This window comes from Aquabacterium sp., from assembly GCF_044226965.1.
GTDB lineage: Bacteria > Pseudomonadota > Gammaproteobacteria > Burkholderiales > Burkholderiaceae_C > Pseudaquabacterium.
In genome coordinates this window covers 1-104,302 of record NZ_JBGAGA010000015.1, presented here as the reverse complement: position 1 = coordinate 104,302, position 104,302 = coordinate 1, and the positions used below count along the sequence as shown (strand labels likewise).

The following is a 104,302-nucleotide window of genomic DNA, read 5'->3' as shown; positions in this document are numbered from 1 at the left end:
GTCGATGGCGTGCTCATCGATTACTACCGGCCCGGCGACTCGGGCTCCAGGACCTATGGGCTGGGCGGCGCCGGTGTCCACCAAGTCAGCCTGAGCATGACCCGAAACATCGCGCAACTGTCGGCCTTCGAGGACAAGCACTTCGGGCAGCAGGCCTTCTTCGCGTGGCAGATCGAGGACGCCGGCGGGGGCCCGACCGCCACGGTGCCGGAGCCTGGCACGGTGGCGCTGATCGCCACCGCCTTGCTCGCGGCCGGCATCAGCCGGCGGCGCACGCGTTGCCAGCCGGGCGTCAGCGGCCCGGCAGCGCGCGCCTGAACTGCAGCGCCTCGGCCAGGTGCGGCACGCCGATGGCGTCCGCGCCGGCCAGGTCGGCCACCGTGCGCGCAACCTTCAGCACGCGGTGCAGCGCGCGGCCGGACCAGCCCAGGCGCTGCGCGGTCTGCTGCAGGAAGCCGGCGCTGCGCGCGTCCAGGGCGCAGACGCTGTCGAGCTGCGCCGCCTGCAGCGCGGCATTGGCGCAGCCCTGGCGCTGCAGCTGGCGCGCGTGGGCCGCGGCCACGCGCTCGGCCACGGCGGCGGACGACTCGCCATCGGGCTGCGCCAGCATCTCGGCGGGCGGCAGCAGCGACACTTCCACCTGCAGGTCGATGCGGTCGAGCAGCGGGCCCGACAGCTTGGCCTGGTAACGCGCAATCTGCTCGTCCGTGCAGCGGCAGCCGCGCGCGCTGCCGCTGGGCGCGCCAAGGTAGCCGCAGGGGCAGGGGTTCATCGCGGCCACCAGCTGGAACGCCGCCGGGTAGCTGGCCTGGCGCGCCGCGCGCGAGATCGTGATGTGGCCGCTTTCCAGCGGCTCGCGCAGCGCTTCCAGGGCTGAGCGCGGGAACTCCGGCAATTCATCGAGGAACAGCACGCCACCGTGGGCGAGCGAGATCTCGCCGGGCCGTGGCGGCGTGCCGCCGCCGACCAGCGCCACCGCGCTGGCCGAGTGGTGCGGCGCGCGCACCGGGCGCTGCGCCCAGCGCGTGGCATCGAAGCCGCCGGGTGACAGGCCCTGCAGCGCGGCACTGGCCAGCGCCTCGGCCTCGTCCATCGGCGGCAGCAGGCCGGGCAGGCGCTGCGCCAGCATCGACTTGCCGGTGCCGGGCGGGCCCACCATCAACAGGCTGTGGCGGCCGGCCGCGGCGATTTCCAGCGCGCGCTTGGCGCCGGCCTGTCCGCGCACCTCGGCCAGGTCGGGGCCACCGGCCGGCGCCACCGGATCGGGCGGCCGCACGCAGGGCAGCGGCACCGCGGCGTCGCCGGGCAGCAGCGCCTGCACCACCGCCAGCAGGTGGCCGGCACCGTGCACGCGCACGCCGCCGGCGCGCGCGGCCTCTTCGGCGCTGGCCTGCGGCAGCACCAGTGCGCGTGGGGCCCCGGCGCGACGCAGCCCGAGGGCCAGCGCCAGCGCGCCGCGCACCGGGCGCAGTTCGCCGGCCAGCGAGAGTTCGCCGGCGAATTCGTGCGCGTCCAGCCGCGCCACGTCGAGCTGGCCGTCCGCGGCCAGGATGCCCAGCGCGATGGGCAGGTCGAAGCGGCCCGATTCCTTGGGCAGGTCGGCCGGGGCCAGGTTCACCGTCACCCGCTTGTTGTGCGGGAACTGGAAGCCTGAGTTGGCCAGCGCGGCACGCACCCGCTCGCGCGCCTCCTTCACCTCGGTGTCGGCCAGGCCGACGAGCGTGAAGCTCGGCAGGCCGTTGGCCAGGTGCACCTCCACCTGCACCGCCGGCGCATCGAGGCCATCGAGCGCGCGGCTGTGGATCACGGCCAAGGACATCTTGTTCTCTCCCTCTTGCTGGCGCCGGATTGTGGGGCGTGAAGGGCCGCACGCCCGAATGCACCGATGCGGTGCTTTGGCGGCGAATGCGCCAAGTTCGTGCGTCCACATGCTGCAACTCGGGTCGCGCTCACCGGCTTGGGGCGGTGACAAGCCGTGAGCGAGGTGGCATGGAAGCTGCAAAACACCGGCGGAGCTTTCCCACCCATCTCTGTCGACATCCCATTACCTGGAGCCCTGCCCCATGAAGAAATCGCTGCTCGCCCTCTCGGTCGCCCTGGCCGCCGGCGCGATCCCGACCGCCTCGTTCGCCGACCTGGCCTTCAACGTCGGCGGTGTCACCGAATACCGCTACCGCGGCATTTCCCAATCGCGGCTGAAGCCCGCGCTGCAGGGCGGCATCGACTATTCGAACGGTGGCTTCTACCTCGGCGCCTGGGCCTCGACGATCAAGTGGATCAAGGATGCCGGCGGCGACGGCAATGTCGAGATCGACGTCTATGGCGGGTACAAGGGCGACATCGTCAAGGACTCGCTCAGCTACGACGTCGGCGTGCTGACCTACAACTACCCGAGCAACAAGCTCAAGGCCATCACCGGTGCCAAGGCCGACACGGTCGAGCTCTACGGCGCGCTGACCTTCGGTCCGGCCACGGTGAAGTACTCCCATGCGGTGACCGACACCTTCGGCAACCCCGACAGCAAGAACAGCTTCTACCTCGAGGCCGGCGCGAGCTTCGACGTCTACGACGGCTGGTCGCTGGCGCCGCACATCGGCTACCAGAAGATCAAGGGCCCGTTCGAGGATCCGGCCACCTACACCGACTACTCGCTGACGCTGTCGAAGGACTTCAAGGGCCTGGTGCCCAGCATCGCGATCATCGGCACCGACGCGGACAAGAGCTTCTACGTCTCGCCGGTCAACGGCAAGAAGCTGGGCACCACCAAGCTGGTGCTGGGCATCAAGTACAACTTCTGATCGATCGGAGACAGCCATGAAGATGGTGACGGCGATCGTCAAGCCCTTCAAGCTTGACGAAGTGCGCGAGGCACTGAGCGCGATCGGCGTTCAGGGCATCACGGTGACCGAGGTGAAGGGCTTCGGCCGCCAGAAGGGCCACACCGAGCTGTACCGCGGCGCGGAGTACGTGGTGGACTTCCTGCCCAAGGTGAAGATCGAGGCTGCGGTGGACGACGGCATCGTCGACCGCGTGATCGAGGCCATCGAGGCCTCGGCCCGCACCGGCAAGATCGGCGACGGGAAGATCTTCGTGTCAGCGCTCGAACAGGTGGTGCGCATCCGCACCGGCGAGACCGGCAAGGACGCGCTCTGAGGCGCGCCCCGAACTTCAAGAGACAACCCACCATGATGAAGAAATTCATAGCTTCGCTCGCCCTGGGCCTCGCGGTCCTGGGCTTTGCCGGCGGCTCGATGGCCCAGGATGCGGCCTCCGCCCCGGCGGCCACCGCTTCGGCCGCGCCGGCGGCGGCATCGGCTGCGGCCCCCGCACCCGCCGCCGCTTCGGGCGCCGAGGCCGCGGCTTCGGCGGCCGCGCCGGCCGCTTCGACCCCGGTCGCCAACAAGGGCGACAACGCCTGGATGCTGGTCTCCACGCTGCTGGTGATCATGATGACCGTGCCCGGCCTGGCGCTGTTCTACGGCGGCCTGGTGCGCAGCAAGAACATGCTGTCGGTGCTGATGCAGGTGATGGTCACCTTCTCGCTGATCGTCGTGCTGTGGGCGCTGTACGGCTACAGCCTGGCCTTCACCGAAGGCAATGCCTACATCGGCGGCCTGGACCGGCTGTTCCTGAAGGGCATCTTCGACCCCGTGAAGGGTGAGTTCGCGATGGGCGCCACCTTCAGCAAGGGGGTCTACATCCCCGAGCTGCTGTTCGCCGCCTTCCAGGCCACCTTCGCCGGCATCACCTGCTGCCTGATCGTCGGTGCCTTCGCCGAGCGCATCAAGTTCACGGCCGTGCTGCTGTTCATGGTGCTGTGGTTCACCTTCAGCTATGCGCCGATCGCGCACATGGTCTGGTTCTGGATGGGCCCGGACGCCTACACCGCCAAGGAAGTCGTGGACGCCACCAACGCCAAGGCCGGCCTGATCTGGCAATGGGGCGCGCTGGACTTCGCCGGCGGCACCGTGGTGCACATCAATGCCGCCATCGCCGGCCTGGTCGGTGCCTTCATGATCGGCAAGCGCGTGGGCTACGGCAAGGAAGCCATGGCGCCGCACAGCCTGCCGCTGACGATGGTCGGTGCCTCGCTGCTGTGGGTGGGCTGGTTCGGCTTCAACGCCGGCTCGGCGCTGGAAGCGGGCAACTCGGCGGTGCTGGCCTTCATGAACACCTTCACCGCCACCTCGGCCGCCGTGCTGGCCTGGTGCCTGGGTGAAGCGATGCTGCGCGGCAAGGCCTCGATGCTGGGTGCGGCCTCGGGCGCGGTGGCCGGCCTGGTGGCCATCACCCCGGCGGCCGGCAATGTCGGCCTGATGGGCGCCATCATCATCGGCTTCATCGCCGGCTTCGCCTGCCTGTGGGGCGTGAACGGCCTGAAGCGCCTGATCGGCGCGGACGACTCGCTGGACGTGTTCGGCGTGCACGGCGTGGGCGGCATCATCGGCGCGCTGCTGACCGGCATCTTCAACAACCAGTCGCTGGGCGGCCCGGGCCTGGTGTCCGACTGGGTCACCGCCACCGTGTCCAGCAACGGCATGTGGGACCAGTTCGTGATCCAGGCCAAGGCGGTGGGCCTGACCATCGTCTGGTCCGGCGTGGTGGCCGCGGTGTCGTACAAGATCGTCGACCTGGTGATTGGCCTGCGTGTCACCGAAGAGGAAGAACGCGAAGGTCTGGACATCAGCTCGCACGGCGAGACGGCGTACAGCAAGTAAGCCCGGCGCGGCTGACCCACGGCCGGCGGCAGGCGCTGCCGGCCCCCCCCATGCGAAGGGCTGCCCACGGGCAGCCCTTTTTCTTGGGCGCTGCGGCACCACCTTCCTACAATCCTGCGTCCGCCCAGGCCGCGGGCAGTCCCTTCACCGCAGGCAGCCCTTTCATGGTTCCCCACCTCATCACCGCGCTCAACGGCCCGATCAACGAACTCGAGGCGCGCATCCTCGAATCGATGCCCGCCATCGAGCGCTGGTTCCGGCTCGAATGGATGGAGCACACGCCGCCGTTCTACACCGCGGTGGACGTGCGCAACGCGGGCTTCAAGCTCGCGCCGGTGGACACCAACCTGTTCCCCACCGGCTTCAACCACCTGACGCCCGAGATGCTCCCGCTGGCGGTGCAGGCGGCGATGGCGGCGATCGAGAAGATCTGCCCCGAGGCCAAGAACCTGCTGCTGGTGCCCGAGAGCCACCTGCGCAGCAACAGCTTCTACCTCACCCATGTGCAGCGCCTGGTGCAGATCTTCGGCCAGGCTGGCCTCAACGTGCGCCTGGGCACGCTGGACCCGGCGGTGAAGGAGCCGCTGACGCTGTCGTTGCACGACGGCAGCGAACTCACCATCGAACCGCTGCTGCGCACCCGCGGCCGCCTGGGGCTGAAGAACTTCGACCCCTGCACGATCCTGCTGAACAACGACCTCTCCGAAGGCGTGCCGAAGGTGCTGGAAGGCCTGCACGAGCAGTACCTGCTGCCGCCGCTGCACGCCGGGTGGTCCGTGCGCCGCAAGAGCAAGCACTTCCAGAGCTATGAGGAAGTGGCCAAGAAGTTCGCCAAGCTGCTGGGCATGGACCCCTGGCTCATCAACCCGATGTTCGGCCAGTGCGGCCAGGTCGATTTCGATGACCCGGCGGGGCTCGATTGCGTGCAGAGCAACGTCGACGCGCTGCTGACCAAGATCCGCCGCAAGCACAAGGAATACGGCATCAACGACAAGCCCTTCGTCGTGATCAAGTCCGACAAGGGCTCGGCCGGCCAGGGCCTGATGACGGTGCGCGACGCCAAGGACCTGGACGACGTGAACCGCCGCACCCGCAGCAAGCTCAGCCTGCTGCCCGCGGGCGAGGCGGTGACCGAGGTGATCATCCAGGAAGGGGTGCCCACGTACGAGCGCGTGCACGAGGCGGTGGCCGAGCCGGTGGTGACGATGATCGACCGCTACGTGGTCGGCGGCTACTACCGCGTGCACGCCGAACGCGGCATCGACGAGAACCTGAACACCCCGGGCTCCAGCTACGTGCCGCTGGCCTTTGCCGAGAGCCACCACCTGCCGCGCCTGGGCGAGAAGCCCGGTGCCAGCGCGCCGAACCGCTTCTACATGTACGGCGTGATCGGCCGGTTGGCGATGCTCGCGGCCAGCTACGAGCTGGAAGCCACCGATCCCGACGCCGAGGTCTACGAGTAGGCCAGCCCAGCGTGCCATTGGCGGGCTTTGTCAAGCCCGCCCCCCGCGGTGTGGTGGCGCGGCCGCACCCACGGTTGACGCACTGCACAAGCGCAAGCGCACAATGAGCGCCCTTTCGGTTGCCGCCGGCCCGCCCGAGGCCGGCGATTCCTCGCAGTGAGCAAGGCATCCGCCTCCAAGAGTCCGGCCGCACTGGCCGCGCTGACCCTCGGCGCCCTGGGCGTCGTCTACGGCGATATCGGCACCAGCCCGCTGTACGCGCTGAAGGAAGTGTTCCACGGCGGGCACGTGCAGGTCACCGCCGAGAACATCCTCGGCGTGCTGTCGCTGATCTTCTGGACGATGACCATCATCGTCTCGGTGAAGTACGTGCTGCTGATCCTGCGCGCGGACAACAACGGCGAAGGCGGCCTGATCGCGATGCTGGCGCTGGCCACCACCGCGGTGAAGGAGAAGCCGGCCTTGCGCTCGGTGCTGATGAGCGTGGGCCTGTTCGGCACCGCGATCTTCTATGGCGACGGCGTGATCACGCCGGCGATCTCGGTGCTCTCGGCGGTCGAGGGCCTGGAGGTCGCGGCGCCGCAGTTGCACGCCTTCGTGATTCCGCTCACCCTGGTGGTGCTGACCGCGCTGTTCGCGGTGCAGCGCCTGGGCACCGGCGGCATCGGCCGCGCGTTCGGGCCGATCACGCTGGTGTGGTTCATCGTGCTGGTGGCGCTGGGCCTGCCGCACGTGCTGCAGAACCCGGCCGTGCTGGTGGCGCTGAACCCGCTGTACGCGATCGGCTTCTTCGTGCGCGAGCCGCTGGTGGCCTTCATCGGCCTCGGTGCGGTGGTGCTGTGCGTCACCGGCGGCGAGGCGCTGTACGCCGACATGGGCCACTTCGGCAAGCTGCCGATCCGCATTGCGTGGTATGGCTTCGTGATGCCGGCGCTGGTGGTCAACTACTTCGGCCAGGGCGCGATGCTGCTGGCCGACCCGGCCACCATCGAGAACCCGTTCTACCTGATGGCGCCGGGCTGGGCCCAGCTGCCGCTGGTGATCCTGGCCACGGCGGCCACCGTGATCGCATCCCAGGCGCTGATCTCGGCGGCGTTTTCGGTCACCAAGCAGGCCATCCAGCTCGGCATCCTGCCGCGCATGGCCATCAAGCACACCTCGGTGCGCGACACCGGGCAGATCTACGTGCCCTTCGTGAACTGGGGGCTGTACGTCTTCATCGTGCTGGCGGTGGCGCTGTTCAAGACCTCGTCGAACCTGGCCACGGCCTACGGCATCGCGGTGACGATGGACATGACCATCACCACGGTGATGACCTTCTTCGTCATCCGCTACGGCTGGAAGTACCCGCTGGCGTTGTGCCTGCTGGCCACCGGCTTCTTCTTCGTCATCGACGTCACCTTCTTCCTGTCGAACATGCTGAAGCTGCTGTCCGGCGGCTGGTTCCCGCTGCTGATCGGCATCGGCATGTTCACCTTGATGGCCACCTGGCGGCAGGGGCGCGCGCTGGTGAGCCACCGACTGCGCGACGAGGCGATCGACCTGCGCAGCTTCCTCGAGGCGGTGTTCATCAGCCCGCCGACGCGCGTGCCCGGCACCGCGGTGTTCCTGGCTGCCGACGAGGGCCTGACGCCCAACGCGCTGATGCACAACCTGAAGCACAACAAGGTGCTGCACGAGCACAACCTGTTCGTCACCGTGAAGCACCACGAGGTCCCGTGGATCGGCTTCGACAAGCGCATCCAGATGGAGACGCTGGGCCACGACTGCTGGAGCGTGGTGCTGCACTTCGGCTTCAAGAACGACCCCGACGTGCCCGAGGCATTGAAGCTGCTGGAAGACCGCGGCATCCCGCTGCCCGAGATGGACACCAGCTACTTCCTCAGCCGCGACATCGTGATTCCCACGTTCGGCGACGGCATGCCGATGTGGCGCGAGAAGCTGTTCGCCGGCATGCACCGCAATGCCTCGGCGGCGGCGGACTTCCTGAACCTGCCGTCCAACCGCATCGTCGAGCTCGGCGCCAAGGTCGAGATCTGAGGCGCGCGCCGGTCGCCGCGGCCGGCATGCCGCCAAGCCAGGCTGGGCAGGGTCGGCTGCGTGTTCAGCGTGCCGACGCCACCGGGCTGCGCGCGTTGCGCCGCATGCGCAGGTGCAGGCTGTCGTGGCCGCTGACCTCGAAGCCGAAGCGGCGGTACAGCCGCTGCGCGCGGTTGTCGGGCTCGACATGCAGGTCGATGCACTGGCCGCGGTGATCGGCGCCATCGGTCAGCAGCTTCAGGATCGCGCTGCCCAGGCCCTGCCCGCGCAGGCTGGGGACCAGGCTCATGTCGATCAGGGTGGCGTGCTGGTCCTCGCAACGCCAGTACAGCCGGCCGATCGGCGTGCCGGCTTCGGCCAGCAGCAGGAACATGGCGCCGGGATGGTGGGCGCGGTAGTAGCGCTGCTGGTAGTCGAACTGCTGGTCGAGGAAGCTGCGGCAGCGCGAAGGCGACCAGCCCGTGGCGCGCATCTCGTCGTCTCGCGTCGAGGCATAGAGCTCGCGCAGGAAACCCTGGTCACCCGTTTCGGTCGCGCGCGCCTGGACGCTCGCCACCCGCGGCAACTCCGCCGACGGCGGGGCCCCCAACACTTCCCGCAGACACGCCATCCCCGTACGTCCTCACCGAGGGCCTTTCAGCGTTTCATGCTACGAAGGCCTCGCCGGGGCATCAAGGCCGGGGTGAAAAAGTGCACTCGGCGCTGGCGCGCCAGTCCGGATGCGGTAGCGCCGGGCGCGCTAGCTGTGCAACTCGGCCCCGTGCCGGCTCAGGCGCAGCCAGCTGTTGGCCGGCAGCGAGCGCCAGTCGTCGCCCTGGCTGTCCAGCGGCTCGGAGGCCACGACGCTGCCCTGGGCGCGTTCGCTGACGTACAGCGTCGGCGGCCGCCCATCGCTGGAAAAGCGGAAGGCATGCACTTCCTGGCCATCGGTCAGCGCCGCCGCGAAGCGCAGCGGTTCGGTGCAGCCGGCCTGGCGCATCAGCGCCAGGGTGTCTTCCAGCACCGTCGGCATCGCCTGGTCCGGTGTCTCGCCGGCCTCGATGCGTGCCAGCGCCAGCAGGAACAGCAATTCGGAATCGGTGGCGCCCTTGCGGGCCGCGTACAGCGCGTCGGGCAGCCGCGCCTCGAGCTGGCGTCGCACGCGGGCATAGCCGCCGATCTGGCCGTTATGCATGAACATCCAGCGGCCGTGCTTGAACGGATGGCAGTTCTGCCGCGCGATCGAGGTGCCGGTGGCGGCGCGCACATGCGCGAAGAACAGCCGCGACTGCACCGTGCCGCACAGCGCCAGCAGGTTCTCGTCCGACCACGCGGGCATCACCTCGCGGTAGATGCCGGGCTCCTCGCGCTCGCCGTACCAGCCGATGCCGAAGCCGTCGCCGTTGGTCACTGCCTTGGCTTCCTCGGCCTTCAGCGCCTGCCGCAGCAGCGAGTGGCGCGGGGCGCACACCAGCTGGTCCAGGTAGATCGGCTCACCGAGGTAGGCAATCAGTCGGCACATGGTGAAGAGGACGTGACGATGACGGATTATCGGCGGCGCACCGCTGCGGCTTGAACCGAACAGTGCTGCGGACGCCCGGCAGTTCGCCCGATATGCTCGCGGCCCATGCGCACCCTGAAGCAAGATCTGTCCCTGTCGGCGGTGGTGGCCGGCTTCGTCGCGGTGCTGGTGGGCTACACCAGCGCGGTGGCGATCGTGTTCCAGGCCGCGCAGGCCCTGGGCGCCACGCCGGCGCAGACGGCGTCGTGGATGTGGGCGCTGGGCCTGGCGATGGGGCTGTCCACGCTGGCGCTGTCCTGGGCCTATCGCCAGCCGGTGCTCACGGCCTGGTCGACGCCCGGCGCCGCGCTGCTGGCGGCCAGCCACGGCGTGACGCTGCCCGAGGCCACCGGCGCCTTCCTGCTGTGCGCGCTGCTGATCACGCTGGCCGGGGCAACTCGCCTGTTCGAGCGCCTGATGGACCGGTTGCCGATGGCGATTGCCGCGGCCCTGCTGGCCGGCGTGCTGGCGCGCTTCGGCCTGAACGCGGTGCTGGCGGTGCAGAGTGCGCCGGCGCTGGTGCTGGCAATGGCGCTCGCGTTCGTGCTGGGCCGGCGCTGGTGGCCGCGCTATGCGGTGCCGGGCGTGCTGCTGGCGGGCATCGCGGTGGCAGCGCTGCAGGGCACGCTGCACTGGCAGGCGCTGACGCTGGATTGGACGCGCCCGGTGTGGACCGCGCCGCAGTTCAGCCTGTCGGCCGCGGTGGGCGTGGCGCTGCCGCTGTTCATCGTCACGATGGCTTCGCAGAACCTGCCCGGCGTCGCGGCCCAGCGTGCCGCCGGCTACCAGACGCCGGTGTCGCCGGTGATCACCGCCACCGGGCTCACCACGCTGCTGCTGGCGCCGTTCGGCGCGTTCGCGATCAACCTCGCGGCCATCACCGCCGCGATCTGCATGGGCCGCGAGGCGCATGACGATCCGGCGCGGCGCTACACCGCGGCCCTGAGCGCCGGCGTGTTCTATCTGCTGCTGGGGCTGGCGGGCAGCGCAGTGGCCGGCCTGCTGCTGGCCTTTCCGCGCGAGCTGGTGGCGGCGGTGGCCGGGCTGGCCTTGCTGGGCACCATCGCCGGCGGCCTGGCCACGGCGCTGCGGGACGAACGCCACCGCGACGCCGCTGCGCTGACCTTCCTGGTCACGCTGTCGGGCGTCTCGATGGCCGGCATCGGCTCGGCCTTTTGGGGCATGGTGGCCGGCCTCTTCACGCTGGCTGTGCACAATTGGCGCCCCTCACGTCCGACCGCCTGAGCGCTGCCACCATGAAGCTGCTGTTCGTTGCCGACCCGCTGGAATCGTTCAAGACCTACAAGGACACCACCTTCGCGATGATGCGCGAGGCCGCGGCCCGTGGCCACCAGCTCTGGGCCTGCGAGCCGGCCGACCTGGTGTGGCACCGCGGCGCCCGCGTCGTCGCGCGGCAGGCGCGCTGCATCACCTTGACCGGCGACGAGCACGCCTGGTTCAGCACCGTCGCGCAGGCCGAACTGGCACTGGCCGATGCCGATGCGGTGCTGATGCGCAAGGACCCGCCCTTCGACAGCGAGTATTTCTACGCCACCCACCTGCTGGGCCAGGCCGAGCGCGAAGGCGCGCGCGTGTTCAACCAGCCGGCCGCGCTGCGCGACCACCCGGAGAAGCTGGCGATCCTGGAGTTCCCGCAGTTCATCGCGCCGACGCTGGTGACGCGCAGCGCCGACGCGGTGCGCGCCTTCCACGCCGAGCACCAGGACATCATCCTGAAGCCGCTGGACGGCATGGGCGGCATGGGCATCTTCCGTGTCGGGCCCGACGGCCTGAACCTGGGCTCGATCGTCGAGACGTTGAACCAGGACGGGCGGCAGACGCTGATGGTGCAGCGCTACCTGCCCGAGATCGTCAAGGGCGACAAGCGCGTGCTGGTGATTGGCGGCGAGCCGGTGCCGTATGCGCTGGCGCGCATCCCGCAGGGCAGCGAGATCCGCGGCAACCTGGCGGCCGGCGGCAAGGGCGTGGCGCAGCCGCTGACCGCCCGCGACCGCGAGATCGCCGAGGCGCTGGGCCCGACGCTGGCCGCGCGCGGGCTGCTGCTGGTGGGGCTGGACGTGATCGGCGACCACCTGACCGAGATCAACGTCACCAGCCCGACCTGCTTCCAGGAAATCACGGAGCAGACGGGTTTCAACGTGGCGACAATGTTCATCGACGCGCTCGAGCGCGCCGTTCAGAAGACATAACAGACAAGAAGGCAGGAATGACCAAGACATTCAGGAAGGCTTGGCTGGCCGGTCGGCTGGCCGCGATGGTCATCGCATCGTCGGCTGCCTGGGCGGCCGCTGCGGCGCCGGGCTATGCAGACCTGGTCGCCGCGATCCGTGCGGGCGAGACCGCGCAGGTCAGGCAGCTGCTGGCCGACGGCGTCGACGCGTCGGCCACCGACGGCAAGGGCGCCGCGCCGCTGCTGGTGGCGGCCTCGCGCGGCAAGCACGACATCGTGCGCCTGCTGCTCGCCCGGGGTGCCGCACCGGATGTGCGTTATGCCGCCTACTACGACGCCACGCCGCTGATGCTGGCGCTGAACAACCGCGACCTGGCCATGGCGCGCATGCTGCTCGAAGGCGGGGCGCAGGTGAACCTGGTCGACCGCAACGGCGACCCGGCGCTGAACTGGGCCTGCTTCTACGGCGACCTCGACGCGGTGAACCTGCTGCTCAGCCACGGCGCCGATGCCACCTTGTCCGGCCATGGCACGGCGCTGGAAGTGGCGACGCGGCGCGGCTTCCAGCCGCTGGTCGAGCGCCTGAGCGAGCACCTGGGCCGCCGCCATGCGCTGAGTGCGGCGGAACAGCAGCTGCAGCAGGCCATCGACACCGGCGCGCTCGACGCGCTGCGGGCCGCGCTCAAGGCTGGGGCTGCGGCCGACGCGCTGGACAGCACCGGCCGCTCGATGCTGGCGCGTGCCGCGCGCCAGGGCCGCGCCGACGCGGTGGCCGCGCTGCTGGACGCCGGCGCGCGCATCGATGCGCCGGACCCGATCGGTTTCACCCCGCTGTTCGAGGCCGCGCGCGACGGCCACCTGGCGGTGGCCCGCCTGCTGCTGGACCGCGGCGCGAACGCCAACCAGGTGGCGCTGCGCAACGGCCTGCTGATGACGCCGCTGCATGCCGCCGCGGGCAGCGGCCGCACCGAGCTGGTGGAACTGCTGGCTGCGCGCGGCGCCCGGCTCGATGCGCTGGACGCCGAGCGGGCCACGCCGCTGGCCTGGGCTATCAACAGCGACGAGACCACCGCGCTGAAGCTGGTGGAGCTGGGCGCCAACCCGGACCTCGTGCCGACCACCGGCCCCAGCCCGCGCCAGCTGGCCCAGGAGCGCGAGCTCAAGGGACTGCTGGCGGCCATGGCCCGGCGTCGCCCGGCCTGATTCCGCGGGCAGCCGGGCGGACACGAATGGCCCTGATCACGCTCTCCAATGCCCAGCTGGGCTTCGGCCACGTGGCCTTGCTCGACCACACCGCGATGGCGCTGGAGTCCGGCGAGCGGCTGGCGCTGATCGGGCGCAACGGCAGTGGCAAGTCCTCGCTGCTGAAGGTGCTGGCCGGCAGCGAGAAGCTCGACGACGGCGTGCTGCAGCTGCAGCAGGGCCTGCGCCGCTTCTACGTGCCGCAGGAGCCGACGTTCGAGCCGGGCCACACCGTGTTCGAGGCGGTGAGCGAGGTGGTGGCCGAGGCCAAGGCGCTGCGCGAGCGCTTCGAGCGCCACGAACCCGGCGAGGACCTGGATGCGCTGCAGACCCGCATCGAGGCGCTGGAGGGCTGGACCTGGGAGCAGCGCGTCGACGAGGCGCTGCAGCGCCTGCACCTGTCGCCCGAGGCGATGATCGACACGCTCTCCGGCGGCACCAAGAAGCGCGTGGCGCTGGCGCAGGCGCTGGTGGCGCGGCCGGACGTGCTGCTGCTCGACGAACCGACCAACCACCTCGACCTCGACGCGATCGAGTGGCTGCAGGACCTGCTCAACGGCTGGCGCGGCGCGCTGATCGTGATCTCGCATGACCGCGCCTTCATCGACGCGGTGGCCACGCGCATCCTCGAGCTCGACCGCGGCGTGCTGCGCAGCTACCCCGGCAACTTCAGCGCCTATGAAAGCGCCAAGCAGCGCGAGCTGGAAGCCGAGGCGCTGGCCAGCGCACGCGCCGACAAGCTGCTGGCGCAGGAAGAGGTGTGGGTGCGCAAGGGCGTCGAGGCCCGGCGCACGCGCAGCGTCGGCCGCGTCGCGCGGCTCAAGCGCCTGCGCGAGCAGCGTGCCGCGCGGCGCGAGCAACTCGGCCAGGTGCGGCTGGAGGTCGACGCGGGCCTGCCCAGCGGCAAGCTGGTGGCCGAACTCAAGGACGTCACGCTGCGCTACCCGCCGGCGAGCGCTGGCGAGCCCGAGCGGCTGATCGTCGACCGCTTCAGCGCCACCGTGCTGCGCGGCGACAAGATCGGCCTGGTCGGGCCCAACGGCGCCGGCAAGACCAGCCTGCTGCGCCTGATCCTTGGCGAGCAGGCGCCCACCAGCGGCAGTGTGCGCCGCGGCACGCAGCTGCAGGTGGCCTACTTCGACCAGATGCGTGCCGGCCTCGACCTCGAGGCCACGCTGGCCCACACCATCAGCCCGGGCAGCGAATGGATCGAGCTCGGTGGCACGCGCAAGCACGTGATGAGCTACCTCGGCGATTTCCTGTTCGCGCCCGAGCGCGCGAACTCGCCGGTGCGCACGCTCTCGGGCGGCGAGCGCAACCGACTGCTGCTGGCGCGGCTGTTCGCGCTACCGGCCAATGTCCTCGTCCTCGACGAGCCGACCAACGACCTGGACATCGACACGCTGGAGCTGCTGGAGGAACTGCTGCAGGCCTACAGCGGCACGGTGTTCCTGGTCAGCCACGACCGGCGCTTCCTCGACAACGTCGTCACCAGCCTGATCGCCTGGGAGGGCGACCAGAAGCTCGGGCTGTGGCGCGAGTACGAGGGCGGCATCGAGGACTGGCGGGCGCAGCGCGCCCGCACGCTGGCGGCGCAGGCGGCCGCGCGGCCCGAGCCGGCGCCGGCAGCCGCACCGGCCCCGGCACCGCGAGAGGCTGCCGCTCCCAAGCCACGCACCAAGCTCAGCTACAAGCAGCAGCGCGAGCTGGATGAACTGCCGGCGCGCATCGAGGCGCTGGAGGCCGAGCAGCGCGCCATCGGCGAGCGGCTCGCGGGCACCGAGCTGTACACGCAGGAGCCGCAGCGCGTGGGCGAGTTGCAGGCGCGCTTCGCCGAGATCGAGGAAGGGCTGATGCTGGCGCTGGAGCGCTGGGAAGCCCTGTCCGCGCCGCAAGCTCCGGCCGACTGAAGCGCTGCAGTGCCGCTGCTCTCCCGGTGGCCGCGGGCGAGTGAACTCCGTGTTCGCCCTGCGGTAGTTGTCGCCTGGGTGATCCTGCGCGGCGGCACGTCGCCGCACACTGCCGCACCCCGATGTCCAGGGGCACAGGAGACAGTCGATGCACCAGCACCCTCGCCGTCGCGCGACCCTCGCCCGCCTGGCCGCGCTGGCCGCCAGCGGCTGGCTGGGCGGGCCGGCCCGGGCCCAGTCGAGCGCGGCCGCGAACGGCAACGACATCGTGATCGGCCAGAGCGCGCACCTCAGCGGCCCGCTGGCGGCGACGATGAAGCCGGTGATCCGCGGCCAGGAACTGGCGCTGGAGGAGTTCAACCGCCGCGGCGGCGTGGCCGGCCGCAAGGTCAGGCTCATCACGCTGGACGATGCCTACGACCCGAAGCGCTGCGTGGAGAACGTGGCCAGCTTGATCGACAAGCACAACGTCACCGCGCTGTACGGCCTGGCCAGCACCGCGAACGTGGCCGCGGTGCTGCCGCTGCTGGCCGAGAAGAAAGTGCCGCTGGTGGGCGTGTACACCGGCGCGCCGGCGCTGCGCGCGAAGCAGCATCCGTACTTCTTCACGACCATGGCCAGCTACCGCGACGAGGTGGTGCAGATGCTGCGCAACCTCTCGACCGTCGGCCGCACGAAGATCGCGGTGGCCTACCACAACAGCCCCTTCGGCCAGCTGATGCTGCCGGTGGTGGAGGAGGTCTGCAGGGAGCTGGGTTCGACCCTGGTGGCCAAGGCGCCGCTGGAGATTTCCGGCAGCGACGCGGTGGCGGCGGCGCAGACCCTGGCAGCGGCCAGCCCGCAGGCCGTGCTGTTCATTGCCTTCGGGCCGGCGCTGGTGCCCTTCGTCAAGGCGGTGCGCGCGCACCTGGGCGTGCCGCTGTACGCGTTGTCGATTGCCAACGCCAAGCCGCTGGTCGAGGCGCTGGGCGATGAAGCGCGCGGCCTGGCCTTCGCACGCATCGGCCCGTATCCGCTGCGCGCCACGACACCGCTGACCAGAGACTACGCTGCGGCGATGGAACGCGCGAAGCTGCCGGTCGACTTCGACCACTTCTTCGGCTATTCGAACCTGCGCGTGCTGCTGGAGATGCTCCGGCGTGCCGGCCGGACCGTGACGCCGCAAAGCCTGGTGACGACGATCGAGGCGGCCGGCAAGATCGACCTCGGCGGCTACCCCTTGAGCTTCGGCCCGCAGAACCACCATGGCTCGTCGATGGTGGACATCCTGATCATCGGACCCGGCGGGCGCTACATCCAATAGTCCCCGCAGGGGACAGGCTGCCAGGCGGCCGGGGGCTCAACGGTACCCGGCCCAGCCCTCGTTGGTGGCGGCGGGATGGGTGCGGCTGACGATCAGGCCCGCCTGCAGGTAGATGGCGTTGAGCATGCGCTGCGCGCGCGGCCGGTCGATGCCGGGCCATTCGCAGATCTCGCGCAGGTTGCTGGTCTGGCGGCGCAGGCGGGTGATGCAGCGCTGCAGCACCACCGGCAGGGCCAGGCCGTCGAAGCTGACGCCGGGGGCCACGCGGTAGGCGGCCTGGCCGGCGATTTCGGGCAGCAGCGCCTCGCGCGAGCCGCGCATCGCCATCGCCCACAGCACCGGCGCCAGCGGCGCGTACAGCGCGGGGTCGCCGATCAGCGCCGTTTCCCGATCGCCCGGCGCGCGCAGCGTGGCCTGTTCCACCTGCAGCACCTGCAGCTTGCCCAGGTCGCTGTCCAGCACCTTGTCCATCGGCAGCGCGCAATGCGCCAGCTTGTGCACCGGGAAGACCGTCAGCGTCAGCACCTGCTGGCCGAACTGCAGGTGCACCGCCAGTGGCTGTGTGTGGCGCACGCCCGCCGCCAGCACCTCCAGCAGTTCGCTCTGCTGGCCATGCTGCTCGAAGCGCTGCAGGTCCTGCATCAGCGAGGGGCTCAGCGACGTCAGGCGCGAATTCGCGGCATCGGTGCCGTGCAGCCGATCGAGATCGTCGAGGTAGCGACGAAACTCGCTGACGCGCATCAGATCGGGGGCGCCCTGTGGCAGGGTGGAGCAGAACATCGCGGCGCAGAAATGTAAGAAACCATGGTACGACGCCCCTAGGACACATGTCGTGACGTTACGTTTCAAACCCCCGACTCGGGTGGGTGCGCCTTCAGGCCGCGCCGCGCCTGGGCAAAGGCTTGCCAGAAGCGCAGTTCGAGCGAACTGGCGAAGTTGATGCGCATCAGGCTGCTCGGGCGCGGCGCGGCATGGAACAGGCTGCCCGGCGCGGTGAGCCAGCCCTCCGCGGCCAGGCGGGTGGCCAGTCGGTCGGTGTCGACGCCGGTGTCCACCCAGCCGAACAGGCCCTGCGGCGGCGCCACGAAGCGGCAGCCCGCGTCCTCGGCCAGCCGCATCACGCGCTGGCGGGCGCCATCGAGCCGCTCGATCACGCGCTCGGCATGGCGGCGCAGCAGGCCCTGGTCAAGGCACCAGGCCACCGCGCGTTCCAGCAATGCCGGCGTGGTCAGGGTCATCAGCAGCTTGGTGTCGATCACGCGCTCGATCAGCGCCGGTGCCGCGGCGACATAGCCCACACGCCAGTTCGGGGCCAGGATCTTCGAGAAGCCCGAGACGTAGATGGTGCGCTGCAGCCCGTCCAGCGCGGCCAGCCGCGGCGCATGGTTCGGCGCCAACCAGGCGTAGGTGTCGTCCTCGACGATCGTCAGGCCATGCGCATCCGCCAGCTTCAGCACCTGGTGCGCGGTGGCCAGCGAGAGCGACTGGCCGGTCGGGTTGTGCAGCACCGAGACGGTGACGTACATCCGCGGGCGGTGCTCGGCGAGCAGCCGCTCCATCACCGCCAGGTCGGGCCCGTGTGGCCCGCGCGGCACCGGCAGCAGGCGCATGCCCAGGCGCGTGAGCCGCGCGAACTCCACCGCCCAGCCGGGTTCGTCCACCAGCACGGCATCGCCGGGGTGGAGCAGGGTGCGGGCGATGATGTCCAGCGCATGGGTGGCGCCGATGGTGGTGGCGATCTGGCTCGCGTCGCAGTGGATGCCGAGGTCGCCGCCCAGGCGCCGCGCCAGCGCCGCGCGCAGCGGCGGGTCGCCGGCCGGGTCGCCGTAACGCAAGGCATCGGCGGCCTGTGGCAGGGTGCGGCGCAGCGCCCGCTCGATCAGGCTGCTGTCGAGCCAGGGCTCGGGCAGGGTGCCAAGGCCGGGGCCGACATGGCCCAGCTGGTTCTGGAACATGCCGCGGATCAGCGCCGTGGCATCCACCGGTGCCGGCAGCCCGGTGCGGCGCGCGGCGGCGGGCGGCGCGCCGCGCGCGGCCGGTGCTTCGCGCACGAAGAAGCCGCGCTGGCGCCGCGCTTCGACCAGGCCTTGTGCCTGCAACTGGTCGTAGGCCGCGACCACGGTACTCGGGCTCACCCCGTGCTGGCGCGCGCACTCGCGCACCGAGGGCAGGCGCGCGCCGGCCTGCAGCGTGCGCTGCTGGATGCGTTCGGCAAAACGCGCGGCCAGCTGCTCGCCGAGCGTGTGGTGGCGGTCGCGCGCCAGCAGGCGCGGCGGCAGGTCGTGCGGAGCGTTCATTGCGCAGCTGTACTGATGGCGTGGTCAGTACAGACGAATTGACTGTATTGCGCAGTGTACTGTTCGTGTGCTGACGTCAACCCTAGACTGGGCCGATGTCATCGAGCACCGTGATTCCCCTGCGCAGCGGCCTGTCCGACAGCACACGCGGCTGGCTGCTCGGCGCCCTGGGCGTGCTGGCCTTCGCGTTCACGATCCCGATGACGCGGCTGGCCGGCGGCGACGCGGCCGCGCCGCAGCTGTCGCCGGTGTTCGTCGCCGTGGGCCGCGCGGCGGTGGCCGGGCTGCTGGCGCTGGCCTGGCTGCTCGCCGTCCGCGCCCCCCGGCCGCGGCCCGGGCAATGGCGGGTGCTGGCGCTGGCGGTGGTCGGCGTGGTGTTCGGGTTTCCGCTGTGCATCGGGCTGGCGGTGCGCCATGTCGACGCCGCGCATGCGGCGGTCGTGACGGGCGTGCTGCCCATCGCGACGGCGGCCATGGGCGCCTGGTGGCTGCGCCAGCGCGCCAGCCTGGGCTTCTGGCTCTGTGCCGCGCTGGGCACGGCGCTGGTGCTGGGCTTCGCGGCGTGGAAGAGCGGCAGCGGCCTGCAGCCGGCCGATGCGCTGCTGATGGCGGCGGTGCTGTTCGGCGGCTTCGGCTACGTGCAGTGCGCCCGGCTCTTCACCGGGCCGCAGGCGATGCCGCCGGCGCAAGTCATCTCCTGGGTGCTGGTGCTCGCGCTGCCGCTCACTTTGCCCGTGAGTGCCTGGTTGCTGCTGGCGGCGTGGCCGGCGCATGCGGTGCACGCGCCGGCATGGCTGGGCTTCGCCTATGTCTCGCTGATCTCGATGTGGCTGGGCTTCTTTCCCTGGTACCGCGGCCTCGCGCTGGGCGGCACGTTGCGGGTCAGCCAGGTCCAGCTGCTGCAGCCCTTCCTGTCGATGTGGCTCGCCGTGCCGCTGCTGGGCGAGTCGCTCGACGGCCCCACCGTCGCGTTCTCGCTGGCGGTGATGGCCACGGTCTTCGTCTCGCGGCGGCAATCCGCCGCCCCGCGCTGAAACCCCTTTCGATCCACCCACCCCTGTTCGCCACCATCGCCAACTGGCAGTACGCTGGGCGCCTTGCACATCGAACCCGACAACCGGAGACACGTCCCATGAGCCTGTGGAACCAGGCGCGCCGCAGCGCGCGATTGAACCCGTCGATCATCCGCGAGATCCTCAAGGTGACCGAGAAGCCGGGCGTGCTGTCGATGGCCGGGGGCCTGCCGTCGCCGGACAGCTTCCCGGTCGAGGCGATGCGCCAGGCCTGCGCCAAGGTGCTGGCCGAATCGCCGCGCGAGGCCCTGCAGTATTCGGCCAGCGAAGGCTTCGGCCCGCTGCGCGACTGGGTCGCGCACAAGATGGCCGCGATGGGCCACCGCGTCAGCGCCGATCAGGTGCTGATCACCACCGGTTCGCAGCAGGGCCTGGACCTGGTCGGCAAGGTGATGGTCGACGCCGGCGCGCCGGTGGCGGTGGAGACGCCCACCTACCTGGGCGCGCTGCAGGCCTTCAACCCCTACGAGCCGATCTACACCAGCCTGGCCAGCGATGCCGACGGCCCGCTGCCGGATGCCATCGCCGCATTGCCGCACGATGCGCCGGGCACCCGCTTCGCCTACCTGCTGCCGAACTTCCAGAACCCCACCGGCCGCGTGATGCCCGAGGCGCGCCGCGCCGCGCTGGTGAAGGCCGCGCAGGCCGCGCGGGTGCCGCTGGTGGAGGACAACCCGTATGGCGACCTGTGGTTCGACGCCGAGCCGCCGGCCCCCATCGCCGCCCGCTGGCCCGAGGGCACGATCTACCTCGGCTCGTTCTCGAAGGTGCTGGCGCCCGGCTTCCGCCTGGGCTACGTGGTGGCGCCGACCGAGCTGTACCCCAAGCTGCTGCAGGCCAAGCAGGCGGCCGACCTGCACACGCCAGGCTTCAACCAGCGCGTGGTCTACGAGGTCATCCGCGACGGCTTCCTCGACCAGCATGTGCCGACCATCCGCGAGCGCTACCGCCGCCAGCGCGATGCGATGGCCGCCGGCCTGGCCGAGCACCTGCCCGAGGGCAGCGAATGGCGCGAGCCGCAGGGCGGCATGTTCTTCTGGGTGCGCCTGCCCGAAGGCTGCGATGCGATGGCGCTGCTGCCGCAGGCGGTGGAGGCCGGCATCGCCTACGTGCCGGGGGCTGCGTTCTATGCCCACGCGGCCGACCCGCGCACCTTGCGCCTGTCCTTCGTGACGCTCGCGCCGGCCGACATCGCCGACGGTGTCGCGACGCTGGGCCGCGTGCTGCGCGAGCACATCGAGGCCACGGCCGAGATCGCGCCGTGACGCTCGCGCAGGCGGCGGGCCTGGACCGGCCGGAGGCGGCCATGCTGCCGGATGCGGCCAACCTGCGGGATGCCGCGGCCCGCGTGCATGCGGTGCTGCCGCCCACGCCGCAGTACCGCTGGCCGCTGCTGGAAGCCGCCGTCGCGCCGCGGCCCGACGACGGCACCGAGCTGTGGCTCAAGCACGAGAATCACACGCCGGTCGGCGCCTTCAAGATCCGTGGTGGGCTGGTCTACTTCGAGCGGCTGATCGCTTCCGGCCAGCGGCCGGCCGGCGTGGTCAGCGCCACGCGCGGCAACCATGGCCAGTCGATCGGCTTCGCCGCGCGCCGCCACGGCCTGCCCGCGCTGGTGCTGGTGCCGCGCGGCAACAGCCGCGAGAAGAACGCCGCGATGCGTGCGCTCGGTGTCGAGCTGATCGAGTTCGGCGACGACTTCCAGGCTGCGCGCGAGGAAGCCATGCGCCTGGCCGCCGCGCGCGGCTGGCACATGGTGCCTTCGTTCCACCCGGACCTGGTGGCCGGCGTTGCGAGCTACGGCCTGGAGCTGTTCGGCCAGCTGCCGCAGCTGGACGCGGTGTATGTGCCGATCGGCCTGGGCTCCGGTGCCTGTGGCCTGATCGCCGCGCGCGAGGCGCTGGGCCTGGGCTGTGAAGTGATCGGCGTCGTCTCGAGCGGCGCGCCGGCCTATGCGCTGTCGCTGGCGCGCGGCGAGCCGGTCTCGCATACGGTCACCACCACCCTGGCCGACGGCATGGCCTGCCGCACGCCGGAGGCCGATGCGCTGGCCATCCTGCAGCGCGGCCTGTCGCGCGTGCTGCAGGTCAGCGACGACGAGGTCGCCGCCGCGATGCGCCTGCTCTATGAAACGACGCACCAGGTGGCCGAAGGCGCCGGCGCCGCCGCGCTGGCCGCCGCGTGGCAGGAGCGGCCGCGCCTGGCCGGCCGCAAGACCGCGCTGGTGCTCAGCGGCGGCAATGTCGACCGCGAGGTCTATGCGCGCGTGCTGGCCGGCGCGGCGGCCTGAATCCCTTCTCCTTCACCCTCCACGGGGCACTGCATGAGCGAACGCCGTTTCTCCCAGCTCGACGTCTTCACCGCGCAGCCGCTGCGCGGCAATCCGCTGGCCGTGGTGCACGACGCGACCGGGCTCAGCGAGTCGCAGATGGCCGACTTTGCGCGCTGGACCAACCTCTCCGAAACCACCTTCCTGCTGCCGCCCACCGACGCGCAGGCCGACTACCGGGTGCGCATCTTCACGCCCGGCGGCGAGCTGCCGTTCGCCGGCCACCCGACGCTGGGCAGCTGCCATGCCTGGCTGGCGGCCAGCGGCCGGCCGCAGCGCGAGGGCGAGGTGGTGCAGCAGTGCGCCGTCGGCCTGGTGCGCATCCGCCGCGACGGCGCCCGCCTGGCCTTCGCAGCGCCGCCGTTGCGCCGCAGCGGCCCGGTGCAGGAGCCGGCATTGCGCGCCCAGGTGCTGGCCTCGCTGAAGATCACCGACACGCAACTGCTGCGCCTGCAATGGGTCGACAACGGCCCCGGCTGGATGGCCGCGCTGCTGCCCGATGCGGCCAGCGTGCTGGCGCTGCGGCCGGACTTCCAGGCCATGGCGGGGCTGAAGCTCGGCGTGGTCGGCGCGCACCCGGCCGGCGGCGAGTGCCAGTTCGAGGTGCGGGCCTTCGTGCCCTCGCTGGGCGTGCCGGAAGACCCGGTCACCGGCAGCCTGAACGCGGGCCTCGCGCAGTGGCTGATCGGCGACGGGCTGGCATCGGCGCGCTACGTCGCGGCGCAAGGGGCGGCGCTGGGTCGCGCCGGTCGCGTGCACGTGCTGGCCGAGGGCGGCGAGGTCTGGATCGGCGGCGACGTGACGCCGGTGGTGAGCGGCACCGTCACGCTGTGAACACCGCGCTCGATCACCTCGTCGTCGTGGCCGATTCGCTGGCGCAAGGCGCCGCCTGGTGCGAACAGGCGCTGGGCGTCGTGCCCGGACCCGGTGGCCGGCATGCGCTGATGGGCACGCACAACCGGCTGCTGCGGCTGGAGGTGGCCGGCGGGCCGGCGGCCTACCTCGAGATCATCGCGATCGACCCGGAAGCCCCGCCGCCGCAGCGTGCACGCTGGTTCGGCATGGACGATCCGGCGCTGCAGGCCGCGGTGCGCGAGCAGCCGCGCCTGGTGCACATGGTGCTGCGCACGCAGCAACTGGAGATGCAGCGCTGGGGCCTGATCAACCGCGGCGTCGACCCCGGCCCGCCGATCGCCGCCGAGCGCGAGACCACGCAAGGCCGGCTGGCCTGGCGCCTGCTGGTGCGCGACGATGGCGCGATCGCCTGCGACGGCTGGCTGCCGACGCTGATCGAGTGGCGCGGCCGCCATCCCACCGATGCGATGCCGCCGAGCGGCCTGTCGGTCGCCTCGCTCGCGCTGGGCGGCCTGCCACCACCGGTGCGCGCGCTGCTGCGCATGCGTGGCGTGCAGGCGCTGGCGCAGCCCGGCCTGGCCGTGACGCTGGCCGGCCCGCACGGACCCGTCCAACTGCAAGCCTGGAGCCGATGACGATGGCGACCGAAGAACTGTTCCGCGAAGACGCCTGCCTGCGCGAGTGCGAGGCGCAGGTGCTGGCCGTCGACGAGCGCGGCATCCAGCTCGATCGCACGGTGTTCTACCCGCTGGGCGGCGGCCAGGCCGGCGACAGCGGTGTGCTGCGCCTGGCCGACGGCCGCGAGATCGCGATCGCCGACACACGCAAGGGCACGCAGCCGGGCGAGATCGTCCATGTGCCAGCGCCGGGCGCGGACGTGTCGGCTCTGCAGCCGGGCCAGCGGGTCAGCGCACGCATCGACTGGCAGCGCCGCCACCGCCACATGCGCTTCCACACCGCGACGCACCTGCTGTGCGCGCTGGTGCCGCATCCGGTGGATGGCTGCTCGATCACCGCGGACTACGCGCGGCTCGATTTCCACATGACCGATCCGCTGGACAAGCAGCAGCTGACCGAGGGCCTGGCGCGCCTGGTGGCCGAGGCGCATCCGGTGAGCCACCGCTGGATCAGCGAGGCCGAGCTGGACGCGAAGCCCGAACTCGTCCGGAGCATGAGCGTGCAGCCCCCGCGCGGGCAGGGGCGGGTGCGGGTGCTGGACATCGAGGGCGTGGACCTGCAGCCCTGCGGCGGCACGCATGTGACCAACACCGCCGACATTGGCGCGGTGGTGGTGACGAAGATCGAAAAGAAGTCCGCGAAGACCCGGCGCGTGGTGCTGGGCTTCGCGGACGCGCCGGGCGGCTAGCGCCGCGCGGTCAGTTGGCCGAGTACTTCTCGGCGCGGTAGTCGTCGTGGCAGGACTTGCAGCTGCCGCCCACTGCGCCGACCTGGGCCTTGATCGCGTCGAGGCTGCCGGTCTTGGCCGCGGCCTCGAGCTTGGCCATTTCGGTGGCCATCTTCTCGGCCAGGTCCTTGAACTTGGCTTGGTCCTTCCAGATCTCGGGCTTCGCGCGGGTCGGCAGGCCCTTGTCGGTGCCCTCGCCGAAGGCCGTGAACGGCAGGCGCGACAGCGTTGCCGCGACATGCGCGTTGTCGGCCGCGGCCTTGGCATCGAACGGGACCTTGCCCTGCGCCATGGCCGCGACGCGGCCGAAGTGGTTGGCCATCACGGTGAGCGCGCTCTGGCGGTACTTGATGGCGTCTTCGGGCTTCTGGAACTGGGCGGCGGCGGGCAGACTGGCCAGCGCACCGAGTGCGGTGGCCGAGACCACGAGCAGTCGTTTCATGCGTTTCCTCCGGGTTGGGCCGCCCTGGCGTTGGTGCTGGGCGCGAAGCAGTGTACGTGGCGGGCACCGCGGCTATTCCAGCCTAGGGTTTGTGCGCAGACAGGGGATGCACCGGGGGCGGCGCGGCGGCTCGGGCCTTCCCCGGGCCCCGCTGTGGCGCGCATCGGCTATCGTCGTGGTCCCAGCCCGCCCGTGCCCGATCACCGCATGACCGAACCTGCCGACCTGCGCCCCGTGCGCGTGTGGGACCTGCCCACGCGCTGCTTCCATTGGCTGCTGGCTGGCGCGGTGATCGCGCTGGTGGTCACGGCCAAGGTCGGCGGTGCGGCGATGGCCTGGCACATGCGCCTGGGCCTGCTGGTGCTGGCGCTGCTGGTGTTCCGGGTGCTCTGGGGCTTCGTTGGCGGGCACTGGTCGCGCTTCGGCAGCTTCCTGCGCATGCCGGGCACGGTGCTGCGCTACCTGCGCGGCGACCACCGTGCCGACGACCATTTCGAGGTCGGCCACAACCCGCTCGGCGCGTTCTCCGTGATGGCGATGATCGGCATCCTGGCGATCCAGGTGGCCACCGGCCTGGTGGCCGACGACGAGATCGCCACCACCGGGCCGCTGAACCGCTTCGTCGCCAGCGCCACCGGGCTCCAGGCCACCGCCTGGCACAAGGGCTGGGGGCAGTGGCTCATCATCGGCCTGGTCGTGCTGCACGTGGCGGCCATCGTCAGCTACCGGCTGCGCGGCAACAACCTGGTCGGGCCGATGCTCAGTGGTGACAAGCCGCTGCCGCCTGGCGTGCCCGCCTCGTCCGATTCGCCGCGCACGCGCCTGCTGGCGCTGGCCTTGGTCGCGGCCTGCGCGGGCTTGTCGATGTGGATCGCAAAGCTCGGTGGCTGACCGCATCGGTGCATGATCAGCCCCGTCGCGACCTTTCCGGACCTCCTGCCTTGATGTCCTCGCCCGCCATCCGCCTGCAGGCGCCCGATACCCCCGCGCTGCTGGACGCCACGCGCGAGATCTTTCGCGAGTACGCGCAGGGCCTGGGCGTGGACCTGTGCTTCCAGAACTTCGAGGACGAACTGGCCGCGCTGCCCGGCGACTACGCCGCGCCGCAGGGCGCGCTGCTGCTGGCCTTCGTCGACGACGAGCTCGCCGGCTGCGGCGGGCTGCGGCCGCTGCGCGAGGTGGACTACGCCAACGCCTGCGAAATGAAGCGGCTCTACGTGCGCCGTGCCTTTCGCCGCTTCGGCCTGGGCCGCCTCCTCGCGCAGGCGCTGATGGACCGCGCCACCGAGGCCGGCTATTCGGCGATGCTGCTCGACACGCTGGACGACATGGAGGCCGCGCGCGGCCTGTACGAATCATTGGGCTTCGCCGAGATCCCGCCGTACTACTTCAACCCGATTCCCGGCGCGCACTACCTGAAGGCCGACCTCGGGTGACCAGGAGGGTCGCATGAATGCTTTCCGCAGACTGCTGAAGACCGCCGGCGGCCAGCCCCCGCTGGGCACATGGATCATGTCGGCCAGCGCCCTTGTCGCCGAGGCCATCGGCCATGCCGGCTTCGACTGGGGCGTGATCGACATGGAGCACACGCCGCTGGAGATGATGGGCGTCATGCACATGCTGCAGGCGGTGGGCAACACCCGCATGCTGCCGGTGGTGCGCGTGCCGTGGAACGACGCGGTGATGGTCAAACGCGTGCTCGATGCCGGCGCGACGACGGTGCTGTTCCCCTTCGTGCAGAACGCCGACGAGGCGCGCCGCGCGGTGGCCGCCACGCGCTTCCCGCCCGAGGGCATCCGCGGCATGGCCGGCATGAGCCGCGCCTCGCGCTTCGGCACCACGCCGAACTTCCTGCAGACCGCCAACCAGCACATCGGCGTGATCCTGCAGATCGAGACCGCGCAGGCGGTCGAGCAGCTGGAGGCGATCGCCGCTGTGCCGGGCGTCGATGCGCTGTTCCTCGGGCCGGCAGACCTGGCCGGCAGCCTGGGGGGTGCCTGGGCAGTCCACGCACCCCCGCGTGCTGGCCCTGATGGCCGAGGCGGTGCGCCGGGCCCGTGCCGTCGGCATGCCGATCGGCACGCTGACGCTGACGCAGGACAGCGCCACGCGCTTCCGTGCGCTGGCCTTCGACTACATGGCGGTGGCCGCCGACCTGAGCCTGGTGATGCAAGGTGCGGCGGCTACGCTGCGGGCGCTGCGCACCCAGGAGGGCAGCGGCCATGTGCACACGCTCAGCCACGGCACCCACACCGACGGTGCCGGCTGACGATGATTCTTCAACCCCTCGAGACTGGCAGCGAGCACCGATGAGCGACCACCCCACCCCCGTCGAACTGCAGGCGGGTGACTTGACACTGGCGCTGCGCCCCGATCTTGGCGGCGCGATCGCGGGCCTCTGGCATCGCGGCGTTCCGGTGCTGCGCAGCGGCGAGGCGGGGGCGCTGGACGCGCCCGGCGCCAGTGGCGGCTTCGTGATGGCACCGTACAGCAACCGCATCGGCTTTGGCCGCTTCCGCTGGCAGGGTCAGGACCACACCCTGCGGCTGAACTATCCGGGCTCGCCCCATCCGATGCATGGCGTGGCCTGGCAGCGCCCCTGGCAGGTGACCGCGCAGCGCGAGGGCGACGTGGAACTGCACTACGCCCATGTGGCCGACGCCGACTGGCCCTTCGCGTTCACGATCGCCCAGCGCGTGGTGCTCACGCCGGGCGGGCTGGAGTTGCACCTGGCGGTCACCAACACCGATGCGCGGCCGCAGCCGATGGGCCTGGGCTGGCACCCGTATTTCCCGAGACGCTCGCGCAGCCGGCTGCATGCCGAGGTGGCGGCGCGCTGGGAGACCGACGCCAACCAGCTGCCGACGCGCCAGCAGGCCCAGCCCGGCATCGACGGCGACATCGCCCACCTGGCGTTCGACCATTGCTTCGAAGGCTGGCAGGGCGCAGCACGCATCCGCGACGAGAAGTTCTCGCTGCGGCTGAGCTCGTCGCTGCGCTACCTGATGGTCTACACGCCGGTCGACAAGGACTTCTTCTGCGTCGAACCGGTCAGCCATGTCGGCAACGCGATCCACAACGCCGAGCCGGCGAGCCAGGGCCTGCGCAGGCTCGAGCCCGGCCAGTCGCTTGATGCGTGGGTGAAACTGGAAGTCGCCACAATCTGAGATCCCTTCACGGATCTCCCGACATGTCGCTCACTTCCGGCGCTATCGAGGCCTTGCCGGTGCCTCCTTCGATCCTCGGCGAGTCGCCGTTCTGGCACCCGGACGAGCAGCGCCTGTACTGGGTCGACATTCCAGGGCGCCGCCTCAATGCCTTCGACCCGCGCAGCCAGCAGCACGACCAGTGGGGCTTCGACACCGAGCCCGGCAGCTGCGCGCCGCTGCTCGATGGCGGCCTGCTGATCGCGATGCGCGACGGGCTGTGGCGCTTCGACCCGCAGTCGGGTGTGCGCAGCCAGGTGGCGCCACCGCCCTACGACCCGGCGCGCCAGCGCTTCAACGACGGCAAGGCCGATGCGCAGGGCCGCTTCTGGGTCGGCACGCTGGACGACCGGCGCGAGCCGGAAGCGGCGCTGTACCGCTACGCGCGCGGCCGCATCGAGCGCATGGCCGAGGGCATCACGGTCAGCAACGGGCTGGGCTTCAGTCCCGACGGCCGCACGCTGTACTGGTCCGACACCAAGGCGCATGCGGTGCAGGCCTTCGATGTCGATGCGCAAGACGGCTCGCTGAGCCGGCGCCGGCTGTTCCGGCAGTTCCCGCCGCGCGCCGCGGGCGAGTCCTTGGCGAGTTATGGCGGTCGGCCCGACGGCGCGGCGGTCGACAGCGAAGGGGCTTACTGGTGCGCCATGTTCGAGGGCCAGCGCCTGCTGCGGCTGTCTCCGCAGGGCGAACTGTTGGTCGAACTGCCGCTACCGGTGCGCTGCCCGACGATGCCGTGCTTCGGCGGAGCGGACCTGAAGACGCTGTACATCACCACCGCGCGCGAGAAACGGCCCGCCGACGAACTCGCGCAGCAGCCGCTGGCGGGCTGCGTGCTGCAGCTGCGGGTGGCGGTGCCGGGCCTACCGGTTCAATTTGCCAGGCTGTAGCCGGGGCCACGCCGGGGGCTGGAGAGCCGCACGGGTTTCCACGTATACTCCTGCGGTTTGCCGAAACCGAGCGTAACCACGATGTCCCCCCGGCCCATGACAGTAACGGGCCAAGCGCCACAGGCGGCAGGGCAAGACCCGTGGCAGACAGAAGATGAGGCGGCAGACGCGTCCTTCAAGAGGCTGAGCCGAGAAGAAGCAGCCGCTTTGAGGGCGAAGGAACCGCCGGTTTCACCCTGGCGGGTCGTCATGGCGCAAGCCGTGGTCGGTGTGGTGGCTGCCCTGTTGGGTGGTCTGCTCACCGGGAGGAACGAGGTGGCGTGGTCGCTGCTGTACGGCGCGGCCACGGTGGTGGTGCCGGGGGCCTTGATGGCGCGCGGCATGACCAGTCGACTTTCCAGCACCGCACCGGCCGTGTCAGCCGTCAGCGTGTTGTTATGGGAGTCGGTGAAGATAGTCTTTTCCATCGCGATGCTGGTCATCGCGAACCGGGTCGTACAGCCCCTGGTCTGGCCGGCATTGCTGGTGGGTCTGGTGCTGTGCATCAAGGTGTATGCGGTGGCGCTGCTGTGGCGCGGCCGGCGAACGAACTGAACTGATCGAGACGAAACAAGATGGCAGCAGAAGCCCACGCCGCGGCGGCGCACGGACCCACCGCCGGTGAGTACATCGTTCACCACCTGACCCACTTGCGCAACAAGGAACTCCACGGTCCGGTCGACTTTTCCGTGGTCGCCTGGGACTCGATGTTCTTCGCGATCCTGGTGGGCGTGCTCGGCTGCTTCCTGCTGTGGCGCGCCGCACGCAAGGCCACCTCGGGCGTGCCCGGCCGCTTTCAGGCGGCGGTCGAACTCCTGGTCGAGATGGTCGACAGCCAGGCCAAGGGCATCGTTCACAACGCCAAGAGCCGCAAGCTGGTGTCCCCGCTGGCGCTCACCGTGTTCGTCTGGATCTTCCTGATGAATGCGATGGACCTGCTGCCGGTCGACCTGCTGCCCTTCATCTGGGAAAAGATCGTCGGCGCCACCGGCGGTGACCCGCACCACGCCTACCTGCGTGTCGTGCCCACCGCCGACCTGTCGGTGACGATGGGCCTGTCGGTCTCGGTGCTGATCGTCTGCCTGGTCTACAACGTCAAGATCAAGGGCATCGGCGGCTGGGTGCATGAGCTGTTCGCCGCCCCCTTTGGCGATCACTGGGCGCTGTACCCGTTCAACTTCGCGATGCAGATCGTCGAGTTCGTCGCCAAGACCATTTCGCATGGCATGCGGCTGTTCGGCAACATGTATGCGGGCGAGCTGATCTTCCTGCTGATCGCGCTGCTGGGCGGTGCCTGGTCGGCGTCGGCGCTTGGCGTGGCCCTCGCGTTGGGTCACGTCATCCTGGGATCGGTGTGGGCCATCTTCCACATCCTGATCATCACGCTGCAGGCTTTCGTGTTCATGATGCTGACGCTGGTGTATGTCGGCCAGGCGCATGACGCGCATTGACGCGGGCTGCTCTCCCTCGCGGTTTTCGTTTTTCCTTTCCCTTCACACAACCTCAATCTGACTAGGAGTCATCATGGAAGTCATCAGCTTTGTCGCTCTCGCCGCTGGCCTGATCATCGGTCTGGGCGCGCTGGGCGCTTGCGTCGGCATCGGCATCATGGGTAGCAAGTACCTCGAGTCCGCCGCCCGCCAGCCCGAACTGATGGGCGAACTGCAGACCAAGATGTTCCTGCTGGTCGGCCTGATCGACGCGTCGTTCATCATCGGTACCGGTGTCGCGCTGTGGTTCGCCACCGCCAACCCGTTCCTGGGCCAGTTGGCCGCCGTTGCCGCCAAGTAAATCCGGCTCGTTGTGTGAGGTCAGGGGCGCTGCGAAGCGCCCCTCGCCATCCATCCCCGTCACCGTGATTGAGGCAATAACGTGAGCATCACCGGTACCCTCATCGTCCAGATGATCGTGTTCCTGATCCTGGTCTGGTTCACGATGAAGTTTGTCTGGCCGCCGATCACCGCAGCGCTCGACGAGCGCGCGAAGAAGATCGCCGACGGCCTGTCCGCCGCCGACAAGGCCAAGGCCGATTCGGCCGCCGCCGAGAAGCGCATTCAAAGCGAGCTGTCGGCCGCCAAGGACGACGCCGCCAAGCGCCTGGCCGATGCCGAGCGTCTGGCGCAGTCGATGGTCGAAGAGGCCAAGACGCGCGCCGCCGAAGAGGGCGCGAAGATCATCGCCGCCGCCAAGGCAGAAGCCGAGCAGGAATCCGTCAAGGCCCGCGAAGCGCTGCGCGAGCAGGTGGCCGGCCTTGCCGTCAAGGGCGCCGAACAGATTCTCCGCCGCGAGGTCAATGCCGGCGTGCATGCCGAGCTGCTGGGCCGCCTGAAGGCGGAACTCTGATCATGGCCGAGCTCGCCACCATCGCCCGCCCGTACGCCGAGGCCTTGTTCAAGGCCGCCGGCAGCCAGGCCGCCGCGCTGACCGGCCAGACCGATGCGCTGGCCGCCGTGGCTGCCAACGCCGAGCTGCGCCAGTTCGCCGACAACCCGAAGATTGCGCCCGCCGACATCGTGGCGGTGGTGACGCAGGCCGCCAAGACCCCGCTCGACGCCAAGGTGTCGAACCTGGTCGGTACGGTGGTCGAGAACGGCCGGCTCGCCGCGCTGCCGGAGATTGCCGCGCAGTTCAAGGCCCTGGTCAACGCACAGTCGGGCAGCTCGGACGCCACCGTCTACAGCGCCTTCCCGATCGACGCCGCGGCGCTGGCCGACGTGGTGGCGACGCTGGAGAAGCGCTTCGGGCGCAAGCTCAACGCCACCGTCGAGGTCGACCCCGAACTGATCGGCGGCATCCGCGTGGTGGTAGGCGACGAAGTGCTGGACACCTCGGTCAAGGCCCGTCTCGAACAAATGAAGGTCGCCCTGACGGCTTGAGGCCTTGTCGCTCACTTGCCGTCTTAGGAGAAAGCTATGCAACTGAATCCCGCTGAGATTTCCGAACTGATCAAGAGCCGCATCGAGGGTCTTGGCGCTTCGGCCGACATCAAGAACCAGGGCACCGTGGTGTCCGTCACCGACGGCATCGTGCGCGTGCACGGCCTGTCCGAGGTGATGGCCGGCGAAATGCTGGAATTCCCGGCCAACGCCGCCGGCCAGCCGACCTACGGCCTGGCGTTGAACCTCGAGCGCGACTCGGTCGGCGCGGTGATTCTGGGCGAGTACGAGCACATCTCCGAAGGCGACACCGTCAAGTGCACGGGCCGCATCCTGGAAGTGCCGGTGGGCCCCGAGCTGATCGGCCGCGTGGTCAACGCACTGGGCCAGCCGATCGACGGCAAGGGTCCGATCAACGCGAAGATGACCGACGTGATCGAGAAGGTCGCGCCGGGCGTGATCGCGCGCAAGAGCGTGGACCAGCCGGTGCAGACGGGCCTGAAGTGTATCGACACGATGGTGCCGATCGGCCGCGGCCAGCGCGAACTGATCATCGGCGACCGCCAGACCGGCAAGACCGCGGTGGCGATCGACACGATCATCAACCAGAAGGGTCAGAACATGACCTGCGTCTACGTCGCGATCGGCCAGAAGGCTTCGTCGATCAAGAACGTGGTGCGCGCGCTGGAGCAGGCCGGTGCGATGGACTACACCATCGTCGTCGCCGCCAGCGCTTCGGAATCGGCCGCGATGCAGTACGTGTCGGCCTACTCCGGCTGCACGATGGGCGAGTACTTCCGCGACCGCGGCCAGGATGCGCTGATCATCTATGACGACCTGTCCAAGCAGGCCGTCGCGTACCGCCAGGTTTCGCTGCTGCTGCGTCGCCCGCCGGGCCGCGAAGCCTTCCCTGGCGACGTGTTCTATCTCCACAGCCGTCTGCTCGAGCGCGCCGCGCGCGTGAACGCCGAGTATGTCGAGGCCTTCACCAAGGGTGAGGTCAAGGGCAAGACCGGTTCGCTGACCGCGCTGCCGATCATCGAGACGCAGGCCGGCGACGTGTCCGCGTTCGTGCCGACCAACGTGATCTCGATCACCGATGGCCAGATCTTCCTGGAGACCTCGCTGTTCAACAGCGGCATCCGCCCCGCCATCAACGCCGGTATCTCGGTGTCGCGCGTGGGTTCTGCGGCGCAGACCAAGCTGGTCAAGAGCCTGTCCGGCGGTATCCGTACCGACCTGGCGCAGTACCGCGAGCTGGCGGCCTTCGCGCAGTTCGCGTCCGACCTGGACGATGCCACCCGCAAGCAGCTCGACCGCGGTGCCCGCGTCACCGAACTGCTGAAGCAGGCGCAGTACCTGCCGCTGCCGATCAGCCTGATGGCGGCCTCGGTGTTCGCGGTGAACAAGGGCTTCCTGGACAACGTCGACGTCAAGAAGGTGCTGGCCTTCGAGCATGGCCTGCACCAGCACCTGAAGTCCAGCCACGCCGCGCTGCTGGCCAAGCTGGAGAACGACAAGGCGATGGACAAGGCGGCCGAGGAAGAACTGACCAACGCCATCGCCGCGTTCAAGAAGTCCTTCGCCTGATCCCGCACGCCTAGACAAGGAGCACCGTCATGGCGGTCGGTAAAGAGATCCGCGGCAAGATCAAGAGCTTCGAGAACACGAAGAAGATCACCAAGGCCATGGAGATGGTCTCGGCCTCGAAGATGCGCAAGGCGCAGGACCGCATGCGCCATGCGCGGCCGTACGCGGACAAGATCCGCAACATCACGGCCAACCTGTCGCAGGCCAACCCCGAGTACAAGTCGGCCTACATGCGCGCCGGCGGCAATGCCAAGGTCAGTGGCTTCATCGTCGTCACCACCGACAAGGGCCTGTGCGGCGGCTTGAACACCAACGTGCTGCGCGCGGTCACCAACAAGATCCGCGACCTGCAGGTCGCGGGTTCGCAGTCGCAGGCGGTGGCCATTGGCAACAAGGGCTTCACCTTCCTGAACCGCATCGGTGCGAAGGTGGTGAGCCATGTGACGCAGCTCGGCGACGCGCCGGTGCTCGAAAAGCTGATCGGCCCGGTCAAGGTGATGCTGGACGCCTTCGTCGAAGGCAAGGTCGACGCGGTCTACCTGTGCTACACGAAGTTCATCAACACGATGAAGCAGGAGCCGGTGATCGAGCAGCTGCTGCCGCTGTCGGCCGAACGCCTGCAGCAGACGGCCGCCGAGAAGGCCCAGTACGGCTGGGACTACCTGTACGAGCCGGATGCGCCCACCGTCATCAACGATCTGCTCACGCGCTACATCGAGGCGCTGGTCTACCAGGCGGTGGCCGAGAACATGGCCTCCGAGCAGTCGGCCCGCATGGTGGCGATGAAGGCGGCGACCGACAACGCCGGCAACCTGATCGCGGAACTGAAGCTGGTCTACAACAAGACCCGCCAGGCGGCGATCACGAAGGAACTGTCCGAGATCGTCGGCGGCGCGGCCGCCATCAGCGGCTGATCCCGGTCCGCGCAACGAATACTGTTTGAAGGATTTGAAAATGGCACAAGGCAAGATCGTTCAGTGCATTGGCGCGGTCGTGGACGTCGAGTTCCCGCGCAATGAAATGCCCAAGGTCTATGACGCGCTGAAGCTCGAGGGCTCGCCGCTGACGCTGGAAGTGCAGCAGCAGCTGGGCGACGGCGTGGTGCGCACCATCGCGCTGGGTTCGTCGGACGGCCTGCGCCGCGGCCTGATGGTCACCAACACCGGCCACCCGATCACGGTGCCCGTGGGCAAGGCCACGCTGGGCCGCATCATGGACGTGCTGGGCAACCCGATCGACGAGCGCGGCCCGGTCGACCAGACGCTCACCGCTTCCATCCACCGCAAGGCGCCGACCTACGACGAGCTGAGCCCGTCGCAGGAACTGCTCGAAACCGGCATCAAGGTGATCGACCTGATCTGCCCGTTCGCCAAGGGCGGCAAGGTGGGTCTGTTCGGCGGCGCCGGCGTCGGCAAGACCGTGAACATGATGGAGCTGATCAACAACATCGCGAAGGCGCACTCGGGCCTGTCGGTGTTCGCGGGCGTCGGCGAGCGCACCCGCGAGGGCAACGACTTCTACCACGAGATGTCCGACTCCAAGGTCGTGGTCCAGGAGAACCTGGCCGAGTCCAAGGTCGCGATGGTGTACGGCCAGATGAACGAGCCCCCGGGCAACCGCCTACGCGTGGCGCTGACCGGCCTGACGATCGCCGAGTCGTTCCGCGATGAAGGCCGCGACGTGCTGTTCTTCGTCGACAACATCTACCGCTACACGCTGGCCGGTACCGAAGTGTCCGCGCTGCTGGGCCGCATGCCCTCCGCTGTGGGCTACCAGCCGACGCTGGCCGAGGAGATGGGCCGGCTGCAGGAACGCATCACGTCCACCAAGGTCGGCTCGATCACCTCGATCCAGGCCGTGTACGTGCCGGCGGATGACCTGACCGACCCGTCGCCCGCCACGACCTTCGCCCACCTGGACGCCACCGTCGTGCTGTCGCGTGACATCGCCGCGCTGGGCATCTACCCCGCGGTGGATCCGCTGGACTCGACCTCGCGCCAGATCGACCCGAACGTGGTCGGCGAAGAGCACTACAACACCACCCGCTCGGTGCAGGGCACGCTGCAGCGCTACAAGGAACTGCGCGACATCATCGCGATCCTGGGCATGGACGAGCTGTCGCCGGAAGACAAGCTGGCCGTGGCCCGCGCGCGCAAGATCCAGCGCTTCCTGTCGCAGCCCTTCCACGTGGCCGAAGTGTTCACCGGCACGCCCGGCAAGTACGTGCCGCTGAAGGAAACCATCCGCGGCTTCAAGATGATCGTCAACGGCGAGTGCGATCACCTGCCCGAGCAGGCCTTCTACATGGTGGGCACGATCGACGAAGCCTTCGAAAAGGCGAAGAAGATCCAATAACCGGAGCCGACGATGGCAACCATTCACGTCGACGTGGTCAGCGCGGAAGAGCAGATCTTCTCGGGCGAGGCCAAGTTCGTCGCGCTGCCGGGCGAAAACGGCGAGCTCGGCATCCTGCCGCGCCACACGCCGCTGATCACCCGCATCCGCCCCGGTGCGGTGCGCATCGAGCGGGCTGACAACGGTGAGGAAGAGTTCGTCTTCGTCGCCGGCGGCATCCTCGAGGTCCAGCCCGGCACGGTCACCGTGCTGGCCGACACCGCGATCCGCGGCCATGACCTGGACGAGGCCAAGGCCAACGAGGCGAAGAAGCTGGCCGAGGAAGCGATGAAGAACGCCAAGAGCGACATCGACTTCGCCAAGGCGCAGAGCGAGTTCGCGATGATGGCTGCGCAGATCGCGGCGATCGCCAAGCTGCGCAAGAAGTAAGCCGCCGCCCGGCTGCTGCCGCCCATGGAACGCCCGCCGCGCGCGGGCGTTCGCCTTTCTGCGCGACACTCGATGTCGATCGACCGACGCGAGGTGCACGACGATGGGAAAGGCCAAGGGCAAGGATGCGAAGGAGCACAAGGCCAGCCGGATGGGCAAGGCCGAGTACTACGAGAAGCTTGCCATCCTCGAGCTCGAGCTCAACAACCTCGCGCGCTGGCTGCAGCACACCGGCAAGCGCGTGGTCGTGCTGATCGAAGGCCGCGACACTGCCGGCAAAGGCGGCGTGATCGCGGCCATCGCGCAGACACTGAACCCGCGGCAGTGCCGCTCTGTCGCGCTGCCCAAGCCCAGCGACCGCGAGAAGAGCCAGTGGTACTTCCAGCGCTACGTGCAGCACCTGCCGGCCGCTGGGGAGATCGTGCTGTTCGACCGCAGCTGGTACAACCGCGCCGGCGTCGAGGCGGTGATGGGCTTCTGCAGCGAGCGGGAGGTCGATGCCTTCCTGAAGCAGGTCCCGGTGTTCGAGCGCCTGCTCGTCGAAGACGGCGTGCTGCTGTTCAAGTACTGGCTGACGGTCGACCAGGACAAGCAGGAGGAGCGCTTCGCCGAGCGCCGCAACGACCCGCTCAAGCGCTGGAAGCTGTCACCGATCGACCTGCTGGCCCGCGAGAAGTATGCCGAGTACGGCCAGGCGCGCGACCGCATGCTGGAGGCCACCCACACCCGGCATGCGCCCTGGGCCCTGGTCGACTTCAACGACCAGCGGCGTGGCCGGCTCACCCTGATCCGCCACCTGCTCGACCAGCTGCCCGACACCGGCATGCCCGAGGAGCTGCTGGACCTGCCGCCGCTGCGACAGCCGCCGCAGCGCGAGCACTTCAGCAAGAAGGCGTTCCGGCCGATCTGATGCCGCGCTGGCCGGCCCGACCCCCGTCGCCACGATGTCCCTGCTCAACGATGCACTGCGCGCCGGGCTGGACCGCCCTCACAGGCCCGATGGGACGTTCGCGGGCCATCTGGTCGTCGCGGGTGCGGCCGGACCGCTGGGCGCCGCCGTGCTGGAGCAGTCGCTGGCGCTGACGCACTGGCCACGTGTCTCGGCCCTGGTCACCCAGCCGCTGGAAGTGGCTCTGCGCGGCCTGGCCGCGGTGCAGGTGGACCCGGCGCACCTGGACGACACGCCGGCGCTGCGGCCCGCGCCGGACACGGCCATCGTCGTCTTCGACCGCGAGGGATCACGCCATGGCCGCGAGGCGGCCTTCCTGCGCCCGCGCCCGGGCGAACTGCCGGCCTTCGCCGGCTGGCTGCCGCGCCAGGGCGTGCGTCGGCTGCTGCTGGTGATGCCCCATGCGCCGTCGCTGCTGCCGCAGGCGCTCAAGGCGGGCCTGGCCAGCCTCGATGAACAGGCGGTGGCGGCACTGGGCTTCGAGCAGTTCGTGATCGTGCGACCGACCCGTAGCGGACCCGATGGACGCGACCGCGCAGCCGCGGGCGCTAACAGTCGAATGACGCGGTGGTTGTCGGGTCTCGCGAACGGGCTGCTGTCCCAGCTGCAGTGGATGGTGCCGCAGCGCGAACAACCCCTTCGTGCCGGCAAGGTGGCGCAGTTCGTGATGGCCCTGGCGCGTGCCATGCCCGAAGCGGGGGCCGGCACGCGCGTCGCCCCGCCGGAGCTCGTGTGGGACTGGGCACAGCCCGCCGGGGGCGACAGGCTGCTGCAGTGCTGGCTGCGCGAAGGCCGCTGGGACCCGCCGTTGGTGGCGCCGCGGCGCTGGTAGCGGCGCCGCGCGCAATCTCAGGCGTCGAACGCGCCCACCACGGTGCGCCGGATCGCCGGCCGCGACTGCTCGTGCACCTCGTCCAGCAGCGCCGCGTAGTAGTCCAGTGAAGGCGTCTGCTTGCCGGGTTCCTTGGCGGCATCGTCCCAGCGACGCAGCATCACCGCCTGCGGTGCATGCGACTCGGCCTCGAAGTGCTCGCACTCGGCGTCGCTCATCGCACCGCCCTGCAGTTCCAGCGACAGCAGCGAGGCCGGTGACAGCGTGTCCCGGTAGCCCGGCTCGGTGGCCACCAGGTAGCGCTTGGCCGCCACATGCAGCCGGATCGGCTCCAGCACGTCGGGCCCGAAGGCGCGTCGCAGCCAGGGCAGGGCACGCGTCTCGTGGCCGTTGTCGCTGCTGTCGTTGCCCACGGCGCCGCGCTCGTCGAAATCGCCGATGTCGTGCAGCAGCGCGGCAGCCACCAGCGCGGGCTCGGCGCCGGCCCATTCGGCCAGTTGCGCGCATTGCAGCGCGTGGGCCAGGGCGCTGACCGATTCGCGCCGGCCGCCATCGTAGGGCTGGCTGCCGAAGGACTCGAACAAGTGCAGGATGCGCGCGATGACCTCGGCGCCGCTGTGCTGGGGTTCCATGCCGTGCTCCCTCCCTGCCGTGATCCAGGGGTCGAGCGACCATAGCATGGGGTCGTGACCGCAGCGTTGACCGCGGTCATCGAAGCCCGGGCGTGATAATCCACGGATGTTTGCGCCGCTCCAGAACGACTGCTTCCTGCGCGCCTGCCTGCGCCAGCCGACCGACTACACGCCGCTGTGGCTGATGCGCCAGGCAGGTCGCTACCTGCCGGAGTACAACGCCACCCGCGCGCGGGCGGGCAGCTTCATGGGCCTGGCGACGAACCCCGACTTCGCCACCGAGGTGACGCTGCAGCCGCTGGAGCGCTATGCGCTGGACGCCGCGATCCTGTTCTCCGACATCCTCACGGTCCCCGATGCGATGGGCCTGGGCCTGTCCTTCGCTGCCGGCGAGGGTCCGCGCTTCGCGCATCCCCTGCGTGACGAGGCCGCGGTGCTGTCGCTGCAGGCGCCGGACCTGGACAAGCTGCGCTATGTGTTCGACGCGGTCACCTCGATCCGCCGGGCGCTGAACGGCCGCGTGCCGCTGATCGGCTTCTCCGGCAGCCCGTGGACCCTGGCCTGCTACATGGTCGAAGGCGCCGGCTCCGACGACTACCGGCTGGTCAAGCAGATGCTGTATGGCCGGCCCGACCTGATGCACCGCATCCTGGCGATCAATGCCGATGCGGTGGCGGCCTACCTGAACGCCCAGATCGACGCCGGCGCGCAGGCGGTGATGGTGTTCGACTCCTGGGGCGGCGTGCTCGAACACCGCGCCTTCCAGCAGTTCAGCCTGGCCTACACCCAGCGCGTGCTGGCGCAGCTGAAGCGCGAACACGAGGGCCAGCGCGTGCCCTGCATCGTGTTCACCAAGGGCGGCGGCCTGTGGCTCGAGCAGATTGCGGCCATCGGCGCCGACGTGGTTGGCTTGGACTGGACCTGCGACCTGGGGCAGGCGCGCCGACGCGTCGACGACGCCGTCGCGCTGCAGGGCAATCTCGATCCGATGGTGCTGTTCGCCAATGCCGATGCGGTGGCGGCCGAAGCGCGTGCGGTGCTGGACAGCTTCGGTACGCCGCAGCGGGCCGACGGACGCTGGGGCGGGCACGTCTTCAACCTCGGCCACGGCATCAACCAGCACACCCCGCCGGACCATGTGCAGGCCCTGGTCGAGGCCGTGCATGCCCACTCGCGCGTGCTGCGGCAAGCGGGTTCACCCGCATAGCGTCCTGCCCACATCGGAGAGGGTAAGTGAGCGCTCAGGGCTTGACTTATCCCCAAAATCCGATCCACGACGAATCTGTCGCGGCCACTGTGCGATGCACCATGAGAAATTGCGCAAACTCGTGGCAAGTGCTTGATTCATAACGATATTCGGCTGCTGCCTCAGGAATGGGCAAACCAGCGCGAACGTTGCTGGATCAAGCACTTAGCGCGTCCGCTGCCAGCTTTCCCACAAAGTTATCCACAGAAGCTGGGGATGAATCGAAAACTCTTTTCCAATCATGAACTTACACGGACTTCTTGATGTGGATGCGAGTTTTCGGCGGCAAGTGAGCGAGGGTCGCGCTTGACAAGCCCGCTGCGCGTGCCCGTGGTGGTGGAGGCGCCGCAGCACAGTGGCCTGACCACGCCGCTGGACTACCTCAGCGAGCACCCGCTCAAGCCCGGCACCTTGCTGCGTGTGCCGCTGGGGCGGCGCGAGGTGCTGGGCATTGCCTGGCGCCCCGGCGCGCAGCTGGACGGGCAGGCCCTCGACGCCGGCGCCCTGCGTCCGGTGGCGGCCGTGTTCGAGGCCCTGCCGCCGCTGCCACCGGCGTGGCTGGCGCTCGCCGAATTTGCAGCTGCTTACTACCAGCGCAGCGTCGGCGAACTGGCGCTGTCGGTCCTGCCGCCTGAATTGCGCAAGCTCGACGCCACGGCCCTGGCGAACCGCCAGGCGCGCTTGCTGAAGCGGCTGCAGCGGGATGCACCGGCAAGCGAGGGGCCCATGCCCGAGCGCCCGACCCTGGCCGACGAGCAGCAGCACGCGCTCGCCGCCTTCGAGGCCGCGCTGGCCGAGCCCCGTCCGCAGCCGCTGTTGCTGCATGGCGTCACCGGCAGCGGCAAGACCGAGGTCTACCTGCGCGCCACCGAGCAGGTGCTGGCAGCCGGCCGGCAGGCACTGGTGCTGGTGCCCGAGATCAACCTCACCCCGCAGCTCGAGTCGCGCTTCGCCGCACGGTTTCCCGGCCGACGGCTGGTGGCGATGCACAGCGGCCTGACGCCGGCGCAGCGCCTGTCGCACTGGCTCACCGCGCTGCTGGGTCACGCCGACATCGTGCTGGGCACGCGCCTGTCGGTGTTCGCGCCGCTGCCGCGGCTGGGCCTGATCGTCGTCGACGAGGAGCACGACCCGTCCTACAAGCAGCAGGAAGGCGCACGCTATTCGGCGCGCGACCTGGCGGTGTACCGCGGCCACCTGGAGCGTGTGCCGGTGCTGCTGGGCTCGGCCACGCCCTCGCTCGAAAGCTGGCAGCGCGCGCTGCAGGGCCGCTACCGGCGGCTGGAGATGGCGCAGCGCGTCGGCGGCGGCGTGCTGCCGCAGGTGCGCCTGTTCGACATGGGGGTGCTACCGCGCGAAAAGAGCGGCCACGGCCCGCTCTTCGCGCCGCCGGTGTTGCAGAGCCTGCGCGAGCGCATCGCGCGTGGCGAGCAGAGCCTGGTGTTCCTGAACCGCCGCGGCTACGCCCCGGTGCTGCACTGCGCCGACTGCGGCTGGAAGAGCGGCTGCCCGCACTGCAGCGCCTGGCGTGTGTTCCACAAGGGCGAGCGCACGCTGCGCTGCCACCACTGCGGCTTCACCGAACGCGTGCCGCGCGCCTGCCCCGAGTGCGGCAACCTCGACATCGCACCCATCGGCCGCGGCACCGAGAAGCTCGAGGAGCAGCTCGCCGAGCTGCTGCCCGAGGCGCGCATCGCGCGGCTGGACGCGGACACCGCGCGTGGCAAGGGCCAGCTCGAAAGCCGGCTGGCCGAGGTGCATGCCGGCGCGGTGGACGTGCTGGTGGGCACGCAGATGGTGACCAAGGGCCACGACTTCCGCCGCATCACGCTGGTGGTGGCGGTGAACCCGGACAGTGCGCTGTTCGCCAGCGACTTCCGCGCGCCGGAGCGCCTGTTCGCGCTGCTGATGCAGGCCGCCGGCCGCGCCGGGCGCGATGCCGAGGCCGCCGCGCGCAGCGAGATGTGGGTGCAGACCTGGCATCCCCAACACGCGTTGTACGCGGCCCTGAAGGCGCACGACTTCGCCGCCTTTGCCAGCGGCCAGCTGGCCGAGCGCCGCAGCGCCGGCCTGCCGCCGTTCAGCCACCTGGCGCTGCTGCGCGCCGAGGCACGCGACGCGGCGGTGGCCACGGCCTTCCTGCGTGCCGCGGCCGAGTGCGCGACGCAGCTCGATGGCGCCGGCGACGTGATGGTCTACCCGCCGGTGCCGCCTTCGGTGTCCAAGGTGGCCAACATCGAACGCATGCAGATGCTGATCGAGTCCGGCTCACGGGCGCGGCTGCAGCGCTGGCTGGCCGACTGGCTGCCCCGGCTGCACCAGCTGCGCGCGCAGCACAAAGGCCTGGCGCGCTGGGCGATCGACGTCGATCCGCTGTCGATCTGAAGCTTGTCGGGGGTCAGGCTTTGACCTTGAACGCCGGCAAGGACTGCGCGAGTCGCGCGCCCATCTCGGCGCCCAGCGCCTGCAGCCCGCTCATCGGCCGCACCATCACCTCGAACTCGACGATCAGGCCCTGCTCGTCGAAGCGGATCAGGTCGATGCCCTTGAGCTGCTTGTCGCCCACACGCGCGCTGAACTCGAGCACCACATTGAGCCCGTCTTCGCTGACCAGCTCGCGGTGGTAGGCGAAGTCCTCGAACACCGTCATCACCGTGCGCAGCACCATCAGCACCGCCGGCGCCGGGCCATAGGGGTTGTAGGCCATCGGCGAGCGGAACACCGCGTCGGGATGGACGATGGTGTCGAGCGCACGCATGTCGCGCTGCGCCACCATCTCGTGCCAGGAGGCCAGCGAACGGGCCGCCGGGGCTTGCAGGTGGGTCAGGGTCGAGGCCATGGGATCTCCGGTGAAAAGGGTGTCGTGAAGGGCAGGCGCAGGGTCACAGCTGCGCCGCGAGCGTGGTGCCCTGGTGAATCGCGCGCTTGGCGTCGAGTTCGGCGGCCACGTCGGCGCCACCGATCAGGTGCACCGAGCAGCCGGCCGCCTGCAGCGCGGGCAGCAGTTCGCGCTGCGGCTCCTGGCCGGCGCAGATCACCACCTGGTCGGCCGCGATGGTCTGGGGCACGCCGTCGACGGTGACATGCAGGCCGGCATCGTCGATGCGTTCGTAGTGGACGCCCGAGACCATCGCCACCCGGCGCGCCTTCAGTGCGGTGCGGTGGATCCAGCCGGTGGTCTTGCCGAGCTGGTCGCCGACCTTGCTGGTCTTGCGCTGCAGCAGGTGCACGCGGCGCGGCGAAGGCTCGATCTTCGGCGGGCGCAGGCCGCCGGCCTGGGCATAGCCGGGGTCGATGCCCCACTCGGCATAGAACTTCTCGGGCGTGACGCTGGCACTGGCGCCGCTGTGCGTCAGGTACTCGGCCACGTCGAAGCCGATGCCGCCGGCGCCTACGATGGCCGCCTGGGTGCCCACCGGCTTCTCGTCGCGCAGCACGTCCAGGTAGCCCAGCACCTTCGGGTGATCGATGCCCTCGATCGCTGGTGTGCGCGGCGTCACGCCGGTGGCCAGCACGATCTCGTCGAAGCCGCCGGCGGCCAGCGTGTCGGCGTCGACGTGATGGCCGAGCTCTACTTCGACCTGCAGCCGGTCGAGCTGGCGGCGGAAGTAGCGCAAGGTCTCGTGGAACTCTTCCTTGCCGGGAATCTTCTTCGCGATGTTGAACTGGCCACCGATCTCGTCGGCCGCGTCGAACAGCGTCACCGCATGGCCGCGTTCGGCCGCGGTCACGGCGCAGCTCAGGCCCGCCGGGCCGGCGCCGACGATCGCGATGCGCTTGCGCGCGGCGGCCGGCGCGATCACCAGCTCGGTCTCGTGGCAGGCGCGCGGGTTCACCAGGCAGGAGGTGATCTTGCCGGCGAAGGTGTGGTCCAGGCAGGCCTGGTTGCAGCCGATGCAGGTGTTGATCTCGTCGGCGCAGCCCTCACGGGCCTTGCGCACGAAGTGAGCGTCCGCCAGCAGCGGCCGTGCCATCGACACCATGTCGCACACGCCGTCGGCCAGCAGCTGCTCGGCCAGCTCGGGCGTGTTGATGCGGTTGGTGGCCACCAGCGGGATCTTCACCTGGCCCATCAGCTTCTGCGTGACCCAGGCATAGGCGCCGCGCGGCACCTTGGTGGCGATGGTCGGGATGCGCGCCTCGTGCCAGCCGATGCCGGTATTGAGGATCGTCGCGCCGGCCGCTTCGATGGCCTGCGCGAGCTGGATCACCTCGGCCAGCGTCGAGCCGCCTTCCACCAGGTCCAGCATCGACAGGCGGTAGATGATGATGAAGTTCGTGCCGACGCGCTCGCGCACGCGGCGCACGATCTCGACCGGGAAGCGCATGCGGCGCTCGTAGGGGCCGCCCCACTCGTCGTCGCGCTGGTTGGTGCGCGCGGCGATGAACTCGTTGATCAGGTAGCCCTCGGAGCCCATGATCTCGACCCCGTCGTAGCCGGCGTGCTGCGCCAGCGCGGCGCAGTTCACGAAGTCTTCGATCGTCTGCTCGACCTCTTCACCGCTCAGCGCATGCGGCGTGAACGGGTTGATCGGCGCCTGCAGCGCGCTGGGGGCCACCAGCGAGGGCTGGTACGAGTAGCGGCCGAAGTGCAGTATCTGCATCGCGATGCGGCCGCCTTCGGCATGCACCGCCCGGGTCACCACACGGTGGTGCTCGGCCTCGGCTTCGGTGGTGAGCATCGCGCCGGCGCCGAAGGGCCGGCCGCGCAGGTTCGGCGCGATGCCGCCGGTGACGATCAGCCCCACCTCGCCACGGGCGCGCTCGGCATAGAAGGCCGCCATGCGCTCGAAGCCGTGGGGCACTTCTTCGAGGCCGACGTGCATCGAACCCATCAGCACCCGGTTCTTCAGCGAGGTGAAGCCCAGCTCGAGCGGGCGCAGCAGGTGGGGGTAGGGCGTGGTCATGGTGGTTTTATGCAACTGGTTGCGCAAATCTGGGCGCAATGTAGGCGCAAAACCCCACGAATGCAACTGGTTGCATGAACAGCCGCCCGCCGCTGCGGCAAGATGCGGCCCATGTCACTGCCCCATGCCCTGCTCACCGCGCTGGTGGAGCGGCCCGGTTCGGGCTCCGAGCTTGCCGGGCGCTTCGACCGCTCGATCGGCTATTTCTGGCACGCCACGCACCAGCAGATCTACCGCGAGCTGGCGCGGCTGGAGGAGGCCGGCTGGGTGCAGTCGCTGCCGGCCGAGAGCGGGCGCGGGCGCAAGCGCACCTACCGCGTGCTGCCGGCCGGCCGCAAGGAGCTCAAGCGCTGGGTGGCGGCGCAGGAAGACCCGCGGCCGATGCGCGACGAGCTGATGCTGCGCCTGCGCGCCGAGGCAGCCGTCGGACCGGCCGGGCTGGCCAGGGACATCGAGCGCCGGTTGCAACTGCACCAGGCCAAGCTCGCGCTGTTCCGCGCCATCGAGTCACGCGACTTCCCCGGCCGACTGACGACGCGGGAACAGCAGCTGCAGCACCTGGTGCTGAAGGCCGGCATCGAGACCGAGCGGCTGTGGATCGACCTGTCGAAGGAAGCCCTGAAGATCCTGGCGCTGCCGGCGTCCGGCTGAAGGGTGGGGCCTCAGCCCGGCTTGACACCGAAGGCCCAGGCCAGTGCGGTGAAGCTGACGAAGGCCAGTGCGGTCGAGCTCATGATGATGCGCGCGATGCGGCCGTTGTCGGCACCATAGCGCTCGGCCAGCAGCGACACGCTGCTGGCACTGGGCAGCGCCGCGGCCAGCGTGATCACCATCAGCTGGAACGGGCTCAGCGGCAGGCCCAGCTGGCGTGCGCCGGCGCCCAGCGCCAGCACCAGCAGCGGGTGCACGAAGAGCTTGATCAGCGCCACCGGCAGGAAGCGGCCGATCGGCGTGCGCGAGTGCACATGCTGGCCGGCCCGGTGCAGCACCGCGCCAATCGCGAACAGCGCCACCGGGCTGGCCGCATCGGCCAGCATGCGGACCACCACGTCCACCGGCCCGCTGGTCTTGAAGCCGGTGGCCGAACACAGGGCGCCGAGCGCGATGGACCAGGGCAGCGGGTTTGACAACGCGCCCCGCAGCGCCCGCAGCGCCGCGGTGCGCGCGCCGTGCTCGGCCGCGCCATGGGCCTGGGCCAGGGCGATGCACAGCGAGCTGGTGACGAACAGGTCGGTCAGCACGGTGCAGATCACCGGGCCGGCGGCGGGCTGCCCCAGCAGCGCCACCAGCAGTGGCACGCCCATGAAGCCGGTGTTGGGAAACGCGGCGACCAGGGCGCCGAACGAGGCGTCCTTCAGGCCCACGGGGTCGCGCAGCGTCACCGCGATGGTGAAGAACACGATGATCAGCGCGCACACCAGGTACAGCAGCAGCACCGAGGGGTTCAGCAGCAGCAGCACCGGCGTGTTCATGCCGAAGCGGAACAGCAGGCAGGGCAGCGCGAAGTACAGCACGAAGGCGTTGAGCCCGGGGATCGCCGACTCGGGCAGCACATGCCGGTGCGCGGCCAGGTAGCCGGCCAGCACCAGCGCGAAGAACGGGATCGTGACGGCGAGGATGGCTTGCATGGCGGGCCGCGCAGTATCGCAAGCGCAGGCCCGACTTTGAACCTGCACGAACGCAGGCCCGGACTGCAGCCGGCCCCGGATGGCTCAGGCGCTCTGCGGCCCGGGCCTGCCGGCCTCGACCACGAAGCGTGCGCCCACGCCCACGGCGCTGGCCGGATCGTCGGGCTGCGCGACGACCATCACGTCCGCTTCGAGCCGGCGTTCGTCCAGCGTGAACTGCACGTAGCCGCGCTGGTCCGCACGGGCGTAGTGCAGGTGCGGGTTCAGGCCTCGCAGCTCCTCGGCCTTGCTCTGGGCCCAGCCGTGGCTGCTGATGGAACTGCCGCAGAACTCGCTGGCCACGACTGGTGCCTTGGCATCGTCGAAGTCGAGCTTCAGGTCGGCGACGTAGTGGGCATGCACGTCGCCGCCCAGCACGACGAGGTTGGCGGCCTTGGCCTCGACCGCGCTGGCCAGCAGGCGGCGCCGCGCGGGCGCATAGCCGTCCCAGCCATCGGTCCAGTAGCGGCCGGTGGCCGGGTCGCCGGGCGTCACGGGCAGGCTGCTGGCGCGCGCCATCAGGGTCTGCTGTGCCAGCAGGTTCCAGCGCCGCTCGCGGTCCCAGCCTTCGGCCAGCCAGGCCTCCTGCGCGCTGCCCAGCAGCGTGCGGCGCGCATCGCGCAGCTCGGCGCAGTCGGCCGCCTTCGCGGTGGTCGAGCCGCCGGTGCGGCCGGCCGGCAGGCAGGCCTCGGGGTCGCGGTACTGGCGGTCGTCGATGGCGTGGATGCGCGCGAGGCGCCCCCAGTCGTAGCGGTCGTAGATGCGCATGTCCGGCCCGCGCGGGCGCCAGGCCTTGGGGTAGGGCTGGTGCTCCCAGGCGGCCTGGTAGGCCGCGGCGCGCAGCGCCAGCATCTGCGCGCCGGCCAGCGTGGGGCTGCGGTCGTTGGCGTAGTCGTTCTCCACCTCGTGGTCGTCCCACACCAGCAGCCACGGGAACGCCGCGTGCGCGGCCTGCAGCGCGGGGTCGCTCTTGTACTGCGCATAGCGTTCGCGGTACTGCGCCAGCGTGCGGATCTTCGGGCCGACGTGGCGGCGCACCGCGTCGGGCGGCGAGGCGTACTCGTAGATGTAGTCGCCGAGGAACAGCACCAGGTCCAGCGGCTGCTGCGCCATGTGGGCCCAGGCGGCGTAATGGCCGTGGTCCCAGCGCTGGCAGCTGGCGATGCTGTAGCGCAGCGTGGTGGCCGCATCGGGCGCCGGCGCGGTGCGGGTGCGGCCCACCATGCTGCGCTGGCCCAGCGCCGTGAAGCGGTACCAGTACCCCCTTGCCGGCGCCAGCCCGGCCGGTTCGGCGTGCACGCTGTGCGCCCAGGCGGCCTCGGCCGTCTCGGTGCCGCGCGCAGCCATGCGCTGGAAGTTCTCGTCCTCGGCCAGTTCCCACTGCACCGGCACCTGCTCGGGCAGGTCGTCGCCGATCAGCCGGGTCCACAGCACCACGCGGTCGGCGCGCGGGTGGCCCGAGGCCACGCCAAGGGGGAAGCGCGGCACGTCGGCGGCGCGCGCATGGCGCACGAACAGCGGGCTGGCCAGCGGCGCGGCCAGTGCCAGCAGCTGGCGACGTGACAAGGTGGGACGATCGTTCATCGGGTTGACCGGCGGCGGCCGGAGCAGGCGGAGGCGTTGACTATCATGCCGGCCTTCGTTGACGTTTTCCGCATCCCCCGCCTCACCGCCTTGCCGGCCCACCCCGGGCCGAGCCGCTGATCTCCTCATGGCCGACGCTCCCGCCACCCTGAACCCGGCCCAGCTCGACGCCGTGCATCACCTGAGCGGCCCCTGCCTGGTGGTGGCCGGTGCCGGCTCGGGCAAGACCCGCGTCATCACGCACAAGATCGCGCGGCTGCTGCAGGCCGGGCTGACGCCGAAGCAGATTGCCGCGATCACCTTCACCAACAAGGCGGCGCAGGAAATGCGCGAGCGCGCCAAGAGCCTGGTCGGCCCGCGCGCGGCGAAGGACCTGGCGATCTCCACCTTCCACTCGCTGGGCGTGCGCATGCTGCGCGAGGACGGCACCCGCCTGGGCCTGAAGGAGCAGTTCTCGATCCTCGACAGCGACGACGTGCTGGGCGTGCTGCGCGACGCCGGCGGTGCCAGCGACAACGCGCTGGCGCGGCGCTGGCAATGGACCATCAGCCTGTGGAAGAACCAGGGCCTGAACAGCGCCAGCGCGCTGCGCGCCGCGAAGGACGACGACGAGCAGGTGGCCGCGCGCGTGATGCAGCGCTACGAGGAACGCCTGGCCGCCTACCAGGCGGTGGACTTCGACGACCTGATCAGCCTGCCCTTGAAGCTGCTGCAGACCGATGCCGAGGCGCGCGCGAAGTGGCAGAACACCTTCCGCCACGTGCTGGTCGACGAATACCAGGACACCAACGCGGTGCAGTACGAGCTGCTGAAGGCACTGGTCGACCACCCGGACGAACGCCAGCGCGGCCTCTTCACCGCGGTGGGCGACGATGACCAGAGCATCTACGGCTGGCGCGGCGCGACGATCGAGAACTTGAAGCGCCTGCCGCAGGACTGGCCCGGCCTGCGGGTGATCCCGCTGGAGCAGAACTACCGCTCCACCGGCCACATCCTGCGCGCGGCCAACAACGTGATCGCCGGCAATCCGAAGATCTTCGAGAAGAAGCTGTGGAGCGAGTTCGGCGACGGCGAGCCGGTGCGGCTGATCGAAGCCGACGGCGAGGAGCACGAGGCCGAGCGCGCGGTGGCCTTCATCCAGTCGCTGCGCGGCCAGGGCGGCGCCGAGATCAAGTTCAGCGACTTCGCGATCCTGTACCGCGCCAACCACCAGTCGCGCGTGCTGGAGCAGAAGCTGCGCTCGGCGCAGATCCCGTACAAGGTGTCCGGCGGCCAGAGCTTCTTCGACCGCGCCGAGATCAAGGACCTGTGCGCCTGGCTGCGCCTGCTGGTGAACCAGGACGACGACCCGGCCTTCCTGCGCGCGGTGACGACCCCGAAGCGCGGCATCGGCCACACCACGCTGGGCAAGCTGGGCGAGTTCTCGGCGAAGTGGAAGAAGAGCCTGTTCGAGTCCCTCTTCTCCGACACGCTGGCCGCGCAGCTGGGTGCCAAGGCCATCGGCTCGCTGCACGAGTTCGGCCGCTACATCAACGAGTTGGAACACCGTGCCCGCCACACCCAGGGCAGCGAGGACGCCAAGGCGCTGCTGCTCGAATGGCTGAAGGACATTGGCTACGAGCAGCACCTGTACGACAGCGAGGACAGCGAGAAGCTCGCCGCCTCGCGCTGGACCAACGTGCTGGACTTCGTCGACTGGATCGCGCGCCGCTGCGGCGGCGAGATCCGGCAGGAAGGCGGCACATTCGAAGGCGAGAAGCAGACCGTGCTGCAGGTGGCGCAGACCATCAGCGTGATCATCAGCCTGGCCGAACGCGGCGACGAGCAGGACGTGGTCACGCTGTCGACGCTGCATGCCGCCAAGGGCCTGGAATGGCCGCACGTGGTGCTGGCCGGCATCAACGAAGGCCTGCTGCCGTTCAAGGCCGACGCCGAGGACATGACGCCGCAGCGCCTGGAAGAGGAGCGCCGGCTGATGTACGTGGGCATCACCCGCGCGCGCCGCACGCTGGTGGTGTCCACGCTGCGCCGGCGCAAGAAGGGCCGCGACACGGTGCAGGGCATTCCCAGCCGCTTCATCGCCGAGATGAAGCTCGACGAAGCCGGCGCGAAGGAAGACCCGCGCGAGCGTCTCAAGCGCCTGCGTGCCGAGCTCGCGGCGCGCGGCGCGCCGGCGCCCAGCCCGGCCGCGTAGGCATCGCCTGACAGCGAGAGCGCCGCTTAGCCGATGCGCGGCCGCGGGCCGGACTGACGGGCGGCGCGCCGCCAATGGTCGAAGCTCGGGCCATGGACAAGCACATCCTCTCCCTCTACGACGACACCGAGCCGGCCGACGACGCCGCGCGCGACACCCTCGGGGCGCTGCACACCGAGCCCTGGCAGGCCGGCCCGCGCCGCTGGCGCGGCTGGCCGGTGCTGGGCATCGGGGCCGTCGCGCTGGGCCTCCTCGTCGCGATGAACCGCTTCCAGTCACCCGCCGCGCCGCCCGCGCCGGCCGAGGTGGTGGCCGCTGCACGGCCCGCCGCGCCGGACACCGTGCCCCCGGCGCCCTCGATCGACCGCTCGGCACCGCTCGACCCGGCGGTGGACAAGCCGGTGGACAAGGCCGTGGACAAGCCAGTGCACAAACCGGTGGGCAAGTCGGTCACGCGACCGGCGCCGGCGCCCGCGCCGCAGCCCATGCCGCGCCCGCCCGCATCGCCCGAGCCCGCGGGGCCATCGACCAGCGTGCCGGCCCCGCTGGCGCCGCCCGCCGTTCAGCCCGATCCGCCGCAGGCACTGCCGCAGCCCTTGCCGCCGGCACCGTCCGAGGGGCCTTCGCTGCCGTCCACCAGCGGCGAGTGACCGACACGGCGCCGTCAGCGGGACAGCCCGGATGGCGCGCGGGTCGCGGTGCAGCGCACACTGCGGCCCTTTTGCGCTGCGCGTTCGCGCGCCTGGGTTGCCGATGCCGCTGTTCATTGCCTTTGCCGCCTGCGCGCTGGCCGCGCTGCTGGCCTCGTCGGCCCTGCTGCCCGAGCCGCTGTACTGGGTGCTGAAGCCCTTGACCCTGGGGCTGGTGATCGCGCATGCGTGGCGCCGCGGCGTGCCGGCAGCGGGCGGCCGGGGCGCGCTGCTGGCCGGGTTGCTGCTGTCGCTGGCGGGCGACATCGCGCTGCTGTGGCCGCAGCAGGGCTTCCTGCCGGGGCTGGTGGCCTTCCTGCTGGCGCACCTGGCCTACCTGTTCGCGTTCACCCGCGGCGCGCGGCTGTTCGCCAGGGCCGCACCTTTTGTGAGCTATGCACTGGTGGCCGGCAGCGTGCTGGCCTGGCTGTGGCCTGGCGTGCCGGCGGGGCTGCGGCTGCCGGTGCTGATGTACGTCGCCTGCCTGGCGGCGATGGCGGCCCAAGCGGCCGCGGCCTGGCTGCAGCAGCGCGGCACGCCGGCCGAGGCGCTGGCGCGCCGCGCGGCCACCGGCGGGCTGCTCTTCGTGCTGTCCGATTCGCTGCTGGCCACCAACCGCTTCGGCCACCCGCTGCCGGCGGCGAGCTGGTGGATCCTGCTCAGCTACTGGGCCGCGCAGTGGCTGATCGCCTCGTCGCTGCCGCCGCGGCGGCCGGACTGACGGCGGCCCTGGCTACATGCCCTTGAACAGGTGCGTGTAGCTGCGGCTGACTTCGAGCTTCTCGGGGTGGCCCTTGACGCTGACGATCTGGCGCCCGCGGAAATCGCGCGTGATGCCGGCAATGGCCTTCACGTTCACCAGCGTCGAGCGGTGGATCTGCCAGAAGATGTGCGGGTCGAGCTCGTCGATCAGCTCCTTGATCGGCTTGCGGATCAGGGCCTCGATGGTCGGCGTCTGCACCCGGGTGTACTTCTCGTCGCTGATGAAGAAAAGCACTTCGGCCACCGGGATCATCTGGATCGCCTGGCCGACGGTGGCCTGGATCCATTCGAGGTAGCGCGGTGCGGCCCCCGGGTTGACCTGCGCGGCCAGCTTGTGCAGCAACTGCTGCATCGGCGGCGCGCTGGGCGCTTCGGGCGTGCCGCGCGTGGCCAGGCGCTGCTGGATGCGGCTGACCGTGAGTTGCAGCCGTTCGCGTTCGGCCGGCTTCAGCACGTAGTCGCACACGCCCTGCTCGAAGGCCTCGACCGCGTACTGGTCGTAGGCGGTGATGAACACCACCTCGGGCAGCGCCTCGTCCTCGGCCAGCTCCATCTGCGCGATCTGGCGCGCGGCATCGACCCCGGTGAGACCCGGCATGCGGATGTCCAGGAACACCAGGTCCGGGTGATGCTGGTTCACCAGCTCGACCGCCTCCAGCCCGTTCTTCGCTTCGCCGACGATCTGCAGCTCGGGCCACACCTCGGCCAGCCGCGCACGCAGCTGCTCGCGCATCAGGCGCTCGTCGTCGGCAATCACGGCGCGCGGCGCACGCGCATCGGCGGTGGTGTCGGTGTCGGCGGTGCTCATCCGCGCATCGTAGCCGAGGGGGTGCGGCGGGCGCCCCGCAGCGCCAGCCAGAACAGCCCGCCGATCAGCAGCAGCGGCGAGGCCAGCACCGCCAGCACCGCGGCCACCGCCAGCAGCGGTGCGCCCAGCACGGCCACCAGCACCAGCAGCAGCACCACCGCCACCACCAGCAAGGTGACCGGCAGCACCACGGTGACGACCAGCGTGGCGATCACCAGCGCCAGCAGCACCGCGCCGACGATGGCCAGCTTGTTCGCCGGCGACAACGCGGCCAGGTCGATGCCGCTGCTGATCTCGTCGCCATCGACGATCACGTGGAACGGCAGCGCAGGCGCCAGGTCCAGGGCCACGTACAAGGCGATCGCGCCGGCCACCAGGCCCAGCAGGGTCAGCACCAGCAGCCAGCGGCCCCAGGGGCGGCGCGCGCGCGGCGGCTGGTAGGGCACCAGGGCGCGGCTCATGGACGGTGGGTTCATGCGTGGGTTCCTTCCACGGGCTTGTAGGGAACGGTGATCGTGGCCCGGGTGCCGCCGCCGGGGTTCTCGGCGATCGTCAGCGCGGCCTTGGTGCCGTACAGCAGCTGCAGGCGCTCGCGGATGTTGGCCAGGCCCACGCCGGTGCCGGCGGTGGCGGCGCGGCCGAAGCCCAGGCCGGTGTCGGTGACGCTGACCGCCAGCTTGCCGTGCACGATCTCGGCCTTCACCGACAGGTGCCCGCCCTCGGGCTTGGGCTCCAGGCCATGCTTGATGGCGTTCTCGACCAGGGTCTGCATCATCATCGGCGGGAACTCGGCCGAGACCAGGCCCTCGGGCACGTCGATGTCGGTGGTCAGCCGCTCTTCCATGCGCACCTTCAGGATCTCGAGGTAGGGCCGGATCACCGACAGCTCGCGGCCCAGGTCGCGCACGCCGCCGTCGTTGGCCTCGCGCATCGTGGGCATGCTGGCCCGCAGCAGCGCGATCAGGTTCTTCTGCATCTGGCTGGCGCGCTTGGGATCGACCTCGATCAGGTGGTCGATCGAGGCCAGCGTGTTGAACAGGAAGTGCGGCTCCACCTGCGCCTGCATCGCGGCCATGCGGGCTTCGACGACCTGGCGCTTCAGCGCCTCGGCCTCGGCCGTCTCCACTGCCTGCGCGGCCTGGGCCTCGGCCTGGATCTGGCGCTTGTAGGTGACCTTGATCACCAGCGAGGCCAGGATCCACAGCGCCGCCAGCTGCGGCAGTGCGTCACCCAGCGGCTTGACGATGCGCGTGCGGTGCTGCGGCCCGTCGAACACGACCTCGGTCTGCGCGTCGGCGGCCGCGTCCGCGGCTTCGGCGCGGGCCGCCTCGGCGGCATCGCGTGCGGCTTCGGCGGCGTCACGGGCGGCCTGGCGCGCGTCCTCGCGCGCCTGCTGGATCGATTCCCGGATCGTGCGGCGGGCCTCTTCCACCGCTTCCTTCACCGCTTCGCTGTTGTGCGCGCCGGCCGGCACCTGGATGTCCACCTGCGGGGCCTCGTCGGCGGGCCTGCCGGTCGCCGAGGCCGCGAGGCCCGCCGACGCCGCAGACGCCGCAGACGCCGCCGCCTTGGCGCGCGGGGTGATGCGCACGCCGTGCTCGTCGATCGAGATGTCCAGCCCGCCGGTTTCGCCCTTGCCCTTCTGCTTCTCGATGCGGATCGGCGACTCCTCGGGCGCCGTCGGCGCCTTCGGCGCGCGGGGCGGTTTCGGGGCGGGCACCTTCACCACGCGCGGCTGGCTGGCGACGGTCTCCTCGTATTTCCAGCGGAACGGCGGCAGGTCCTGCAGGATGCCCACCGCCACCATCAGCAGGATCGAGAACAGGATGAAGCGCCGCCACGAGATGCCGACCAGCCAGTTGGCGTAGGCATGGAAGGCGCGCACGCTGGCGGTCGAGAAGCGCTGCCAGCGCTGCGGCCAGGGAGACTCTTGGTAGGCGGCGGCCATGGGCGTTCAGGGCAGGCGACGGAACAACATGGGTCGCACTGTACGCAAGCCCCCTGGGCACCGCAGGGGAATGAGACACGCTGCGCCGGAAGGCCGACAGAGCGCATCGGCGGCGGACCGGCCGGCACCGGACCGGCCGCGCGCGGGTCAGGCCGGGCGCATCAGCCCACCAGGCTGCCCAGCGACAGCAAGGCCAGCAGCAGCGCCAGCGCGGTGATGCCGCGCAGCAGCCATTCGATGCGCCGGTCCTCGCGCTGGTCGTCCCGCAGCAGCCGTTCGGTCGTGGTGCTCGTGCTCATCCGGGTGTCCTCCTGAGTCATCTGATCGCACCGGGGCCGCAGAAGGCGGCGCCGACACGGGTTTGTAGAGCCGCACCCGTTACGGCAGCGTTAACGCCGGCGGGAACTTTTCCGCCCCCTCGCGCCAATAGGCTGGGTAGACACCGCCGACCGATGATGCTGTTCGTGCCCTGGACCCGACCCGCCGCCCCGACGCTGGCCGCGCTGCTGAAGGCGCTGGCCCGCGGCGACGCGGCGGCGCTGGAGGCGCTGTACCGCCAGGAGGCGCCGGCCGTCTACCGCTACGCGCTGGCGCTGTGCGGCGACGCCGCGACCGCCGCCGACGCGACGCAGGAGGCCTTTGTCGCGCTGGCCGAGCAGCCCGCGGGCTTCGACCCCGCGCGCGGCGCGCTGGGCGCCTACCTGGCCGGCATCGCCCGCCATGCGCTGCTGGCGCTGTGGCGGCGTGACGGCCGCGAGGCCGAGCTCGACGACGAGACGATGGCGGCGCTGCCGGACGAGTCCGGGGCCGACCCCGAGCAGCTGCTGGCGCGCGCGCAGGACCTGCATCGGCTGTGGGCCGCGCTGCGCGCCTTGCCCTGGCCGCAGCGCGAAGCGGTCGTGCTGGTGGACCTGCAGGGCCGGCCGTATGCCGAGGCCGCGCGCATTGCCGGCTGCGAACTGAACACCCTGCGCACGCGCGTGCTGCGCGGGCGCCAACGCCTGGCCGCCGCGCTGCAGCAAGCGCCGCATGTCCCGCTCGCGGCCGGGCTCGGAGATGCCACATGAATGCCCCGCACGACACCACCGGCCGCGCCGGCAGCCCGGCGCCGGCCACGCTGGCCGACGCACTGGCGCGGCTGGGCGCCGACCTGGCCGCGCAGCCGGTGCCACCGCTGTCGGCGCGGGCGCGCCACGCGCTCGGCGCTGCCGCCCGCGGTCGTGGTGCGGCCGTGCCGGGTGGCGGCGCGGCACGCTCGCGCTGGGCGGCCTGGGGTTTGTCCGGCGCGGCACTGTGCGCGCTGGCGCTGGGGGGCTCGGTGCTGCTGGTGGTCCTGTCGCCGCAGCAGGCGCCGACGACCACGCGCCAGGCGCAGCTGGCCAGCGGCTTTGTCGCCGTGGCCAGCGCCGAACGCTGGCAGCAGCTGCTGCGCGACGGCGATGCGGCGCCCGCCTGGCTGGTGCCCACCGAAATCCCGCGCGAGCGCCTGGCTGCGCTCGGGCTGCCCTTCGATCCTTCGCGCGCTGGCGACCGCGTCAGCGCCGAGTTGTTGATGCATCCGTCCGGCGAGGTGCTGGCGGTGCGCGTGCTCAACCCCTGAGCAGGAGCCGATGATGAAGATCACGATGACGAAGAACCGCCGTGCCCGCCTGCACGGGCTGGCCGCGGCCGCGCTGCTGGCGGGGGCCGGCGGCGCGCTGCAGGCCGCACCGGCCACGCCCCCCGTGCCGCCGGTGGTCGACACCCAGGCCTTCATCGCCGACGAGCTGGCCGCCGAACGCCCGGTGAAGGGCGCGCCCTACTGCGCCGACGCGGTGCACGAGACAGTGCAGCTGCTGCCCGACCCGAACGGTGCGGCGGCCAACCGCATCGTGCGCCGGCAGCAGACGCGGCTGTGCCGCGACGGCGAAGGCCGCACGCGCCAGGAGGTCGAGCGCGACGGCCAGCGTCGCATCTACCTGCGCGACCCGGTGGCACGCGAAAGCTGGGTGCTCGATCCGGTCCGGCGCACGGCACGACGCCTCGGCTCGTCGACCCTGGGCAGCTGGGAACATGCGCAGCAGATGGAGGCCCACAGCGCGGCCTGGCGCGAGTACAGCGAACGCATGCGCGAATGGGCGCGCAGCCTGGCCGAACGCATGAAGGCGACATCGGGCCGCAGCGCCAGCGGCGTGGCGGCGACCCCGCCGGCGCCCCCGGCGCCGCCCACCCCACCGACGCCACCCACGCCTCCCATGCCGCCGACACCGGTGGTGGTGATGGCCGACGAGGTCGACGGTGCGCGCGAGATGCAGGTGCGCGTGCTGCGCAGCGAGGGTGCGCCGGCCGGCGAGCTGTCGCTGCCGCCGGGCCTCTCGATGCGCATCGGCAGCCTCGCGCCGCGCGGGCCGGGCGTGCTCAGCTCGCTGGGCAGCAAGGACATCGAGGGCCTGCGCGCCAACGGCGAGCGCACCACCTGGACCATCGAGGCCGGCAGGTTCGGCAACGAGAAGCCGATCGTGATCAGCCGCGAGGTCTGGCGCTCGCCGGACCTGCTGCTGACGCTGCAGTCCAGCGACTTCGATCCGCGCAGTGGCGAGACGCGCTACCGGCTCACCAACCTGAAGCGCGGCGAACCCGAGGCCGGCCTGATGCAGGTGCCGGCCGATTACCAGCGGCGCGGCGTGCCGGGCGTGCCGGCGGCGCCGGCTTCGGGCGCCTCGCGGGCGCGCGGCTGAGCCCGGTCAGTTCAGCAGGCGCAGCGCCAGCCCGAGCAGGCCGATCGCCAGCGCGGTGGCGGTCACCAGGCGCAGCAGCGCCATCGCGGCGCGGTCTTCGGCTTCCAGCAGGGTGTCGGCGTCGCGCGTCGCGCCGGCGCTGTTGTCGGCTTCGTGGGACAGATCGACCAGTGTGGCGTGCAGCATGTTCGGGTCCTCGCCTGTGCTCGTGGGGCGCCTGGCGCCTGGGGGCTCGGCGGACTGCGCCGCCGTACGACACGGTTGTAGGCGAGGGCGCGTTACGCCGCCGTTAAAAGTCGCCGCAAGGCCTGGTTGATCGGCTGGCGGTGGAGGAATCCGTCACGGAAGGGCTCGGGCAGCTCGCGCGCAGCAATGTCCTGCACCCAGGCCCAGCCTTCGGCCGCCAGCGCGGCCGCGCGCTGCGGCTGGCCGGCGCGCGCCTCGGCCAGCGCCGGCCCCAGCCAGCGCTCGCCGGCGTACAAGCCGTTCGGCGCGATGCCGGCCGGTGCCGCCAGGGCCTGCGTGGCGGCGGCCTGGGCCAGGCCGGCATCGTCGGCACAGCCGGCCAGTCGCAGCCGGGCCGCCAGCGCAACGCCTTGCAGGCCCAGCGCATCGGCGGCGGTGGCCACGGCCTGCAGCTCGCCAGCGGCGGCCGCCGCCGGCAGGCAGGCCGCCCGTTCGATGCGCAGGGTCAGCCGCAATTCGGGCCAGCCGGTGGTGGGCGCCAGCGCCAGCGCCGTGTCCAGCGCGGCACGGCTGTCGCGGCCCAGCGCCTGCAGCAGCCGAGCGCGCAGGCCGCCGTGGCGGGCCTGCAGCCGCGGCGGCAGCGCCGCGCCTTCGCAGGCCGCCAGCGCCTGCTGCGCGCGCGCGGTCTGGCCGAGCTCCAGCAGCGCCTGCGCCCGGTGCATGTGCACCACCGGCAGCCAGCCGGGGCTGGCCGGCTGCAGCAGCGCCTCGGCCTCGTCGCACCACTGCAGCGCGGCGGCATAACGTCCGAAAGACCTGGCGCACTGGGCCTGCAGCGCGGCGATGAAGCCGGCGCTCGCGCCCTTGAGCTCGAAGCTCGTGACCAGCTGCTGCGCGAGCGCCAGCTGCTTCGCGGCGCCGGCCACGTCGCCGGCATTGAGCCGGCTCACCGCCAGGTTGGCGCGCGCGGTGGCGAGGAAGGCATGGTCGCCCTGCGCCGCGGTGCTGCGGATCACCCGCCGGTGGTAGGGCTCGGCCTCGGCCGGCCGGCCCAGGTTGTCGAGCACGGTGGCCAGGTTGCCCTGGAACTCGCTGGCCGCGTCGCTGTCGGCATGGGCCTCGACCCAGGGCTCGGCGGCGCGCAGGCGTGGCAGAGCCTCGTCGAAGCGGCCGGCCATCGCCAGCGCGGTGCCCAGCCGCTGCGAGATCGAGGCCTGCAGCGAGGCCCGCAGCGCGGCCTGTGCCGCCGGCACGTCGGCGCACAGCGCCAGCGCCCGTTCGCCGGTGGCGATGGCCGCCGTCCAGTCGCCCTGCGTGCTGCAGTACCAGGCGCGGTCGCCGGCGGCGCGGGCCCGCTGCGCGGCCGTGCCGGCCAGCCGGTCGAGCCGGTCCAGCAGCGGCAGCCCGCCGGCATCGCGCAGCGTGTTCATGTGCGCCTCGATCGCCTGGGCCACCAGCGCGAAGGCCTCGTCGCGCTGCGCCTGGGCCTCGGCGATGTCGGCCGCCTTCAGCAGGAAGCCGATGCGTTCGGCCTCGCGCAGCGCCGTGTGCGCGCGCGCCGCGGCGGCCCGCAGCGCCGGCAGCGCGCGCTCGCGCTGGCCGGCGGCCTCCCAGTGCGCGGCAATGCGTGCCGGCTCGCCGGCATGCTGCTCGAGCCACTGCGCCACCGTGCCATGGCTGTGCCGCGCCAGCACTTCCGGGATGCCGGCCAGCACCGCCTCGTGCACCAGGTCGTGCGCGAAGCCGTCGCCGCGCAGCACCTGGCGGGCCTCCAGCTCGGCCCAGGCATCGGCCAGCTGCAGCGGATGCTGACCCAGCACATGAGCGGCCAGCGCGATCGAGAAATCGATGCCGGCGACCGCGGCCACCCGCGCCAGCAGCAGCGCCGGGGGCGACAGCGCGTCCAGCGCGGCCTCGATCAGCTGGCCCAGGTGGCGCGGCCGCGGCAGCGCGCCGGCTTCCAGTGCATGGCCGTCGCGCCACGCGGCCTTCAGGGTTTCCAGCGCGAACATCGGGTTGCCGCCGCAACGCGTGCGCAGCGCGGGCGCCAGCTGCGCGCCGCTGACGCCGGGCAGCGCCAGCGAATCGACCATCTCGGCCAGTGCGGTGTCGTCCAGCGGCTGCAGCGCCAGCGGCTCCAGCGGCACGCTGGCCGACAGCGCCGCCAGCAGCCGCGCCTGTGCCGAGCCCTCGGCCGGCGGGCGCAGCGCCAGCACCCAGGCGCCGGCGCTGTCCTGGGCCATCAGCGCGGGCAGCAGCTGCAGCGTGGCCTCATCGGCGAAATGCAGGTCGTCGAGCACGATGCCGGGCAGCTGCGCGGTGGCGGCCCGCAGCACGGCCTGCACCGCCGGCACCAGGTTGGCACGCGGCGCGGCGCCGGCCGCAGCGGGCGCCTCGTCGGCCAGCTCCGGCAGCAGGGGCGCCAGCTGCTGCGGCGCGGCGGCGGCCAGCGCCTCGGGCAGGCGCTGCTGCAGCGCGCGCAGCAGCCGCGCCAGCAGGGCATAGGGCACCAGCGCATCGCCGGGCCGGCCGGCGGCCTGCAGCGGCGCGGCGGCCAGGCCTTCGCCCAGCGCCTGCAGCAGGCGCGACTTGCCGAGCCCGGCCTCGCCAACGAGCAGCAGCCGGCCGCCCGCGGCCAGCCCGCGCCGCAGCCAGGCCAGCTCGTGCGCGCGGCCGACCAGCCGCGGCGGGCGCATCAGCGCGGCCGGCAGCGTGCGGCGCTGCGGGGTGATGGTGGGCGCGCACAGGCCGTTGCGGTCCGCCGGCGCGACCGCGATGTCGGGGCTGGCGGCCTCGATCGTCGCCAGCAGCGCCAGCGTTTCCGGCGAGGGCCGGGTGCCGAGTTCGTGCTTGAGCACCTGCTCGCAGTGGTCGAAGGCCTGCAGCGCGGCGCTGCGGTCGCCGGCCAGGTAGTGCAGGCGCATCAGCTGCTGGTGGGCGTCTTCGCGGGTCGGGTCCAGCTGCAGCAAGATGGTGGCCAGCGGCAGCGCAGGGCCGGTGTCGCCCGCGGCCGCGAGGGCACCAATGCGCACCAGCAGCCGCTGGCGCTGGCGCTCGCGGCGGTGCTGGCGTTCGCGCAGCAGCCAGTGCTGCAGTTCGCCGTCGCTGTCGGGCGCCAGCGTGCCGAGCACGGTGTCGGCGTCGTCGAGGTCGTGGGTCACGGCGGCGGCCAGCGCCAGCTGCTGCGCGTTGCCGGTCACCAGCTCGCCATCGCACAGACGCCGCAGCCGGAACAGGCGCTGGCGCAGCGCGTTGCGCGCGGCATCGGCCGCGCTCTCGGGCCACAGCAGCGCGGCCAGGCGCTCGCGCGCGGTCGGCCCTTCGATCGCCAGCCAGGCCAGCAGCAGGCCGTCCGGCGTGCCCAGCAGGTGCTGATGCCCGTCGGGGGTGATGCAGCGGGGGGCGCCGGCCAGGTGCAGCGCGGCAGGGGCGGATCGGCTCACGACGACAGGCCGGCAGTGGGGTGTAGAGGGCGGGGCACGCGAAGCGGCGGCGAGCATAGCGCCCGCCCTGACGGCGCGCATCCGTCATCGGCCGGAGCCGCGCCGGCCGAGGTGTCAGCAGAGGTGTCGGCAGCGGTAAGGCGCCGGCTACGGCTGGACGATCGCCTCGACCTGCAGCTTCAGCCGCACCGCATCGGCCACGAAGGGCAGGCTGTGGGTGATGCCGTAGGCGCTGCGCTTGAACTCGCCCTCGAAGTCGCCGCCGCAGACCTCGCGCCGGAACAGCGGGCTGGTGTAGCAGCGGAAGCGCTGGGCGGTGAGGGTCAGCGGCTGGCCCTGGCCGCGCAGCGTGAACTCGCCGCGCACGGCGCTGACCTGGCCCTGTGCGTCGAACTCGAAGCGTTCGGCCACGAAGAAGGCCTGCGGGTGGGCCTGCAGGTCCAGCATGTCGGCTTCCTTGAGCCGGGCGTCGAGCACCGGCAGGCCGGTGCTCTGCTGGGCCAGCTCGATCACCGTCTGCACGCGGCCCTGCCGGGCCTCGCGGTCGACCGTGACCTGCCCGTTCAGCGGCCCGAGGCGGCCGCGGATCGTCGAGGTGCCGAAGTGCAGCACCTCCCAGGTGACGAAGCTGTGGGTGGGGTCGAGCTGGTAGGTCTGCGGCGCGGCCCGCGCGCTGCCGGTTGCCGCCGCGCTGGCGGCAACGAGGAGCAGGAAGCGCAGGGCCGCGTTCATCGGGTGTTACTGCCGGATGGCTTCGGCCTGCACCACCAGGCGCATCGTGTCGGGGAAGCCGAAGTTCAGGCCCCACACCACGCCCCATTGGCTGCGCTGGATGGTCGCCTCGAAATCGCCGCCGCAGACTTCGCGCTTGAGCATCGAGTTCTCGTAGCAGTTGAAGTTGTTGGCCTTCAGCGTCACCGGCAGGGTCTTGCCCAGCAGCGTGAGCTGGCCCGCCACCTCGGCCACCTTGTCGCCGTTGAAGCTGAACTTGTCGGCGGTGAAGCGGGCGGTGGGGTATTCGGCCACGTTCAGAAAGTCCTTGCTCTGCAGGTGCTTGTTGAACGCGTCGGTGCCGGTGTTGATCGAGGCGGTGTCGATCGTCACGTCGAGCTTGCCGGTCTTGCCGCTGCGGTCGAACTGCACCGTGCCCTGCTTCTTGTCGAAGCGGCCGCGGTTGGTCGAGGTGCCGAAGTGGCCGATCTCGAAGGCCACGAAGGTGTGGGTCGGGTCCAGCGCGTAGGTGGCGGCTTCGGCGTGGGCGGCGAGGCTGGCGGCACCGAGGACGGTGGCGAGCAGGGTGGTGCGGATCATCGTGTCACTCCCATGACAAGGTTGAAGGATGAGCAGGGCCGGACCGCGGCGGGATGGCCGCGGCCGACGGAGGGAAACGGCAGGGGGGGGCTACTGCGGCAGGCCGCTGAGCGCGAGCTTGAACTTCACCTGCACCTCGTTGGCGACCATCGAGGTGTCGGCCCATTCGCCTTCGCCGATCTTGAAATCGAGGCGCCTGATCGTGAACGCGCCGGTGGCCGTGCCGTTGCCGCCGGCGGCACTGGCCAGCGTCACGGGCACGGTCACGTCCTGCACGCTGCCCTTGATCGTCAGCTTGCCGGCGACCTCGAACTTGCCGGCGCCGGCCGGCTTGATCGCGGTGGACTGGAAGCTGGCCTGCGGAAACTTGGCGGCATTGAACCAGGCGGCCTTGGGCACTTCGGCGTCGGTTTCGGGGGCGCCGAAGCTGGCCGAACCGGTGTCGATCGAGAAGCTCACCTTGCCGGCCTCGGGCTTCTTCGGGTCGAAGCTGATCTGGGCGGTCCACTTCTTGAACCGGCCCTCGACCGGCACGCCCATCTGCTTGCTGACGAAGCCGATCTCGCTTTGCGCGGGCAGGATGGTCTGCGCGCCGGCCGGCAGCGCGGCGGCGCCGAGCAGCAGTACGGATGCCAACGTGCAAAAGGAGCGGTGGATCATGCGGATGCTTTCGAAGAGAGGAAGCGCTCAGCCGCGGCCGGGCCGCATACGGTCGAGCAGGGTGTCGCGGTCGATGAAGTGGTGCTTCAGCGCCGCGGCCAGGTGGCCCAGCACCAGCAGTGCCAGCACCCAGGCCATGCGCTCGTGCCAGGGCTTGATGGCCTGGGCCAGCGCCTTGTCCACTGGCACGAAGTCGGGCAGCGGCAGCACGCCGAACACCACGATCGGGAAGCCCGCGGCCGAGCTGTAGGCCCAGCCCACCAGCGGCACCACGAAGAACATCAGGTACAGCGCGCCATGCGTCAGGTGCGCGGCCTGCGCCTGCCAGGCCGGCATCGGCAGGTCGGCCGGCGGCCGGTGCGTCAGGCGCCACAGCAGGCGCGCGGCCGACAGCGCGAGGATCGTGACGCCGGCCCACTTGTGGTAGTTGATCAGCTTGAGCTTGCCGATCGACGTGGGCAGTCCGACCATGTACAGCCCGAAGCAGAAGGTGCCGACGATCATCAGCGCCAGCAGCCAATGGAAGGCGATGGCCACGGGCGTGTAGCGGTCGGCAGCGGTGGGGAGGGCGGTGACCATGGCGCGCAGTGTGCAGGCCGGGTCCCGGGCCGCCGTTCAGCGGCCTTGAGGCGCTACTTCAGTTTGATTGAACGGGCAGCACGGAACTCCCGACGCGCAGCGGGGTCAGCGCGGCCGCCAGCGGGCCGTGCATTTCGGCGGGCAGCAGGGCCCGGCGCAGCGCGAAGTCCAGCGTCACCAGGCCGGCATCGACCGTCATCGCGTCGGTCGCGGCCAGCGCCAGCGCCTCGGCCACCGGCAGGCAGTGCCACTCGGCGACCTCGCCGTCCTGGTTCACGGGCTGCAGGTCCGGCGGCAGCGGCAGGTCGTACACGCTCAGGTCCTCGAGCTGCAGGCCTTCGGGAATGTCGCGCTGCAGCCGCAACACATGGCCGGCGCGCAGGCCCCGCAGTTGCGGCGGCTGCAGGCCGGCTTCCTCCCAGGCTTCGCGCAGCAGCGCGTCGCCCGGGCCCTGGCCGAAGGGCACGCCGGCGCCGACCAGGTTGTCCAGCAGGCCGGGGTCGGTGGGCTTGCTGAACGAACGGCGGGCCAGCCAGAGGCGTTGCGGCCGACCGGCGGCATCCGCGATGTAGCCGTCGGCGTGGGCGCCGAAGGTCAGCGTGCCCCAGAAGCGCGAGGCCGCGCGTTCGAAGCGCGCCAGCAGGGCGCCGCTGCCGTCGAGCGCGTGCACAGGGTAGGTCTCGTCACGCCAGGCGCGGATCAGGCCGGCCTCGCGCAGCCGCTGGTTGAGCTGCCCGAAGCAGGCATCGCGCTCGGCCGCGGCCACCGTCAGCGTGACGGCACCGCCGTCGTCGTCGATGCGCAGGGCCTCGGGCCAGCGCGCCAGCGCCGCCAGGTGCTGCCGCGCGACCGAGCCGGCCAGCGCCGCCCGCCCTCCCTCGGCGATGCGGAAAGGCACGCGTGCCACGGCCTGCGCGCGGGCGGCCGGCAGCGCATGCCAGCGCGCCGGCGGGTGGGGCCGGGCAGGGGCCGACTGGCCGCTCACGGTGCGTGATAGTCCATGCCGGCCGCGGCGAAGCGCGCCCGCATGGCCGGGCGCGTCAGCAGCTCGACGAAGGCCTGGGCCAGCGTGGCATCGGCGCCGCGCGGCGTGGGTGCGGCGACATAGGCCGTCACCTGCTGCAGCTCGGCCGGCAGCGGGCCGACCAGCGTGACGCCGGCCACCGGCAGGATCTCGCTGATCTGGTGCACGCACAGCGCCGCTTCGCCGCGCGCCACCTTTTCGCAGACATAGCCGGTGCCCGGGAGGCCCTTGGCGCGCACCGCGGCGCCGATGCCGAGCTGGTCGACCAGCGCCATCAGCGCGCGGCCGCTGGTGCCGCCGGCCACGGGGTCGGAATAGGTGAGGCTGGGCGCTTCGAGCAGTGCCTGGCGGAAGGCCGCGGGCGTGTCGATCGCCGGCCGCGGCGCGCCTTCGCGCACCGCGACGCCCATGCCGACACGGGCGATCACCAGGCTGGCCTCGGCGATCGCCAGGCCCTTGCCGGCCAGGCGCTGGATGGTGGCCTGCGGCGCGATCACCAGGTCGGCGACGGCGCCCTGCTCGATCTGGGCCTGCACCTCGCCGGCGGTGGCGCTGGTCAGGCGCACGGTGTGGCCGGTTTCCTGCTGGAACACCTCGGCCAGCGCGCTGACCACCGAACGCACGGCGCCCGTGCTGTAGACCACCAGCTCGGCCGCCGGGGCGGCCAGCGGGATCGTCGCCAGCAGCGTGGCCGCAATGGCATTGCCGAGGGTCTTGCCGAGGAAGAAGGGGAGGGTCTTCATCGGATCTCCGGGCGCGGGTTGGGAATCAATTGGGCATGGATGATGCCACCGCCGCCGGCGCCAGCCAGCGCAGCAGCGCGGCATACAGGTGCTGCGGCTCGACCGGCTTGGCCACGTGGTCGTTCATGCCGGCGGCCAGGCAGTCGTCGCGGTCGGTGCTGAAGGCGTTGGCCGTCATCGCCAGGATCGGCCAGCGCGCCCGACCGGGCAGGCGGCGGATCTCGCGTGTGGCCTGCAGCCCGTCCATGCCGGGCATCTGCACGTCCATCAGCACCAGCGCATAGGTGTGCCGGGTGGCCAGCGCCAGGGCTTCGCGTCCGTCCGAGGCCACGTCCACCACCAGGCCGGTGGCCTGCAGCAGCGCGCGCGCCACTTCCTGGTTGACCAGGTTGTCCTCGGCCAGCAGCACGCGCGTGCCGGCGTGGGCCTCGCGCAGCCGTTGCTCGGCCAGCGGCGCCGGCAGCAGGGCGGCCGCGCTGGGCGACGGTGCCAGCGCCGGCCGCACCCGGGCGCTGAACCAGAAGCAGCTGCCGCGGCCCGGCTCGCTGCTGGCCCCGGCCTCGCCGCCCATCAGCTCGGCCAGGCGGCGCGTGATCACGAGGCCCAGGCCGCTGCCGCCGTAGCGCCGCGTGGTCGAGGCATCGGCCTGCTCGAAGGGCTGGAACAGCCGCGCCAGCGTTGCCGGTGCGATGCCGATGCCGGTGTCGTGCACCTCGAAGCGCAGCCACTGCGTGGCGCCGTCGGCGGCCTCGAGGCGGCAGCGCAGCGTGATGGTGCCCCGCTCGGTGAACTTCACCGCGTTGTTCAGCAGGTTCAGCAGCGCCTGGGCCAGGCGCGTGGCGTCACCGTGCAGCCGGGCGGGCAGTTCGCCGCGGTCGATGCGCAGCGTGAGGTGGCGGGCCGCCGCGCGTTCGGCCACCAGCGCCTGCGTCCGCGCGAGCAGTTCGTCGAGCTCGAAGTCGGCGGGCGCCAGCGTCAGCTTGCCGGCCTCGATCTTGGACAGGTCGAGGATGTCGTTGATGATCGCCAGCAGCAGCTGTGCCGCGTCGGCCACCTTGCCCAGCCGCTCGTGCAGCGCCGGGTCGTGGCTCTGCTGCTGCATCAGGTGGGTGAGGCCGATGATCGCGTTCATCGGCGTGCGGATCTCGTGGCTCATGTTGGCCAGGAAGGCGCTCTTCGCGCGGCTGGCCTCCTCGGCCCGTTCGACCGCGCTGCTCAAGGCCTGGTTGGCCTGGGCCAGCGCGGCGGTGCGCTCGTCGACCAGCTCTTCCAGGTGGTGGCGGTGCTGCTCGAGCTCGGCGACGAAGCGCATGCGTTCGGTGATGTCGCGCAGCACGCCGAACAGCCCGACCACCGCACCATCGGCATTGCGCAGCGGCCCCTTGGTGGCATGGAAGTACTGCGTGCGCCCGTCCGGCCCGGGCCAGGCTTCCTCGAAGCGCAGCGTGCAGCCCTCGGCCAGGATGCGGGCGTCCTGCGCCATGTAGTCGGCCGCACGCGCCGGCTCGAACAGCGCGTGGTCGTCGCGGCCCAGCACCTGCTCGGCCGCGATGCCGTAGTGCCGGCTGGCGACCGGATTGAACAGCTGGTAGCGGCCGGCCGTGTCCTTGGCAAAGATGATGTCGGCGCTGCCATCGGCGATGGCCGCGTACAACGCGAGTTGGCGCACGCGGTCGGCCTGGGCGTCGCGCTGCAGCTCGGCCGTGTGCAGGGCCTGGCGCTGCCGCAGCAGCCGCGCCAGGATCAGCAGCGCCAGCGCGGCCAGCGCGCCGGTGGCGGCGATCCACAGCGCTTCCTGGGCCAGGCCGAGCAGCACCTCGCGCTCGTCGACGCGGGCCTCCAGCAGCCAGGGCGTGCCGGCGATCGGCCGCACCGCGCCGATCACCCGCTGCCCGGACGGGCCCAGGCCCGTCAGCGGCTGGCCGGGTGCCGCGTTCGCCGCGCGGGCCAGCAGCGCGCCGGGGTCATCGTGCGGCACCTGCAGCACCGTGCCCGGCACGGCCTGGCGCAGCGGGCTCAGCGAATGCCAGCCGGACGTGTCGCGCCGCCACAGCGTGACGGCGGCGGTCTGGCTCGGCGACGGCCAGTCGCCCAGGTGGCGCAGCAGGGTCTGGCGCGGATCGGCCCGCAGCACCGCCGCCAGCGTCGGCGGCTCGCCGCTGTGGATGTAGGGAATCACCACGTCCAGCCGCCGGCCGTCGTCCAGCGGATCGGTGAGCTGGGTCTGCCGCGTGGCCAGCGCCTGCTGCAAGGCCTGGCGCGTGGCGGCGCTGATCGGCGCCGGGTCGACCGGCTCGCTGCCCAGGACCTGGCCCTCGGCCGACAGCAGCAGCAGCGCATGGGCAGCGCCGCCGCGGCGGAACTCCGACAGGCGCTCGACCAGCCGCGTCAGGCTGGCCGCATCGCCGCCCTGGTAGCGCCGGTACAGGTCCGGCATGTAGGTGCTGGTGCGGATGAAGCGCGCTTCGGACAGGCGCTCGGCGACCCAGGACTCGATCTCGCTGGCGCGCAGGCCGCTGACGAACTCGACCCGCGCCGCCGCCAGGGCCTGGTGCTGCTGGTAGCGGCTGCCGATGGCGCCCAGCGTCAGCAGCGCGATCGACGCCAGCAGCCAGCGCAGCGAGCGGCCGCCAAGCCAGCCCGCGCTGCCGCCCGGCAGGGCAGCGGGCTGGGGCGGCGCTAACGGCGGGGCGGGCGGGGCGGGCGGGGGGTGGGGGCAGGCAAGGCGGCGGGCGATGGCGGGGCCGCCGGGGGCAGCCATCAAACCAGCCTAGCGCAGTTCGGCAGTGCCCGCCATCGGGACAACAGGCCCCTGCGACAGCGGCCCGACGGTTGCGGTGAGGCGGCGCCCGTCAGGCCGGCATGGCGGCCGGCGTGCCGGCCAGGCCGGCCTGGCGCTCGAGCTTGAAGACGGCCATCAGCTGGGCCAGCCGGCCCGCCTGTTCCTGCAGGCTGGCGGCAGCGGCGGCCGACTGTTCCACCAGCGCGGCGTTCTGCTGCGTCATCTGGTCGAGCTGGCCGACCGCGATGTTGACCTGGCCGATGCCCATGGACTGCTCGCTCGCCGCGGAGGTGATTTCGCCGACGATCCCGCAGACGCGCTGCACCGACGACACGATCTCGGCCATCACCGCGCCGGCGTCCTGCACCAGGCGGGCGCCGTTGTCCACGGTCTCGACCGAACTGCCGATCAGCGACTTGATCTCCTGCGCCGCGCCGGCCGCGCGCTGGGCCAGGCTGCGCACCTCGCCGGCGACGACCGCGAAGCCGCGGCCCTGCTCACCGGCGCGCGCGGCCTCGACCGCTGCGTTCAGCGCCAGGATGTTGGTCTGGAACGCGATGGTGTCGATCAGCCCGGTGATGTCGCCGATCTGCTTGGAGCGGCTGCTGATGTCTTCCATCGCGCTGACCACCTGGGCGACGACGCTGCCGCCCTGCGTGGCGGCGCGCGAGGCCGAGGCGGCCAGCTCATTGGCCGTCTGCGCCGACTCGGCGGTGTGCTTGACCGTGGTGGAGATCTGCTCCATCGACGAGGCCGTTTCCTGCAGGCTGGACGCGGCCTGCTCGGTGCGGCTGGAGAGGTCCAGGCTGCCGTCGGCCACTTCGGTGCTGGCGGTGCGGATCGAGTCGGTGGCCAGGTGCACTTCGCCGACCAGCTGGCGCAGCGACTGCTGCATCGCCGCCAGGCTGGACAGCAGGTCACTGAGCTCGTCGCGCCCGTGCACCGGCACCGGCTGGGACAGGTCGCCGCCGGCGATGCGGCCGGTGGCGTTGACGGCCTGCCGCAACGGGTCGGTGACCGAGCGGGTGATCAGCCAGGCCGCGCCGGCCCCGACCACCAGGCAGGCACCGGCCAGCAGCGCCAGCATCCACTGTGCGCGGTGCCCGGCGGCCTCGGTGGCGGCCGTGTGCTGGTCGGCCTGGTCCTGCTGCTGCTGCTGGAAGCGGGTGATCGCGTCGACATAGGCCTTGGCCGCGGGCAGCAGCTGCTGCTCGATGGCCTGCCAGGCATTGGGGTCCTGCGCCTTCAGCTGCGCGAAGATGGTGTCGCGCAGGCCGATGTACTTCTTGCGCAGCTGGCCAATCTCTGCCATCAGCGCCTTGGCCTCGGCGGTGTCGATGCCGGCCTCGAGCTTCTGCTGCACGGTGCTGATGCGCGCCGACGTGTCCTTGATCTGCGGCTGCAGGAAGGCGTCGACCTCTTCGTTGGCGCGGGCCTTGGCGATGGCCAGCGTACGGGTGACGTTCAACTGGGTCAGCGCACGCCATTCGCCGGCGGTGGCCGCGCGTTGCTGCTGCAGGTCGCTGGCCTTGACCTCTTTCAGCGTGGTGCCCAGGCGCGACCAGCCGACGGCCGCAATCACGGCCACCAGGGCCAGCACGAGACCAAAGCCCAGCGCAAGCCGGGGGCCGAGGCGGAGTTGATCGAGCTTCATGGCGGGGAGTCCTCATCCGGCAGGAAACACCGGCAGCACTCCCACTCTAGGCGCTGATGCGGGGCGCCAATGCCTCGATGAGGCGCAGGATCGCCCCGCAATTGTGCGTGGCGGCCGTTAGGCCGCCTGGCGCTTGCCGACCTCGCGCCAGGTCGCCATCAGGCCCGCCCACTTGGTGCGCGCCGCCTTCAGGTGGCGCTCCTTCACATGGCCGTAGCCACGGATTTCTTCCGGGATGCGCGCGATCTCGGCGGCCTGCGCCAGGTTGCCGGCGTTCAGGGTCTTCAGCAGCTCCTCGATGCACTGGCGGTACTCGTCGATCAGCGCGCGCTCGGTGCGGCGCTCTTCGGTGCGGCCGAACACGTCGAGCGCACCGCCGCGCAGGCCCTTCAGCTTCGCCAGCACGCCGAAGGCCTTGCGCATCCACGGGCCGAAGGGCTGCTTCACCAGTTCGCCCTTGTCGTTGCGTTTGGCCGTCAGCGGCGGGGCCAGGTGGTGCACCAGCTTGTAGTCGCCTTCGAACATCGCGTCGAGCTTGGCCAGGAACGCCGGGTCGGTGTGCAGGCGCGCCACCTCGTACTCGTCCTTGTAGGCCATCAGCTTGAACAGGTAGCGCGCCACCGCTTCGCTCAGCGGCGTGCCCTTGCCCAGCGGTGCCTCGGCCGCGCGCACCTGGTCGACGAAGGCCTTGTACTGCTGCGCGTAGTCGGCGTCCTGGTAGCCGGTGAGGAACTCGACGCGCCTGGCCACCAGCTCGTCGACCGAGGGCTTCTTGACGAACTCGATGACGGCCGCCGCCTTGAAGAGCGCCTGCACCGCGGCCAGGTCATGCGCGCAGCGGCGGCCCCATTCGAACGCGGCCTTGTTGTTCTCGACCTGCACGCCATTGAGTTCGATCGCGCGCATCAGCGCCGCATGGCCCAGCGGGACGCGGCCCATCTGCCACGCATAGCCCAGCAGCAGCGGGTTGGTGTAGATGCTGTCGCCCAGCAGCTGCGCGGCCACCTGTTCGGCGTCGAAGCTGCGCAGCAGCGGGCGGCCCACCACCTTCTCGAGCACCGCCTCGCAGCTGCCGGCCGGGAACTGCCAGTTCGGGTTGTGCACGAAGGCGGCGGTGGGCGTGCCGTGGTTGTTCATCGCCACCGCGGTGCGGCCTTCCTGCATCACCTGCAGCGTGTACTTCTGCGCGCCGACGATCGCGTCGCAGGCGATCACCAGGTCGGCCTTCGCGGTGTCGACCTTGGTGGTGTGGATGTCCTCGGGCCGGTTGGCGATCTGGATGTGGCTCCAGGTGCTGCCGCCCTTCTGCGCCAGGCCACCGGCATCCTGCGTGACGATGCCCTTGCCTTCCAGGTGAGCGGCCATGCCCAGCAGCTGGCCGATGGTGATGACGCCGGTGCCGCCGACGCCGGCCACCACGATGCCCCAGGCGGTTTCGGCCAGCGGCAGCGTCGGCTCGGGGATCGGGCCCAGCGCGGCCGGGTCCGTCTTCGCGGCCTTCTTCGGCTTGCGCAATGTGCCGCCTTCCACCGTCACGAAGCTGGGGCAGAAGCCCTTCACGCAGGAGTAGTCCTTGTTGCAGGTGTTCTGGTTGATGCGGCGCTTGCGGCCGAACTCGGTCTCGACCGGCTCCACGCTCAGGCAGTTGCTCTGCACCGAGCAGTCGCCGCAGCCTTCGCACACCAGCTCGTTGATGACCACGCGCTTGTCGGCCTCGGCCATCGTGCCGCGCTTGCGGCGGCGGCGCTTCTCGGTGGCGCAGGTCTGGTCGTAGATCAGCGCGGTGCAGCCTTCGATCTCGCGCAGTTCGCGCTGGATGCGGTCGAGCTCGTCGCGGTGGTGCACGGTGACGCCGGGGGCCAGCGGCGCGCCGCTGTACTTCTCGGGCTGGTCGGTGACGATGACGAGCTTCTTCACGCCCTCGGAGATCACGCTGTTCATGATCTGCAGCACCGAGTGGCCCTCGGGGCGCTCGCCCACGCGCTGGCCGCCGGTCATCGCGACCGCGTCGTTGTAGAGGATCTTGTAGGTGATGTTGACGCCCGCGGCGATGCTCTGGCGGATGGCCAGCAGCCCGCTGTGGAAATAGGTGCCGTCGCCGAGGTTGGCGAAGACGTGACTGTCTTTCGTGAACGGGGCCTGGCCGACCCAGGTCACGCCTTCGCCGCCCATCTGCGTGAAGGTGCTGGTGCTGCGGTCCATCCACACCGTCATGTAGTGGCAGCCGATGCCGGCCACCGCGCGCGAGCCCTCGGGCACGCGGGTGGAGGTGTTGTGCGGGCAGCCCGAGCAGAACCAGGGCGTGCGCTCGCCGGTGTCGGACTTCAGCGCGGCGAGCGCGGCTTCCTTGGCCTCGACCACGGCCAGGCGTTCGTCCATGCGGCGCACGGTGTCGGCATCGACGCCCAGCTTCTTCAGTCGCTTGGCAATGGCCTTGGCGATGATGGCCGGCGTCAGGTCGGCCTTGGCGCGCAGCAGCCAGTTGTCGCTGGGGTTGGGCATCGACCATTCGCCGCCGGTGGCACCGTCGCCGGGCTCGTCGAACTTGCCCAGCACATGGGGCCGCACGTCGGGGCGCCAGTTGTAGAGTTCTTCCTTCAGCTGGTACTCGATGACCTGGCGCTTCTCCTCGACGACCAGGATCTCCTGCAGGCCCTGCGCGAACTCGCGCGTGATCGTCGCTTCCAGCGGCCACACCACGTTGACCTTGTGCAGGCGGATGCCCAGCCGGCGGCAGGCGGCTTCGTCCAGGCCCAGGTCGGCCAGCGCCTGGCGCGTGTCGTTGTAGGCCTTGCCGCTGGCGATGATGCCGAAGCGGTCGTTCGGGCCGGCGATGACGTTGTGGTTGAGCCGGTTGGCCCGCACGTAGGCCAGCGCCGCGTACCACTTGTAGTCCATCAGCCGCGCTTCCTGCTCCAGCGGCGGGTCGGGCCAGCGGATGTGCAGGCCGCCCGGCGGCATCTGGAAGTCTTCCGGCAGCACGATCTTGACGCGGTCGGCATCGACGATCACCGAGGACGAGGACTCGACGACTTCCTGGATCGTCTTCATGCTCGACCACACGCCGGCGAAGCGGCTCATCGCAAAGGCGTGCAGGCCCATGTCGAGGATGTCCTGCACGTTCGACGGGAAGAACACCGGCAGGCCGCAGGCCTTGAAGATGTGGTCGCTCTGGTGCGCGGCGGTGGAGCTCTTGCTGACATGGTCGTCGCCGGCAATCGCGATCACGCCGCCGTGCCTGGCGGTGCCGGCCATGTTGGCGTGCTTGAACACGTCCGAGCAGCGGTCCACGCCCGGGCCCTTGCCGTACCAGATGCCGAACACGCCGTCGAACTTCTTGCTCTGCGGGTACAGGTCGAGTTGCTGCGTGCCCCACACCGCGGTGGCGCCGAGCTCTTCATTGACGCCGGGCTGGAACACGATGTTGTTCTGCGCCAGGTGCTTCTTCGCGGCCCACAGCGCCTGGTCGTAGCCGCCCAGCGGGGAGCCGCGGTAGCCGCTGATGAAGCCACCGGTGTTCAGGCCCGCGGCCGCATCGCGCTGGCGCTGCAGCATCGGCAGGCGCACCAGCGCCTGCACGCCGCTCATGAAGGCGCGGCCATGGTCGAGCTGGTACTTGTCGTCGAGCGTGACGCTCTCCAGGGCCTTGCGGATCGACTCGGGTAGCGGGGCGTTCATCGGGGGCGTGCTCCTGGCGGCGGCGGGCAAAACACAAGGGTGCGCGCGACAGCGCGCGAATGCCAGGCAGTGTAGGGAAACGGGCCTGTGAAGTCTTTTCTTTGTTTGCTCACGCGGGCACACTCACGGCAATAAACGGGCTCGAAACATGGCTACCAAAGAAAGAAAAGCGCTCAGCAAGCCCGGTTCAGGGAAAACACGGACGGCGAATGCGGCCGAGCCCGAGGAGACGCATGGCGCCGATCTCGACCGCTACGACGTGGCCATCCTCGACGAGCTGCAGCGCGACGCGCGGCTGTCGAATGCCGAGCTGGCCTCGCGCATCGGCCTCTCGGCCGCGCCGACTTGGCGCCGCGTGAAGTGGCTGGAAGCGCAGGGCTACATCACCGGCTACCGGGCCGAGATCGACCGCCGCCGCATCGGCCTGGGCGTGCTGGCCTTCGTGCGGGTGGATGCCGAGCGCAACAACGCCTCGGCGATCGAGGCGCTGGAGCAGGCCATCCGCGCGCGGCCCGAGGTGGTGGCCTGCCACTACATCAGCGGCGCGGGCACTTTCGAGCTGCATGTGGTGGCCACCGACCTGGATGCGTATTCGCGCTGGTCGATGGACACGCTGTTCAAGCTGCCGAACGTGAAGGACATCCACACCAGCTTCTCGCTGGGCGAGGTGAAGGCGGGCGCGGCGCTGCCGTTGAAGCACCTGAAGGCCGCGCTGGTGGCCTTGGCCGCGGGCACGCTGGCGTGGACGGGCCTGGCCACCGAGGTGCGGGCGGCGGGCAGCGCGCCGCCCCCGCTGCCGGTGCGCCAGCTGCTGGTGGAACTGCGCCAGGTGCCGCTGCCGGCGGGGCCGATGCTGGGGACGGCCACCCGCACCACGCCCGCCACCGGCGCAGCGCTGCCGCCGGGCAGCGTAGTGGTGGGCACCGGCGGGCGGGTGGACGCAGGGGCGAGCGTCACCGTGCGCAGCGGCCACGCGCCGGCGGACGTGGCACCGCTGCTGCAGGTGCAGGTGGCCAATGGCGAGCGCGCGGTGTTGCGCGTACAGCGCAGCGAGGCAGGCGAGCCCGAGGTCGACGCGGTGTGGGCCAGCCTGCCCATTGCTACCGCCGGCCGCACCTCGACAGCGGCGGCCAGCGCGGCGCAGCCCCGCGCCGGCGTCGTGCTGCGCCAGGCGCAGCGCCTGTCCTGGCGCCAGATCGAGGTCTGGCCGCGCTGGCCCGGCGGCGCGCAGCCGGTGCAGCTGCGGGTGTCCGCGGCTCAGGCCGGTGCCGACAGCGAGATGAAGGTCGACACCAGCCTGGCCGTGCCGCTGGACCGCTGGACGCCGCTGGCGCGCAGCGCCGACCCGGCCGCGCCGCAGGAGTGGCAGCTGCGCATCAGGCTGAAGCCGGAGTGAGCCTGCCTACTTCGGCCACAGCGCCCACACGCGCAGGGGCTGCTTCATGCGCCCGGCCTGCTGCTCGGCCTGCGCGCCGGTGCCCCAGAAGTAGTCGATGCGCACGGCGCCGGTGATCGCGGTGCCGGTGTCCTGCGCCAGCACCAGGCGGCGCAGCGGCGTGCTCGACAGCGGCTCGGTGGTGTCCAGCCACAGGGGCGTGCCGTAGGGCACGGCGCTGGGGTCGACGGCCACCGAGCGCCCGGCCGTCAGCGGCACGCCGGCGGCACCGCGCGGGCCCGGCGGGTCGTCCGGCAGCGGCTCCTCCCGGAAGAACACCACCCGCGGGTTGCTCCACAGCATCTCGTTCAGCCGCTCGGGGCGGGCCCGCTGGCCCCAGTCGCGGATCGCCGGCCAGGACGCGGCATCGGGGCGCAGTTCGCCCTGCTCGATCAGCCAGCGGCCGACCGAGCGGTAGGGCTGCTCGTTGTGGCCGGCGAAGGCCACGCGCACGGTGTGCTCGCGGCCATCGGGCTCGGTGATGCGCAGCCGGCCCGAGCCCTGGATCTGCAGCACCAGCGCATCGAGCGGGCTCGCGACATAGGCGATCTCCTGGCCGCGCAGGCTGGCGCGGGCGGCCGGCAGCGTGTCCAGCTGCTGGCGGGTCCAGTACGGGCGGCGCGTGGCCAGGTCGGCTGGCGGACGGTACAGCGGGATCGTGAACGCGCCCTGCGGCCGGCGGCTGGCCGCCACCAGCGGCTCGAAGTAGCCGGTGGCCAGGCCGGTGGCGGCCCCGTCGCGCGCCTCGACACGGTAGGGCCGCAACTCCTGCTGCAGGAACTCGCGCGCGAAGCCGTCGTCGGCCGGGCTGAAGCGCGCCGCGCGTTCGCACAGCGCCGCCCAGGGCGCCGGCGGCTTGGTGCAGCCCTGACGCAAGGCCGGCCACAGCTCGGCCGCGCGGTCGTCGGTCCAGCCGGGCAGCTCGGTCCAGTCCACCGGCACCCAGCGGGCGCCGGCGCGTTCGATCGCCGGGCCATTGGGCCCCGACGCCGGCGTCGGGGTCGGGCCGGGATAGGCGGGCCGGTCCGGCGTTGGCGACGGGGCCAGCGTGCAGGCCGACACGGCCCCTAGAATCGCCGCCGCCGCGAGCCACCGGGGAAATGCTGTCATGTGGGTGATTTTGCTGGAGGCCCTGGGCGCCGGCCTGATCTTCGTCTTCATCGTCTGGTGGACCATGTTCCATGGCCGCCGCGGCGGCGAGCGCCGCAACGACGACGACGCGAACACCCCTGATGCACCTCCCGGGTCACGCCGGTAGCAGGAAGCTGCGCGGCTGCTGGCGCAGCCGGCGGCGCAGCGCGGCGGCCAGGCGCTGCCGGTCGCGCAGCGTGATGCCGCGCGAGCGCAGCGCCACGCGCAACGCCAGCCAGAAGCTCACGCCCAGGTTCAGCACGCCGGTCACCAGCAGCGCCACGGCACACCACCAGAACGCCGGCTGCGCCAGCGTGGCCCAGCCCAGGGTGCTGGCGGCCGCGGCCAGCTGCCCGGTGGACAGGGTGACGTGGCGCACCTCGATCGGCAAACCGACGAAGGCCAGCAGCGCAGGCACCAGGCCCAGCAGCAGCCCCAGCGAGGCATTGGCCGCCAGCCCGGAGATGTTGCGCCGCCACCAGCCGGCCCAGCGCTGCGCCCGCGCCGCCCCCAGCCGGGCCACCAGCGCCGGGTTGTAGGCCAGCGCGCTGTCCAGGCGGTGGTAGACGAACCAGTTCTCGACCCAGCCGGCCACCAGGCTGCTGCCGAACAGCAGCACGCCGGTGAAGGCGGCGAACAAGGGCGTGGGGCCCAGCAGCGAGATCGACTTCAGCACGTACTGCGCGTCGTGCTCGCTCACCAGCGGACGGCCGAACACGCCCCAGGCCAGCCACTGCACGGCCAGCACGGCCGGGATCACCAGCGCCAGGTTGCCGACGATGCCGGCGATCTGCGAGCGCACCAGGTGCGCCACCTCGTCGACGAAGCTTTCCACCGCGGCGTCGTCGCGCACGTCGGCCAGCTTCTCGGCCATGGCCGGCGCGGTCATCGCCGGCTGCTTGGTGGCCACGGTCCAGTGCAGCAGGTGGATGATCAGGAAGCTCACCGCGTAGTTCAGCCCCGCGCCGAAGCCGGCCCAGAACGGCGCGAGCCCGAGCGCGAGGATCGCGAACTTCAGGAAGGTGGTGCCGGCGATCACCAGCCCGCCACCGGCCGCGGCGCGCAGCATCGCGCGGTACTCGTCCCGGGTGCGGGTGATGTAGTGCTCGCCGGTCTCGGCATGGCGCTCGGCGACCTTGCGCGCCAGCAGCGAGTACTGCCGCGCCAGCAGCGCGCGCAGGCTGCGTCTTTCGCGTGACAGGGCCACCAGCTCGGCCAGCAGCGACTGCAGCTCGCGCTGCGGATGCTCCGACAGCAGCAGCCCGAGCACGGCCTCGACCCGGCGGATGCGGGCCAGCAGCTGCTCGAGCTCGAACACGATGTGCACCGAGACGCCGTGTTCCTCCAGGTGGGCGGTGACGCTGTCGGCCGCCCGGTGGCAGCGCTCGAGCAGCGCGAGCAGGAAGGTCGCCGGCGGCCGGATCGACTCGGGGTCACCGCTGCGCACCGCATCGGCCAGCGCCTCGCCGGCGCGCACCAGCTGCTCGAAGGGCCGGTCGGCCAGCAGCTCGGCGCTCATGCGCTGGCGCAGCGGCGGCGCGAAGGCCGCGGCGCGGATCGCGCTGACCAGCCAGGTCATGGCCACCAGCAGCGGCTGGCGCCAGTCGTCCGGCTGCGGCGCGGCCGCATCGCCGTCGCCGCGCGCGGCCGCCAGCAGCGCGGCCAGGCGGGCCAGCGTGGGCTCGTCGATCGCGCGCAGCCATGCGGCGTCGCCGTCGTCGGTGAACAGCAGCTGGAACAGCACGGCCAGGTCGTCGCTGTCGGGCGTGGCGGGCAGGAAGCGCAGCCGCAGCCGTTCGCCCAGCTCGCCCCACAGGTCGCGCCGGGCCGTGAAGCCGAAGTCGGCGAACAAGGTCGCCATGTCGGTCTCGCGCCAGAAGCGCGCCAGCAGCGCGACGATGCGCAGGCGCGGCTCCTCGTGGCGCTCCAGCACGTTCAGCAGGTGGCGCAGGCGCAGCACCGGGCGCGGGGTCTCGCCGGCCTCGCGCTCGGCCTCGCCGTGGCGCAGCCATTCCACCAGGCGCACCAGCCACAGGTGGCGCTCGGGGCGCGGTGCCTTCGGGTCCGCTGCGTTCAGCAGCGCGGTCAGGTCCCAGGCCGCTTCGGTCATCCGCGCCGGCGCGTCGCTCAGTGCAGCGCGGCCGTGTCGGCCAGCGCGAACTCGGGCACCGGCGTTTCGAACCAGTGGGCGTCTTCGGTGATGCAGAAGTAGGTGCCCTGCATCGAGCCCTGCGGCGTGGCGATCTGGGCCCAGCTGGTGTATTCGAACTGCTCGCCCGGCTTCAGCAGCGGCTGGTGGCCGACGACACCCAGGCCGCGCACCTGCTGCACCTGGCCCCGGTGGTCGGTGATCAGCCAGTGCCGCGCGACCAGCTGCGCGCTGACGTCGCCGGTGTTGCGGATGGTCACCGTGTAGGCGTAGCCATAGCGCTGTTGCGCGGGATCGGTCTGTTCCTGCAGGGTGCGCACGGCGACCGTGCAGCGGAGTTCGGGGCGCGGCATGGCCGGCATTCTAGGAAAGGCGGCGAAAATCCCGTCATCCCCAGAAACATCGCCTGCCCATGTCACGTCCCTACCGCATTGCGCCCAGCATCCTGTCCGCCGACCTGGCCGACCTCGGCCGCGAGGTGCGCGAGGTCATTGCCGCCGGCGCCGACTGGATCCATTTCGACGTGATGGACAACCACTACGTGCCCAACCTGACCTTCGGGCCGATGGTCTGCGAGGCGGTGCGCCGGCATGCGGTGAAGGCCGACGGCAGCCGCGTGCCGATCGACGTGCACCTGATGGTGCAGCCGGTCGATGCACTGGCGCAGGCCTTCGCGAAGGCGGGCGCCGACCTCATCAGCTTCCATCCGGATGCCAGCACGCACGTGGACCGCACGCTGCAGCTGATCAGGGACGCCGGCTGCCGCACCGGCCTGGTGTTCAACCCGGCCAGCCCGACCGACGTGCTCGACTGGGTGATCGACAAGGTCGACCTGGTGCTGGTGATGAGCGTGAACCCGGGCTTCGGCGGGCAGAGCTTCATTCCGAGCGCGCTGCGCAAGATCGAGCACCTGCGCCGCCAGATCGACGAGCACCAGCGTGCCACCGGCCGCGAGATCGTGCTCGAGGTCGATGGCGGCATCAAGCCCGACAACATCCGCCGCGTCGCCGAGGCCGGGGCCGACACCTTCGTGGCCGGCAGCGCGATCTTCGGCCAGCCCGACTACCGGGCGGTGATCGACGCGATGCGCGCCGCGCTGCGCTGACCCGGAGCCCCCGCGCAGGCGCAGCGGACGCCGCGGGGATGTATCAGGCGCCGGGACGCCGGCTCTGTTCGGGCAGCCTGCCCGATCCGAGAGCCCGATGTCCGTCCCGTTCGCACACACCACCCGGTCGCTGGCCCGCGACGGCGCCGGCCCGGCCCTGCTGGCCTATGTGCTGGCCGGCCTGGCCCTCGCCGGGTGGCTGGCCTGGTGCTGCCTGGGCCGCGTGGCCGTGGTCGAGGTGTCGCGCCAGGCCCGGCTGGAGGTGGTGCAGGCGGCCCATGCGGTGAACGTGCCGCTGGCGGGCCGCCTGGCGGTGGCGCCGCCGCGCCTGGGCACCACCGTGCGGGCGGGCGAGGTGCTGGCCGAGCTCGATGCCGGCGAGCTGCAGCTGCGCCGGCAGGACGAGCTGCGCCGCGCAGCCGCGCTGCGGCAGCAGGCCGGGGCGCTGCGGCAGGAGATCGCCGCCCGCGAACGCGCGGCCGCCGACGACCAGCGCGCCGCGGGGGCGGCGGCGGACGCGGCACGCCTGCGCGTCGACGAAGCACGGGCCGGCGCTGCCTTCGCGGTGGAGCGGGCCCGGCGGCTGCGCGCCGACCACGACGCCGGCGGCGCCGCGCGGATCGACGTGCTGCAGGCCGAGGCCGACGCGCAGCGGCTCGATGCCGGCGCGCAGGCGCTGGTGGCCGAGGCGCGGCGTGCCGCTGCCGAGGCCACCGCACGCACCGCGCAGCAGCAGGCCCAGCGCGACGCGCTGCTGCGGCAGCTGGCCGCGCTGCAGGCCGAGGCCGAGGCGGCCGAGGGCCTCGAGCGCCGGCTCGCCTGGGAGCTAGAGCAGCACCGGCTGCGCGCGCCCATCGACGGCCAGATCGGCGAGGTGGCGCCGGTGCATCCCGGCGAGACCCTGGCGCAGGGCCAGAAGCTGGTCACCGTGGTCCCCGCCGGCCAGCTGATGGCGGTGGCCGAATTCGAGCCGGCCGCCGTGATGGGCCGGCTGCGGCCGGGCCAGCCGGCCGAGTTGCGGCTGGATGGATTTCCGTGGACGCAGTACGGCGCGATCGCAACGGTCGTCACCCGCATCGCCGCCGAGCCGCGCGACAACCGGCTGCGCGTCGAGTTCGCCCCGGTGGCGGGCTGGCCGCCGGGCATCCCGGCGCAGCACGGCCTGCCCGGCACGCTGGAGGTCCGGCTCGAGGAAGTGACGCCGGCCGTGCTGGTGCTGCGCGCGGCCGGGCGCCGCCTGGGCGAGCCTTCGTGAGCGCGACGCGCCTGCGCCGCCGCTGGCGCATTCCCGAGGTGGTGCAGACCTCGGCGATGGACTGCGGGCCCGCCACGCTGGCGGCGCTGCTGCAGGGCCTGGGCGTGCCGGCCAGCTATGGCCGCCTGCGCGAGGCCTGCCAGACCGGCGTGGACGGCAGCAGCATCGACAGCCTCGAAGCCGCCGCGGTGCAGCTGGGCGTGCAGGCCGAGCAGGTGCTGATCCCGCTCGACCATGTCCTGCTGCCGGCGGCGCAGGCGCTGCCCTGCGTGGCCGTGGTGCGGCAGCCCGATGGCGCGCCGCACTTCGTCGTGCTGTGGCGCCGCGTGGGGGCGCGGGTGCAGGTGATGGACCCGGCGGCGGGGCGCCAGTGGTGGTCCGCGCCGCTGCTGGCCGAGCGGCTGCTGGTCCATCGGCACAGCGTGCCGGCGGAGGACTGGCGCGCCTGGGCGGCCGGCGAGGACTTCCTGGCGCCGCTGCGCGCGCGCATCACCGACCTCGGGCTGCGCCCGGCGGCCGCGGCGGCGCTGGTCGCCCGCGCCTGCGCCGACGAGGGCTGGTTTGCGCTGGGCGCGCTCGACGCGGCCGTGCGCTGGGTGTCCACGCTGTGCCGCGCCGGCGGCCTGCGCCGCGGGCGCCAGGCGGCTGCCCTGCTGCGCGCCACCGCCGAGGCAGCCTGGGCCTCCGGTGACGATCTCCATGCCGTGCTGCCGCCCCGCTGCTGGTCGGTGCTGCCCGACGCCGACAGCCTGCGGCTGGGCCGGCTGCACCTGGTGCTGCACGGGGCGGTACTGGTGCGCGCCCGCGGTCTGGCCGCCACCGTGGATGAAGCGGCCACGCCAGAACTCGCCGCGGCCCGCCGCGAGCCGGTGCCGCGGCCGCTGCGCGTGGCCTGGGCCGAGCTGCGCCGGGACGGCCTGCTGGCGCCGCTGGCGCTGGCCGGGGCGGTGTGCCTCGCCGCCGGCGCCCTGGTGGTCGAGGCGGTGCTGCTGCGCGGCTTGTTCGACCTGGCCTGGCAGATCGGCTCGGCCGCGCAGCGCCTGGGCGGGCTGCTGGCGCTGGTGGTGTTCGCCGCGCTGCTGCTGGCGCTCGAAGTGCCCATCGTGTCCGAATCGCTGCGGCTCGGGCGGCACCTGGCGAGCCGCGGGCGCATGGCCCTGCTGGCCAAGCTGCCGCGGCTGCACGACCGCTATTTCGCCAGCCGCACCGTCGGTGACATGGCCGAACGCAGCCATGCGCTGCAACAGCTGCGGCAGGTTCCGGGACTGGTGCTGTCGCTGGTGCAGCTGGCTGCCGAGCTGGCGCTGACGCTGGCAGGCCTGGCCTGGATCGTGCCGGCCGAGCTTGGCTGGGCCGCCGCCGTGGCTGGCGTGGCCGTGGCCTGGCCGCTGCTGCTGCAGCCCTGGCAGGCCGAGCGCGACCTGCGCGTGCGGCTGCAGGCCACCGGGCTGCACAGCCTGCTGCTGGACGCCCTGCTCGGCGCGGTGCCGTTGCGTGCCCACGGGGCCGGCGCGGCGATGCGCCGCGAGCACGAGCGCCGCCTGGCCGACTGGCTGCGGGCCTGCCGGGCGCAGCTCCATGGCGGCCTGGTGGCCGATGCGCTGCAGGCCCTGCTGTGCACCGGCCTCACGCTGGGCTGGCTCTGGCGCCACTTCCAGGGGGCGGGGCAGGTGGCCGGTGCCGATCTGCTGCTGGTGTACTGGGCCCTCAAGCTGCCGGTGCTGGCCGGGCGGCTCGCGGCCGCGTGGCGCCAGCTGCCGGCCCAGCGCAACGTGCTGGCGCGCTGGCTCGAGCCGCTCGCCGCGCCGGACGAGGTCACGGCCGCCGCGGCCGGCGCCGGGTCCCCTCCTGCCGGACCGATGGCCGGACCCGACGCCGTCCGCCCGGCGGCGCTGGCGCTGCACGGGGCGCGTGTGCTGGCGGGTGGCCACCCGGTGCTGTCGGACCTGACGCTGCAGATCGGCGCCGGCGAGCATGTGGCCATCGTCGGGGCCTCGGGCGCCGGCAAGTCCTCTTTGCTCGGGGCGCTGCTCGGCTGGCACCGGCTGGCCGAAGGCGAATGCCGCCTCGACGGCCGGCCGCTGGATGCCGCGGGGCTCGCCGCGCTGCGCCGGGCCACGGCCTGGGTCGAGCCCGGCGTGCAGCTGTGGAACCGCTCGCTGCTCGACAACCTGCTCTACGCGTCCGATGACACCGCCGTCGTGCGCCTGGCGCCCGCGCTCGAAGCCGCCGGCCTGCACGACCTGCTGCGCCAGCTGCCGCAGGGCCTGCGCACGCCGCTCGGCGACGGCGGTGCGCGGCTGTCCGGCGGCCAGGGCCAGCGCGTGCGCCTGGCCCGGGCGCTGCTGCAGACAGGCGTGCGCTTCGTCGCGCTGGACGAGGCCTTCCGCGGGCTGGACCGTGCGCAGCGCAGCGCCCTGCTGGCAGCGGCGCGGCAGTGGTGGGCCGGCTGCACGCTGGCCTGCGTCACCCACGACGTGGTGGACACGCTGGACTTCGACCGCGTCCTCGTGATGGCGGGCGGCCGCGTGGTGGAAGACGGCGCGCCGCGGGCCCTGCTCGCCGGTGCCGGACGCTACGCCGCGCTGCTGGCGGCCGAGGACGGGCTGCGCCGCCAGGCCTGGGCGGCGCCGAGTTGGCGCCACCTGCGCCTGGTCGACGGCCAGCTGTGGGACGCCGTCGGGGGCGACACGGTCGCGCCGCCGGCGCCGGTGCGCTGGCCCGAACCGGAACGCAGGGCCGTCTGATGCATGCGCCGGTGCCCACGGCCGCTTCCGTGCCGAGCGTGTTCGAGGCCAGCCGCTGGCCGCAGGCCGCCCTGGGCGATGCCCTCCAGTGCCTGACCGAAGACGCTGGTGTGCCGACCGGCCCGTACGCCACGGCGCCGGCGACCGGCGATCCGTCGGCCTGGCTGGCCGAGGCCACGGCACCGCTGGGGCTGGAAGCCGAACCAGTCAGCCTGCCCTGGCGTGGGCTGGACGCGCAGTGGTGCCGGGTGGCGCCGGCGCTGCTGCGGGCGCCCGCCGACGCCGGCCAGCCGGCCGGCTGCTGGCTGCTGTGCCGCGCCAACCGCCGCTGGGCCTGGCTGCAGGGCCCCGACGGCCGGCGCCGGCGCGTGCCGGTGGCCGCGCTGAGCCGCGCCTGGGCGGGCGATCCGGCCGCGGCATCCACACCGGCCTGGGCCGGCCTGCTCGCCCGGGCGGGCCTTGATGCGCGGCACCAGGCCCGGGTGCTGCGGGCGCTGCGCGAGGACGCGCTGGCCGATCGCGGCCTCGACGGGGTGTGGCTGCTGCGGCCGGCCGCGTCGCAGGCGTTCCTGCCCCAGCTGCGCCGCGAAGGCGTGCCGCGCCGCGCGCTGGCGATGCTCGCCTGCCTGGCGCTCGGCTACGGGCTCGAGATCCAGGCCTGGGCGCTGATCGGCGCCGCGGCGCTGGAAGGGCGGCTCGACCTGGGCTGGCTGGCCGCCTGGGTGCTGCTGATGCTGTCGCTGATTCCGCTGCGATCGCTGGGTGCCTGGCTGGAGGGCTGCTTCGCGCTCGACGCCGCACGCCTGTTCAAGCAGCGCTTGCTGGTGGGTGCGCTGCGGGCCGATCCCGACCGCACCCGGGCCGACGGCATCGGCGCCACGCTGAGCCGCGTGATGGAAGCCCAGGCCCTGGAAGGCCTGGCGCTGGGCAGTGGCCTGGCCCTGGTGGTGGCGTTGCTGGAGCTGGGCTTCGCGGCCGGCGTGCTGGCGCTCGGCGCGGCGCCGGCGGCCCACCTGCTGCTGCTTGGCGGCCTGCTGGCGCTGGCGCTGGCGTGGTGGTGGCGCCATGCGGCGCGCCTGACCACCTGGACCGACGGCCGGCTGGCGCTGACGCACGACCTGCTCGAACGCATGATCGGTCACCGCACCCGCCTGCTGCAGGAGCAGGCGGCGCGCCGGGATGCGCAGGAGGACGCCCAGTGCGCCGGCGAACTGGCCGCGGCGCGGCAGGTGGACCGCAGCCTGGTGCCGCTGGTCGGCTGGCTGCCGGGGCTGTGGCTGCTGGGCGCGCTGGCGCTGCTGGCGGGCCCGCTGCTGGCCGGCCGCGCCGCGATGGGGCCGCTGGCCATCAGCCTGGGCGGGGTGCTGCTGGCGCACCGCGCCCTGCACGGGCTGGCCGGCGGTGGCGCCGCCGCGGCCCGGGCGCTGGTGGCCTGGCGCCAGGTGGCGGCGCTGTTCCGCGCCGGCGGCGCAGCGGCGCCCGCCGCGGACGGCGCCGCGGTCGCCCTGCCGGCCCCGCCGGCGGTGGGCCCGCTGCTGCAGGCCGACGCGCTGGGCTTTCGCCATGCCGGGCAGCACGCCGAGGTGCTGCGGGGCGTGGACCTGCAGCTGAAGGCCGGTGACCGGGTGCTGCTGCAAGGCGCCAGCGGCAGCGGCAAGAGCAGCCTCGTGGCCCTGCTGACCGGCTGGCGCCAGCCCACGCAGGGCAGCCTGCTGCTGGCCGGCCTGGACCGCGGCAGCTGGGGGCCGCGCTGGCACCGGCTGGCCACCGCGGCCCCGCAGTTCCACGACAACCACGTCCTTGCCGGCACGCTGGCCTTCAACCTGCTGCTGGGCCGCGAGGAAGGCGCCACCGAAGCCGCGCTGGCAGAGGCCGAAGCCGTCTGCCGCGAGCTGGGGCTGGGCCCGCTGATCGAGCGCATGCCCGCCGGCCTGCAGCAGCGCGTTGGCGAGACGGGCTGGCAGCTGTCCCATGGCGAGAAAAGCCGCATCTTCCTGGCGCGGGCGCTGCTGCAGCAGGCCCCGCTGACCCTGCTCGACGAATCCTTCGCCGCGCTCGACCCGCCCACCTTGCGCCAGTGCCTGGATACCGCCGTGCGGCGCAGCCGGACGCTGGTCGTCGTGGCCCATCCCTGAGCGCCGCGAGGCGCTGCAGCCCTTCCCTCGACCCGCCGTCGCACCATGCCCACGCCCCTCGATCGATCGCCCCGCCTGCGGCCCTCGCCCGCGTTCGTCCAGCAGTTCACGATGGACGGGCGCCCCTTCGTCGCGCAGGACACCGAGCCCTACATCCAGTACTGGCTGAGCGAGCGCTACCGCCTGCTGCTGGCCCTGTTCGGCACGCGCCAGGGCCTGCGGGCCGAGGACGCCGTGGCCGCCTGGCACCGCCTGCACGGCAGCACGCCCGGCGGGCCAGAGGACCTGCGGCTGCGCCGGGCCATCGACGACCTGCACGGCGCCGGCGTGCTCGTCGGCCGGGACGAGGACACCTCGCGTTATGACCGCCGCATCGCGGCGGACTACGTGGCGCACCGGCCGTTCCCGGCCGAGATCGCCCGCCACCTGGTGCAGGCGGCCGGCATCGGCCCGGCGACGCGCGTGCTCGACCTCGCCGGCGGCCCCGGCGACCTGGCCTTGCAGCTGGCGGCGCATTCGCGCGCGGTGACGTTGCTGGAGCTCTCGCGCGGGTTCACCCGCTTCGCCGCCGCCCGGGCGCGGGCGCAGGGCCTGGCGCTGAGGACCGAGCACGAGTCCGCCAACCGCCTGCCGCAGCGCGACGAGCCATGGGACGTGGTGACGGTGTCGCAGGCGCTGCACTGGCTCGACGACGTGCAGGTCTGCCGCGGGGTCTGCCGCGGTCTGGCCGACGACGGCAGCTTCTTCGTCGTGCACAGCGCCATCGAGCTGCCCGATGGCCATCCGCTGGGCTACCTGCTGGGCCACGATTCGGTGCTGGGGGCCAAGCCGCGCCAGCCCTTTGCCGACGAGGTCCAGCCCCTGCTGCAGCGGCTGGCGCTGCTGCTGCAGGCCCTGCATGTGGGCCCGGTGCAGCGGGTGGATCTGCGCGAGTCGGGCCAGGGCGGCCGCGCGCCGATCGGCGTGGCCGGCGTCGCGCTGTTCCGCCAGCGCCGCCCGTTCGGCCCCGGCTTCGCGCGCGGCTTCCTGACGCCGCGCCACATCGAGCTGACCGGCCAGGCCCCGGCTGCCTTCTGGCAGGACCTGCAGGCGCGCTGCGCAGGCCTGCCGGACACCGCCTTCGAAGGCTGTCACCGCTGGGCCGTGCTGCACTTCCGGCGCGGCGCGCCGGTGCAGGCGCTGCCGGCGCTGGCCAGCGCGCCGGAGCAGGCCATCGGCCTCCAGCCCTGGGCCGCCGCCGCGGGCTGAGATCTGACGCGGTCTATCGCTGCGCCAGGGCGGCTTCCGCCGCCGTCCAGCCGCCCCCCAGCGCGCGGCGCAGGCCGACCAGGGCCAGGCCCAGTTCGGTGTCGGCGCGCACGCGGCGGCGCTGCAGGTCACCCGCCGCCTGGCGCGCCTCCAGCCACTCCAGCTGGCTGGCCAGTCCGAGCTGCCAGCGCTGGTCGGCACGCGCCTGCGCCGCCACCGCGCGCGCGGCGGCGGCCGCCAGCAGCTCGCGCTCGGCGCGCCGCGTGCTGACGGCCACCAGCTGGTCTTCGGCATCCTGGAAGGCCAGCAGCACCTGCTGGCGATAACGCGCCAACTGATCGGCCGCGGCGGCGTCGGCCTGCCGCTCCCGCGCCGCCTGGCGCCCGCCGTCGAACAGCGGGGCGGTGAGCAGCGCGCCCAGGCTCCAGGTCCGCAGGCTGGCCTGCAGCAGCGTGGCGAGGCTGGCGGAGGCCTGGCCGGCGCCGGCCGTGAGCGTCAGCGTGGGCCACGCGGCGGCGCGGACCTCCCGCCGGCCGGCCTCGGTGGCGGCGAGCGCCCGCGCGGCGGCTTGCACGTCGGGCCGGCGCGCCAGCATCGCGGCCGGCAGGCCGGCGGGCACTTCGGGCCAGCGCGGCGACCCCTCGGCCTGCGCGGGCCAGTCGACCGTGCCGGCACTGCGCCCCAGCAGCACGGCCAGCGCATGCAGGGTCTGCTGGCGCTGGCGTTGCAGCGCCGGCATCTCGGCTTCGGCGGCACGCGCCGCGGCTTCGAGGCGGTCGGTATCGGCCTGGCCGATCGTGCCGGCCGCCAGGCGACGGCGGGCGACGTCGGCCGCCCGCGCGTGGGCGTCGGCCACGTCGCGCGCGACGGTGAGTTCGGCGTCCAGGCCGCGCAGCCGGATGCCGGCGGCCGCCACGGCGGTCGCCACCTGCCAGCGGGCGGCCGCGAGCTGGGCGGCGCGTTCCTCGCGGCGCCAGCCGGCTGCGTCGGCGGCGCGGGCGAGCGCGCCGGCCGCGTCGGCGTCCAGGCGCAGGCTGGCGCCGGCCTGCAGCAGGCTGCCCTGGCTGCCGGCATCGTTCAGCAACGGTCCGCCCTGGCGCGCGGCCGAGAGGCCGCCGGCCAGCGAAGGCTGCCGCTGGGCGCGCGCCAGGTCCAGCAGGGCGCCGGCCTCTGCCAGCCGGGCGGTGGCGGCTTCGACCTCGGCATTGGCCGACAGGGCCTGTTGCACCAGGCGGTCGATCTCGGCATCACCCCAGTCCACGTCGTCGCTCGGCGCTGGCGGTGTCTCGCGATCCGGCGCCGGGGCGGCGCGGAAGCGAGCCTGTTCGGGCCACGCGCCCGCCGACACCAGCGGTTGCGGGGCCTGCGCGCAGCCGGCAAGGGCCGCGGCGACCAGCACGGCGCTGCAGCGGCGCCGCACGGGTGGGCTCGGGTGATGCGGTGGGTGCTTCACGGGACTGACGCACCTCGGGTGCGTCCAGCGGCGCCGCCCCGGTGACCGCCGGCGGTCACCGAGGTCAGCGCGGCCCGATCAGATGCCGGCGCAGCGGCTGACCGGCGGCACGTACACCGGCGTGTCCGGGCTCTGGTGGCTCGTGTCGTCCGCACCCTTCTTGCCTGCGCGGATGTTGGTCTTGACTTGCATGGTTTTCTCCTGGTTGGTTGTGCCTTCAGGCACGGTGGGCGGCCGGCACCGTGCCGGCCGATTCGAAGGGCCGCGACGGGGTGGATCCCGGCGGCGGCGATGTGGCGGGGCCGATGTGCACGCCATGCGCATCCACGACCAGGCGGCAGTCCAGTTCTCGCGCCAGTTCGGCCACCAGGTCCGGCAGCCGGCGCGCGGCAGCGCCCTGCAGCTGGTTGTGCAGGTCGATGTCGGCCGAATCGAAGGGGCGTTGCGGCTGGGTCCGGCCGAGGTGCGCGTTGATGCGGTGCTGCGCCTCGGTGGCCAGGGCCAGCAGGTCCTGTTCCTCGGCCAGGTAGCGCGCGAGCCGGCGCGCCACGGCCCGCAACGCGAGGTCGGCGGCGCCTGCGGCCGGGCCGAAGCGCTGCCGCAGCACCGGGACCAGGGCCTGCTGCAGGGCCTGGAGGCGCTGCGCAGAAGGAGGCCCGAGGCGCTGCGCGAGCGGCTGCGGGCACTGCCCGAGCCCGCGGGCGCACTGCGCATGCATGTCGCCGTAGACCCGTTCGCGATCGGCTCGCCAGTGTTCGTTCGCCAGGTAGGTGGCCTGCCGCACGGCGTCGACGTGCGTCCGCAGGCGTGCGTGCCAGGGCCCCACCGTGGTCGGCGCGAGGGCGGCCCAGTCCGCCAGCAGCGGCAGCAGCTCGGCATAGGCGCGCGCCATGCGAGGCCACAGCGAGAAGACCACCGCATAGGCCTGCAGGCCGAGCAGCGCATAGTCCAGCGCGGGTTCCACGGCGGCCAGGGCCTGCGCGACGGCGGGCTCGACGGCCGTGCCGGCCAGTCCGCTGGGCACGGCGCCGTCGACCAGCACCGCGAGGAATTCGTCGATCATCGCCTGCGGGCCGGCACAGACGCCGTGCTCCGAGTGGAACGCGTAGTTGCGCTCGGCGTAGGCCAGGATCTCGGCCCGGCTCATCGCGGCCTGGGGCGGCAGCGTGGGCTCGCCGATCGGCACGAACAGCATCTGGTGCATCACCATGCGCAGGCCGTCCGTGACGCGGAACAGGCACGACAGCGCGGGATGCAGCGCGGCATTGGGCACCGGCGCCGCCGCGCGCTGCAGCAGGTAGGTGGGCAAGGCCAGCACCGCGGTGGCCAGCCGTTCGAGGTGGCCGACGGTCCAGCCGGTGCGCGCCTCGGGAAAGCGGCGCAGATAGGCCTCGCGCACCGCCCGCAGCGCCAGCATCATCTGCGGCCAGTGGGTGCGCATCGCCTTCAGCGCCGTGACGTTCATCGGGCGCGGCGACTGGTGCCGCGTGCCGGGATAGATGCAGGTGCGCCAGCGGGTGGGGACGTCCATGCGCAGCGCGGGCGGGAACACGTTGGCTTCGCCGACCTGGCGGCCCTCGGCATCGAGGGCCATGTGGGCGACGCGGAACACCGGCACCACCAGCTCCAGCCAGCCGGGTTCGAGGGCGCGCCCGGTGAGCTCGCGCATCAGCGCGTCACAGTCCGACCACTCGCGGGGCCGCGGATTCGGTCCCGGCGGCAGCGGCGCCGGACGGTCCAGCGCGCGCGCGGCCTCGGCGCCCAGCGCGTCGGCATGGACCAGGACACCTTCGTCCAGCAGCGTGGCCAGCAGGCTGGCCAGGCGGGGCCAGTCCTGCCCGGCGCACCAGTCCAGCGCTTCGCTGGCCCGGAAGCGTTCCTGCCGCGCCAGGGCCTCGCCAAAAGGGAACAGGTCCGGCTCGTCGAACGCGATGTCCTTGTCGTCGTAGAACAGGTGCAGCACCGGGCGCCGGTCCTCGTCGTCCAGGTACTGCACGACCATGCGCCGGTGCTGGGGCAGGGCCAGTTCGTCCTGCGGCTGCAGCGCGTGCAGCGCCCGCATCGGGCAGGGGGTGGGGAGGGTGTCGGTGGTCGCCATGATCGTCGTCTCGACCGACAGAGCGGCCATCACGGCGCCAGATACGCGCGCATCGCAACGAAATGAAAACGGGCCGCATTGGCGCGGCCCGTGTCGTGCGTGTGCGTCGCATGGACGCTCTTGATGCGCGTTACTTGCAGCCTGCCAGCGGCGCCGCCGAAGGGTTCACGGCGGTCAGTGCGTCGACCTGCCGGATGTTGCTGCCGCACAGCGGCGCACTGCCGTCGCGCAGGCGCTTGAGCACCTCCCGCGGACGCAGCTGCAGGTCCTGGCTGCGCACCAGCGCGGCCGTGCCGGCCACCAGCGGCGTGGCCATCGAGGTGCCGCTCCAGGTGGCCCAGCCGCCCGGGATGCTGCTGGTGATGCCGTCGCCCGGGCCGGCCAGGTCGATCCAGGTGCCGCTGTTGCTGAACTTGGCCAGGCGCTGGCTGCTGTCGCTGGCGGCCACCGAGAACAGGCCGTAGGCCGACTCGGCCGCCGGGTATTCCTTGACGCTGCCGCTGCTGTCGTTGCCGGCGGCGGCGATGATCACCGTCCCGACGCTGCCGTTCGCGCAGCGCCGTTCGTCGTCGGCATAGCCGGGGTCGCTGCGATCGCCGATCGGGTCGTCCGGCGTGGCCGGCGCGCAGGACGCAATCTGCGCGATGGTGTCGAGGATCTTGGTGCGCGTGAGGCTGCCCAGGCTGAGGTTGATGACATGGGCGCCGTCATCGGTGGCCGGATTGCCGTCCGGATCGATCGCGTACAGCAGCGCCTCGCCCAGCACCCACATGTTGCCGACCCCGTCGGCATCCAGCACCCGCAGCGGCAGGATGCGGGCGCCCGGCGCGGCCAGCGCCACCAGGCCGGCCACGTGGGTGCCGTGGCCGTAGGCGCCGGTGGCGCCACCGGGCACCTCGGACGGGTCGGCATCGCCGTCGACGAAATCCCGGCCGGGCAGCAGCCGGCCGGCGAAAAGCGGATGGTTCAGGTCGATGCCGGTGTCCAGCACCGCGACGCGGACGCCGGCGCCGGTGGCCTGCTGCTGGGCGTCGGCCAGGCGCATGGCCGAGGGCGCCCACTGCGCGGTGTAGGCCGCCTGCGTGCCGATGGCCCAGGGAATGGTGCGTCGGGCCTCCGGGCTGCGATGCGTGACGTTGGACTCGGCGATCAGCACATCGGGCTCCAGCGCCAGTGCCGCGACCACGTCCTTGACCCGTGCGCTGCCGACCACGCGCAGGCGGTAGATCGGCCGCGCGCCGAACTGGCCGATCAGCGTGACGGGCTGGTGCGCGAGCAGCGGCTGCAGCGCGCCGGTGCTGCGCAGCTTCACCAGGATCTCGCCCGGCACTTCGGCATCGCCGGTCGCGCCGCCACCGCCGCCGCTGCCCCCACTGCCACTCCCGCCGGAGCCACCGGAGGCGGTCGCAGCGACGCTCAGGACCAGGCAGGTGGCCAGGGTCAGGGCGGATCGGGTCAGCAGAGGGTGTCTCATGGGCGGGTGCTCAGGCAGCGGCAGGTGGGCGTTCCGGCAGGACAGAGCACCGAAGCGTCCGTTGGATACCGGTTGACCGTTCGTGTACGCGCGGACAGCGCGTTTGCGTCCGCCCGAAATGGAAAGCGCGTGCTACCAGCCGCCGAACAGCGTGAAGGCGGCCCAGTGGCAGGGCTGCGGGTGGCTGCGGGCCAGCGCGACCTGCGCGGCACGCAAGGCCTCGCCGGCCGTCTGGCCGCACTGCAGCGCCGCATGGAAGTGCGCCATGAAGGCAGCGGTCACGTCGTCGCGCACCGGCCACAGGGCGGCCAGCACGCGGGCAGCGCCGGCCACGAGGAAGGCGCGCACGAGCCCGACCTGCTCGTCGCCGGCGGCCTCGTCGGCCAGGGCGGTGTCGCAGGCGCTCAGCACCACCAGGCCGGCCGCCAGCGGCAGGCGCTCGGCGCGCTCCACGGTCATCGGCCCGTCGGCCAGGTGCAGGGCCGAGAAGCGCGGGCTGTCGGCGCGGAACTGGGCGTGGCAGGCCAGGTGCAGCACGTCGGCCGCGGGCGCCGCGGCCTCGAGGGCGGCGCAGCTGGCTGCGGCGCCCACCAGCAGGTCGGCGCTCGGATAGCAGGCGGCGACGGTGCGCGCCTCGGCATCCGCCCACGGCAGGGCCGAGGACTCGCCGATCACCACCGCGTGCCGCGGCACGCGGTGGGCATGCCGCAGGCCGTGCAGCGCGGCCTGGGCGCTGGCCGCCTGTGCCAGGACCAGCCGATGGCCGAGGGCTTCCGGCGCATCGCCAGGCTGCGCATCGCCCGGCCGCGCATCGGCTGGCAGCGCGGCGAACGGCAGGCTGGCCAGCGGTCCGTGCGGCACGATGAGCACCTGCGTCGCGCCGGCCAGGCTCGCCGCCAGCGGTGCCCACAGTTGCTGGTGCAGCTGGCGCAGCCGCTGCTGCATCCGCCCGGCGATCTGCGCCTGGTGCGCGGCCAGGCGGACGTCGGCCTGCTGCTGGGCGTCGAGCTGCAGGCGGGCGGACTGCACGCTGCGCACGACATCCGCCTCGGTTGCCAGCGCCCGCTGCAGCACCAGGCGATCTGCCCGGACCACGACGGCGAACAGCTCGCCGTCCAGGGCGCCGTATTCCACCAAGGCCTCGCCAGGGGCCAGCCCGGCCTGCAGCGCCGCCGGGTCGAACCGGGCGTCGGCAGCGCTGGCGGCCGCGGCGCCGCCGGCCAGCCGTGCGCGCCGCGCCGATTCCAGCAGCTGGTGCTCGGCCGCCCGCAGGTCCGCCTCCAGCGCAGCCGACGGCTCGCCGTCCTCCTGCAGGCGGCGCACGCGTCGCGCCAGCCAGTTCACACGCTCGCGCAAGGCCGGGTCCGCGTCCGCCAGCGGCGTGTCGGCGCCGGCCAGCCGGTCGGCCAGCGAGCGGGCGCGGTAGCGCTCCAGTTGGGTCAGCACGTCCGCGGCGTCGCCGTCGGCCAGGGCCAGCCGCAGGCGCGCGCGGTAGGGCAGCAGCTGGTCGGTCAGGAAGGCACTGCGGAATTCGTCGCCGGGCAGGGCACGGCGCTGGTCTTCGAGCAGGTCGATCGCCGCTTCGAACGCGGCTGCGGCTTCGCCGGCACGGCTTTCGGCCCAGGTCAGCAGGCCCAGGCCGCTCAGGCAGCGCACCTGGGCGGGCAGCTGTCCGCGCAAGCGGGCATCGGCCAGCGCGGCTTCGTACGCACCGCGGGCAACGGACCGGGCGGCGCTCGCCTCGGGTCCGTCGGGCGGGGCGGCCGCTGCCAGCGCCTCGGCGCGCAGCACCGCGGCGCGCGTGGCGCCCTCCGCATGGCCGCTGCGGGCCAGTGCCGCGGCGGCGGCCTGGGCCTGCTGCAGTGCGCCGGCCGCATCGCCTTGCGCCAGCGCCAGCTCGGCCAGCGCGAGCTGCACGCTGGCCTGGCCGACCTCGTGGGCCTGGACCGCAAAGCGCTCGGCTGCGGCCTGGAACGAGTCGCGGCTGGCCTCCCGGCGGCCCCTCAGCGCGAGTGCACGGCCACGCTGCGCGAGCGCGAAGGCTTCGTCTTCCGGCAAGGCCAGCGTGCGGAAGCGCTGGATCGCCGCGTCGAACAATGCCAGCGCCTCCGGCAGCAGGCGCAGCTCGAGGTAGGTGTCGGCCAGCTGCTTCTCGGCCACCGCCGTCCAGTGCGGCAGGCCCAGGGCTTCGAAACCGCGCCGGGCCGATTCCATGCCCTGCAGCGCGGTGTCGTACTGGCCCCGCGCCAGCTGCACCAGGGCCACCGATTCGTCGATCATGGCCAGCGACTGGCGCAGGTCGTGGCGCTGCGCGCGCACGCGCGCCCGGGCGTAGATGCGCAGGGCCTCGTCGAAGTCGCCCATCGAGCTGAGGGCGGCGGCGAGTCCCAGGTCGGCGAGGACCGAGTGCTGGTGGTCGGACCGGCGCGCGAACAGCACGGCCGCCTCGCGGTAGTGGCGCGCGGCCTGGGCATAGGCATCGCGGCGCAGCAGCAGCCCGCCCAGGTTGAGGCTGACGCGTCCCGCGGCGGCCAGGTTGCCCAGGGCCCGCAGCGCCTGCTGGGCGGCCTGCGCACAGGCGGCGGCGGCCTCGTGCTGGCCGAGCATCGACAGCGCCATGATCTTCGGCACCTGGGTCTGCGCGGCGGCGTCGGCCTCGCCGGCCTCGCCGAGCGCGCGCTGCGCGTCATCGAATGCGGCGACCGCCTCCGCCATCTGCCCCTGGGTGACGTCGGCAATGCCCGCGGTCCAGCGGCCGAGTCCGCGCACGAGGGCGGCTTCGCGCGCCGGCAGGTCGTCGCAGCGCAGCTCGGCCAGTTCGCGGGCGGCCGCGGCGGCCTGGGTCGGATCGCGCGACCAGGCCTCGTAGCAGGCCTCCTTCAGGGCCCAGGCCCGGGCCACCCGCGCGTCGGCCGGTGGATTCAAGCGGCCGGCGCCCCGACGTCGAGCGGTTCCACCATCACCGGCGCATCGCCCACATGCAGCAGCAGACGGTAGCGGCCGGCGCGGACGCCGTCGATGCGGAACTCGCCCAGGTCGTCGAGTTCGGCGCTGTGGCGCTGGCCGGCGTCCATCGAATCCAGTTCGATGCGGCCGCTGTCGTCCGGCCCCAGCACCTGGCCGCTGAGCACGAAGTGCTCGGGGCCGGGCGCGATGCGCAGGTCGAGGTCGCGACCCTGCGCGCTGTACAGCAGGTGGCGGGTCGGCTGGCGAGACGAGCGCAGGCCTTCGGCGGTGGCGTGCTGGGCCCAGCTGTCGAAGGTGAGCACCGCGCGCACCAGGCGGCCCAGCGCCGCGCCGGCCGCGGCCAGCGGCGAGGGCATCAGGGCCACGGCGGCCTCGCGCCACGCGGCCGGGGCGGCCGGCAGCTCGCGCTGCGCCCGTGCCAGGGCCGCGCCCAGCTCTTCATCGCTCATGTCGTGCAAAGGTTTCATGTCGCTTCTGCCAGGGGCCTGGCACGACAGAGCTGCCAGGCGGGGCCCAGATACCTGCTGGCCAAGGGATGGCGTGTCATTCCAGCACCAGCTTGCGCAGCTTGTCCAGGCAGCGGCTGCGGGTGGGGCCGATGCTCCCCACCGGCAGGCCCAGGCGCTCGCCCACCTCGGTGTAGGGCAGCGCCTCGTCATCGTCGCGGAAGACCAGCGCGAGCAGCGCGCGGCAACGGTCGTCGAGCCGCTGCAGGCCCTGCTGCAGGCGGTGCAGCTGCTGCAGGTCGGACAGCGCCTCCTCCGCCAGCGGGGCCTCGTCGGCCAGGGCCTCGGCCAGCGAGGGGGCCTCGTCGTCCTCGGGCGTCAGGGAGACATTGCGCCGGGCGAGTTCGCGCGTCCGCAGGGCTTCCCGCTTGGCGGTGGTCACGATCCAGGCCTGCAGGCGCTCGGGCTGGGTCAGCCGCGGCAGATGCTCGAGCAGCCGCGAGAACACGGTCTGGAAGACGTCGGCCGCATGGTGCTCGTCGAGCCCGGTGCGCCGCACGATGGCGTGCACCAGGCGCTGGTAGCGTTCGACCAGCAGGCGCCATGCCGCGGTATCGCCGGCGCGGCAGCGGGCCACCAGGTCGGCATCGGCGATGTCCGGGTCAGGCATGGTGCGGCGCATGTTAGCCGCGATGCCGGCGGTCGCCGTGGACAATGCGGGCCATGGAAAACGGCATCCGGAACCAGGGCTTGGCGTGGCAGGCTGCCATCGTCGACCTCGACGGCACGATGGTCGACACCGTCGGCGATTTCGAGGCTGCGCTCAATCGCATGCTGGACGAGCTGTGCCTGCCGCACGTCGATCGCGGGTTCATCGAACGCACGGTGGGCAAGGGCTCCGAGCACCTGATCCGCACGACGCTGGCGCACGTGGGCGCCGCCGTCGCGCTGTACGACCCGGCCTGGACGGCCTATCAGCGCCACTACCTGTCGATCAACGGCGAGCATTCGGCGGTCTACCCGGGCGTGGTCGAAGGGTTGCGCCGCCTGCGCGCGTGCGGACTGCCGCTGGCCTGCCTGACGAACAAGCCCACCGCCTTCGCCCGGCCGCTGCTGGCCCGCAAGGGCCTGGACGGGTTCTTCGCCGAAGTGTTCGGTGGCGATGCCTTCGAGCGCAAGAAGCCCGATCCGCTGCCGCTGCAGATGACCTGCCGCGCGCTGGGCAGCGAGCCGTCGCGCACGCTGATCATCGGCGACTCGAGCAACGATGCCCGTGCCGCCCGGGCGGCCGGCTGCCCGGTGGTGCTGGTCAGCTACGGCTACAACCACGGCGAGCCCGTGGCCGCCGCGGGGGCCGATGCGGTGATCGACCGGCTCGACGCGCTGCCGCTGGCGTCAGTTCTCGCCTGAGCGCTGCGGCGGGCGGCCGAGCAGCGACTCCTTCAGCGTGCGATCGGCCGGCTGCTTGCCGAGCCAGATCATCAGCAGGCTGCTGAAGAATTCCGGCTCCTTGATGGATTCGCCGGCCGGCTTGCCGTTCACCAGCACGGTGGTGCCGACGCCGGGCACGTACTCGACGCTGAAGTTCTCGCCGGCGGTCAGCTTCTTGCGCGTCGAGAAGATCTCGCCCATGCGGATGGTGCCGGGGATGGACTTCGCGAACATCTCGCGCGGCGCGTTGTCTTCCATGCCGCGGGTGAACAGCTTGCCGAGTTCGTTGCCGTCGATCTCGCGCAGCATCACGATGTGGAGGCGCTTCGGCCCGGTGTTGGCCAGCACCGCCTCGGGCGTGGAGGCCTTGGCATTGAGGTACAGGCCCGCGGTGTAGACCTTGAAGAAGGCCTTGTAGCGGATGCCGGCGCCGTTGAGCTGCAGCGTCGCGCCACCCACCTGCGCGCTGGGTTCGTACTTGACGTTGGCGGTGTCGAAGTGCTGGGCCGAGGCGGGCAGTGCGGCCAGCAGACACAGGCTGACGACGAAGGTCAGCAGCGAGCGGATGGTCTTCACGATGATGTCCTGATGGGGGAGGCGCGGCCTGCGAAGCGCTGGTACCGGCCAGAACCAATAAGTATGCGGATGTTTCCGTCCCGGCGGAAGGTCGGAAAGCGCGCAAACCCGGGCCTCGCGTGCTGCAGGCCACGCGGCCGCTGCTAAACTGCGCGCCCATCATGTCCATCTCGTGCCATCAGACCGTCCTCGCGACGATCAGGTCCATCGACCGGGGAGCCTGGCCCTGGCGACCCTGCAGTCCTGTCTGATGTGCCGCCGGCCGCCGGGCCGCTTCTCTTCCCCCGTTGTCTGTTGAATCCGCCCGGTTCGCGCCTCACGGCCTCGCGGGGTGTGCGCTGCCGCCGCCCCAGCCGCTGAACATCCAAGCCCCGTCGACAGGCGCGCGTGCCACAGCCGCCGCCGCACCGGGCCGAGAAGGAAAACGAACCCGTGATCACCGAACTTGAATTCAAGAGCCTCGCCGCCCAGGGCTTCAACCGCATTCCGCTGCTCAGCGAGGCCTTTGCCGACCTGGAAACCCCGCTGTCGCTGTACCTGAAGCTGGCCGGCGGGCAGAAGCACAGCTTCCTGCTCGAGTCCGTGGTGGGCGGCGAGCGCTTCGGCCGCTATTCGTTCATCGGCCTGCCGGCGCGCACGCTGTTGCGCGCCACCGGCCGGACCACCGAGATCGTCACCGACGACCGGGTGGTCGAAACGCACGAGGGTAATCCGCTGGACGTGATCGCCGACTACCAGCAGCGCTTCCGCGTGGCGCTGCGGCCGGGACTGCCGCGCTTCTGCGGCGGTCTGGCTGGCTATTTCGGCTACGACGCGGTGCGCTACATCGAGCCCAAGCTGGCCAAGACGCACAAGCCCGGCGGCCTGGACACGCCCGACATCCTGCTGCTGCAGACCGAGGAGCTGGCGGTCATCGACAACCTCTCGGGTCGGCTGTACCTGATCGTCTACGCCGACCCCGGCCAGCCCGAGGCCTACTTCAAGGCCAAGCGCCGGCTCGGCGAACTGGCGGACAAACTGCGCTACTCGGTCACCGCGCCGCCGGTCAAGCGCGGGCCTTCGTACGCGGTGGAGCGCGAGTTCTCGAAAGAGGCCTACCTGGCCGCGGTCGAGCGCAGCAAGGAATACATTGCCGCCGGCGACATGATGCAGGTGCAGATCGGCCAGCGCCTGAAGAAGCGCTACACCGAAAGCCCGCTGTCGCTGTACCGCGCGCTGCGCTCGCTGAACCCCAGCCCGTACATGTACTTCTACGACATGGGCGGCTTCCAGATCGTTGGCGCCTCGCCGGAGATCCTGGTGCGGCACGAGCACACCGAGCAGGGCGACAAGATCACGATCCGCCCGCTGGCCGGCACCCGCCCGCGCGGCGCCTCGCCCGAACTGGACAAGCAGACCGAAGCCGAGCTGCTCGCCGACCCCAAGGAACGCGCCGAGCACCTGATGCTGATCGACCTGGCGCGCAATGACATCGGCCGCATCGCGAAGACCGGGTCGGTCAAGGTGACCGAGGCCTTCGTCGTCGAGCGCTACTCCCACGTGATGCACATCGTCAGCAACGTCGAGGGCCTGCTGAAGGACGGCATGAGCAACATGGACGTGCTGCGCGCCACCTTCCCGGCCGGCACGCTGACCGGCGCGCCGAAGATCCGCGCGATGGAGATCATCGACGAGCTGGAACCGATCAAGCGCGGCATCTACGGCGGTGCCTGCGGTTACTTGAGCTATGCCGGCGACATGGACGTGGCCATTGCCATCCGCACCGGCATCGTCCAGAACAACACGCTGTACGTGCAGGCCGCGGCCGGCGTGGTCGCCGATTCGGTACCCGAGCTCGAATGGAGGGAGACCGAGCACAAGGCGCGGGCCTTGATCCGCGCGGCCGAGCTGGTCGAAGAAGGCTTCTGAAGGGGAACGACCATGCTGCTGATGATCGACAACTACGACTCCTTCACCTTCAACCTGGTGCAGTACTTCGGCGAGCTGGGCCAGGACGTGGCCGTGCATCGCAACGACGAGATCACGCTCGAAGGCATCGCGGCGCTGAAGCCGCAGTACCTGGTGCTGTCGCCGGGGCCGTGCTCGCCGGCCGAGGCCGGCATCTGCGTGCCGGCGATCCGCGAATTCATCGGCAAGCTGCCGATCCTGGGCGTGTGCCTGGGCCACCAGGCCATCGGCGCGGCACTGGGCGGCAGGATCGTGCGCGCCCAGCGCCAGATGCATGGCAAGGCCAGCACGCTGACGACCGATCAGCAAGGCGTGTACGCCGGCCTGCCGAAGGACTTCAGCGTGATCCGCTACCACTCGCTGGTGATCGAGCGCGAGAGCTGCCCGGCCGATCTGGTGGTGACGTCCACCTCGGAAGACGGCGAGATCATGGGCGTGCGCCACCGTGGCCTGGCCGGCACGCCGACGCCGCTGGAAGGCGTGCAGTTCCATCCGGAATCCATCCTGTCCGAGCACGGCCATGCGATGCTGCGCAACTTCCTCGACATGGGAGCGACCCGATGAAGACGATCGACCTGCGCAGCGACACCGTCACGCGGCCGACGCCGGCCATGAAGGCGGCGATGATGGACGCGCCACTGGGCGACGACGTGTTCGGCGACGACCCCAGCGTCAATGCGCTGGAGGCGCATGTCGCCGCGCTGCTGGGCAAGGAAGCGGCGCTGTTCATGCCCACCGGCACGCAGAGCAACCTGTGCGCGCTGATGAGCCATTGCCAGCGCGGCGAGGAATACATCGTCAGCCAGATGGCCCACACCTACCGCTGGGAAGCCGGCGGCGCCGCGGTGATGGGCAGCATCCAGCCGCAGCCGATCGCGCCGCGGGCCGATGGCACGATGGCCCTGGCCGACATCGAGGCGGCGATCAAGCCCGACGATCCGCACTTCGCGATCTCGCGCCTGCTGTGCCTGGAAAACACCACCGGCGGCCAGGTGCTGCCGATGGACTACCAGCGCGATGCGGGGGCCCTGGCGCGGCGGCGGGGCTTGAACTTCCACCTCGACGGTGCGCGGCTGTTCAATGCCGCGGTGGCCGGCAGCCAGCGCGAAGGCGGCTCGCCCTACGAGCATGCGCGCCGCATCGCTGACCTGTACGACAGCGTCTCCGTCTGCTTCAGCAAGGGGCTGGGCGCGCCGGTCGGCTCGGCACTGGTGGGCTCGTCCGGCCTGATCGCCCGCGCGCGCCGGGTACGCAAGATGGCCGGTGGTGGCATGCGGCAGGCAGGCCTGCTGGCCGCGGCCGCGCGCCATGCGCTGGACCACCATGTCGAGCGTCTGGCCGACGATCACGCCAATGCCCGGCGCCTGGCCGAGGGCCTGGCCGGGCTCGAGGGCGTGACGGTGGTGCCGCCGCACACCAACATCGTGTTCGTCGACCTGGCGCCGGGCCGCGACGGCAAGGCCGTCGTCGACGCTGCGCGCGAGCAGGGCGTGCTGTTCACCGGGCTGTACCGGCTGCGACTGGTCACGCACCTGGACGTGGACGCCGACGACATCGACCGCGCAGTCAGCGTGCTGCGCCGCCTCTTCTGACACCGAGACACCTGCCATGGCCATCACCAACACCGACGCGCTGACCCGCGTCATCGAGCATCGCGAGATCTTCCACGACGAGATGCTGGCGCTGATGCGCCGCATCATGAGCGGCGAGATGTCGCCGGTGATGATCGCGGCCTTCGCGATCGGGCTGCGCGTCAAGAAGGAGACGGTGGGCGAGATCGCCGCCGCCGCGCAGGTGATGCGCGAGTTCGCCACGCCGGTGGTGCTGGCCGACCGCAGCAAGCTGGTCGACATGGCCGGCACCGGCGGCGACGGCTCGCACACCTTCAACATCTCCACCGCGTCGGTGTTCGTCGCTGCTGCCGCGGGCGCGCGCGTGGCCAAGCACGGTGGGCGCAGCGTGTCGTCGACCTCGGGCTCGGCCGATGTGCTGGAAGCGCTGGGCGCCTGCATCACGCTGACGCCCGAGCAGGTGGCGAGCTGCCTGGCCGAGACCGGCATCGGATTCATGTTCGCACCGAACCACCATCCGTCAATGAAGCATGCCGCGCCGGTGCGCAAGGAGCTCGGCGTGCGCACGATCTTCAACATCCTCGGGCCGCTGACCAATCCGGCCAATGCGCCGAACCAGCTGATGGGGGTGTTCCATCCCGATCTCGTCGGCATCCAGGTGCGGGTGCTGCAGCGCCTGGGGTCCGAGCATGTGCTGGTGGTCTACGGCATGAATGGCATGGACGAGATCTCGCTGTCCGGCGAGACCATGGTTGGCGAACTCAAGAACGGCGAAGTGCGCGAGTACGTGGTGCACCCCAGCGACTTCGGCCTGCCGGTGTACGACTCGCGCGTGCTGCGCGCCGCGAACAAGGAAGAGTCGGTGCAGTGCATCCAGCGCGCGCTGGCCAACGAGGATGGGCCGGTGCGGGACATCGTGCTGCTGAACGCCGGCGGCGCGCTGTATGCGGCCGGCGTGGCCGGCTCCATTGCCGAGGGCGTCAAGCGCGCCCGCGAGGTGGTGGCCTCGGGCGCGGCGCTGGCCAAGCTGAGCCAGTTCGTCGCGGCGACGCAAGCCCTGCGTTCGGCCTGAGCGTCGGAGTCGAGGAGCATCCGATGTCCGACATCCTGCAGCGCATCGTCGCGGTCAAGCGCGAGGAGGTGGCCGCGGCGCGGCGGCTGCGCGATCTGCACTCGCTGCGTGCCGAAGCCGCAGCGCGGCATGACACCCGTGGTTTCGCGGCAGCGCTGCGCGCCCGGTTGGCTGCCGGCCAGGCCGCGGTGATCGCGGAGATCAAGAAGGCCAGCCCGAGCAAGGGTGTCATCCGCGAGCATTTCGTGCCGGCCGAGATTGCCGCCAGCTACGCGCGCCACGGCGCGACCTGCCTCAGCGTGCTGACCGACGCGCCTTTCTTCCAGGGCAGTGCGGCCTATCTGCAGCAGGCCCGTGCGGCCTGCGCGCTGCCGGTGCTGCGCAAGGACTTCATGATCGATCCGTACCAGGTGTACGAGGCGCGGGCGATGGGCGCCGATTGCATCCTGCTGATCGCCGCCTGCCTGGACGATGCCGAGATGGCCGATCTCGAAGCCTGCGCGCTGGACCTCGGACTGGACGTGCTGGTCGAGGTGCATGACGGCGACGAACTCGAGCGTGCCTTGAAGCTGCGCACGCCGCTGGTGGGCATCAACAACCGCAACCTGAAGACCTTCGAGGTGTCGCTGGACACCACGCTGGGCCTGCTGCCGCAGGTGCCGGCAGACCGGCTGCTGGTCACCGAATCCGGCATCCTGGCTGCGGCCGATGTGCAGCGCATGCGCGCGCGAAATGTCCATGCCTTCCTGGTCGGCGAGGCCTTCATGCGCGCCGAAGAGCCGGGCGAGGCGCTGGCCGCGCTGTTGGCCTGATGCCGGTGGACAACCGGCTGGTCGAGCCGCTGGATGCGGTGCTGGGTCGCGCGCCGGCCGACTGGCGGCCGATCGTCGAGCGTTGGCGCGCGAGTCCTGCCGGCCAGGCCCTGGTCGCCTTCGTCGAGGCGCGGCGGCAGGCTGGCGCGGCGATCTACCCGGCGAATGTGCTGCGCGCGCTGGAGCTGACGCCACTGGCCGCGGTGCGTGTCGTCATCCTCGGCCAGGACCCGTACCACGGCCCGGGTCAGGCGGAAGGACTGGCGTTCTCGGTGCCGGATGGCGTCAGGCCGCCCCCAAGCCTGCGCAACATGATGGTCGAACTGGCGCGCGATCTGGGCATCGAGCGTGGCGTCAACGGCCACCTGGGCGGCTGGGCGACGCAGGGGGTTCTCCTGCTGAATGCTTCGCTGACGGTCGAGGACGGCCAGCCCGCGGTCCATGCCCGACGTGGCTGGGAAGCCTTGACCGACGCCTTGATCTCGGCCACCGCGGCAGAGCCGCGGCCCAAGGCCTACCTGCTGTGGGGCGCTCATGCCCAGGCCAAGGCCGGCTTGATCGCATCGGCTGGCGGCGGCCGGCATCGGGTGCTGTGCGCCAATCACCCCTCGCCCTTGTCGGCGCGACGGCCGCCGCAGCCTTTCATCGGTTGCGGGCATTTCGGCCAGGCCCGCGCGTTCGTGGAGGCGCAGGGCGCACGGCTCGATTGGTCACGCTGATGACGATCCACAGCGTGGCGCGGGGCCTTGGGGGTTTGATTGCCCGGGCAGCGAAACCTGCTATAGTCGCGGGCTCGCTGCGGAGGGGTGCCCGAGTGGCTAAAGGGGGCAGACTGTAAATCTGTTGGCTTACGCCTACGCTGGTTCGAATCCAGCCTCCTCCACCACAGCGAAGCTCTTTTGAAACCCGCGGCAGGCGTAGGCACTGGCCGGCGGCGGGTTGGCAAGGCGGGAGTAGTTCAATGGTAGAACCTTAGCCTTCCAAGCTAATGACACGGGTTCGATTCCCGTTTCCCGCTCCAGCGCCTGCGGTCGCTACAGGTCTGGGTTCCGGCTGGAATCCATCGCAGTCCAGACCTGTGTCGATGCCCATGTGGCTCAGTGGTAGAGCACTCCCTTGGTAAGGGAGAGGTCGCGCGTTCGATCCGCGCCATGGGCACCAACTCTTCTTCATTGTCATTCGGGTTTGATCGCGAGGAGCGCGAAACATGGCAAAAGGCAAATTCGAACGTACCAAGCCGCACGTGAACGTGGGGACGATTGGTCACGTGGACCATGGCAAGACGACGCTGACGGCGGCGATCACGACGGTGCTGTCGAGCAAGTTCGGTGGTGAAGCCAAGGCGTACGACCAGATCGACGCGGCGCCGGAAGAGAAGGCGCGCGGCATCACGATCAACACCGCGCACGTCGAGTACGAGACGGCCAACCGGCACTACGCACACGTGGACTGCCCGGGACACGCCGACTACGTGAAGAACATGATCACGGGCGCAGCGCAGATGGACGGCGCGATCCTGGTGTGCTCGGCCGCTGACGGCCCGATGCCCCAGACGCGCGAGCACATCCTGCTGGCGCGCCAGGTGGGTGTGAAGTACATCATCGTCTTCCTGAACAAGTGCGACATGGTCGACGATGCCGAGCTGCTCGAGCTCGTCGAGATGGAAGTGCGCGAGCTGCTCAGCAAGTACGACTTCCCCGGCGACGACACCCCGATCATCAAGGGCTCGGCCAAGCTGGCGATGGAAGGCGACAAGGGCGACCTGGGCGAGCAGGCCATCATGCGCCTGGCCGATGCGCTGGACTCGTACATCCCGACGCCCGAGCGCGCGATCGACGGTGCGTTCCTGATGCCGGTGGAAGACGTGTTCTCGATCTCGGGCCGCGGCACCGTGGTGACCGGTCGTGTCGAGCGCGGCATCGTCAAGGTCGGCGACGAAATCGAAATCGTGGGCATCAAGGCCACGCAGAAGACCATCTGCACGGGCGTGGAGATGTTCCGCAAGCTGCTGGACCAGGGTCAGGCGGGCGACAACGTGGGCATCCTGCTGCGCGGCACCAAG

92 protein-coding genes, 3 tRNA genes and 2 pseudogenes are annotated in these 104,302 nt (G+C 71.7%); 61 read left to right on the top strand and 36 right to left on the bottom strand.

The genetic code is table 11. The annotated features are described in order from the left end of the window. On the top strand, positions 1-318 hold a 318-nt coding region (locus ACILR4_RS09510; RefSeq protein ID WP_395700606.1), incomplete at its 5' end, for a PEP-CTERM sorting domain-containing protein. On the opposite strand, the gene ACILR4_RS09505 is transcribed toward ACILR4_RS09510, so the two are convergent. After that, a complete protein-coding gene (locus ACILR4_RS09505) occupies positions 293-1,819 on the bottom strand; it encodes a YifB family Mg chelatase-like AAA ATPase (RefSeq protein WP_395700605.1) in 1,527 nt (508 codons plus the stop codon). The two genes, ACILR4_RS09510 and ACILR4_RS09505, sit on opposite strands and share 26 nt — an antisense overlap. Before the next feature lie 244 nt (positions 1,820-2,063). Here ACILR4_RS09505 and ACILR4_RS09500 point away from each other — a divergent pair, with 244 nt between their 5' ends. The 5 genes from ACILR4_RS09500 (at position 2,064) to ACILR4_RS09480 (ending at position 8,221) form a co-directional block, all read left to right on the top strand. Beyond that, positions 2,064-2,798 (top strand): TorF family putative porin, encoded by a 735-nt coding sequence (locus tag ACILR4_RS09500; RefSeq protein WP_395700604.1) that lies wholly within the window; start codon positions 2,064-2,066, stop codon positions 2,796-2,798. A 16-nt stretch (positions 2,799-2,814) separates the two neighbouring features. Continuing rightward, on the top strand, positions 2,815-3,153 hold the full coding sequence (locus ACILR4_RS09495) for a P-II family nitrogen regulator (RefSeq protein WP_395700603.1): 339 nt from the start codon (positions 2,815-2,817) through the stop codon (positions 3,151-3,153). Between the two features lie 35 nt (positions 3,154-3,188). After that, positions 3,189-4,718: an ammonium transporter gene (locus ACILR4_RS09490; RefSeq protein WP_395700609.1), complete on the top strand. Its 1,530-nt coding sequence runs from the start codon at positions 3,189-3,191 to the stop codon at positions 4,716-4,718. Between the two features lie 164 nt (positions 4,719-4,882). Beyond that, complete coding sequence (gene gshA, locus ACILR4_RS09485) at positions 4,883-6,181, top strand: glutamate--cysteine ligase (protein WP_395700602.1); 1,299 nt, start codon at positions 4,883-4,885, stop codon at positions 6,179-6,181. A 156-nt stretch (positions 6,182-6,337) separates the two neighbouring features. After that, the gene (locus ACILR4_RS09480; protein ID WP_395700601.1) at positions 6,338-8,221 is read left to right on the top strand and encodes a potassium transporter Kup; all 1,884 of its coding nucleotides are present in this window, start codon (positions 6,338-6,340) and stop codon (positions 8,219-8,221) included. Positions 8,222-8,285: 64 nt separating this feature from the next. Here the strand turns inward: ACILR4_RS09480 and ACILR4_RS09475 are convergent, their stop codons facing one another. Together ACILR4_RS09475 and ACILR4_RS09470 are read right to left on the bottom strand one after the other, a co-directional pair. Continuing rightward, positions 8,286-8,777, bottom strand: coding sequence for a GNAT family N-acetyltransferase (locus ACILR4_RS09475; protein ID WP_395700600.1), 492 nt, complete (start codon positions 8,775-8,777; stop codon positions 8,286-8,288). A gap of 183 nt (positions 8,778-8,960) precedes the next feature. Next, on the bottom strand, positions 8,961-9,722 hold the full coding sequence (locus ACILR4_RS09470) for a class II glutamine amidotransferase (RefSeq protein WP_395700599.1): 762 nt from the start codon (positions 9,720-9,722) through the stop codon (positions 8,961-8,963). 105 nt (positions 9,723-9,827) lie between these two features. On the opposite strand from ACILR4_RS09470, the gene ACILR4_RS09465 reads away from it, so the two are divergent. From ACILR4_RS09465 to ACILR4_RS09445, 5 genes are all read left to right on the top strand, one after another. Beyond that, positions 9,828-11,006, top strand: coding sequence for a benzoate/H(+) symporter BenE family transporter (locus ACILR4_RS09465; protein WP_395700598.1), 1,179 nt, complete (start codon positions 9,828-9,830; stop codon positions 11,004-11,006). A gap of 11 nt (positions 11,007-11,017) precedes the next feature. Next, entirely contained in the window at positions 11,018-11,971 is a 954-nt protein-coding gene (gshB, locus tag ACILR4_RS09460) for a glutathione synthase (RefSeq protein WP_395700597.1), read from the top strand. A gap of 17 nt (positions 11,972-11,988) precedes the next feature. Beyond that, complete coding sequence (locus ACILR4_RS09455; RefSeq protein WP_395700596.1) at positions 11,989-13,155, top strand: ankyrin repeat domain-containing protein; 1,167 nt, start codon at positions 11,989-11,991, stop codon at positions 13,153-13,155. A 26-nt stretch (positions 13,156-13,181) separates the two neighbouring features. Next, positions 13,182-15,104: an ATP-binding cassette domain-containing protein gene (locus ACILR4_RS09450; RefSeq protein WP_395700595.1), complete on the top strand. Its 1,923-nt coding sequence runs from the start codon at positions 13,182-13,184 to the stop codon at positions 15,102-15,104. Positions 15,105-15,252: 148 nt separating this feature from the next. Next, a complete protein-coding gene (locus ACILR4_RS09445) occupies positions 15,253-16,407 on the top strand; it encodes an ABC transporter substrate-binding protein (RefSeq protein WP_395700594.1) in 1,155 nt (384 codons plus the stop codon). Positions 16,408-16,443: 36 nt separating this feature from the next. Here the strand turns inward: ACILR4_RS09445 and ACILR4_RS09440 are convergent, their stop codons facing one another. Together ACILR4_RS09440 and ACILR4_RS09435 are read right to left on the bottom strand one after the other, a co-directional pair. Next, positions 16,444-17,187 carry a hypothetical protein gene (locus tag ACILR4_RS09440; RefSeq protein WP_395700593.1) on the bottom strand — a complete coding sequence of 248 codons (744 nt, stop codon included), beginning with the start codon at positions 17,185-17,187 and terminating at the stop codon, positions 16,444-16,446. Positions 17,188-17,252: 65 nt separating this feature from the next. Next, positions 17,253-18,704, bottom strand: a complete 1,452-nt coding sequence (locus tag ACILR4_RS09435; protein ID WP_395700592.1) for a PLP-dependent aminotransferase family protein — start codon at positions 18,702-18,704, stop codon at positions 17,253-17,255. A 95-nt stretch (positions 18,705-18,799) separates the two neighbouring features. Between ACILR4_RS09435 and ACILR4_RS09430 the strand changes: the two genes are divergently transcribed. The 6 genes from ACILR4_RS09430 to ACILR4_RS09405 all read left to right on the top strand — a co-directional run bounded on the left by ACILR4_RS09430 (position 18,800) and on the right by ACILR4_RS09405 (position 24,327). Continuing rightward, positions 18,800-19,738 carry a DMT family transporter gene (locus ACILR4_RS09430; protein ID WP_395700591.1) on the top strand — a complete coding sequence of 313 codons (939 nt, stop codon included), beginning with the start codon at positions 18,800-18,802 and terminating at the stop codon, positions 19,736-19,738. A gap of 98 nt (positions 19,739-19,836) precedes the next feature. Then, positions 19,837-21,042 carry a PLP-dependent aminotransferase family protein gene (locus ACILR4_RS09425; protein WP_395700590.1) on the top strand — a complete coding sequence of 402 codons (1,206 nt, stop codon included), beginning with the start codon at positions 19,837-19,839 and terminating at the stop codon, positions 21,040-21,042. A gap of 41 nt (positions 21,043-21,083) precedes the next feature. Continuing rightward, positions 21,084-22,067: a threonine dehydratase gene (locus ACILR4_RS09420; protein WP_395700608.1), complete on the top strand. Its 984-nt coding sequence runs from the start codon at positions 21,084-21,086 to the stop codon at positions 22,065-22,067. A gap of 33 nt (positions 22,068-22,100) precedes the next feature. Next, a complete protein-coding gene (locus ACILR4_RS09415) occupies positions 22,101-22,940 on the top strand; it encodes a PhzF family phenazine biosynthesis protein (protein WP_395700589.1) in 840 nt (279 codons plus the stop codon). After that, positions 22,937-23,596, top strand: a complete 660-nt coding sequence (locus tag ACILR4_RS09410) for a VOC family protein (RefSeq protein ID WP_395700588.1) — start codon at positions 22,937-22,939, stop codon at positions 23,594-23,596. The genes ACILR4_RS09415 and ACILR4_RS09410 overlap by 4 nt, the downstream gene beginning before the upstream one ends. A 2-nt stretch (positions 23,597-23,598) precedes the next feature. Then, the gene (locus ACILR4_RS09405; RefSeq protein WP_395700587.1) at positions 23,599-24,327 is read left to right on the top strand and encodes an alanyl-tRNA editing protein; all 729 of its coding nucleotides are present in this window, start codon (positions 23,599-23,601) and stop codon (positions 24,325-24,327) included. A gap of 10 nt (positions 24,328-24,337) precedes the next feature. Here ACILR4_RS09405 and ACILR4_RS09400 read toward each other — a convergent pair whose 3' ends face one another. After that, complete coding sequence (locus tag ACILR4_RS09400; RefSeq protein WP_395700586.1) at positions 24,338-24,808, bottom strand: c-type cytochrome; 471 nt, start codon at positions 24,806-24,808, stop codon at positions 24,338-24,340. Positions 24,809-25,015: 207 nt separating this feature from the next. On the opposite strand from ACILR4_RS09400, the gene ACILR4_RS09395 reads away from it, so the two are divergent. The 17 genes and pseudogenes from ACILR4_RS09395 (at position 25,016) to ACILR4_RS09315 (ending at position 37,974) form a co-directional block, all read left to right on the top strand. Then, the gene (locus tag ACILR4_RS09395) at positions 25,016-25,699 is read left to right on the top strand and encodes a cytochrome b/b6 domain-containing protein (protein WP_395700585.1); all 684 of its coding nucleotides are present in this window, start codon (positions 25,016-25,018) and stop codon (positions 25,697-25,699) included. 53 nt (positions 25,700-25,752) lie between these two features. Further along, positions 25,753-26,244, top strand: a complete 492-nt coding sequence (locus tag ACILR4_RS09390) for a GNAT family N-acetyltransferase (protein ID WP_395700584.1) — start codon at positions 25,753-25,755, stop codon at positions 26,242-26,244. A 13-nt stretch (positions 26,245-26,257) separates the two neighbouring features. Next, positions 26,258-26,755: pseudogene (locus ACILR4_RS09385) on the top strand (HpcH/HpaI aldolase family protein); the annotation flags it as partial. Between the two features lie 73 nt (positions 26,756-26,828). After that, positions 26,829-27,077, top strand: coding sequence for a hypothetical protein (locus tag ACILR4_RS09380; protein ID WP_395700610.1), 249 nt, complete (start codon positions 26,829-26,831; stop codon positions 27,075-27,077). A gap of 40 nt (positions 27,078-27,117) precedes the next feature. Further along, positions 27,118-27,975 (top strand): aldose 1-epimerase, encoded by an 858-nt coding sequence (locus tag ACILR4_RS09375; RefSeq protein ID WP_395700583.1) that lies wholly within the window; start codon positions 27,118-27,120, stop codon positions 27,973-27,975. A 23-nt stretch (positions 27,976-27,998) separates the two neighbouring features. Next, positions 27,999-28,904, top strand: a complete 906-nt coding sequence (locus tag ACILR4_RS09370; protein WP_395700582.1) for an SMP-30/gluconolactonase/LRE family protein — start codon at positions 27,999-28,001, stop codon at positions 28,902-28,904. Between the two features lie 249 nt (positions 28,905-29,153). Then, positions 29,154-29,498 carry an ATP synthase subunit I gene (locus ACILR4_RS09365; protein ID WP_395700581.1) on the top strand — a complete coding sequence of 115 codons (345 nt, stop codon included), beginning with the start codon at positions 29,154-29,156 and terminating at the stop codon, positions 29,496-29,498. Between the two features lie 20 nt (positions 29,499-29,518). Beyond that, on the top strand, positions 29,519-30,394 hold the full coding sequence (atpB, locus tag ACILR4_RS09360) for a F0F1 ATP synthase subunit A (RefSeq protein WP_395700580.1): 876 nt from the start codon (positions 29,519-29,521) through the stop codon (positions 30,392-30,394). A gap of 73 nt (positions 30,395-30,467) precedes the next feature. Further along, a complete protein-coding gene (gene atpE, locus ACILR4_RS09355; protein ID WP_395700579.1) occupies positions 30,468-30,734 on the top strand; it encodes a F0F1 ATP synthase subunit C in 267 nt (88 codons plus the stop codon). Between the two features lie 81 nt (positions 30,735-30,815). Further along, complete coding sequence (locus tag ACILR4_RS09350) at positions 30,816-31,286, top strand: F0F1 ATP synthase subunit B (protein ID WP_395700578.1); 471 nt, start codon at positions 30,816-30,818, stop codon at positions 31,284-31,286. 2 nt (positions 31,287-31,288) lie between these two features. Beyond that, positions 31,289-31,819 (top strand): F0F1 ATP synthase subunit delta, encoded by a 531-nt coding sequence (locus ACILR4_RS09345; protein ID WP_395700577.1) that lies wholly within the window; start codon positions 31,289-31,291, stop codon positions 31,817-31,819. 36 nt (positions 31,820-31,855) lie between these two features. Next, positions 31,856-33,409, top strand: coding sequence for a F0F1 ATP synthase subunit alpha (gene atpA, locus ACILR4_RS09340; RefSeq protein WP_395700576.1), 1,554 nt, complete (start codon positions 31,856-31,858; stop codon positions 33,407-33,409). Between the two features lie 29 nt (positions 33,410-33,438). Then, entirely contained in the window at positions 33,439-34,323 is an 885-nt protein-coding gene (atpG, locus tag ACILR4_RS09335; protein WP_395700575.1) for a F0F1 ATP synthase subunit gamma, read from the top strand. Between the two features lie 40 nt (positions 34,324-34,363). Next, a complete protein-coding gene (gene atpD, locus ACILR4_RS09330; protein ID WP_395700574.1) occupies positions 34,364-35,764 on the top strand; it encodes a F0F1 ATP synthase subunit beta in 1,401 nt (466 codons plus the stop codon). 12 nt (positions 35,765-35,776) lie between these two features. Continuing rightward, positions 35,777-36,193, top strand: a complete 417-nt coding sequence (locus ACILR4_RS09325) for a F0F1 ATP synthase subunit epsilon (RefSeq protein ID WP_395700573.1) — start codon at positions 35,777-35,779, stop codon at positions 36,191-36,193. Between the two features lie 103 nt (positions 36,194-36,296). Next, the gene (gene ppk2 / locus ACILR4_RS09320) at positions 36,297-37,103 is read left to right on the top strand and encodes a polyphosphate kinase 2 (RefSeq protein WP_395700572.1); all 807 of its coding nucleotides are present in this window, start codon (positions 36,297-36,299) and stop codon (positions 37,101-37,103) included. Positions 37,104-37,137: 34 nt separating this feature from the next. Beyond that, positions 37,138-37,974, top strand: coding sequence for a hypothetical protein (locus ACILR4_RS09315; RefSeq protein WP_395700571.1), 837 nt, complete (start codon positions 37,138-37,140; stop codon positions 37,972-37,974). 17 nt (positions 37,975-37,991) lie between these two features. On the opposite strand, the gene ACILR4_RS09310 is transcribed toward ACILR4_RS09315, so the two are convergent. Next, positions 37,992-38,606 (bottom strand): HD domain-containing protein, encoded by a 615-nt coding sequence (locus ACILR4_RS09310; protein WP_395700570.1) that lies wholly within the window; start codon positions 38,604-38,606, stop codon positions 37,992-37,994. A 106-nt stretch (positions 38,607-38,712) separates the two neighbouring features. Here ACILR4_RS09310 and hemE point away from each other — a divergent pair, with 106 nt between their 5' ends. Together hemE and ACILR4_RS09300 are read left to right on the top strand one after the other, a co-directional pair. Beyond that, complete coding sequence (hemE, locus tag ACILR4_RS09305; RefSeq protein ID WP_395700569.1) at positions 38,713-39,813, top strand: uroporphyrinogen decarboxylase; 1,101 nt, start codon at positions 38,713-38,715, stop codon at positions 39,811-39,813. A 345-nt stretch (positions 39,814-40,158) separates the two neighbouring features. Continuing rightward, positions 40,159-42,237, top strand: a complete 2,079-nt coding sequence (locus tag ACILR4_RS09300) for a primosomal protein N' (protein ID WP_395700568.1) — start codon at positions 40,159-40,161, stop codon at positions 42,235-42,237. Between the two features lie 13 nt (positions 42,238-42,250). On the opposite strand, the gene ACILR4_RS09295 is transcribed toward ACILR4_RS09300, so the two are convergent. Then, positions 42,251-42,691 carry a nuclear transport factor 2 family protein gene (locus ACILR4_RS09295; protein WP_395700567.1) on the bottom strand — a complete coding sequence of 147 codons (441 nt, stop codon included), beginning with the start codon at positions 42,689-42,691 and terminating at the stop codon, positions 42,251-42,253. Positions 42,692-42,734: 43 nt separating this feature from the next. Continuing rightward, positions 42,735-44,759 (bottom strand): FAD-dependent oxidoreductase, encoded by a 2,025-nt coding sequence (locus ACILR4_RS09290; RefSeq protein ID WP_395700566.1) that lies wholly within the window; start codon positions 44,757-44,759, stop codon positions 42,735-42,737. A gap of 111 nt (positions 44,760-44,870) precedes the next feature. Here ACILR4_RS09290 and ACILR4_RS09285 point away from each other — a divergent pair, with 111 nt between their 5' ends. Then, entirely contained in the window at positions 44,871-45,410 is a 540-nt protein-coding gene (locus ACILR4_RS09285; protein ID WP_395700565.1) for a PadR family transcriptional regulator, read from the top strand. 11 nt (positions 45,411-45,421) lie between these two features. Here the strand turns inward: ACILR4_RS09285 and ACILR4_RS09280 are convergent, their stop codons facing one another. After that, complete coding sequence (locus ACILR4_RS09280; protein WP_395700564.1) at positions 45,422-46,387, bottom strand: AEC family transporter; 966 nt, start codon at positions 46,385-46,387, stop codon at positions 45,422-45,424. A gap of 84 nt (positions 46,388-46,471) precedes the next feature. Further along, positions 46,472-48,010, bottom strand: coding sequence for an alkaline phosphatase D family protein (locus ACILR4_RS09275; protein WP_395700563.1), 1,539 nt, complete (start codon positions 48,008-48,010; stop codon positions 46,472-46,474). A 127-nt stretch (positions 48,011-48,137) separates the two neighbouring features. Between ACILR4_RS09275 and ACILR4_RS09270 the strand changes: the two genes are divergently transcribed. The 3 genes from ACILR4_RS09270 to ACILR4_RS09260 all read left to right on the top strand — a co-directional run bounded on the left by ACILR4_RS09270 (position 48,138) and on the right by ACILR4_RS09260 (position 51,614). Continuing rightward, a complete protein-coding gene (locus ACILR4_RS09270) occupies positions 48,138-50,204 on the top strand; it encodes an ATP-dependent helicase (RefSeq protein ID WP_395700562.1) in 2,067 nt (688 codons plus the stop codon). A 92-nt stretch (positions 50,205-50,296) separates the two neighbouring features. After that, complete coding sequence (locus ACILR4_RS09265) at positions 50,297-50,854, top strand: hypothetical protein (RefSeq protein ID WP_395700561.1); 558 nt, start codon at positions 50,297-50,299, stop codon at positions 50,852-50,854. Positions 50,855-50,957: 103 nt separating this feature from the next. Then, complete coding sequence (locus ACILR4_RS09260; protein ID WP_395700560.1) at positions 50,958-51,614, top strand: lysoplasmalogenase; 657 nt, start codon at positions 50,958-50,960, stop codon at positions 51,612-51,614. Positions 51,615-51,626: 12 nt separating this feature from the next. Here ACILR4_RS09260 and ACILR4_RS09255 read toward each other — a convergent pair whose 3' ends face one another. The 4 genes from ACILR4_RS09255 to ACILR4_RS09240 form a co-directional block, all read right to left on the bottom strand. Then, positions 51,627-52,463: a LytR/AlgR family response regulator transcription factor gene (locus ACILR4_RS09255; RefSeq protein WP_395700559.1), complete on the bottom strand. Its 837-nt coding sequence runs from the start codon at positions 52,461-52,463 to the stop codon at positions 51,627-51,629. Then, complete coding sequence (locus ACILR4_RS09250) at positions 52,460-52,939, bottom strand: hypothetical protein (RefSeq protein WP_395700558.1); 480 nt, start codon at positions 52,937-52,939, stop codon at positions 52,460-52,462. The genes ACILR4_RS09255 and ACILR4_RS09250 overlap by 4 nt, the downstream gene beginning before the upstream one ends. Further along, complete coding sequence (locus ACILR4_RS09245; protein ID WP_395700557.1) at positions 52,936-54,411, bottom strand: sensor histidine kinase; 1,476 nt, start codon at positions 54,409-54,411, stop codon at positions 52,936-52,938. The genes ACILR4_RS09250 and ACILR4_RS09245 overlap by 4 nt, the downstream gene beginning before the upstream one ends. A gap of 161 nt (positions 54,412-54,572) precedes the next feature. Then, entirely contained in the window at positions 54,573-54,710 is a 138-nt protein-coding gene (locus ACILR4_RS09240; protein ID WP_395700556.1) for a hypothetical protein, read from the bottom strand. Positions 54,711-54,863: 153 nt separating this feature from the next. On the opposite strand from ACILR4_RS09240, the gene ACILR4_RS09235 reads away from it, so the two are divergent. From ACILR4_RS09235 to ACILR4_RS09225, 3 genes are read left to right on the top strand one after another with little or no spacing between them, the layout of a single operon-like run. Beyond that, on the top strand, positions 54,864-55,478 hold the full coding sequence (locus ACILR4_RS09235) for an RNA polymerase sigma factor (protein ID WP_395700555.1): 615 nt from the start codon (positions 54,864-54,866) through the stop codon (positions 55,476-55,478). Continuing rightward, entirely contained in the window at positions 55,475-56,011 is a 537-nt protein-coding gene (locus ACILR4_RS09230) for a hypothetical protein (protein ID WP_395700554.1), read from the top strand. The genes ACILR4_RS09235 and ACILR4_RS09230 overlap by 4 nt, the downstream gene beginning before the upstream one ends. A 13-nt stretch (positions 56,012-56,024) precedes the next feature. Then, positions 56,025-57,128, top strand: a complete 1,104-nt coding sequence (locus tag ACILR4_RS09225) for a hypothetical protein (RefSeq protein ID WP_395700553.1) — start codon at positions 56,025-56,027, stop codon at positions 57,126-57,128. Positions 57,129-57,134: 6 nt separating this feature from the next. Here ACILR4_RS09225 and ACILR4_RS09220 read toward each other — a convergent pair whose 3' ends face one another. The 11 genes from ACILR4_RS09220 to ACILR4_RS09170 all read right to left on the bottom strand — a co-directional run bounded on the left by ACILR4_RS09220 (position 57,135) and on the right by ACILR4_RS09170 (position 73,188). Further along, a complete protein-coding gene (locus ACILR4_RS09220) occupies positions 57,135-57,314 on the bottom strand; it encodes a hypothetical protein (RefSeq protein WP_395700552.1) in 180 nt (59 codons plus the stop codon). A gap of 92 nt (positions 57,315-57,406) precedes the next feature. Next, a complete protein-coding gene (locus ACILR4_RS09215; protein WP_395700551.1) occupies positions 57,407-60,757 on the bottom strand; it encodes an ATP-binding protein in 3,351 nt (1,116 codons plus the stop codon). A 147-nt stretch (positions 60,758-60,904) separates the two neighbouring features. Next, positions 60,905-61,489, bottom strand: a complete 585-nt coding sequence (locus ACILR4_RS09210) for a YceI family protein (RefSeq protein ID WP_395700550.1) — start codon at positions 61,487-61,489, stop codon at positions 60,905-60,907. Between the two features lie 6 nt (positions 61,490-61,495). After that, positions 61,496-62,065, bottom strand: a complete 570-nt coding sequence (locus ACILR4_RS09205; RefSeq protein WP_395700607.1) for a YceI family protein — start codon at positions 62,063-62,065, stop codon at positions 61,496-61,498. Between the two features lie 93 nt (positions 62,066-62,158). Beyond that, positions 62,159-62,728, bottom strand: coding sequence for a YceI family protein (locus tag ACILR4_RS09200; RefSeq protein ID WP_395700549.1), 570 nt, complete (start codon positions 62,726-62,728; stop codon positions 62,159-62,161). A 27-nt stretch (positions 62,729-62,755) separates the two neighbouring features. Beyond that, positions 62,756-63,307, bottom strand: a complete 552-nt coding sequence (locus ACILR4_RS09195) for a cytochrome b (protein ID WP_395700548.1) — start codon at positions 63,305-63,307, stop codon at positions 62,756-62,758. Positions 63,308-63,365: 58 nt separating this feature from the next. Beyond that, entirely contained in the window at positions 63,366-64,292 is a 927-nt protein-coding gene (locus tag ACILR4_RS09190; protein WP_395700547.1) for a DUF4743 domain-containing protein, read from the bottom strand. After that, complete coding sequence (locus ACILR4_RS09185; RefSeq protein ID WP_395700546.1) at positions 64,289-65,074, bottom strand: molybdate ABC transporter substrate-binding protein; 786 nt, start codon at positions 65,072-65,074, stop codon at positions 64,289-64,291. Before ACILR4_RS09185 ends, ACILR4_RS09190 begins: the two co-directional genes overlap by 4 nt. A gap of 25 nt (positions 65,075-65,099) precedes the next feature. Continuing rightward, entirely contained in the window at positions 65,100-67,835 is a 2,736-nt protein-coding gene (locus tag ACILR4_RS09180; RefSeq protein ID WP_395700545.1) for an ATP-binding protein, read from the bottom strand. Positions 67,836-67,926: 91 nt separating this feature from the next. Then, positions 67,927-69,510, bottom strand: a complete 1,584-nt coding sequence (locus ACILR4_RS09175; RefSeq protein WP_395700544.1) for a methyl-accepting chemotaxis protein — start codon at positions 69,508-69,510, stop codon at positions 67,927-67,929. Between the two features lie 117 nt (positions 69,511-69,627). Next, positions 69,628-73,188, bottom strand: a complete 3,561-nt coding sequence (locus ACILR4_RS09170) for an indolepyruvate ferredoxin oxidoreductase family protein (RefSeq protein ID WP_395700543.1) — start codon at positions 73,186-73,188, stop codon at positions 69,628-69,630. 148 nt (positions 73,189-73,336) lie between these two features. Here ACILR4_RS09170 and ACILR4_RS09165 point away from each other — a divergent pair. Next, positions 73,337-73,894 (top strand): annotated as a pseudogene (locus ACILR4_RS09165) (Lrp/AsnC family transcriptional regulator); the annotation flags it as partial. A 696-nt stretch (positions 73,895-74,590) separates the two neighbouring features. Here the strand turns inward: ACILR4_RS09165 and ACILR4_RS09160 are convergent. Then, positions 74,591-75,799, bottom strand: coding sequence for a murein transglycosylase A (locus ACILR4_RS09160; protein ID WP_395700542.1), 1,209 nt, complete (start codon positions 75,797-75,799; stop codon positions 74,591-74,593). Here ACILR4_RS09160 and ACILR4_RS09155 point away from each other — a divergent pair. Continuing rightward, positions 75,732-75,881, top strand: a complete 150-nt coding sequence (locus ACILR4_RS09155; protein WP_395700541.1) for a hypothetical protein — start codon at positions 75,732-75,734, stop codon at positions 75,879-75,881. The two genes, ACILR4_RS09160 and ACILR4_RS09155, sit on opposite strands and share 68 nt — an antisense overlap. Here the strand turns inward: ACILR4_RS09155 and ACILR4_RS09150 are convergent. Beyond that, positions 75,870-77,864, bottom strand: coding sequence for a site-specific recombinase (locus ACILR4_RS09150; RefSeq protein ID WP_395700540.1), 1,995 nt, complete (start codon positions 77,862-77,864; stop codon positions 75,870-75,872). The genes ACILR4_RS09155 and ACILR4_RS09150 overlap by 12 nt on opposite strands. 17 nt (positions 77,865-77,881) lie before the next feature. Then, positions 77,882-78,256: a Co2+/Mg2+ efflux protein ApaG gene (gene apaG / locus ACILR4_RS09145; protein WP_395700539.1), complete on the bottom strand. Its 375-nt coding sequence runs from the start codon at positions 78,254-78,256 to the stop codon at positions 77,882-77,884. Between the two features lie 59 nt (positions 78,257-78,315). Between apaG and rpe the strand changes: the two genes are divergently transcribed. The 5 genes from rpe (at position 78,316) to ACILR4_RS09120 (ending at position 86,393) form a co-directional block, all read left to right on the top strand. Further along, a complete protein-coding gene (rpe, locus tag ACILR4_RS09140; RefSeq protein WP_395700538.1) occupies positions 78,316-79,008 on the top strand; it encodes a ribulose-phosphate 3-epimerase in 693 nt (230 codons plus the stop codon). Between the two features lie 97 nt (positions 79,009-79,105). Next, positions 79,106-80,263, top strand: coding sequence for an HlyD family secretion protein (locus ACILR4_RS09135; RefSeq protein ID WP_395700537.1), 1,158 nt, complete (start codon positions 79,106-79,108; stop codon positions 80,261-80,263). Continuing rightward, positions 80,260-83,010 carry an ATP-binding cassette domain-containing protein gene (locus tag ACILR4_RS09130; RefSeq protein WP_395700536.1) on the top strand — a complete coding sequence of 917 codons (2,751 nt, stop codon included), beginning with the start codon at positions 80,260-80,262 and terminating at the stop codon, positions 83,008-83,010. The genes ACILR4_RS09135 and ACILR4_RS09130 overlap by 4 nt, the downstream gene beginning before the upstream one ends. Then, positions 83,010-85,145, top strand: coding sequence for an ATP-binding cassette domain-containing protein (locus ACILR4_RS09125; RefSeq protein WP_395700535.1), 2,136 nt, complete (start codon positions 83,010-83,012; stop codon positions 85,143-85,145). The genes ACILR4_RS09130 and ACILR4_RS09125 overlap by 1 nt, the downstream gene beginning before the upstream one ends. Before the next feature lie 45 nt (positions 85,146-85,190). Next, the gene (locus ACILR4_RS09120; RefSeq protein ID WP_395700534.1) at positions 85,191-86,393 is read left to right on the top strand and encodes a class I SAM-dependent methyltransferase; all 1,203 of its coding nucleotides are present in this window, start codon (positions 85,191-85,193) and stop codon (positions 86,391-86,393) included. Between the two features lie 13 nt (positions 86,394-86,406). On the opposite strand, the gene ACILR4_RS09115 is transcribed toward ACILR4_RS09120, so the two are convergent. The 6 genes from ACILR4_RS09115 to ACILR4_RS09090 form a co-directional block, all read right to left on the bottom strand. Beyond that, entirely contained in the window at positions 86,407-87,813 is a 1,407-nt protein-coding gene (locus ACILR4_RS09115; protein WP_395700533.1) for an efflux transporter outer membrane subunit, read from the bottom strand. Positions 87,814-88,063: 250 nt separating this feature from the next. Continuing rightward, positions 88,064-89,974, bottom strand: a complete 1,911-nt coding sequence (locus tag ACILR4_RS09110; RefSeq protein WP_395700532.1) for a hypothetical protein — start codon at positions 89,972-89,974, stop codon at positions 88,064-88,066. Between the two features lie 100 nt (positions 89,975-90,074). Next, on the bottom strand, positions 90,075-91,418 hold the full coding sequence (locus tag ACILR4_RS09105; protein ID WP_395700531.1) for a S8 family serine peptidase: 1,344 nt from the start codon (positions 91,416-91,418) through the stop codon (positions 90,075-90,077). A gap of 132 nt (positions 91,419-91,550) precedes the next feature. After that, positions 91,551-94,343, bottom strand: a complete 2,793-nt coding sequence (locus ACILR4_RS09100; protein WP_395700530.1) for a CHAT domain-containing protein — start codon at positions 94,341-94,343, stop codon at positions 91,551-91,553. Then, positions 94,340-94,852: a carboxypeptidase-like regulatory domain-containing protein gene (locus tag ACILR4_RS09095; RefSeq protein ID WP_395700529.1), complete on the bottom strand. Its 513-nt coding sequence runs from the start codon at positions 94,850-94,852 to the stop codon at positions 94,340-94,342. The genes ACILR4_RS09100 and ACILR4_RS09095 overlap by 4 nt, the downstream gene beginning before the upstream one ends. 76 nt (positions 94,853-94,928) lie before the next feature. Next, positions 94,929-95,501: an RNA polymerase sigma factor gene (locus ACILR4_RS09090; protein WP_395700528.1), complete on the bottom strand. Its 573-nt coding sequence runs from the start codon at positions 95,499-95,501 to the stop codon at positions 94,929-94,931. 53 nt (positions 95,502-95,554) lie between these two features. On the opposite strand from ACILR4_RS09090, the gene gph reads away from it, so the two are divergent. Next, positions 95,555-96,241, top strand: a complete 687-nt coding sequence (gph, locus tag ACILR4_RS09085) for a phosphoglycolate phosphatase (RefSeq protein ID WP_395700527.1) — start codon at positions 95,555-95,557, stop codon at positions 96,239-96,241. Here the strand turns inward: gph and ACILR4_RS09080 are convergent. Further along, a complete protein-coding gene (locus ACILR4_RS09080) occupies positions 96,227-96,838 on the bottom strand; it encodes a chalcone isomerase family protein (protein ID WP_395700526.1) in 612 nt (203 codons plus the stop codon). The two genes, gph and ACILR4_RS09080, sit on opposite strands and share 15 nt — an antisense overlap. Positions 96,839-97,270: 432 nt before the next feature. Between ACILR4_RS09080 and trpE the strand changes: the two genes are divergently transcribed. From trpE to tuf, 10 genes are all read left to right on the top strand, one after another. Beyond that, positions 97,271-98,746 (top strand): anthranilate synthase component I, encoded by a 1,476-nt coding sequence (trpE, locus tag ACILR4_RS09075; protein ID WP_395700525.1) that lies wholly within the window; start codon positions 97,271-97,273, stop codon positions 98,744-98,746. Between the two features lie 12 nt (positions 98,747-98,758). Continuing rightward, positions 98,759-99,349, top strand: coding sequence for an aminodeoxychorismate/anthranilate synthase component II (locus tag ACILR4_RS09070; RefSeq protein WP_395700524.1), 591 nt, complete (start codon positions 98,759-98,761; stop codon positions 99,347-99,349). Further along, complete coding sequence (gene ltaE / locus ACILR4_RS09065; RefSeq protein WP_395700523.1) at positions 99,346-100,377, top strand: low-specificity L-threonine aldolase; 1,032 nt, start codon at positions 99,346-99,348, stop codon at positions 100,375-100,377. Before ACILR4_RS09070 ends, ltaE begins: the two co-directional genes overlap by 4 nt. A gap of 16 nt (positions 100,378-100,393) precedes the next feature. Next, positions 100,394-101,428 (top strand): anthranilate phosphoribosyltransferase, encoded by a 1,035-nt coding sequence (gene trpD / locus ACILR4_RS09060; protein ID WP_395700522.1) that lies wholly within the window; start codon positions 100,394-100,396, stop codon positions 101,426-101,428. 23 nt (positions 101,429-101,451) lie between these two features. After that, entirely contained in the window at positions 101,452-102,240 is a 789-nt protein-coding gene (gene trpC / locus ACILR4_RS09055; protein WP_395700521.1) for an indole-3-glycerol phosphate synthase TrpC, read from the top strand. Continuing rightward, positions 102,240-102,959 (top strand): uracil-DNA glycosylase, encoded by a 720-nt coding sequence (locus ACILR4_RS09050; RefSeq protein ID WP_395700520.1) that lies wholly within the window; start codon positions 102,240-102,242, stop codon positions 102,957-102,959. Before trpC ends, ACILR4_RS09050 begins: the two co-directional genes overlap by 1 nt. Positions 102,960-103,040: 81 nt before the next feature. After that, a tRNA-Tyr gene (locus tag ACILR4_RS09045) sits at positions 103,041-103,126 on the top strand. A gap of 61 nt (positions 103,127-103,187) precedes the next feature. Continuing rightward, positions 103,188-103,261: transfer RNA gene (locus ACILR4_RS09040), tRNA-Gly, on the top strand. Between the two features lie 65 nt (positions 103,262-103,326). After that, positions 103,327-103,401 (top strand) — tRNA-Thr (locus tag ACILR4_RS09035). A gap of 46 nt (positions 103,402-103,447) precedes the next feature. Next, positions 103,448-104,302: elongation factor Tu (gene tuf / locus ACILR4_RS09030; RefSeq protein ID WP_395700519.1), on the top strand; the 855-nt coding region annotated here is incomplete at its 3' end.

Bases quoted from the DNA above. Each gene is read 5' to 3' on its own strand.
- ACILR4_RS09405 (WP_395700587.1), top strand. From the start codon at position 23,599: ATGGCGACCGAAGAACTGTTCCGCGAAGACGCCTGCCTGCGCGAGTGC.
- ACILR4_RS09280 (WP_395700564.1), bottom strand. From the start codon at position 46,387: ATGCAAGCCATCCTCGCCGTCACGATCCCGTTCTTCGCGCTGGTGCTG.
- ACILR4_RS09050 (WP_395700520.1), top strand. From the start codon at position 102,240: ATGCCGGTGGACAACCGGCTGGTCGAGCCGCTGGATGCGGTGCTGGGT.
- ACILR4_RS09390 (WP_395700584.1), top strand. From the start codon at position 25,753: ATGTCCTCGCCCGCCATCCGCCTGCAGGCGCCCGATACCCCCGCGCTG.
- ACILR4_RS09435 (WP_395700592.1), bottom strand. From the start codon at position 18,704: ATGAACGCTCCGCACGACCTGCCGCCGCGCCTGCTGGCGCGCGACCGC.
- ACILR4_RS09240 (WP_395700556.1), bottom strand. From the start codon at position 54,710: ATGAGCACGAGCACCACGACCGAACGGCTGCTGCGGGACGACCAGCGC.
- ACILR4_RS09265 (WP_395700561.1), top strand. From the start codon at position 50,297: ATGGACAAGCACATCCTCTCCCTCTACGACGACACCGAGCCGGCCGAC.
- ACILR4_RS09370 (WP_395700582.1), top strand. From the start codon at position 27,999: ATGTCGCTCACTTCCGGCGCTATCGAGGCCTTGCCGGTGCCTCCTTCG.
- ACILR4_RS09285 (WP_395700565.1), top strand. From the start codon at position 44,871: ATGTCACTGCCCCATGCCCTGCTCACCGCGCTGGTGGAGCGGCCCGGT.
- ACILR4_RS09150 (WP_395700540.1), bottom strand. From the start codon at position 77,864: ATGACCGAAGCGGCCTGGGACCTGACCGCGCTGCTGAACGCAGCGGAC.
- atpE (WP_395700579.1), top strand. From the start codon at position 30,468: ATGGAAGTCATCAGCTTTGTCGCTCTCGCCGCTGGCCTGATCATCGGT.
- ACILR4_RS09445 (WP_395700594.1), top strand. From the start codon at position 15,253: ATGCACCAGCACCCTCGCCGTCGCGCGACCCTCGCCCGCCTGGCCGCG.
- ACILR4_RS09295 (WP_395700567.1), bottom strand. From the start codon at position 42,691: ATGGCCTCGACCCTGACCCACCTGCAAGCCCCGGCGGCCCGTTCGCTG.
- ACILR4_RS09125 (WP_395700535.1), top strand. From the start codon at position 83,010: ATGCATGCGCCGGTGCCCACGGCCGCTTCCGTGCCGAGCGTGTTCGAG.
- ACILR4_RS09455 (WP_395700596.1), top strand. From the start codon at position 11,989: ATGACCAAGACATTCAGGAAGGCTTGGCTGGCCGGTCGGCTGGCCGCG.
- ACILR4_RS09155 (WP_395700541.1), top strand. From the start codon at position 75,732: ATGTGGGTGATTTTGCTGGAGGCCCTGGGCGCCGGCCTGATCTTCGTC.
- ACILR4_RS09275 (WP_395700563.1), bottom strand. From the start codon at position 48,010: ATGAACGATCGTCCCACCTTGTCACGTCGCCAGCTGCTGGCACTGGCC.
- ACILR4_RS09450 (WP_395700595.1), top strand. From the start codon at position 13,182: ATGGCCCTGATCACGCTCTCCAATGCCCAGCTGGGCTTCGGCCACGTG.
- ACILR4_RS09210 (WP_395700550.1), bottom strand. From the start codon at position 61,489: ATGAACGCGGCCCTGCGCTTCCTGCTCCTCGTTGCCGCCAGCGCGGCG.
- ACILR4_RS09245 (WP_395700557.1), bottom strand. From the start codon at position 54,411: ATGGCCGCCGCCTACCAAGAGTCTCCCTGGCCGCAGCGCTGGCAGCGC.
- atpG (WP_395700575.1), top strand. From the start codon at position 33,439: ATGGCGGTCGGTAAAGAGATCCGCGGCAAGATCAAGAGCTTCGAGAAC.
- ACILR4_RS09440 (WP_395700593.1), bottom strand. From the start codon at position 17,187: ATGTTCTGCTCCACCCTGCCACAGGGCGCCCCCGATCTGATGCGCGTC.
- ACILR4_RS09495 (WP_395700603.1), top strand. From the start codon at position 2,815: ATGAAGATGGTGACGGCGATCGTCAAGCCCTTCAAGCTTGACGAAGTG.
- ACILR4_RS09195 (WP_395700548.1), bottom strand. From the start codon at position 63,307: ATGGTCACCGCCCTCCCCACCGCTGCCGACCGCTACACGCCCGTGGCC.
- ACILR4_RS09200 (WP_395700549.1), bottom strand. From the start codon at position 62,728: ATGATCCACCGCTCCTTTTGCACGTTGGCATCCGTACTGCTGCTCGGC.
- ACILR4_RS09500 (WP_395700604.1), top strand. From the start codon at position 2,064: ATGAAGAAATCGCTGCTCGCCCTCTCGGTCGCCCTGGCCGCCGGCGCG.
- hemE (WP_395700569.1), top strand. From the start codon at position 38,713: ATGTTTGCGCCGCTCCAGAACGACTGCTTCCTGCGCGCCTGCCTGCGC.
- ACILR4_RS09325 (WP_395700573.1), top strand. From the start codon at position 35,777: ATGGCAACCATTCACGTCGACGTGGTCAGCGCGGAAGAGCAGATCTTC.
- ACILR4_RS09270 (WP_395700562.1), top strand. From the start codon at position 48,138: ATGGCCGACGCTCCCGCCACCCTGAACCCGGCCCAGCTCGACGCCGTG.
- ACILR4_RS09395 (WP_395700585.1), top strand. From the start codon at position 25,016: ATGACCGAACCTGCCGACCTGCGCCCCGTGCGCGTGTGGGACCTGCCC.
- ACILR4_RS09235 (WP_395700555.1), top strand. From the start codon at position 54,864: ATGATGCTGTTCGTGCCCTGGACCCGACCCGCCGCCCCGACGCTGGCC.
- ACILR4_RS09365 (WP_395700581.1), top strand. From the start codon at position 29,154: ATGGCGCAAGCCGTGGTCGGTGTGGTGGCTGCCCTGTTGGGTGGTCTG.
- ACILR4_RS09345 (WP_395700577.1), top strand. From the start codon at position 31,289: ATGGCCGAGCTCGCCACCATCGCCCGCCCGTACGCCGAGGCCTTGTTC.
- trpC (WP_395700521.1), top strand. From the start codon at position 101,452: ATGTCCGACATCCTGCAGCGCATCGTCGCGGTCAAGCGCGAGGAGGTG.
- atpB (WP_395700580.1), top strand. From the start codon at position 29,519: ATGGCAGCAGAAGCCCACGCCGCGGCGGCGCACGGACCCACCGCCGGT.
- ACILR4_RS09420 (WP_395700608.1), top strand. From the start codon at position 21,084: ATGCTGCCGGATGCGGCCAACCTGCGGGATGCCGCGGCCCGCGTGCAT.
- rpe (WP_395700538.1), top strand. From the start codon at position 78,316: ATGTCACGTCCCTACCGCATTGCGCCCAGCATCCTGTCCGCCGACCTG.
- ACILR4_RS09110 (WP_395700532.1), bottom strand. From the start codon at position 89,974: ATGGCCGCTCTGTCGGTCGAGACGACGATCATGGCGACCACCGACACC.
- ACILR4_RS09175 (WP_395700544.1), bottom strand. From the start codon at position 69,510: ATGAAGCTCGATCAACTCCGCCTCGGCCCCCGGCTTGCGCTGGGCTTT.
- ACILR4_RS09250 (WP_395700558.1), bottom strand. From the start codon at position 52,939: ATGAACCCACCGTCCATGAGCCGCGCCCTGGTGCCCTACCAGCCGCCG.
- ACILR4_RS09425 (WP_395700590.1), top strand. From the start codon at position 19,837: ATGAGCCTGTGGAACCAGGCGCGCCGCAGCGCGCGATTGAACCCGTCG.
- ACILR4_RS09430 (WP_395700591.1), top strand. From the start codon at position 18,800: ATGTCATCGAGCACCGTGATTCCCCTGCGCAGCGGCCTGTCCGACAGC.
- ACILR4_RS09095 (WP_395700529.1), bottom strand. From the start codon at position 94,852: ATGAAACCTTTGCACGACATGAGCGATGAAGAGCTGGGCGCGGCCCTG.
- ACILR4_RS09220 (WP_395700552.1), bottom strand. From the start codon at position 57,314: ATGCTGCACGCCACACTGGTCGATCTGTCCCACGAAGCCGACAACAGC.
- ACILR4_RS09185 (WP_395700546.1), bottom strand. From the start codon at position 65,074: ATGAAGACCCTCCCCTTCTTCCTCGGCAAGACCCTCGGCAATGCCATT.
- ACILR4_RS09160 (WP_395700542.1), bottom strand. From the start codon at position 75,799: ATGGTCCACCAGACGATGAAGACGAAGATCAGGCCGGCGCCCAGGGCC.
- ACILR4_RS09400 (WP_395700586.1), bottom strand. From the start codon at position 24,808: ATGAAACGACTGCTCGTGGTCTCGGCCACCGCACTCGGTGCGCTGGCC.
- apaG (WP_395700539.1), bottom strand. From the start codon at position 78,256: ATGCCGCGCCCCGAACTCCGCTGCACGGTCGCCGTGCGCACCCTGCAG.
- ACILR4_RS09180 (WP_395700545.1), bottom strand. From the start codon at position 67,835: ATGGCTGCCCCCGGCGGCCCCGCCATCGCCCGCCGCCTTGCCTGCCCC.
- ACILR4_RS09230 (WP_395700554.1), top strand. From the start codon at position 55,475: ATGAATGCCCCGCACGACACCACCGGCCGCGCCGGCAGCCCGGCGCCG.
- ppk2 (WP_395700572.1), top strand. From the start codon at position 36,297: ATGGGAAAGGCCAAGGGCAAGGATGCGAAGGAGCACAAGGCCAGCCGG.
- ACILR4_RS09490 (WP_395700609.1), top strand. From the start codon at position 3,189: ATGAAGAAATTCATAGCTTCGCTCGCCCTGGGCCTCGCGGTCCTGGGC.
- gshB (WP_395700597.1), top strand. From the start codon at position 11,018: ATGAAGCTGCTGTTCGTTGCCGACCCGCTGGAATCGTTCAAGACCTAC.
- gshA (WP_395700602.1), top strand. From the start codon at position 4,883: ATGGTTCCCCACCTCATCACCGCGCTCAACGGCCCGATCAACGAACTC.
- ACILR4_RS09470 (WP_395700599.1), bottom strand. From the start codon at position 9,722: ATGTGCCGACTGATTGCCTACCTCGGTGAGCCGATCTACCTGGACCAG.
- atpA (WP_395700576.1), top strand. From the start codon at position 31,856: ATGCAACTGAATCCCGCTGAGATTTCCGAACTGATCAAGAGCCGCATC.
- ACILR4_RS09135 (WP_395700537.1), top strand. From the start codon at position 79,106: ATGTCCGTCCCGTTCGCACACACCACCCGGTCGCTGGCCCGCGACGGC.
- ACILR4_RS09465 (WP_395700598.1), top strand. From the start codon at position 9,828: ATGCGCACCCTGAAGCAAGATCTGTCCCTGTCGGCGGTGGTGGCCGGC.
- ACILR4_RS09255 (WP_395700559.1), bottom strand. From the start codon at position 52,463: ATGAGCACCGCCGACACCGACACCACCGCCGATGCGCGTGCGCCGCGC.
- ACILR4_RS09290 (WP_395700566.1), bottom strand. From the start codon at position 44,759: ATGACCACGCCCTACCCCCACCTGCTGCGCCCGCTCGAGCTGGGCTTC.
- ACILR4_RS09070 (WP_395700524.1), top strand. From the start codon at position 98,759: ATGCTGCTGATGATCGACAACTACGACTCCTTCACCTTCAACCTGGTG.
- ACILR4_RS09090 (WP_395700528.1), bottom strand. From the start codon at position 95,501: ATGCCTGACCCGGACATCGCCGATGCCGACCTGGTGGCCCGCTGCCGC.
- ACILR4_RS09415 (WP_395700589.1), top strand. From the start codon at position 22,101: ATGAGCGAACGCCGTTTCTCCCAGCTCGACGTCTTCACCGCGCAGCCG.
- ACILR4_RS09505 (WP_395700605.1), bottom strand. From the start codon at position 1,819: ATGTCCTTGGCCGTGATCCACAGCCGCGCGCTCGATGGCCTCGATGCG.
- ACILR4_RS09120 (WP_395700534.1), top strand. From the start codon at position 85,191: ATGCCCACGCCCCTCGATCGATCGCCCCGCCTGCGGCCCTCGCCCGCG.
- ACILR4_RS09225 (WP_395700553.1), top strand. From the start codon at position 56,025: ATGAAGATCACGATGACGAAGAACCGCCGTGCCCGCCTGCACGGGCTG.
- ACILR4_RS09260 (WP_395700560.1), top strand. From the start codon at position 50,958: ATGCCGCTGTTCATTGCCTTTGCCGCCTGCGCGCTGGCCGCGCTGCTG.
- ACILR4_RS09375 (WP_395700583.1), top strand. From the start codon at position 27,118: ATGAGCGACCACCCCACCCCCGTCGAACTGCAGGCGGGTGACTTGACA.
- ACILR4_RS09315 (WP_395700571.1), top strand. From the start codon at position 37,138: ATGTCCCTGCTCAACGATGCACTGCGCGCCGGGCTGGACCGCCCTCAC.
- ltaE (WP_395700523.1), top strand. From the start codon at position 99,346: ATGAAGACGATCGACCTGCGCAGCGACACCGTCACGCGGCCGACGCCG.
- ACILR4_RS09170 (WP_395700543.1), bottom strand. From the start codon at position 73,188: ATGAACGCCCCGCTACCCGAGTCGATCCGCAAGGCCCTGGAGAGCGTC.
- trpD (WP_395700522.1), top strand. From the start codon at position 100,394: ATGGCCATCACCAACACCGACGCGCTGACCCGCGTCATCGAGCATCGC.
- ACILR4_RS09310 (WP_395700570.1), bottom strand. From the start codon at position 38,606: ATGGAACCCCAGCACAGCGGCGCCGAGGTCATCGCGCGCATCCTGCAC.
- gph (WP_395700527.1), top strand. From the start codon at position 95,555: ATGGAAAACGGCATCCGGAACCAGGGCTTGGCGTGGCAGGCTGCCATC.
- atpD (WP_395700574.1), top strand. From the start codon at position 34,364: ATGGCACAAGGCAAGATCGTTCAGTGCATTGGCGCGGTCGTGGACGTC.
- ACILR4_RS09105 (WP_395700531.1), bottom strand. From the start codon at position 91,418: ATGAGACACCCTCTGCTGACCCGATCCGCCCTGACCCTGGCCACCTGC.